Origin of the sequence: Streptomyces sp. NPDC090798, from assembly GCF_044768965.1 — a bacterium.
Classification (GTDB): domain Bacteria; phylum Actinomycetota; class Actinomycetes; order Streptomycetales; family Streptomycetaceae; genus Streptomyces.
In genome coordinates, this window is record NZ_JBIVXA010000004.1 from 454,099 (window position 1) to 542,781 (window position 88,683).

Annotated in this window: 78 protein-coding genes and 3 pseudogenes; 45 read left to right on the top strand and 36 right to left on the bottom strand. The window is 71.2% G+C overall.

The window, feature by feature from the left end; all coding sequences use genetic code 11:
* Nucleotides 1-6 precede the first annotated feature (6 nt).
* The 3 genes and pseudogenes from ACIQTP_RS12190 to ACIQTP_RS12200 all read left to right on the top strand — a co-directional run.
* Nucleotides 7-1,341 carry an enolase C-terminal domain-like protein gene (locus tag ACIQTP_RS12190; RefSeq protein ID WP_403398939.1) on the top strand — a complete coding sequence of 445 codons (1,335 nt, stop codon included), beginning with the start codon at nucleotides 7-9 and terminating at the stop codon, nucleotides 1,339-1,341.
* Between the two features lie 91 nt (nucleotides 1,342-1,432).
* Nucleotides 1,433-2,836, top strand: a complete 1,404-nt coding sequence (gene sthA / locus ACIQTP_RS12195; RefSeq protein ID WP_060900162.1) for a Si-specific NAD(P)(+) transhydrogenase — start codon at nucleotides 1,433-1,435, stop codon at nucleotides 2,834-2,836.
* Nucleotides 2,837-3,112: 276 nt separating this feature from the next.
* Nucleotides 3,113-3,223 (top strand): annotated as a pseudogene (locus ACIQTP_RS12200) (ATP-binding protein); the annotation flags it as partial.
* 255 nt (nucleotides 3,224-3,478) lie between these two features.
* Here the strand turns inward: ACIQTP_RS12200 and ACIQTP_RS12205 are convergent.
* A complete protein-coding gene (locus tag ACIQTP_RS12205; RefSeq protein ID WP_403398942.1) occupies nucleotides 3,479-4,093 on the bottom strand; it encodes a TetR/AcrR family transcriptional regulator in 615 nt (204 codons plus the stop codon).
* 221 nt (nucleotides 4,094-4,314) lie between these two features.
* Between ACIQTP_RS12205 and ACIQTP_RS12210 the strand changes: the two genes are divergently transcribed.
* On the top strand, nucleotides 4,315-5,085 hold the full coding sequence (locus ACIQTP_RS12210; protein ID WP_403398944.1) for an SDR family NAD(P)-dependent oxidoreductase: 771 nt from the start codon (nucleotides 4,315-4,317) through the stop codon (nucleotides 5,083-5,085).
* Between the two features lie 383 nt (nucleotides 5,086-5,468).
* On the opposite strand, the gene ACIQTP_RS12215 is transcribed toward ACIQTP_RS12210, so the two are convergent.
* Entirely contained in the window at nucleotides 5,469-6,365 is an 897-nt protein-coding gene (locus ACIQTP_RS12215) for an RNA polymerase sigma-70 factor (protein WP_403398946.1), read from the bottom strand.
* Between the two features lie 211 nt (nucleotides 6,366-6,576).
* Nucleotides 6,577-7,773, bottom strand: a complete 1,197-nt coding sequence (locus ACIQTP_RS12220; protein WP_403398948.1) for an NAD(P)/FAD-dependent oxidoreductase — start codon at nucleotides 7,771-7,773, stop codon at nucleotides 6,577-6,579.
* Nucleotides 7,774-7,965: 192 nt separating this feature from the next.
* On the opposite strand from ACIQTP_RS12220, the gene ACIQTP_RS12225 reads away from it, so the two are divergent.
* Nucleotides 7,966-8,796: a M55 family metallopeptidase gene (locus tag ACIQTP_RS12225; protein ID WP_403398950.1), complete on the top strand. Its 831-nt coding sequence runs from the start codon at nucleotides 7,966-7,968 to the stop codon at nucleotides 8,794-8,796.
* 95 nt (nucleotides 8,797-8,891) lie between these two features.
* Here ACIQTP_RS12225 and ACIQTP_RS12230 read toward each other — a convergent pair whose 3' ends face one another.
* Nucleotides 8,892-9,851 (bottom strand): alpha/beta hydrolase family protein, encoded by a 960-nt coding sequence (locus ACIQTP_RS12230; RefSeq protein ID WP_403398952.1) that lies wholly within the window; start codon nucleotides 9,849-9,851, stop codon nucleotides 8,892-8,894.
* Nucleotides 9,852-10,103: 252 nt separating this feature from the next.
* Between ACIQTP_RS12230 and ACIQTP_RS12235 the strand changes: the two genes are divergently transcribed.
* A complete protein-coding gene (locus ACIQTP_RS12235; RefSeq protein ID WP_403398954.1) occupies nucleotides 10,104-10,361 on the top strand; it encodes a hypothetical protein in 258 nt (85 codons plus the stop codon).
* On the top strand, nucleotides 10,361-10,630 hold the full coding sequence (locus tag ACIQTP_RS12240; RefSeq protein WP_403398956.1) for an alpha/beta hydrolase: 270 nt from the start codon (nucleotides 10,361-10,363) through the stop codon (nucleotides 10,628-10,630). Before ACIQTP_RS12235 ends, ACIQTP_RS12240 begins: the two co-directional genes overlap by 1 nt.
* A gap of 416 nt (nucleotides 10,631-11,046) precedes the next feature.
* Here the strand turns inward: ACIQTP_RS12240 and ACIQTP_RS12245 are convergent, their stop codons facing one another.
* From ACIQTP_RS12245 to ACIQTP_RS12270, 6 genes are all read right to left on the bottom strand, one after another.
* On the bottom strand, nucleotides 11,047-12,378 hold the full coding sequence (locus tag ACIQTP_RS12245; RefSeq protein WP_403398959.1) for an MFS transporter: 1,332 nt from the start codon (nucleotides 12,376-12,378) through the stop codon (nucleotides 11,047-11,049).
* A gap of 256 nt (nucleotides 12,379-12,634) precedes the next feature.
* Nucleotides 12,635-13,600: a catechol 2,3-dioxygenase gene (locus ACIQTP_RS12250; protein ID WP_403398961.1), complete on the bottom strand. Its 966-nt coding sequence runs from the start codon at nucleotides 13,598-13,600 to the stop codon at nucleotides 12,635-12,637.
* A gap of 10 nt (nucleotides 13,601-13,610) precedes the next feature.
* The gene (locus ACIQTP_RS12255; RefSeq protein WP_403398962.1) at nucleotides 13,611-14,699 is read right to left on the bottom strand and encodes a 4-oxalomesaconate tautomerase; all 1,089 of its coding nucleotides are present in this window, start codon (nucleotides 14,697-14,699) and stop codon (nucleotides 13,611-13,613) included.
* Entirely contained in the window at nucleotides 14,696-15,406 is a 711-nt protein-coding gene (locus ACIQTP_RS12260; protein WP_403398964.1) for a 4-carboxy-4-hydroxy-2-oxoadipate aldolase/oxaloacetate decarboxylase, read from the bottom strand. The genes ACIQTP_RS12255 and ACIQTP_RS12260 overlap by 4 nt, the downstream gene beginning before the upstream one ends.
* A complete protein-coding gene (locus ACIQTP_RS12265) occupies nucleotides 15,403-16,152 on the bottom strand; it encodes a PIG-L deacetylase family protein (RefSeq protein WP_403398966.1) in 750 nt (249 codons plus the stop codon). Before ACIQTP_RS12265 ends, ACIQTP_RS12260 begins: the two co-directional genes overlap by 4 nt.
* A gap of 48 nt (nucleotides 16,153-16,200) precedes the next feature.
* Complete coding sequence (locus ACIQTP_RS12270; protein ID WP_403398969.1) at nucleotides 16,201-16,851, bottom strand: GntR family transcriptional regulator; 651 nt, start codon at nucleotides 16,849-16,851, stop codon at nucleotides 16,201-16,203.
* Between the two features lie 758 nt (nucleotides 16,852-17,609).
* On the opposite strand from ACIQTP_RS12270, the gene ACIQTP_RS12275 reads away from it, so the two are divergent.
* Nucleotides 17,610-17,972, top strand: coding sequence for a hypothetical protein (locus tag ACIQTP_RS12275; protein ID WP_403398971.1), 363 nt, complete (start codon nucleotides 17,610-17,612; stop codon nucleotides 17,970-17,972).
* A 292-nt stretch (nucleotides 17,973-18,264) separates the two neighbouring features.
* Here ACIQTP_RS12275 and ACIQTP_RS12280 read toward each other — a convergent pair whose 3' ends face one another.
* Complete coding sequence (locus tag ACIQTP_RS12280; RefSeq protein WP_403399120.1) at nucleotides 18,265-19,122, bottom strand: LysR family transcriptional regulator; 858 nt, start codon at nucleotides 19,120-19,122, stop codon at nucleotides 18,265-18,267.
* A gap of 158 nt (nucleotides 19,123-19,280) precedes the next feature.
* On the opposite strand from ACIQTP_RS12280, the gene ACIQTP_RS12285 reads away from it, so the two are divergent.
* Together ACIQTP_RS12285 and ACIQTP_RS12290 are read left to right on the top strand one after the other, a co-directional pair.
* On the top strand, nucleotides 19,281-20,186 hold the full coding sequence (locus tag ACIQTP_RS12285; protein WP_403398973.1) for an EamA family transporter: 906 nt from the start codon (nucleotides 19,281-19,283) through the stop codon (nucleotides 20,184-20,186).
* 209 nt (nucleotides 20,187-20,395) lie between these two features.
* The gene (locus tag ACIQTP_RS12290) at nucleotides 20,396-20,863 is read left to right on the top strand and encodes a hypothetical protein (protein ID WP_403398975.1); all 468 of its coding nucleotides are present in this window, start codon (nucleotides 20,396-20,398) and stop codon (nucleotides 20,861-20,863) included.
* A gap of 30 nt (nucleotides 20,864-20,893) precedes the next feature.
* Here ACIQTP_RS12290 and ACIQTP_RS12295 read toward each other — a convergent pair whose 3' ends face one another.
* Nucleotides 20,894-21,277, bottom strand: coding sequence for a hypothetical protein (locus ACIQTP_RS12295; RefSeq protein WP_403398977.1), 384 nt, complete (start codon nucleotides 21,275-21,277; stop codon nucleotides 20,894-20,896).
* 162 nt (nucleotides 21,278-21,439) lie between these two features.
* Nucleotides 21,440-22,894 carry an MFS transporter gene (locus ACIQTP_RS12300; RefSeq protein WP_403398979.1) on the bottom strand — a complete coding sequence of 485 codons (1,455 nt, stop codon included), beginning with the start codon at nucleotides 22,892-22,894 and terminating at the stop codon, nucleotides 21,440-21,442.
* Between the two features lie 247 nt (nucleotides 22,895-23,141).
* On the opposite strand from ACIQTP_RS12300, the gene ACIQTP_RS12305 reads away from it, so the two are divergent.
* The 3 genes from ACIQTP_RS12305 to ACIQTP_RS12315 all read left to right on the top strand — a co-directional run bounded on the left by ACIQTP_RS12305 (nucleotide 23,142) and on the right by ACIQTP_RS12315 (nucleotide 24,664).
* Complete coding sequence (locus ACIQTP_RS12305; protein ID WP_403398981.1) at nucleotides 23,142-23,720, top strand: TetR/AcrR family transcriptional regulator; 579 nt, start codon at nucleotides 23,142-23,144, stop codon at nucleotides 23,718-23,720.
* Between the two features lie 99 nt (nucleotides 23,721-23,819).
* Nucleotides 23,820-24,200: a MauE/DoxX family redox-associated membrane protein gene (locus tag ACIQTP_RS12310; protein WP_403398983.1), complete on the top strand. Its 381-nt coding sequence runs from the start codon at nucleotides 23,820-23,822 to the stop codon at nucleotides 24,198-24,200.
* Nucleotides 24,197-24,664 (top strand): peroxiredoxin, encoded by a 468-nt coding sequence (locus ACIQTP_RS12315; protein WP_403398985.1) that lies wholly within the window; start codon nucleotides 24,197-24,199, stop codon nucleotides 24,662-24,664. The genes ACIQTP_RS12310 and ACIQTP_RS12315 overlap by 4 nt, the downstream gene beginning before the upstream one ends.
* A gap of 54 nt (nucleotides 24,665-24,718) precedes the next feature.
* Here the strand turns inward: ACIQTP_RS12315 and ACIQTP_RS12320 are convergent, their stop codons facing one another.
* The 3 genes from ACIQTP_RS12320 to ACIQTP_RS12330 are packed head-to-tail and all read right to left on the bottom strand — an operon-like array spanning nucleotide 24,719 to nucleotide 25,715.
* Complete coding sequence (locus tag ACIQTP_RS12320) at nucleotides 24,719-24,868, bottom strand: hypothetical protein (RefSeq protein ID WP_403398987.1); 150 nt, start codon at nucleotides 24,866-24,868, stop codon at nucleotides 24,719-24,721.
* 59 nt (nucleotides 24,869-24,927) lie between these two features.
* Complete coding sequence (locus ACIQTP_RS12325) at nucleotides 24,928-25,311, bottom strand: SH3 domain-containing protein (protein WP_403398989.1); 384 nt, start codon at nucleotides 25,309-25,311, stop codon at nucleotides 24,928-24,930.
* Nucleotides 25,312-25,370: 59 nt separating this feature from the next.
* Nucleotides 25,371-25,715 carry an SH3 domain-containing protein gene (locus ACIQTP_RS12330; protein ID WP_402047078.1) on the bottom strand — a complete coding sequence of 115 codons (345 nt, stop codon included), beginning with the start codon at nucleotides 25,713-25,715 and terminating at the stop codon, nucleotides 25,371-25,373.
* Nucleotides 25,716-26,140: 425 nt separating this feature from the next.
* Here ACIQTP_RS12330 and ACIQTP_RS12335 point away from each other — a divergent pair, with 425 nt between their 5' ends.
* Nucleotides 26,141-31,555 carry a hypothetical protein gene (locus ACIQTP_RS12335; protein ID WP_403398991.1) on the top strand — a complete coding sequence of 1,805 codons (5,415 nt, stop codon included), beginning with the start codon at nucleotides 26,141-26,143 and terminating at the stop codon, nucleotides 31,553-31,555.
* A 13-nt stretch (nucleotides 31,556-31,568) separates the two neighbouring features.
* On the opposite strand, the gene ACIQTP_RS12340 is transcribed toward ACIQTP_RS12335, so the two are convergent.
* The gene (locus ACIQTP_RS12340; RefSeq protein ID WP_403398993.1) at nucleotides 31,569-34,403 is read right to left on the bottom strand and encodes an AAA family ATPase; all 2,835 of its coding nucleotides are present in this window, start codon (nucleotides 34,401-34,403) and stop codon (nucleotides 31,569-31,571) included.
* A 189-nt stretch (nucleotides 34,404-34,592) separates the two neighbouring features.
* Between ACIQTP_RS12340 and ACIQTP_RS12345 the strand changes: the two genes are divergently transcribed.
* The 3 genes from ACIQTP_RS12345 (at nucleotide 34,593) to ACIQTP_RS12355 (ending at nucleotide 38,240) form a co-directional block, all read left to right on the top strand.
* Nucleotides 34,593-35,255, top strand: coding sequence for a LuxR C-terminal-related transcriptional regulator (locus ACIQTP_RS12345; protein ID WP_403398995.1), 663 nt, complete (start codon nucleotides 34,593-34,595; stop codon nucleotides 35,253-35,255).
* A gap of 133 nt (nucleotides 35,256-35,388) precedes the next feature.
* Nucleotides 35,389-36,108 (top strand): DUF4255 domain-containing protein, encoded by a 720-nt coding sequence (locus ACIQTP_RS12350; RefSeq protein ID WP_403398997.1) that lies wholly within the window; start codon nucleotides 35,389-35,391, stop codon nucleotides 36,106-36,108.
* Nucleotides 36,105-38,240 (top strand): ATP-binding protein, encoded by a 2,136-nt coding sequence (locus ACIQTP_RS12355; RefSeq protein ID WP_403398999.1) that lies wholly within the window; start codon nucleotides 36,105-36,107, stop codon nucleotides 38,238-38,240. The genes ACIQTP_RS12350 and ACIQTP_RS12355 overlap by 4 nt, the downstream gene beginning before the upstream one ends.
* 55 nt (nucleotides 38,241-38,295) lie before the next feature.
* On the opposite strand, the gene ACIQTP_RS12360 is transcribed toward ACIQTP_RS12355, so the two are convergent.
* The 3 genes from ACIQTP_RS12360 to ACIQTP_RS12370 form a co-directional block, all read right to left on the bottom strand.
* Nucleotides 38,296-39,732, bottom strand: a complete 1,437-nt coding sequence (locus ACIQTP_RS12360) for a hydrolase (protein WP_403399000.1) — start codon at nucleotides 39,730-39,732, stop codon at nucleotides 38,296-38,298.
* 93 nt (nucleotides 39,733-39,825) lie between these two features.
* Nucleotides 39,826-41,247, bottom strand: a complete 1,422-nt coding sequence (locus tag ACIQTP_RS12365) for an RICIN domain-containing protein (protein ID WP_403399002.1) — start codon at nucleotides 41,245-41,247, stop codon at nucleotides 39,826-39,828.
* A 128-nt stretch (nucleotides 41,248-41,375) separates the two neighbouring features.
* Entirely contained in the window at nucleotides 41,376-43,028 is a 1,653-nt protein-coding gene (locus ACIQTP_RS12370; RefSeq protein WP_403399004.1) for a DUF4157 domain-containing protein, read from the bottom strand.
* 232 nt (nucleotides 43,029-43,260) lie between these two features.
* On the opposite strand from ACIQTP_RS12370, the gene ACIQTP_RS12375 reads away from it, so the two are divergent.
* The 12 genes from ACIQTP_RS12375 to ACIQTP_RS12430 all read left to right on the top strand — a co-directional run bounded on the left by ACIQTP_RS12375 (nucleotide 43,261) and on the right by ACIQTP_RS12430 (nucleotide 57,087).
* Nucleotides 43,261-44,841, top strand: coding sequence for a phage tail sheath subtilisin-like domain-containing protein (locus ACIQTP_RS12375; protein ID WP_403399006.1), 1,581 nt, complete (start codon nucleotides 43,261-43,263; stop codon nucleotides 44,839-44,841).
* A 65-nt stretch (nucleotides 44,842-44,906) separates the two neighbouring features.
* The gene (locus ACIQTP_RS12380; protein WP_054230236.1) at nucleotides 44,907-45,350 is read left to right on the top strand and encodes a phage tail protein; all 444 of its coding nucleotides are present in this window, start codon (nucleotides 44,907-44,909) and stop codon (nucleotides 45,348-45,350) included.
* Nucleotides 45,350-45,820 (top strand): hypothetical protein, encoded by a 471-nt coding sequence (locus tag ACIQTP_RS12385; protein ID WP_403399008.1) that lies wholly within the window; start codon nucleotides 45,350-45,352, stop codon nucleotides 45,818-45,820. Before ACIQTP_RS12380 ends, ACIQTP_RS12385 begins: the two co-directional genes overlap by 1 nt.
* Complete coding sequence (locus tag ACIQTP_RS12390) at nucleotides 45,817-45,975, top strand: DUF6760 family protein (RefSeq protein WP_095856654.1); 159 nt, start codon at nucleotides 45,817-45,819, stop codon at nucleotides 45,973-45,975. The genes ACIQTP_RS12385 and ACIQTP_RS12390 overlap by 4 nt, the downstream gene beginning before the upstream one ends.
* Before the next feature lie 3,195 nt (nucleotides 45,976-49,170).
* Nucleotides 49,171-49,461 (top strand): hypothetical protein, encoded by a 291-nt coding sequence (locus ACIQTP_RS12395; RefSeq protein WP_403399010.1) that lies wholly within the window; start codon nucleotides 49,171-49,173, stop codon nucleotides 49,459-49,461.
* Between the two features lie 42 nt (nucleotides 49,462-49,503).
* A complete protein-coding gene (locus tag ACIQTP_RS12400; RefSeq protein ID WP_054235291.1) occupies nucleotides 49,504-49,929 on the top strand; it encodes a phage tail protein in 426 nt (141 codons plus the stop codon).
* 15 nt (nucleotides 49,930-49,944) lie between these two features.
* Complete coding sequence (locus tag ACIQTP_RS12405) at nucleotides 49,945-50,673, top strand: peptidase M23 (RefSeq protein ID WP_402047112.1); 729 nt, start codon at nucleotides 49,945-49,947, stop codon at nucleotides 50,671-50,673.
* Entirely contained in the window at nucleotides 50,673-52,589 is a 1,917-nt protein-coding gene (locus tag ACIQTP_RS12410; protein ID WP_403399013.1) for a VgrG-related protein, read from the top strand. The genes ACIQTP_RS12405 and ACIQTP_RS12410 overlap by 1 nt, the downstream gene beginning before the upstream one ends.
* 40 nt (nucleotides 52,590-52,629) lie before the next feature.
* A complete protein-coding gene (locus ACIQTP_RS12415) occupies nucleotides 52,630-53,070 on the top strand; it encodes a GPW/gp25 family protein (protein ID WP_403399016.1) in 441 nt (146 codons plus the stop codon).
* Nucleotides 53,070-55,028: a putative baseplate assembly protein gene (locus ACIQTP_RS12420; protein ID WP_403399019.1), complete on the top strand. Its 1,959-nt coding sequence runs from the start codon at nucleotides 53,070-53,072 to the stop codon at nucleotides 55,026-55,028. Before ACIQTP_RS12415 ends, ACIQTP_RS12420 begins: the two co-directional genes overlap by 1 nt.
* Nucleotides 55,025-55,582, top strand: a complete 558-nt coding sequence (locus tag ACIQTP_RS12425; RefSeq protein WP_095856649.1) for a phage tail protein — start codon at nucleotides 55,025-55,027, stop codon at nucleotides 55,580-55,582. The genes ACIQTP_RS12420 and ACIQTP_RS12425 overlap by 4 nt, the downstream gene beginning before the upstream one ends.
* The gene (locus ACIQTP_RS12430) at nucleotides 55,579-57,087 is read left to right on the top strand and encodes an NADase-type glycan-binding domain-containing protein (RefSeq protein ID WP_403399021.1); all 1,509 of its coding nucleotides are present in this window, start codon (nucleotides 55,579-55,581) and stop codon (nucleotides 57,085-57,087) included. The genes ACIQTP_RS12425 and ACIQTP_RS12430 overlap by 4 nt, the downstream gene beginning before the upstream one ends.
* Before the next feature lie 506 nt (nucleotides 57,088-57,593).
* Here the strand turns inward: ACIQTP_RS12430 and ACIQTP_RS12435 are convergent.
* From ACIQTP_RS12435 to ACIQTP_RS12470, 8 genes are all read right to left on the bottom strand, one after another.
* Nucleotides 57,594-58,811: an SPFH domain-containing protein gene (locus tag ACIQTP_RS12435; RefSeq protein ID WP_403399023.1), complete on the bottom strand. Its 1,218-nt coding sequence runs from the start codon at nucleotides 58,809-58,811 to the stop codon at nucleotides 57,594-57,596.
* A gap of 12 nt (nucleotides 58,812-58,823) precedes the next feature.
* A complete protein-coding gene (locus tag ACIQTP_RS12440; protein WP_101406882.1) occupies nucleotides 58,824-59,075 on the bottom strand; it encodes a hypothetical protein in 252 nt (83 codons plus the stop codon).
* Between the two features lie 108 nt (nucleotides 59,076-59,183).
* Complete coding sequence (locus tag ACIQTP_RS12445) at nucleotides 59,184-60,065, bottom strand: hypothetical protein (RefSeq protein ID WP_403399027.1); 882 nt, start codon at nucleotides 60,063-60,065, stop codon at nucleotides 59,184-59,186.
* A gap of 131 nt (nucleotides 60,066-60,196) precedes the next feature.
* Nucleotides 60,197-61,111, bottom strand: a complete 915-nt coding sequence (locus tag ACIQTP_RS12450) for an ROK family protein (RefSeq protein WP_403399122.1) — start codon at nucleotides 61,109-61,111, stop codon at nucleotides 60,197-60,199.
* A gap of 32 nt (nucleotides 61,112-61,143) precedes the next feature.
* On the bottom strand, nucleotides 61,144-62,808 hold the full coding sequence (locus ACIQTP_RS12455) for a dipeptide ABC transporter ATP-binding protein (protein WP_403399029.1): 1,665 nt from the start codon (nucleotides 62,806-62,808) through the stop codon (nucleotides 61,144-61,146).
* A complete protein-coding gene (locus ACIQTP_RS12460) occupies nucleotides 62,805-63,686 on the bottom strand; it encodes an ABC transporter permease (RefSeq protein ID WP_403399031.1) in 882 nt (293 codons plus the stop codon). Before ACIQTP_RS12460 ends, ACIQTP_RS12455 begins: the two co-directional genes overlap by 4 nt.
* Nucleotides 63,683-64,642 carry an ABC transporter permease gene (locus ACIQTP_RS12465; RefSeq protein ID WP_403399032.1) on the bottom strand — a complete coding sequence of 320 codons (960 nt, stop codon included), beginning with the start codon at nucleotides 64,640-64,642 and terminating at the stop codon, nucleotides 63,683-63,685. The genes ACIQTP_RS12460 and ACIQTP_RS12465 overlap by 4 nt, the downstream gene beginning before the upstream one ends.
* Before the next feature lie 4 nt (nucleotides 64,643-64,646).
* On the bottom strand, nucleotides 64,647-66,440 hold the full coding sequence (locus tag ACIQTP_RS12470) for a peptide ABC transporter substrate-binding protein (protein WP_403399035.1): 1,794 nt from the start codon (nucleotides 66,438-66,440) through the stop codon (nucleotides 64,647-64,649).
* A 209-nt stretch (nucleotides 66,441-66,649) separates the two neighbouring features.
* On the opposite strand from ACIQTP_RS12470, the gene ACIQTP_RS12475 reads away from it, so the two are divergent.
* Nucleotides 66,650-67,885, top strand: coding sequence for an ROK family protein (locus ACIQTP_RS12475; protein ID WP_403399037.1), 1,236 nt, complete (start codon nucleotides 66,650-66,652; stop codon nucleotides 67,883-67,885).
* Nucleotides 67,886-67,896: 11 nt separating this feature from the next.
* Nucleotides 67,897-69,426, top strand: a complete 1,530-nt coding sequence (locus ACIQTP_RS12480; RefSeq protein ID WP_403399039.1) for a M81 family metallopeptidase — start codon at nucleotides 67,897-67,899, stop codon at nucleotides 69,424-69,426.
* An 863-nt stretch (nucleotides 69,427-70,289) separates the two neighbouring features.
* On the opposite strand, the gene ACIQTP_RS12485 is transcribed toward ACIQTP_RS12480, so the two are convergent.
* Nucleotides 70,290-70,526 carry a chaplin gene (locus ACIQTP_RS12485; RefSeq protein WP_403399041.1) on the bottom strand — a complete coding sequence of 79 codons (237 nt, stop codon included), beginning with the start codon at nucleotides 70,524-70,526 and terminating at the stop codon, nucleotides 70,290-70,292.
* Nucleotides 70,527-70,721: 195 nt separating this feature from the next.
* On the opposite strand from ACIQTP_RS12485, the gene ACIQTP_RS12490 reads away from it, so the two are divergent.
* Nucleotides 70,722-70,928, top strand: a complete 207-nt coding sequence (locus ACIQTP_RS12490; RefSeq protein WP_355304771.1) for a hypothetical protein — start codon at nucleotides 70,722-70,724, stop codon at nucleotides 70,926-70,928.
* A gap of 78 nt (nucleotides 70,929-71,006) precedes the next feature.
* Here the strand turns inward: ACIQTP_RS12490 and ACIQTP_RS12495 are convergent, their stop codons facing one another.
* Both ACIQTP_RS12495 and ACIQTP_RS12500 read right to left on the bottom strand, forming a co-directional pair.
* Complete coding sequence (locus ACIQTP_RS12495; RefSeq protein WP_402047151.1) at nucleotides 71,007-71,657, bottom strand: DUF4360 domain-containing protein; 651 nt, start codon at nucleotides 71,655-71,657, stop codon at nucleotides 71,007-71,009.
* Between the two features lie 253 nt (nucleotides 71,658-71,910).
* A complete protein-coding gene (locus ACIQTP_RS12500) occupies nucleotides 71,911-72,483 on the bottom strand; it encodes a YbhB/YbcL family Raf kinase inhibitor-like protein (RefSeq protein ID WP_403399043.1) in 573 nt (190 codons plus the stop codon).
* A 140-nt stretch (nucleotides 72,484-72,623) separates the two neighbouring features.
* On the opposite strand from ACIQTP_RS12500, the gene ACIQTP_RS12505 reads away from it, so the two are divergent.
* The 4 genes and pseudogenes from ACIQTP_RS12505 (at nucleotide 72,624) to ACIQTP_RS12520 (ending at nucleotide 74,685) form a co-directional block, all read left to right on the top strand.
* Nucleotides 72,624-73,166 (top strand): hypothetical protein, encoded by a 543-nt coding sequence (locus tag ACIQTP_RS12505; protein ID WP_403399045.1) that lies wholly within the window; start codon nucleotides 72,624-72,626, stop codon nucleotides 73,164-73,166.
* 112 nt (nucleotides 73,167-73,278) lie between these two features.
* The gene (locus ACIQTP_RS12510; protein ID WP_403399047.1) at nucleotides 73,279-73,581 is read left to right on the top strand and encodes an acyl-CoA dehydrogenase family protein; all 303 of its coding nucleotides are present in this window, start codon (nucleotides 73,279-73,281) and stop codon (nucleotides 73,579-73,581) included.
* A 79-nt stretch (nucleotides 73,582-73,660) separates the two neighbouring features.
* Nucleotides 73,661-73,909 (top strand): annotated as a pseudogene (locus ACIQTP_RS12515) (acyl-CoA dehydrogenase family protein); the annotation flags it as partial.
* A gap of 5 nt (nucleotides 73,910-73,914) precedes the next feature.
* Nucleotides 73,915-74,685: an SDR family NAD(P)-dependent oxidoreductase gene (locus ACIQTP_RS12520; RefSeq protein WP_403399049.1), complete on the top strand. Its 771-nt coding sequence runs from the start codon at nucleotides 73,915-73,917 to the stop codon at nucleotides 74,683-74,685.
* Between the two features lie 9 nt (nucleotides 74,686-74,694).
* Here the strand turns inward: ACIQTP_RS12520 and ACIQTP_RS12525 are convergent, their stop codons facing one another.
* Entirely contained in the window at nucleotides 74,695-75,222 is a 528-nt protein-coding gene (locus ACIQTP_RS12525) for an amidohydrolase family protein (protein WP_403399051.1), read from the bottom strand.
* 902 nt (nucleotides 75,223-76,124) lie between these two features.
* Between ACIQTP_RS12525 and ACIQTP_RS12530 the strand changes: the two genes are divergently transcribed.
* From ACIQTP_RS12530 to ACIQTP_RS12550, 5 genes are all read left to right on the top strand, one after another.
* Nucleotides 76,125-76,805, top strand: coding sequence for a TetR/AcrR family transcriptional regulator (locus ACIQTP_RS12530; RefSeq protein WP_403399054.1), 681 nt, complete (start codon nucleotides 76,125-76,127; stop codon nucleotides 76,803-76,805).
* Between the two features lie 504 nt (nucleotides 76,806-77,309).
* Nucleotides 77,310-78,524 carry a sensor histidine kinase gene (locus ACIQTP_RS12535; protein WP_403399055.1) on the top strand — a complete coding sequence of 405 codons (1,215 nt, stop codon included), beginning with the start codon at nucleotides 77,310-77,312 and terminating at the stop codon, nucleotides 78,522-78,524.
* Nucleotides 78,521-79,201 (top strand): response regulator, encoded by a 681-nt coding sequence (locus ACIQTP_RS12540; protein ID WP_403399058.1) that lies wholly within the window; start codon nucleotides 78,521-78,523, stop codon nucleotides 79,199-79,201. The genes ACIQTP_RS12535 and ACIQTP_RS12540 overlap by 4 nt, the downstream gene beginning before the upstream one ends.
* 97 nt (nucleotides 79,202-79,298) lie before the next feature.
* Nucleotides 79,299-80,168: a LysR family transcriptional regulator gene (locus tag ACIQTP_RS12545; RefSeq protein ID WP_403399060.1), complete on the top strand. Its 870-nt coding sequence runs from the start codon at nucleotides 79,299-79,301 to the stop codon at nucleotides 80,166-80,168.
* Nucleotides 80,169-80,446: 278 nt separating this feature from the next.
* The gene (locus ACIQTP_RS12550; RefSeq protein WP_403399124.1) at nucleotides 80,447-81,598 is read left to right on the top strand and encodes an MFS transporter; all 1,152 of its coding nucleotides are present in this window, start codon (nucleotides 80,447-80,449) and stop codon (nucleotides 81,596-81,598) included.
* A 21-nt stretch (nucleotides 81,599-81,619) separates the two neighbouring features.
* On the opposite strand, the gene ACIQTP_RS12555 is transcribed toward ACIQTP_RS12550, so the two are convergent.
* Together ACIQTP_RS12555 and ACIQTP_RS12560 are read right to left on the bottom strand one after the other, a co-directional pair.
* Nucleotides 81,620-82,138, bottom strand: coding sequence for a hypothetical protein (locus tag ACIQTP_RS12555; protein ID WP_403399062.1), 519 nt, complete (start codon nucleotides 82,136-82,138; stop codon nucleotides 81,620-81,622).
* A 181-nt stretch (nucleotides 82,139-82,319) separates the two neighbouring features.
* On the bottom strand, nucleotides 82,320-82,685 hold the full coding sequence (locus ACIQTP_RS12560; protein WP_403399064.1) for a DUF6624 domain-containing protein: 366 nt from the start codon (nucleotides 82,683-82,685) through the stop codon (nucleotides 82,320-82,322).
* Here ACIQTP_RS12560 and ACIQTP_RS12565 point away from each other — a divergent pair.
* A pseudogene (locus ACIQTP_RS12565) lies at nucleotides 82,599-82,988 on the top strand (SAM-dependent methyltransferase); the annotation flags it as partial. The gene ACIQTP_RS12560 and the pseudogene ACIQTP_RS12565 overlap by 87 nt on opposite strands.
* Here the strand turns inward: ACIQTP_RS12565 and ACIQTP_RS12570 are convergent.
* Both ACIQTP_RS12570 and ACIQTP_RS12575 read right to left on the bottom strand, forming a co-directional pair.
* Complete coding sequence (locus tag ACIQTP_RS12570) at nucleotides 82,989-84,386, bottom strand: FAD-binding oxidoreductase (RefSeq protein WP_403399067.1); 1,398 nt, start codon at nucleotides 84,384-84,386, stop codon at nucleotides 82,989-82,991.
* Nucleotides 84,387-84,626: 240 nt separating this feature from the next.
* On the bottom strand, nucleotides 84,627-85,142 hold the full coding sequence (locus ACIQTP_RS12575) for a pep a2 (protein WP_168488092.1): 516 nt from the start codon (nucleotides 85,140-85,142) through the stop codon (nucleotides 84,627-84,629).
* Between the two features lie 304 nt (nucleotides 85,143-85,446).
* Here ACIQTP_RS12575 and ACIQTP_RS12580 point away from each other — a divergent pair, with 304 nt between their 5' ends.
* The 3 genes from ACIQTP_RS12580 to ACIQTP_RS12590 form a co-directional block, all read left to right on the top strand.
* Nucleotides 85,447-85,758 (top strand): DUF5133 domain-containing protein, encoded by a 312-nt coding sequence (locus ACIQTP_RS12580; protein WP_403399070.1) that lies wholly within the window; start codon nucleotides 85,447-85,449, stop codon nucleotides 85,756-85,758.
* A gap of 77 nt (nucleotides 85,759-85,835) precedes the next feature.
* Entirely contained in the window at nucleotides 85,836-87,839 is a 2,004-nt protein-coding gene (locus tag ACIQTP_RS12585) for an alpha-1,4-glucan--maltose-1-phosphate maltosyltransferase (protein WP_403399072.1), read from the top strand.
* Nucleotides 87,836-88,683, top strand: an 848-nt coding sequence (locus ACIQTP_RS12590) for an alpha-amylase family glycosyl hydrolase (RefSeq protein ID WP_403399074.1), incomplete at its 3' end; no start/stop codon positions are given. The genes ACIQTP_RS12585 and ACIQTP_RS12590, both read left to right, overlap by 4 nt.

The window sequence follows — 88,683 nt, forward strand, 5'->3', positions numbered from 1 at the left end:
AGAAGCATGAGCAAGAGCCAGCCGACCGTCACCGCCTTCTCCGTCTACCCGGTCGCCGGCCGGGACTCCATGGAGCTGAATCTCTCCGGCGCGCACGGCCCCTACTTCACCCGCAATGTCGTCGTCCTGACGGACTCCGAGGGGCGTACGGGTCTCGGTGAGGTCCCCGGCGGGGAGAAGATCACGCGGACGCTGCGGGATGCCGAGTCCCTGGTCGTCGGAGCGACGGTCGGTGACTACAAGCGCGTCCTGCGCGAGATCGGTGACCGTTTCGCCGACCGCGACGCCGGTGGGCGCGGCGCCCAGACCTTCGATCTGCGGACCACCGTCCACGCCGTCACCGCGGTCGAGTCGGCGCTGCTCGACCTGCTGGGGCAGCACCTCGACGTACCCGTCGCGGCGCTCCTGGGCGACGGACAGCAGCGCGACTCCGTACGGGTCCTCGGCTATCTGTTCTACGTCGGTGACCCCGGTCGCACGGATCTGGAGTACGTCCGCGAACCCGACGCGGCCGAGGACTGGTACCGGATCCGGCACGAGGAGGCCCTGTCGCCGGAGACGATCGTCCGGCAGGCCGAGGCGGCCCACGACCTGTACGGCTTCCGGGACTTCAAGCTCAAGGGCGGTGTCCTCGCGGGCGCGGAGGAGGTCAAGGCCGTACGGGCGCTCAAGGACCGCTTCCCCGAGGCGCGGATCACCCTGGACCCGAACGGCGCGTGGTCACTGAGCGAGGCGGTCGAGCTGTGCACCCCCCTGGTGGGCACGCTCGCCTACGCCGAGGACCCGTGCGGAGCCGAGGGCGGCTACTCCGGTCGGGAGATCCTGGCCGAGTTCCGCCGCGCGACGGGCCTGCCGACCGCGACCAACATGATCGCCACCGACTGGCGACAGCTGACCCACGCCCTGGCCCTGCAGTCGGTGTCCATCCCGCTGGCCGACCCGCACTTCTGGACCATGCAGGGCTCGGTGCGTGTGGCGCAGCTGTCCAACGCGATGGGGCTGACCTGGGGTTGCCACTCGAACAACCACTTCGACATCTCGCTGGCGATGGTGACGCACTGCGGGGCCGCCGCTCCGGGCGCGTACAACGCCCTGGACACGCACTGGATCTGGCAGGAGGGCCTGGAGCGCCTCACCGTCGAACCGCCGCGCATCGTCGACGGCGAGATCGCCGTGCCGGACGCGCCCGGCCTCGGTGTCCGGCTCGACAGGGAGCGGCTGCTCGCGGCCCACGAGCTCTACCAGGAGAAGGCGTTGGGGGCGCGGGACGACGCCGTCGGGATGCGCTACCTGGTCCCCGGCTGGGAGTTCGACAGCAAGCGTCCGTGTCTGGTGCGTTGAGCCACCCTCGTTCCTCATTTCCGTCAGGTGGGACCGACTGTTGCCCATTCACCCTTCCGGGTGAGGACTTCGGCCTGACAGACTCCGGAGGGTGCGCGACTTCGACATGCTTGTCATCGGATCCGGCCCGGGTGGTCAGAAGGCCGCCATCGCCGCGGCCAAGCTCGGCCGCCGGGTCGCCGTTCTCGACCGCCCCGACATGGTCGGCGGGGTCTCCATCCATACCGGGACCATCCCCTCCAAGACCTTGCGCGAGGCGGTCCTCTATCTCACCGGCCTCACCCAGCGCGATATGTACGGCCAGAGTTACCGTCTCAAGGAGGACATCACCGTCGCCGACCTGACCGCGCGCACCCAGCACGTGGTCAGCCGCGAGGTCGACGTCATCCGCAGTCAACTGTCCCGCAACCACGTCTCCCTCTTCGCCGGCACCGGCCGCTTCGTGGACGACCACACGGTCGCTCTGGTCGAAGCGAACGGCAACGAAAAGCTGCTGACCGCCGAGCACATCGTGATCGCCACCGGCACCCGGCCGGCGCGGCCCGCGAGCGTCGCGTTCGACGGGCGCACGATCATGGACTCGGACAACGTTCTCAACCTGGAGCGGGTGCCGCGCTCCATGGTCATCGTCGGGGCCGGGGTGATCGGCATGGAGTACGCCTCCATGTTCGCGGCGCTCGGCAGCAAGATCACGGTGGTGGAGAAGCGGGCCGGGATGCTCGACTTCTGCGATGTCGAGGTGATCGAGTCGCTCAAGTACCACCTGCGGGACCTCGCCGTCACCTTCCGCTTCGGGGAGACGGTCGCCGCGGTCGAGCATCATCCCGGGGGCACCCTCACCGTCCTGGAGAGCGGCAAGAAGATCCCCGCGGACACCGTGATGTACTCCGCGGGCCGGCAGGGTCTCACCGACGAACTCGACCTGGACAAGGCGGGGTTGTCGGCCGACCCGCGCGGCCGCATCAAGGTCGACGAGAACTACCGCACCGAGGTGCCGCACATCTACGCGGTGGGCGACGTCATCGGTTTCCCGGCGCTGGCGGCGACCTCGATGGAGCAGGGCCGTACAGCCGCGTACCACGCCTTCGGCGAGCCGGTGCACCCGATGCACGACCTCCAGCCGATCGGCATCTACACCATCCCGGAGATCAGCTTCATCGGGCGCACCGAGGACCAACTCACGGAGGAGTGCGTGCCCTTCGAGGTCGGCATCTCCCGCTACCGCGAACTGGCCCGGGGCCAGATCATCGGCGACTCGCACGGCATGCTCAAGCTCCTGGTCTCCCCGGACGACCGCAAGCTGCTCGGCGTGCACTGCTTCGGCACCGGGGCCACCGAGCTGATCCATATCGGGCAGTCCGTGATGGGCTGTGGCGGCACGGTCGACTACCTCGTCGACGCGGTGTTCAACTACCCCACGCTGGCCGAGTCGTACAAGGTCGCCGCCCTGGACGCCACCAACAAGATCCGCCAGATAGACCGCCTCAGGGACTGACCACCGCCAGGGCCCGGCGAGGCCCGTATCGAGGTCCGGCACGGGCGAGGCCCGGGATGCCTTGTGAGGCACCCCGGGCCCGCTCACGCCGAGGTCATCCCCTCGCGCCGATCGCCTCGACGGGCCGGATCCTCAGCAGCAACCGTGTCGGCAGCATCGAGCCCCTCGGCCGCGAGGTCCTCGTGTCGATGGCGGTGAGCGGCACCCCCATCCCGGCCGCACCCGGCCTCGGCTGCCTGGCGATCGCCGGCGCGACGGCGGGCGCGATCGCGACCGCCCATGCCAGCGAGGGGTTCCGGTCACGGTCTGGTCGGTATGCGGGAACGGATCGGCGCCGTGGGCGGCTCCTTGCACACCGGTAACCGCCCGGGCGGCGGTTACCGCGTCAAGGACGATCCCGCCGACTCCCTGGTGGGTGCCATCCGTACGGTGGCCGACGGTGAGGCCGTGTCACCTATCATCCGAAATCCGTCATCTGTCATGCTCTCCACGCGCGTCACCCACCGGCTGCTGGACCGCTTCGCCCACCTCGGCGCGCCCACGACGCCGACCGTGCCGATGAAGCTCGACGCCCTGACCGGGCACGAACTCGACGTGTGCGCGCCCGCGTGATCACCGATCGCGGGCACGGGAGCGCCGCGGTCAGTGTGGGCTGTGCCGGTCCGCCGTCACGCGCAGGTACTCGATACCGGTGTCGAGCGCGGCCTTCAGGTGGGTCGAGTCGCCCGTGGACATCATGACCGACACACCTCCCTGGACTCCGGCCAGCAGTGCGGCGGCCGTCGTGTCGACGTCGAGGGTGGGCGACACCAGGCCACGCGCCCGGAGCGCGCGCATGCCCTGGGCGAGTTGCTCCTGCCACTGACGCATCAGCTCGGCCACGATGGCCCGTGCGCCCGGCCGGGCTCGCCCGACCTGGAGGAACAGGGAACCCAACGGGCACTGCTCACCCTGGCGTTCATAGCGCTCCACGACCGCGTCCCGCCACTGGTACCAGGACTCCCAGGAGTCCAGACGTCCCAGATGCGGCTGCTGGTCCTCCAGGACGCGGTCCGCCTCGAACTGCGCCACCGCCAGCAATAGCTCGTCCTTGCCTTCGGGGAAGTAGTGAAAGAGCTGGCTCTTGCTCGTGCCGGTCCGGGCGCGGATGTCGTCGAGCGTGGTGAAGGCGACCCCCCTTTCGCGGAGCACCCCGGCGGCACCCTCGATGATGCGGGCCCGCGTGGCCCGGCCTTTCGCGGTCGGCGCATGCGACATGGCGCGCTCCCTCCATCCCTGGACCGGCGTGCTGGACCGCCACACCCGACCGACTTACTGGACTAAAGGGTCCATTTTACGTGTTCCAGGGGCTCCAGACTGGACTTGCTGGTCCATTTTCGCCGATGCACAGTGGATCGCGCGGTTCAGCCCACTGGTGGACCGCCGTACGGAACCGGTCGGCCTGCCCGGCCGCGGAGAGCGGGACGAGGAACCACATCATGGGTGAACGACTGCACAACAAGACCGCGCTCGTCACGGGATCGACGAGCAATATCGGGCGGGCGATCGCCGAGGCGTTCGCCGCCGAGGGGGCCCATGTCATCGTGTCGGGGCGCGACCGGGATCGCGCGGCCCAGGTCGTCGAAGGTATCCGCGCCGCCGGCGGGCGGGCCGACTTCCTCGCGGCGGATCTCGACGGCAGTGCCGGGGCCTCTCGGGACCTGGCCGAGCGGGCACGCAGGTCCCTGGGCGGGCGCATCGACATCCTGGTCAACAACGCCGGCATCTACCCCGGCGCCGTGACCACCGCCACGGACGAGGAGACCTTCGACCGGGTCTACGCGGTGAACGTCAAGGCACCGTTCTTCCTGACCGCCGCCGTCGCACCGGCCATGGCGGCGGCCGGCGGCGGCAGCATCATCAATCTCGGGTCGTGGGTCGCACGCCTGGGTATTCCGGTCGGCGCGCTCTACAGCTCAACCAAGGGAGCCATGGAGACCCTCACCCGGGCATGGGCCGCGGAGTTCGGACCCCTGGGAGTGCGGGTGAACGCCATCTCGCCGGGCGTGATCCTCCCCCGCACCGCCGAGGGCAGCGAACCGCACCCCGGCGAGATCATGATGAAGGGAACACCGGCCGGCGAGGTCGGCAGCCCGGACGCCATCGCGCTCGCCGCCGTCTGGCTGGCCGGTGACGAGGCCTCCTTCGTTCACGGATCCGTGCTGGACGTCGACGGCGGCCGCGTGGGTGCCGCCGTCATCGCCGCGTGAGTCACCGCATGCCGATTCCCGTCACTCCACGGTGAGGAGGCGGTCCATTCGAAGAGGGCCCTCGCGAGGTCCTGGTCGGGGACGGCACCGCGCATCGGGCGCGGAACAACAACGTGGGGGATCTGACGGAGGTTTCACCGAAGCCAAGGAGGGCCCGCTGCCGACGATCCCTGGCTGGGTCAGCGGCTGACCCAGGCGGGCGCGGAGACCGCGTCCGCCTTCCTGAACGACCTCTCCACGGTGGCCGCCGACCGGTCGGCCTCCGCCGGGAAGCACCGGAGGACGCACCTGCCGATCGGCGACCCGTTCTGCCCCAGCACCGGCCGCCGCGCGCCGCCTCGGCGTCCCATCTGATACCCAGGTGGCTGTTGCGCCACCGGTGTTCATCGCAGGGTGAGCGGGGTCTCGGATGCGACGCGGGTCAGCTTCTCCGGGTTGCGGACGTAGTAGAGGCCGGTGATGCGGGCGTCTTCGACACGGATCGCCATGACGCCGTCGACCTCGCCGTCCAGGCGGAGGACGAGTGCCGGGTTGCCATTGACCACGGTGGGGTCACCGGTGAGCATGCCGTCGGTCTTGCCGGTCCCGCCGACGATGAAGCGGACCACCTTCTCGGCGCCGCTGATCGGCCGCAGCGCGGCCTGCTTGACGCCGCCGCCGTCGCTCACCAGGACGACCTCAGGGGCGAGCACGTCAAGGAGTCCCTGCAGGTCCCTGGATTCGAGCGCGCGCCGGAACGACTCCAGAGCCGCCCGGATCTTGCCCGGGGAGACCACCTCGCGGGGGCGGCGGGCATCGACGTGCCGGCGTGCGCGGTGCGCAATCTGGCGGACGGCCGCGGGGGTCTTGTCGACGGCGGCCGCGATCTCGTCGTAACTGACGTCGAAGGCCTCACGCAACACGAAGACCGCGCGCTCGGTCGGCGACAGGGTCTCGAGGACGAGCATCATCGCCATCGACACACTCTCCGCGAGTTCGACGTCCTCGGCCACGTCCGGCGCGGTGAGCAGCGGCTCCGGCAGCCAGGGGCCGACATACACCTCCTTGCGGCGATTCATGGTGCGCAGCCGGTTGAGCGACTGCCGGGTCGTGATCCGGACCAGGTAGGCGCGCGGGTCGCGTACCTGCCCCAAGTCGACCTTGACCCACCGCATCCAGGTTTCCTGGAGGACGTCTTCGGCGTCGGCGGCCGATCCGAGCATCTCGTAGGCAACGGTGAAGAGCAGGTTGCGGTGGGCGACGAATGTCTCGGTCGCCGTGTTGGTGACGTGGTCGCTCATATCTCGACCCCTCTCCTTCGCGGCCGACCCCGGTCGCCGCAGTCCTTCACGGGTGCATCCACTGCAAGATCCTTCTCATGAGTAATTGTCCATCCCCGTGGATCTGTTGAGTGGTGATCAGGCGGTTTGGGGCCGACGGCGTTCGACGAAGCTTGAACACCAGGCCGGCCCGGCGACGCCCGGCCCTGACACGCCGGGTTGACGACAGGGCCTAGGCCGCCCGTTCAGTGGTGGCCGGCGCCTCGCCATGCTTGGTCTGCAGCAGCTGCCGGCGCTTGGCGTCCTTGGCCCACCAGGTGCGCGCACCGGGCTTGCGTGCCTCGTACGCCAGCTGCCAGGGGATGCCCTTGCAGATGAGCTCCTTGAGCTTCGCGCCCGGGCGGCCGCCGAGGTAGAACCTCTTCGCGGTGTCATCCCTGCCGGTGAGCTGAAAGACGCCGGCGCTACGACCCAGACTGATGCACTGGCTGACGAACCCCACATCGATGGGCGCGGGCTGCTCACCCGCGAGCCGGCTGAGCACTGTCTCGGCGGCCTGCGGGCCCAGCTGGACCGCGGCCTGGCAGCTCATCCGGAACGGCAGATCCGACGGTGCCGCCGAGTCCCCGGCCGCGACGACGCGCACGTCGTCCACGCTCGTCAAGGTCTCGTCCGTGAGCAGACGGCCCAAGGCGTCGGTGCTCAGCCCGCTGCGCGCGGCCAGGTCCGGGACACCGAATCCGGCGGCCCAGATGGTCACCGCGCTCGGCAGCTCGCGGCCGCCACCGAGCCGTACGGCATCGCGAGTCACCGCCGTCACCTTCGCGTCGGGGCCTTCGAGCACGGTCACACCGAGTCCGGCCAGCCGCTTGGCGACCGAGCGTCGGCCCCGAGGGTGCAGCGAAGGGCCGAGCACCCCGCCGCAGACCAGGGTCACGGTGCGGCCCTCCTCCGCCAGTTCGGCGGCGGTCTCGATGCCGGTCGCACCGGCTCCGACAACGGTCACCGCGGCCGTTGCGGACGCGGCGTCGACGACCGTACGCAGCCGTTGCGCCTCCTCCAGGCCGGCGATCGGGTAGGCGAACTCGGCCGCCCCGGGCACCTGCGGGTCGGCGCTGCCACTGCCCACCGCGTAGACCAGATAGTCGTAGCCGACCGTGCCGCCGGTCGCCAACGTCACGCCGCGCTCGGCCGCGTCGATCCGGGTCACGGTGTCGACCACCAGCCGGACGCGCTCGCCCAGAACCTTTCGGTAGTCGACGACCGCGTCGTCGGACCCGCCCACCAACTGGTGCAGGCGGATCCGTTCGACGAAGGTCCGGCGCGGGTTGATCAGAGTCACTGTCACGTCGTCGCGCTGTGTCAGGCGATTGGCCGCCATGACGCCGGCGTATCCGCCGCCGATCACGACCACATCGGTGTTCTCCATCGTGGTGTCTCCTTCGTTTCCGGGGTTCGGCCTCAAGACACCGCGGGATCGATCGCTGTGACAGCGTGTGAGGCAGGTCACTCCACAGGCGGAATTCACGACGCACGCGGCGCAGGACGTTGTTGCGCCCAGCGGAACCGAAGGATGAGCGGCAGTCGTCTCCCAAGCGATCAAGCTTGAGGAGTTTGCACAGTGCGGATCTACATCAGCGTGGACATGGAGGGCGTCACAGGGCTCGTCGACGCCGACGACGTACAGCCCGGCGGCCGGGACTACGAGCGTGGACGGTTGATGATGGCGGAGGATGTCAACGCCGCGATCCGGGGCGCCCTCGCGGCCGGCGCCACCGACATCACTGTCAACGATGCTCACGGACCGATGCGCAACATCCTTCCGGAGGCCCTGCACCCGGCGGCCCGCCTCATCCGCGGCAAGCCCAAGCACATGGGCATGATCGAAGGCCTCGCGCCCGAGCACGATGCCATGGTCTGCGTCGGCTATCACTCAAAGGCCGGCGCACTCGGGGTGCTGAGCCACAGCTTTATGGGCCACGAGATCGAGGACATGTGGCTGGACGGCCGGCCGGTGGGCGAGATCGGCCTGGCCCACGCCACCGCGGCGGCGATCGGCGTTCCGGTGGCGGTCCTCACCGGTGACGACCGTGCCTGCGCGGAGATGACCGAATGGGATGCCTCTGTCACGACCGTGGCCGTGAAGCATGCGCGGGACAGATTCGCGGCAGATCTGCGACCCGCCGACGAAGCGCGTACGGCGATCGAGGAGGCGGTCGCCGCCCGTCTCTCCGCACAACGACCGGCCACAGTGGTCCCGTCGGGCCCGTCCACGCTCGCCGTCCGCTGGCAGTCGGCTTCAGTGGCCTCCACCCTCCTGGGAATTCCAGGGGTCACCTCGACGGACACGCGGACCGTCCAGGCGCAGGGGAGTCTGCCCAGCCTCTACCGGCTGTTCGGAGTGTGGATGCGAGTAGCGGCTTCCCTCACCAACCAACCACCGTACTGCTGACACCTGGCGGCCGCCCGGGACCGCCTCGCACCCTTTACTTGGATGACTGGACGACTTGGACGACTTGGATTCGACCTGGACGACTTGGATTCGACTTACTTGGATTCGACGCGTCCGAGCGGGTCGGGGTCGGCCGTCAGCGCGTCACGCGCCGCCTGCCAAGCCGAATCCCCGGGGTGGAGCTCGCTGCGGAGGTAGGCCCAGGTGAGCCGCTGGACCGCGGACACTCGCTCGGGGTTCTCGTCCGTGGTCTCGGCGACGTCGTATCCGGAAACCCCGCCGAGCCCGTGTTCCGCGCCGAACAGGGTGAGCAGGGACTTGGATCCCGGGGAGAGGAAGTAGGGATCGGCGTGCCAGTCCGGCCCCCGAACCGTCAGGTGGGTGGAGGCGTCCTTGTCGCCGGCGACGACGAGCGTGGGCGTCGTCATCTCGGAGAAGTCCATGGTCGAGAAGAATGAATAGTTCTCGGCCACGAACTCGGTGACGGCATCGCCTCCCCTGCCGGGCGCGGCAAGCAGTACACCCGCCTTGATCCGGGGCTCGGCCAGGTTCACTTCCGTTCCGTCGTCCGGATCGGTGAGCCGGGCGCCGAGCAGCAGGCTCGCGGTGTGCCCGCCCATCGAGTGCCCGGCCACGGCGACCTTGCCGTGGTCCAGGCGCCCGAGGAGTTGCGGAACGGCGGCCTCGATCACGTCGAGCTGATCGAGGATGCGCTTCATGTCCTCGGCCCGAGATCGCCAGTGCAGAGGCGCCCCGGGGGTACCGGGATCCAGGCTCAGCGTCCTAGAGCTCAGATGGGTGGGCTGGATCACGACGAAGCCGTGCGCCGCCCAGAAGTTGGCGAGGGGGGCGTAGCCGTTCAGCGAGGAGAGGTGGTTCGAGTGACCCTGGCCGTGCGAGAGGAGGATCACCGGCAGGTCGCTCCCGGTCACGGGTGCGCAGACGCGCACCTCCAGGTCCACGGCTCGGCCGGGAGCCGGCAGGACTACGGGACTGACCGAGAGGACTGGAGTGGGCGGACTGAAGGTGTGGGCCGGGTATGTCGATTCACTCATGATGCGTATTTCCCTTCAATGGCCTCTGCTGCCGGTCGCATTCGACTGACGGCGGGTGAGGCGGTCAGCCCGGTCAGGGGCGTCCGGCTTCGGCTCCCCATTAACCGGAGCATCGTTCCGGTTAACATACGGAGCGGGGTTCCGTTTTGTCAACGGGTGCCGGAGGGAGAGCGCGGGTGCTCGTGCTGGCATCACCCCGCCGATTGCCAGGAATCCTGTTGATTGGCTACACGGCTCGACGATCGGAACCGTATGTCTCTCCTTGCCCGGCCCGGAGTGGCCTCCTTCGCCGCCAAGTCGATACAGCGCCTCGCCGTGGCGGCCGACCGGCGTCCGAGCGGCCGCGGTTCGGCCGCCGCCTCACACGGCCGCTTTCCCGAGTTCCCGCGCTCCGTAAGCGAGTTGACGGTCCCGACCTCGGTCGCTCCGGCCCGGGTCGTGGTGTACCTGCCGACCTCCGACGGTCCGCCACCGCCGGTTCACGCAACTTCCACGGTGGCGGGTACGTGATGCCGCTGACGGAGATCGACGATCCGCTCTGCCGTTTCCTCGCCGCCGAGGCGGGGGTGGCCGGGGTCAACGTCGACTATGCCGTGGCCCCGCAGCACCCCTTCCCCGCCCCGCCCCGGCAGGCCTTCGAGGTCGTCCGGTGGATCGCCGAGCACGGCGGCGAGCACGGCTGGGACGGCAAGGACGACAAGAAGGCCTTGGAGACCTGTGCCGTGATCGCCCGTCATGTGCGGCAGGCCGTCAACCCCGCGGGGCCCGAGGCCGGTTGAGCGGAGCCGGCCGCCGGGAAGAGCAAGGCGGATCGGAGGCGGTGAGCGCGCGGGGCCCAGGGCGGACGAGGCGCCCGCCGCACGTCGGACGCCCCGACCACCCGCTCCTCCATCCCCCTCTCCATGGAGGTGACTGTCAGCCCTGCGCGCGGGCCCGGGTGGCGTGATGCCCAACTTGGCCGCGCCCTGCGTCAGTTCACGCCACACCTTTGCCGCCACGGGTACCCCCTTCTCGGCACGCCGCACACTCACGACGGTCACGCGTACGTTCACCGGGACCGGGGTTACGGTGGAACACCTGTCGGCGCAGGACCAGATGGGCTGAGAAGGGCCATGGGTGCCGCTGTTCGTATCTGATTCCGGACATGCCTGCGGCCGGGCCCCGCCAGGTCCCGGCCGCAGGCATGTCGTCACGGTCAGCCGGTGGTGGTCAGCTGCTGGGCGGCGTCGGGCCGCGGGGTCCGCCGGGGGCCGCGCAGGCCGGTGAGGGCGACGAAGACCGTGGCGAGCACGGCGGCGATGGCGAACGCCGTGAAGCCCCAGTTCTCGGACTTGGCCGCGACGAGCCGGCCGCCGAGCCACGGTCCGAACACGGCGCCGAAGCGGCCGATGCCGGAGACCCAGCCCACGGCGGTGGCGCGGTTGTCGTCGCTGGAGCGGCCGGCCACCGTCGCGTAGATCATGGCCTGGGCGCTGAAGAGGAACAGGCCGGTCAGGAAGACCACGACGTAGGTGAGCGGCAGCGCCATGTGGATGCCGAGCAGATAGACGCCGAGGGCGGTGGCCGCGAACCAGACGGTGGCGACGCGCGCACCGCCGAAGTGGTCGGAGAAGCGGCCGGCGATCAGCATGCCGGCGATGCCCCCGAGGTTGATGACGATGACGAAGGACAGCGAGGAGCCAAGCTCGTAGCCCGCGCCGCGCATCATGGTGGGCAGCCAGTTGCTGACGCCGTAGACGAGCAGCAGGCCGCAGAACGAGGCCAGCCAGAACAGCAGCGTGGTGCGCCACAGGCCGCCGCGGAACAGGGCGATGACGGCGCTCCAGCGGTCCCCGGCCGCGGGGCGCTCCGCCGCGGGGGCGGGCAGTTCGACGTCGTAGCGCTCGGCGAGCTCGCGGGCTTCGCGCGTACGTCCCTTGGCGATCAGGAAGTTCAGCGACTCGGGGAGGTACTTGGCGATCAGCGGGACGCCGATGAGCAGCGGGACCACGCAGATCCAGTAGGCGACGCGCCACTGGCCGGCGCCGGTGGTCCACAGGCCGACGAAGCCCGCGAGGATGCCGCCGGCCTGGTGGGCGGTCATCAGCGTGCCGACGATCAGAGCGCGGCGGCCACGCGGGGCGTACTCGGCGACCATCGTGATCGTGGTGGGGAGCAGACCGCCGAGGCCGAGACCCGCGATGAACCGGCCGAGTCCGAAGACACCGAGGCTGGGGGCGACGGCGCAGAGGGCGGACGCGAGCGAGAAGACCGCCGTGCAGGTGATGATCACCTTCTTGCGGCCGATCCAGTCGGTGACCGTACCCGCGGACAGCGCGCCGATCAGCATGCCGAAGGTGGCGTAGCTGCCGAGGTCGCCGGCCTGGGACGGCTGGAGCCCCAGGGCGTGCTCGGCGAGCATGTTGGGCAGCACGGAGCCGTAGACGAACATGTCGAGGCCGTCGAAGAGCACGACCAGCCAGCACAGGCCGACGACCAGCGTGGCCAGGCAGGTCCCGCGGGCGCGCAGGTCTGGGGAGGGAGACATCTTTGTTTCCTCTCGTCCGGGAGAAGTGTCCCTGGAGGGGATGAGTGAGGCGGGTCGGTGCGGCTCGAGCGGCCTGACCCGATGGTGCGCACGACGCTAGGGTTCCGGTTCCTTGAGTGTCAACGCTTTTGTCAACAATCCCAGGAACAATCCAGCCAGGTGTTCGGGGAGGCTGCGGCAGGAGTAAGACAGCAGGTGAAACGGCCATGGGCGGCACACAGCCGTGTGCCGCCCTGCCTGTTTCGCCGACTTGTTCTCAGTGGTCCGCGGCCGGGTCCAGCGGCGGTGTGCCATGAGTGTGGAAGGACTCGATGGTCTTCAGACCCCACGCCTGCCCCTTGGCCCGCTCGGCCTGGGTCCACGTGATCAGGGGCCAGTCGGGGGCCAGTACGAGACGGGTGAGCGGGTTGCACAGCTCGACGCGGTTGCCGCCCGGCTCGTAGACGTAGAGGAAGAACGTCTGCTGGATGGCGTGCTTGTGCGGGCCCGTCTCGATGAACACGCCGGTGTCGAGGGCGAGGTCGGCGGCGCGCAGGATGTCCTCGCGGGTGTCGGTCGCGAACGCGATGTGGTGCAGCCGCCCGCGCGAGCCCGTCCAGTCCTCGGTGTAGACGACGTCGTACGACTTGTTCGTGAACGTCAGCCACTTCGCGGCGATCCGGCCGCCGTCGAGCTGGATCTGCTCGGTCGGCCGGGCGCCCAGGAGGTGCTGGTGGAAGTCGGCGTTGGCGGCGACGTCGGCGGCGAGGTAGTTCACGTGGTCCAGGCGGCGTACGCCCACACCGTGACCGGGCTTGGCCTGGGGCTGGTTCTTCAGTCCCGGCTTCAGCTCGTCCGGGGCCCGGTACCACTCGGACCCCCAGTACAGGGCCAGTTCGTGGCCGTCTGGGTCGGCGGTGACGTACAGCGGGCCGAGGCCCGGCTCGTCCTCGGTCCAGCGGCCCTGGTGACCGGCGGCCTCCAGTTCCTTGACCCTTCGCTGCAGGGCCTCCTCGCTGGAGGCGCGCAGGGCCGTGCGGCGCAGACCGGAGGTCTTGTGCGCGGTGAGGACGAGGCTGTGGTGCTCGTAGTCGTCCCAGGTCCGCAGATAGACCGAGTCACCGCTGCGGCCGTTGACCGTCAGACCGAGGTAGTCGGTGAAGAACCGCAGACTCCCGTCCAGGTCCGGGGTGAGCAGTTCGACGTGCCCGAGGTGGGCGATGTCGCCGAGGGGCGGGGCCATACAGGCCTCCTTAAGGGTGAAGTGCGGCTCCGGCCGGCCGGGGGAAGACCGTACCGTCGAAGATCTTGCGTGCGGTGCGGACGACGGCGGTGCGGCGGGCCACAGGGGCGGCCCCCGGGATGCCGTCGTCGATCTCGCTCTCGATGTCGAGGAATCCGGTGGGATGCTCGATGCGCAGGCGTCCGCCGTTCTCGGGCAGACGGGCGACGTCCTGGCCGACGCTGCCGTGGACGCGCAGCCCGGCGGCCACACTGGCGGCTCCCAGGACGCCGATGGCGGTGTGGCAGCGGACCGGGATGAAGGTGCGGGTCATGACCGCGCCCCCGTTCGTGGGCGGTGCCAGCAGGCTGAGTTTGGGCACGGTCGTCTCGCTGACGTCGCCCAGGCCCATCAGCAGACCCGCCCCCAGACGGATCCGCTGGAGCCGGTCGTGCAGGGTCAGGTCCTCCTCCAGGTCCCGCGGCCTTTCGTAGCCGGTGACCTGCAGGGAGGAGGCGGCGATCAGCACGGTCGGCATGCCGTTGTCCACGCAGGTCACCGGCGTGTCCGCGACGATGTCCCGGGCGTGCCCGGTGGGCAGCAGGGGGTTGCCGCCCCGCTCGAACTCGATCACCACGGGTGCGGCGGTGCCCGGCACGCCCGAGATCTCGGCCGGCCCCGCGTAGGAGACGCGCCGGTCCGGCGTGGGGAAGGTGGCGGTGGCGTGGTCACCGCTGTTGACCATCCGGATCCGTACCGAGGTGTGCCCGTCCCGGGCGGCGACCAGACCGCGTTCGACGGCGAACGGGCCCACCCCCGCAAGGAGGTTGCCGCAGTTCTGCCGGTCGGAGACCTCGGGCCGGTCCACCCCCACCTGGAGGAAGAGGTAGTCGACCTCCGCGTCGGGGCTCGCGGAGCGGGAGACCACCGCGACCTTGCTGGTGAGCGGGTGCGCTCCGCCGAGGCCGTCGATCTGCCGGGGGTCCGGGCTGCCCATGACCCGCAGCAGCAGGTCGTCGCGCGCCCCGGCCTCGGCCGGCAGGTCCTCGGCCAGGAAGTAGGCGCCCTTCGAGGTCCCACCGCGCATCAGCATGCAGCGCAGCTCCTCGCCGGTGCTCATGACACGGAACCGTTCCGCGTGTACTCCTCGTAGGGCTGGTACCGCACCCCGAGCCGTACGAGGGTCTCGCGCAGGCCGTACCGGTCCAGGCCCAACTGGCCCTCGGCGAAGGCGGCCCGGGAGGCGTCCTCCTTGGCGCTGCGCACCTCGGCTGCCTTGACGGCCGTACCGGCCTGCTCGCGGGGTACGCACACCACGCCGTCGTCGTCGGCGACGATGACGTCACCGGGGCGGACGACCTGGCCACCGAGCACGACGGGTACGTTCACCGAGCCGGCCGTGGCCTTGACCGTGCCCTGGGCGCAGACGGCCCTCGACCAGACGGGGAAGCCCATGGCACGCAGGTCGGCGGTGTCGCGCACCCCGGCGTCGATGATCAGGCCACGCACCCCTCGGTACTGGAGCGCGGTGGCGAAGAGGTCGCCGAACATGCCGTCGGTGGAGGGCGAGGTGGTGGTGACGACGAGGATGTCGCCCTCGCGGCACTGCTCGACGGCCGCGTGGATCATGAGGTTGTCGCCTGGCCAGCACAGGGCGGTGACCGCGGTGCCCGCGATGCGCACGTCCTGCTGGATGGGCCGGAACCCGGGACCGAGACTGCCGGTGCGGCCCATGCCCTCGTGGACGGTGGCCACGCCGTAGCCGCCGAGTGTCTCGACGTCCTCGGCGTGAGCGCGCGGCGGGTTGGTGACGATCAGGCCGCTCATGCCAGCTCCTCCGTGACCTGCGGGTAGGGACGCATGTAGGCCTCGCCGTAGGTGGTGTGGGGCAGGCCGAGGTTGGGGCCCGCGTTGCGCTTGAGCTGTACGCCGCGCCGCTTGCCCAGGTCGGTGTAGTAGTCCCACAGGTGCTGCTGGGCGGCGAGGCACTCCATGGCCTTGCGCTTGGTCTCCCAGACCGGGGTGACGTCGAGGAGGACCTCGGGCCGGAAGCCGCACATCTCCGGCTGGTGCGGCTCGAAGAAGAACACCGGCGGGGCTCCGATGATCTCGCCCTCGGAGGGGTAGCCGATGGCCTGGGCGAGGACGCGGGCGTCCAGGGCCATACGGGCGGCCGCCGGGTGGTCGCCGTTGTAGGGGTCGTCCAGGGGGTGGGTCAAGACCACGTCCGGCTGGGTGTCGCGGTAGATCCGTACGAGCTGGTCGGTCAGTTGCCGAGTGGCGAGCAGGGGGTAGTCGCCGGCGTCGAGGAAGCGCACCCGGGCGCCCAGGGTCGAGGCCGCCGCCTCGGCCTCGGCACGGCGGATCTCCTTGATCTCCTCCAGCGACTTGCCTTCGCGCCAGGCTTTGGCGGACTCACCGCGCTCCCCGTAGGTGAGGCACGCGATGGTCACCTTCTCTCCACGGGAGGCGGCCAGGGCGATGGCTCCCCCGGCCCGCCAGACGAAGTCCCCGGCATGCGCGGTGATGACGAGTGTCGATCGTGGGGTGGTGGGCGCCTTGCCGTGCGTCATTGCTCACATCTCCTTGGTGGACAGGCCGGATGCCCCACCCCCGTGACGTCATTGGCGCAGCGCGTCGATGACTCCCGCGAGGTGGGTACGGACGGCCGCTTCGGCCGCCTTCGGGTCCCTGGCCCTGATCGCCTCGATCACGGCCAGGTGCTCACTCAGGGACTGCTGGGGACGCCCCGGTCTCAGCGCGAGCTGGAAACGGTGGCGCACCAGCGGCCCGTTGAGCCGCTCCAGCAGCCCCACGGCGACCTGCTGGCCGGAGAACTCCCTGATCCGGTCGTGCAGTTCGTGGTTGAGCCGGGAGTAGACCAGCGGCTCGCCGCCCGCGACCGCTTTGGACATCGCCGTGCCCAGGTCGGTCAGCCGGCCCAGCTGGTCCTCGCTCGCCTCGACGGCAGCCTTGCCCGCGCAGAGGCCCTCCAGGACCATGCGGCACTCGGTGATGGCCACCGCTTCCTCGACCGTCACCACCCGCACCCGCGAGCCGCGGTTGCGGATCCGCTCGACCAGTCCCTCCGACTCCAGCTCGATCAGCGCCGCCCGGACGCTGGCCCGCGTGACACCGAACCGCTCGGCGAGTTCGTTCTCCACCAGCCGCTGGGCCGGTGCCATGTCGCCTTGCAGGATCGCCTGCCGCAGGTGCACCAGTGCGTGCCGCTTGGCCTGCTCGCCGGTGCCTGGACGGGCTTCCTTCGGCATCGCGCCCTCCCTGAGTGAGTGCCTGTCGAACCTAAATCCAGCCCGCCAAGATTGTCAACAATTTTGTTCCCCATGTTGCCGACACGGTTCGAGGCCGCGGGGCCTCGCGCGAACGTGCGGGATTTCGCCCTACCGATGCCGATCTCCGTACACGGCGACGCCCCGGCCCCATCTCCCGGACGGGACAAGGGCACAAGCCAACTCGACGGCGGATCCGTTTCCTTGAGCGGGTCGGGCCGGGCGCGAGTCGTGCGCAGCGCGGGCCGAAGGCGACGGCCGGGACCGCCCTGACCAGCCCCGATCTGGGCGGGCGTCAGTCGCTCAACACCAAAAGGAAGTAAAGGGAGTTAGCTGCGGCGCCACGGCTCAGTCCCCATGCCCCTGGGGCCCACCTGCTGCGCTTGACTTCATTGTCCCGATATGCGTAGGTTGGATACGGGTTGAACAGAAAACATACGTTTTGCCTGGTGAGAAGACGAACAATCTCAACATCCCGACCGACTACATCCCGACCGACGACAACCCGGTCGTCGGCTCACAGACGGACGGGCGCCCCGCCGCGGGGTTGGCTGCAATCAGCAGCCTAGGTGGCCCGATGCCGCGTGATCAGCGCGTGAGTCGGTGACGGCAACTCCCGTCACTTTCAAAGCCGATGTACCGGACCCTTATCGCGAACGTTTCAGTGCCGCACCGGCGCCGACGTCACCGCGGCCGTGCAGGGCTAGAGCCTGTCTACGCTCCCGGGAAGGGACAGCACCATGCGGATCATCACTTCAAGGACGTTCCGGCTGGTCGCCAGCCTGTTCGCCGCTCTGGCCCTGGCGTTCGGCACAGCCGGCATCGCCAGTGCGACCAGCTCCCACTCGGATCACTCCTCCGACTACTCCTACAGCTGGAACGACGACGGAGGCCACGGAGGCGGCGGTGACAACGGCGGCTACGGCGGCGGTGGCGACCACGGCGGCGGTGGCGGCGACCACGGCGGCGGCGGTGGCGACCACGGCGGCGGCGGTGGCGGAGACCACGGCGGCGGCGGCGGAGACCACGGCGGCGGCGGTGGCGGCGGCCACGGCGGCGGCGGTGGCGGCGGCCACGGCGGTGGCGGTGGCGGTGGGCGGTGACCCCAGTGGTCGCAGCTGACATCTGAAGATTGACGACCCGTCATCTCGCCAAAGACGGCTGATCTTCTCCGAACGGTCCCGCGTCCCGACAGCGACGCGGGACCGTTCCGCGTGCGCCGTACGACCTTCACTGGCGGTCGTCCAGGGACCCGGTACCGTCGCGACAGAACCGATCGGGGGCGTGATGACGGCCGATGCGCGGCGCGTGACGCTGAGCGACGTCGCCGCGGCCGGCGAAGTCCCGCGGGCGTGATCGGTTTCGCGCGGCGTACCCGGCGCCCGCCGACGGCGACTACGCGGCTCGGCGATAAAGCTCCGTCAAGAGCTCGATGGCGGCCGGGGCGGCGGGGTGCGGGTCGTCCCGCCACCAGGCGAGCCGCACCGCGATGGGCTCGGCGTCGCGCACCGGCCGGTAGACGACGCCGGGGCGCGGGTACTGGTGCGCCGTGGACTCGGCCGTCATACCCACACAGCGGCCAGTGGAGATCGCGGTGAGCCACTCGTCGACATCGTGGGTCTCCCTGGTCACCGGGCGGGAGTCGGGCGGGAACAGCTCCGTCGTGGTGGTGCCGGTCCTGCGGTCGATCAGCAGGACGCGCCCGCCGAGGTCGGCGAGTCGCACCGAGCGGCGCCCGGCCAGCGGATCGTCGGCAGCCAGGGCGCACAGCCGCCGTTCCAGCCCCACGATCGCGGAGTCGAACCGCCGGTCGTCCAGGGGTCTGCGCAGCACGGCCGCGTCACAGGCCCCCTCGACGAGGCCGGCGGTGGCGGAGTTGACACGAACGAGCCGCAGCTCCGTCTCGGGGTACGCCCGCGCCCAGTCGCGCTGAAAGGCCAGGGTGTGACGGCCGAGCGCGGACCAGGCGTACCCGATGCGCAGTGAGACGCGACCCGACGTGGCCTCCTGGACCAGGTCGGCCACCTCGCCGAGTACCCGCCGGGCATGCGCCAGCACACGCAGTCCCGTCGCCGTCGGAGCCACCTCGCGGGAGGTGCGCCGCAGCAGCCGCACCCCGAGGGCGCGCTCGAGCGAGGCCAGAGCACGGGACACGGCGGCCTGGGAGACCCCGAGCGCGATGGCGGCGTCGGTGAAGGTGCCCTCGTCGACGATCGCGACGAGAGTGCGCAACTGCCGCAGCTCCACATTCATGACGGAGGCGTCCTCGACGGAAGCGCCCTTGCCGGAAGCGTCCTCGACGGAAGCGCCCTTGCCGGAAGCGTCCTCGGCTGATGGATCCATGACTCAAGCGTATAGATGGCTCGGCCGATGCATTTTGCGCAACAGCCCCGGCCTCCCAGCATCGAGCCATGCACGCAGCCTCCGCACGCCCGGCAGAACCCGCGCGTCGCACTCCCCCGGCGCCCACGGCCCCGAAGCCGGGCGGCACGCGCCTGGCCGGCGTGGCCACCATGGTCGGCAGCGCCCTGTCCAACCAGACCGGTGCCGCGATCGGCTCCCTGGCCTTCCCCGTCCTCGGCCCCGTCGGTGTGGTCGCGGTGCGTCAGTACGTCGCCGCGGTCGTCCTGTTGGCGGTGGGCCGCCCCCGGCTGCGGACGTTCACCTGGGGGCAGTGGTGGCCGGTCGTGCTGCTGGCGCTGGTGTTCGGGACCATGAACCTGTCCCTTTATACGGCGATCGACCGCATCGGACTGGGGCTGGCGGTGACCCTCGAGTTCCTCGGCCCCCTCAGCATCGCGCTGGCCGCCTCCCGCCGCCGCGTGGACGCGTGCTGTGCGGTGATCGCCGCGGCGGGCGTCGTCACGCTGATGCGTCCGCGCCCCTCCGCCGACTTCCTCGGGATGGGCCTGGCGCTGCTGGCCGCCGGCTGCTGGGCGTCGTACATCCTGCTCAACCGCACCGTCGGCCGCCGCATCCCCGGAGCGGCGGGGTCCGCTGCCGCCGCCGGGCTCTCCGCCGTACTGTTCCTGCCGGTCGGCGTCGCCGTCGCGGTGCGGCATCCGCCGACGCCGACGGCGGTCGGCTGCGCCGTGGCGGCCGGCGTGCTGTCCTCCGCGGTGCCCTGCCTCGCGGACCTGTTCACCCTGCGCCGCGTCCCGGCCCCGGCCTTCGGCCTCTTCATGAGCGTCAATCCCGTCCTGGCCGGTCTGGTCGGGTGGATCGTCCTCGGTCAGGGCCTGGACTGGACGGAGTGGACGGGCATCGGCGCCGTCGTCGCGGCCAACGCGCTCGGCATCCTCGCTTCACGAAGTTGACGCAGACGTCACGGACCTGACGGACACCCGGGCAACGGAGCTCCCCAGAAGAACGTTTCGGCGAAAACGCCAGACCGCGCCACCCCTTCCGCCTCATAGAAATATCTACCAGCATGAACACGCCCGGTCGGCGCCCAGGTGCGGGTTCCGCATCCGAGTGCGCCGCTCCGCGCCTGGTCGGACGGCCTGCGAATGCCCTGGAGTTGGTCATGCCGGATGTGATGTGGATGCAAGGTGTCGAGTGGCTCGCGGCGGCCGCCTCGGACCCCCGGGCCTGCAAGCGGGAGTGGGATCAGGGTTCGGGGACCGCGCTCGTGGAAGCCGGGCGGTTCTGGGACGTACTCAGCGTTCCCGAGCACCTCGGGCTGCTCGCCCTGGACATCCTGTGGAACGACCCCCTGCGCGCCCCCGGCCCCACCCTGGTGGACACCGCGTCCCGGAGAGTGGGCTTCTTCCTGCCGCCGGACCCGGACAGCCGCTGGGTCGGCTCCGGCCTCCGCCACGCGGGCAAGGGCTCGTGGGTCGCCGTACCACCGCCGTACCGCGCCGCGAGGTTCCTGGAATGGCTCATTCCGCCCGACGGGACCGGAGCCCTGCACGCCGCCGTCTCCCTTGAACTGGCGTTGCAGCGGGCCAACGGGACGCTCGCCGTCCTGGCACCCCCGCCTGGAGGGTGACCGCCGCTCCTCGACAGCGCGCGGAGAGGTTCACCAGCCCAGCAGGCCACGGGGTACGGGGACGGCGGGTACGGAGCCGACGGACACGGTCTCGGGTGCGGCGGGTACCGGTCCGGCGGACACGGTCTCGGGTGCGGCGGGTACCGGTCCGGCGGGCTTCTCGTCCCGCCGCTCAGCCCAGGAGTCGACCGGCCACGCCGCGCCCTCGAAGGGGCCGGAGGCGGCGAAGGAGGCCCACAGCACCGCGACCACCTCGCGGTGCTCCGGAACCACCCGGCCCTTGGCCCGCCACTCCGCGACCAGTTGGGCGTAGATCGGCGGGTGGCCCAGACGCCCGTCCGTCAGCTCGGCGTAGGGCCGACCCGCGAGGCCCTGCTCCGGACGGCGCCGCCGGGCCGTGTGAGTGCTGTCCATGTCGGAGCAACGGCGGTGCGTGCGCCGGTGGTACGCGCCCGTGGTACCGCTCACCGAGTCGGGTGAACGTGCCGCCCGTTCGGAGCCATGCCCTTGTACGACAAGCATCTTCACGCATCAACGCGGTCAAGCCGAGCAGGGTCACGCCGAACGTGGTCCGGGTCAGTTCCGCGCGCCGGGAGCGACGGCCACCTCCGGTTCCGTACGCGCGGAGTCGGCGTCCGCGCGGGCCGAGGCGGTGAGCAGGCCGGCACGCTGGACCGGCACGAGGAGGGCGGCCAGCGCCGCGGCCAGGCAGAGCAGGGCGAGCAGGGTGAACCCGTGGGTGTATCCCGAACCGTAGGGAAGGCCCGAGGGCTGGAGCCGGCCGGTCACCAGAACGCTGGTCACGGCCGCGCCGATGGATCCGCCGATGGTGCGGATGTTGGCGTTCATCCCGGTCGCGGCGCCGGTCTGCTCGGGCGGCACGCTACCGACGATCAGGTTGGCCATCGAGGCGAAGGCGAGTCCGATGCCGAGGCCGAAGACGCCTGCGGCGAAGGCCACTTGCCACTGCCGGTCGTGCCACAGGGCGAGGAAGCCGCAGGCGACCGCACCGAGCGCGGCACCGGTCGTGAGCAGCTTCTTGGCGCCGAGGACGGGCTCCAGCCGACCACTGAGCACACCCGAGCAGAACATGGCGAGCAGCATCGGCAGCATGAGCAGTCCGGCCGCGGTGACACTGGCGCCGAAGCCGTACCCGGCGGAACTCGGGGTCTGCACGAAGCCGGGAAGGAAGGACCAGATCGCGTACATGCCCGCGCCGAACAGGAGCGCGGCGGTGTTGGTGGTCCACACCGCGGGCAGCCGCATGACGCGCAGGTCGATCAGCGGGGTGCGGGAGCGCGCCTCGGCCAGCAGCCACAGCGCGAAGAGCAGGACGGCGGCGGCGAACAGCCCGATGACCCGGGCCGATCCCCAGCCCCACTGGCCCGCCTGGCTGAGCGGGAGCAGCAGCGCGACCAGCCAGCCCGACAGCAGGACGGCACCGTGCCAGCTGACACGGCCCTCGGCCCGGTTCGGGGATTCGGGGACGTAGCGCAGGGCGATCAGTGTGGTGACCGCGACGACGCCGACGGGCAGCCAGAACAGCCAGCGGTAGTCGAGCGCGGACACGATGGGACCGGCCGCCACCAGTCCGACACCGCCGCCCGCGGCGATCACGGCGGACAGGTTGCTGATGCTGGGGCCGACCTCGGCCGCGGTGAACTCGTCCCGGATGATGCCGAAGGAGAGCGGGAACAGGGCACCGCCTATGCCCTGGACCACCCGGGCGACGATCAGCACGCCGATGTTCGGCGCGAGCGCGGCGAGCAGACAGCCGAGCGTCACGGTCACGAGGACGGCGACGAGGGTGCGCTTCTTGCCGATCAGGTCGCCGACCCGGCCGAGGATCGGGGTGAAGACCGAGGCGGACAGCAGGTAGGCCGTCATCACCCAGGTCACGGTGGACTGCGAGGTGTTCAGGGCGTGCTGGACGGTCGGCAGGGCCGGTGCGATCAGCGACTGGAGCATGGAGAACACGCCCGCACCGGTCGCGAGGACCGCGAAGGTGAGGCGGGTGGACTTCGTGGGCATGAAAAGCCTCTCCGAACGGAGCGGAACAGAACGGAACGGAACAGGGCAAGCGGAACGGCCACTCGAGGAGCGGGGGCGGGCTGCGTACGGCCCGTTCGAGGTCACACGGGGTACAAGCGCGTCGACGGCGCGTGCGGGCGCACGCCACCACGGGAACACGCCCCCCGACTGCTAAAGTGGAGGTGTGCCTCCACTGTAACGGAGGCACACCTCCGCTTCAACCTTCTTCTCGGCCGGGAGGCACCAAGTGACGGCTCAGCCGTTCCCCGTCAGCGGGATCGTGGCGTCCCGGCGCCCGCACCGCAAAGACGCCGCACGCAACTACGACGCGCTGCTGGCCGCCGCGCGCGAGGCCTTCGCGGAGCACGGCGCGGAGGCGTCCCTGGAGGACATCGCCCGGCGCGCGGGCGTCGGCATCGGCACCCTCTACCGGAACTTCCCCTCCCGCCGCCACCTCTTCGAGAGCGTGTACGCGGACGAGGTGGACACCCTGTGCCAGGTGGCCCTGGAAGTCGCCGAGCGGGAGCCCTGGGAGGCGCTGACCTCGTGGCTGCGGCGGTTCGTGGACTACACCGTGACCAAACGCGCCATCCGTGAGGCGCTCGACAACGAGTCGGAGATCTTCCTGAGCTGCCGGGACTCGATGTACCAGGCGGGCGGCCCGCTGTTCGAGCGGGCGCAGAAGGCCGGCGAGGCGCGCGCCGACCTGGACTTCGACGACCTGCTGCGCATGGTCGCCGGGATCACCTCGACGAACTTCCTCGACGACACCCAGCGCGACCGGGTCCTCACGGTCGCGCTCGACGGCGTCCGCGCCGCGCGCTGACATCGGCCCTGGGCACGGGGGACCCGCTTGTGCGCCCCGCCGCCCACTGCGCACTTACCCTCCAGTAATATCTCGCGGCAGTCCCCTGGAGGAGGAACCGTGCCACGGTCGGAACGCTCAGCCCTGTTGCTCGTCGGCCTGCTGGCCACCGCGGGTGTCGGTCACTTCGCCTCGCCACGGCAGTTCGACGCGACCATTCCGCGGGCGCTGCCGGGGGCGCCCCGGACCTGGACGTACGCGAGCGGTGTCGCCGAACTGGCGCTGGCCGCCGGGGTGGCGGTGCCCCGTACCCGGCGGGTGGCCGCGCTGGCCACCGCGGCCTTCTTCGTCGGAGTGTTCCCCGCCAACGTCCAGATGGCCGTGGACTGGCGCCGACGTCCCGCTCCGCAGAAGGTCGCGGCGATCGCGCGACTCCCCTTGCAGGTGCCCCTTGTACTGTGGGCACGCAGCGTTGCCAAGGGTGGGAAGGGTCAGTCATGACGCGTGGTGTGGATGTGGGCGACAAGGTCGAGGACTTCGCCCTGCCGGACGAGACCGGTACGGAGCGCACGCTGACCGAACTGCTCGGCGAGGGACCGGTCGTGCTGTTCTTCTACCCCGCCGCCCTCTCCCCCGGCTGCACCACCGAGGCGTGCCACTTCCGTGATCTGGCCGCCGAGTTCACCGCCGCCGGTGGCCGGCCGGTCGGCATCAGTGGTGACGCGGTGGACAAGCAGCAGGAGTTCGCCGGGCGTCACTCGCTCGGGTACCCGCTGCTGTCCGATGTCGACGGCACGGTCCGCGAGCGGTTCGGAGTGAAGCGCGGCTTCTCCCTGGCACCCACGAAGCGGGTCACCTTCGTCATCGCGCAGGACCGCACCGTCCTGGAAGTGGTGCGCAGCGAACTGCGGATGAGCGCCCACGCGGACCGGGCCCTCGCCGCGCTGCGGGCCCATCAGGGCTGACCTTCGACTCCTCCGCGGCAAGGAATCGTGGTGCCTCGGCCCGGCGCGCCCATGTCACTCGCCCTTGCCCGGGGGCCCGACGACACGAAGGGCGCACGCGCCCACCAGGCCGACCGCGGCGTCGAGGCCGAGGGACGGGGGCGGCTCACCGGCAAAGGCCACCGGGGTCACCACCACGGACACGGCCGACAGCGTGTTCGCCAAGCTGTCGCCGTGAGGTGGTCGGTGGCTCAGCGGGGGGAAAGCCGTCCTCGAACCGCGGGTCAGCATTGCGCCGAGGCCGGAAGATCGGCCCGCTCGTCTCCGCGGAGATACAGGGCACTCACCCAGCCGTTGCCGACGCCGGGTCCGCCGGAGAGATGGATCCAGATGTGGCTGGTGGAGCCGTGGTCGACGACCGTCTCGCCGGAGAGCCAGCAGAAGGCGGGGTAGCTGTACCCGGCGCGCAGCCTGCCGATCGCAGGGTGGCCGTTGCCCGGGCCGGACCGGATGGTCGCGTCGACGACGGGCACGACGGTGTACGTCTCGTAGGCGGCCTGCCGCGTGGGGCCGGTCGGCGCCGCGGCCGAGGCGGTTCCCGCGCTCAGCGGGCCGCACGCGAGTACGGCTCCGGCGAGGACGGCGGCGGCCTTGCGTCGGATGCTCATGGATGAACTCCCTGTCACGGAGGGACGATCGCGGTGAATTCCGGTGAGTTCCGCTGCCTTCAGCACTGGGCGGAGGCCGGCAGATTCGCGTACTGGTCGCCCTTGAAATAGACGGCGCTGCTGAATCCGTCGGCGAATCCGATCCAGATGTCGTTCGTGTAGCCGTGGTCCGTGATGGTCTGCCCGTGCGTCCAGCAGTACGCCGTGTAGGACTGACCGGCGGTCAGGGTGGCCAGGTAGGCGCTGTCCTTCGTCGGCAGCTTGCGGACCTTGACGTTCTCGTAGGGCACGACGGTGTACGACTGCTCGGCGGGCGCGGCGGGCGCGGCGGCGGCCAGACCGGCCGGGACGAGGAAGGCGAGCGTCACGGCGCTGGTGGTGATGACGGCCGGAATACGGCGCATGAGAAGTTCCCCCTGTGTGGTGTTTCGCTTTCGACCACCGCCACCGTGGGCGCCGAGGAGGCGCGGCGGCAATGCCATTCAACGGTGTTCGAAGTGAGCGCCCGGCCACGGAAGATGGAGCGCGGGTGTACTGCCGTTGTCCCTTCGGTGGTCGGCGGGCGTCCATATGTCCGAGTCCATGATCTTGCTCCCTGTGGGGCCCACGCAGTGGTTACGCTCCCCAGCGGACGGATCCGATGGGGGCGGGACGGTGGTCCTCATGACGGGAATGGCTCACTGTGCGTAGGCAGCGGCAGGCATCGGGCGGGAACGGCAGGGCCGGGGACCACGGCCGGGGAGCCGTCGGCCGGGACACGGCCTCGGCCGCCAGGAACGGCGCGGAGGTCACGTGGCCGCACCCGGCGTCCCCGACGACCGGGCCGGGGATGACTCCGCAGACGCTGCTGGCTCTGCAACGGGACGCGGGCAACGCGGCGACGGCGCGCGCACTGGGTGGCCGGCTCCCGGCCGCCGAGGGCGTGGCGGGCGCCACGCGTGCGCCGAGGCCCGCACCGGCCGTGCTGCCCACCCTCGGAGAACTGCCCGAGAGCGGTGCCGCCACCCGGCTGGCCGCGGTGCTTCCCCCGATCGAAGAGGCGGAGGAGTCGGAGGAAGACGCGGTGAGCGCCCGGCCGCGCGCCGCCACCACGACACGCCCCCGTCGGGCGGCCACGCGTCGGCCGGTCCCCCGGCCGACCGGCAGCGGGACCGGCTCCTCCCATCCGCCGCTCGGACTGCCGCCGTACCTGCGGGAGTTACGGGCGGCGGGGCTCTCCACGGCGTACGGGCTCACCGGGCACGAGTTCGTGTCCACCGCCCTCGGGACGGTCGTCGGACGGTCCGACGCCACGGTGGCCGAGATACGCGAGGAACTGGCCGGGCGGCCGGAGACGTTCTACGGCCAGGGCCGCTCCTTCGCCGTCGAGGGCCCGGAGGGCAAGGGGTGGTACGACGTCACGGTCACCATCTCCCGGGACGGCGCCGACCTGCCCGAGGCCTTCGTCTCCCCGGAGGCCGCGAAGGCTCATGCCGCGGCGGAGCAACAGGCCAAGGCCATGGCCGCGTTGCTCGCCGAGACGGAGGCCGCCATGAGCAACGGGAAGGGCAAGGGGAAGGCGAGAGCCGGCGATCACGACGGCGGGGACGGCACCGGCACCGAGGTCGACCCCCGGCGGGCCGCCCAGGACGCGCGGATGGCCGAGGGCGCCAACATCAAGGTGGACACCCAGCACAACACCTCGGGAGCGGTGAGCCGCGCCTCGGGCGGTTCGTCCAGCAAGGGCGTCAACTTCATGGCGTTCGGGCTGGCGCCGGTCGTCCCGGGCGTCTGGCTCGGCGGGGCGGTCACGGCCAACGCGCAACCGTTCCAGTCCTCCACCGACTCCCGTGTGCAGAAGACCATGTCCGAACCGCGGGTGCTGCGCAGCGACAAGGGGTCCGTCGAGATGCGGCGCCAGGTGCGCTACGGCGTACGGGTCCAGCCCCAGGACGAGGGTCGGGGCGGCCGGGCGCAGACGTTCAGCGGCGCCGGGTCCCTGATGATGCGGGTGCCCACCGAACACCTGGTGCCGGTCACCGCCGAAGCACCCGCGCGGCCACGCCCCCTCAACGCACGGACCGCGCGGAGCGTACGGCTCGCGGACTCGCTGGCCCCGGTCGCCCTGGACGACGCCGCGGCGCCCCATCCGGGCGGCGGCGGCCTGTTCGACACGGTCCGCTCCGTGCTGCACCCCTCCCTGACCTCCCGCGGTGCGCCCGGGCGGGCCCGGCTCCACGACGCCACCTCCGCCACGACCGTCCTGGAGGACCTGCCACGGCTGCTGAGCGGCTGGGTGATCGGCGAGGATCTCGTCTCCAAGGACGGCAGCGCCACGGGCACCTATCGGATGCGCGCCGACCTCACCGCCCTGTCGCCCGCCTGGACGACGGGCAAGACCCAACTGCGTACGCACCAGCAGGCACAGCACTCGGTCTCCCATATGGCGGCCAAGGGCCGAGGGGGGACCTTCGGCGCGGGCCCGGCGGCGGGGTTCGGCGTGCTGGGCAACGCCGCCGCGGTGCGCGCGACGGTCATGCCCACGGCCGGGGCGCGCAAAGCGCGGTTCACGTTGGCCGAGCAGACGGTGTCGAGTCGTCAGGGCGCCGAGGTCAGGGGCGACAAGGTGCTCTACCTCGGCAAGGTGCGGTTCAGCGTCGAGGGCACCGGACCGCTCTCCCCCGCCATGAAGGTGCGCTCCGGGGCCCGCACGGCCCAGCACTCGATGGATGTGTGGGTCAGCCTGCGCGCCGACGAGGCCCGGTCGCTGGGCCTCGGACTGCCCGAAGGCGTCACCGCAGGCGCCATGATCAAAGCGCCGGGAACCGAGGACACCGACGGAAAGAAGCTCGACCGGAGACAGGAGGGAGCCTCGCGGGCCGAGGCCGAAGCCGGGTCTTCGGCCGGCCCGGACACCGAGCGCCATCTGCCGTTCGGGGCCATGGGGTCGAGCGTGGCGATCAGCCAGCTGGACACCGCTCCCCTGCTCTCCGGGATCGAGCGGCTCTTCGCCACCGATCAGCGACTCGCGGGCTACCTGCCCGCGTTCGGCGCGGGGGCGGGGACCGAGGTGAGCCGCGAGGACGGGGAGGTGCAACGGCGCAACTACCGCGAGCTGATCACCGTGCTCTCGGAGACCAACCTGCGGGTCAACAAGGACCAGTTGCTCTCCTCCGGGATCCGGGTCCGGATGCGGCGCAAGAGCCGATGGCACGCGCACGACGTCCAGATCAAGGTCGTCGGCGCCCTGCGCGAGACGGGCCACCAGGGGGAGACGAAGGACTGGCTGGTGCGCAGCCACAGCGGCGTCACCAGCAACTCGGGAAGCGGGCGGTCCAGTTCACGGTCGATCGGCGGACTCGCGCTCGGCCAGTTCCGGCTGATCCCCGGTGCCCTGTCCGCCACGGTGCGTGGCGAACGGACCCGGCAGAGCACCCGGCGCAACCAGGCGGGGGCGACGACACGCTCCGACGTGCTCACCAACGGCGGTGAGAACACCAGCGTGTTCGGCGGCGCCCTGCGCCTCGACGTGGACGTCACCATGACGACACGGGAGCGGACCGCCAGACGTGCCCTCACCCCGGGCGTGCCGGGGCGGGACACACCCGACGCCGTGCACATCGCCTCGACCGCGGACACCGAGGCGCTCGACCTGGCCGAGCAGGACGTACGGCTGCTCACCCCGACCGCGTTCACCCTGGACACCGCCGGCAAGGACCGGCTGACGGCCAGGACCCGCAGGCGCACCGCCGGACTGGCACCGCCGCAGCGGCAGTTCAACGCGTCGGGCATCGGCGATCTGTCGACCATGGCGCCGCGCTCGATCGCGGGCCGGGCGGTCCGGGACTGGACGCTGGTGGAGACCGTCGGAGGCGGTGGACCGATCCGGGGGCTCGCCTTCGAGCTCCTGTCGCGGGCCGCGAGCCGCAATCGGGAACTGTGGGAGGACCTCGCGCTGCGGACGGAGGGCCTCGCGCCGCGGCTGGCGATCGAGGAACGCTTCAGCCCGCAGGCCATCACCTCGGCGCTGCGCCAGGCGGTGTCCTCCGGGTGGGTGGTGAAGAACCTGCGGTACCCGCGCAGGCTCCGCGCGCTCAACGGCGCGATCGGTGCCCGGTTCGCCCTCACCCATCCGGAGGTGGTGGCGGAGGGCACCGGGGCGGGTACCGAGACGTTCCTGCTCGGCGGTCACCAGATGACCGGGCAGGAGGGCAGTGGTACCTCCACGATCGTGCAGGGCGGCGCCCTCGGATCGGAGAACGGCCCTGGTTGGCGGCTGGGCGAGGGCCTGTCGGCAGGCCGCAACCTCGGCCGGAGCGCGGCGACGGCGACGACGCTGAGCGGCACCGTCGAACGCAACGCCCACACTCCGCGCACCCGGCCCCTGTACCTGGTCCACTGCGACCTGGTGGTCCGGATGGTCGGCGAGGTCAAGGTCACGGGAGGCGGCCCGTACGTCGCGAAGGGCGAGCGGACGCTGCCCGCCGCGGCCGCCGTCTGGCTCACCCAGGAGCAGTTGGCGGCAGCGGGCCTGCGCGTTCCCGGGGCCGCCGGGCAGACGTTCTCGCAGGGGGAACCCGCACGCCGGGGCGCGGAGTCCATGAGCCCGGAGTCCAAGGGCGAAGAGTCCAAGGGCAAGGAGAAGGTCGCCCAGGAGCAGACCGAGGCGTCCCGGAGCGGGGACTCGTCGAGCACGACCGCCCCGGCGGCGCCCGCCCTCGCCCAGGAGTTGCCGCTCGGCTTCGGCATGATCGAGGAACTGCCCGACTTCGTTCCCCTGCTTGAGCGGCTGCGTGCCGACGTCGGGCGGCGTGACCGGTCCCTCGCCGACGAACTGCTGCCGAAGCGGCAACTGGCCGATCCGAACGACAACATGCAGCGGCTGCTGCGCGTCCTGGACCGGGACGGGTCCGCCGGACTGCTCTCCGGGGCCATGGACGGCGGGGTGCCCGTCGAACTGTTCCGCGGCCGCGACACACCGTACTGGGCCGTGTTCCGTGTACGCCGCACCCGGCAGGGCACGGCCGAGGGCGAGGCCAGGGACGGCCGCGACATGGAGTACATCACCTCGGCCGCCACGCAGCGGGCGGACACCCGCGAGACGAGCGACACACGGACCGTCGAGGGGGTCGTGGCCGGTGCGGGCAAGCCGGAGGGCGGCGGCGGTCCGCTCAAGAGCGTCGGCGGCTCCGGCGGCCTCGGCGTCGGCGTCAGCGATGTCACGAAGTCGGCCACCGTGGGGCGGGGTCAGCTCGGCATGAAGACCGTCGCCGAGGCCTCCGCGCGTTCCGTCAGAATGCGGGTGCCGATCGAGGCGAGCCTCGAACTGCGCTCGTCCCGTGGGCGGGTGGGCCTCGCCACCCTCGGCGGCCAGTCCCTGGTCCACCGCATCCTGGTCAAGGACCTCGAGGCGCTGTCCCGGCTGCGGCCGGTGCCGCGCGCCGAGGCGGGACAGGCGTTCCTGCGGCAGGACGACGCCGAAGCGAGCCGGCTGGGCCCCTGGCACGGCCGCGGGGTGAGCCTGCCGATGGAGGCACAGGTCAACGGGTTCCGCGGCGCTCCCGAGATCCGCCGGGTGATCGACGACGCGGTACGGGCGGCGCACGGCGGCGAGCGCTACCGCAGGACGGGCGACGCGGCGGCGTACGCGCAACGCGAGGCGGTGTCGACCGAGTGGCTGATCTCCGCCCTGCCGCTGCTCACCGCGGCGGGGGTCGACCTCCCGGTCGTGCACGCCTCCGGCGCGCAGGGGCAGGATCTGCGGACCTCGCTGCACGCCCGGCTGCGCGCCGGCCGCGTGCTGGGTGTCGGCGACAAGATGACCTTCGAGACGGTGGCGCAGAGCGCCCTGGACGCGCCGCGGCCCACGGGCACGGACCACCAGCAGGCGGTGGAGCACAACAAGTCGGTACGGGGACTGGGCGGCGCCGGTGTGCTCAACGCGGACGAGTTCCGGATGAACCAGCTCCTCGGCAACTCCGACCAGACCGGCGGCGCCACCGACACCTCGGCCCACGGGTCCGGCTCGATGCCTCTGCACAAGCCCAAGTTCGAGGCGACGCTGGTCCAGTTCACCCTGGACGTGCGGGTGGTGGCCCGGGTGCGCGACCGGGGCCGCTCCGGCGCACCCTCCGTCGCCGTACGGGACTTCACCGTCCCCACTCCGGTGGTCGTGCGGATCCCGGCGCCCGTGGCCCGCCGTATGCTCCAGGACCCGTCCAACCACACCAAGCTCCACGACCCGGACGGCCGTCTCACGTCCTGATGTCGGGGGCGTGTCAGCCGCCCGGCTCCTCCACCGGCTCCGCAGGATCCGCCGGGCGCTCGCCGATCACCGCGGTGAGCTCCGCCCTGCGGCGGATACCCAGCTTGCGGTAGGCGCTGGTCAGATGGGTCTCGACGGTGCGTCGGGCCAGGTGCAGGAGCTCGGCTATCTCGGCGTTCGTCCGCCCGTCGGCCGCGAGGGCGGCGATCCGGCGTTCACTGCCGGTCAGCGCCTCCCATCCGGTCAGCGCGGTCGCCGAGCCGCGGGAGCGGCCTTCGGGCAGGGCCTCCTCGGCCAGCGCCCGCATCCGTACCGCGCCCAGCCGTTCGGCGTGCTCGGCCGCCTCGCGCAGCGCGTCGCGGGCCCGGCTCCGGTCCCCCGCGGCGACGAGCTGACGCCCCTGGGCGATCAGGGCGGGGATCAGCTCGGTCTGCGCGGAGGCGTCCCGCAGGATGCGTACGGCACGGTCGGCGAGTTCCAGACCGCGACGGCCCCCGGTCGCGGTGGCGAGCCCGCGCAGCGCCCGGCCCACCAGCCGGGGGGTGTCCCACACCTGGGCGAGCCGCAGTTCTTCACGGGCCAGCGTGAGGGCATCCTGCGGACGGCCCAGCGCGCTGCGGCACTCGGCCGCCGCGGTCCGCCAGGGGGTGACCACGGGGCTGACCACGTCCCGTGCCGTCTGCCGGCGACCGCATTCCAGGAAGTCGTCGAGCGCGCCGGCGTGATCCCCCTGCGCGGACCGCAACACGCCCCGGGCGTAAAGGAATCGGTTGAGTTCCCAGGAGTCGTGCGCGTCACCCAGGGCGAAGCTGTCCGCGAGGCGGGCCGCCTCTTCGGTACGGCCCGTCTCGACCAGGGCGATCACGGCGTGACCGTGCGCGTTGGCCGGATCGGGCCGGCGCCGGGTGTCTTCGGTGACCTGCCAGTCCGCCGGTTCGGCGAGCAGATCGGCGTACTGCCCGCGCGTCGCGGCGATGTCCGCCCGTACGTTGAGCAGTGCCAGGTGCATGGGGTGCAACAGGGACGGGCTCTGCCGGTCCAGTCCCCGGCGTACCAGCCCCTCGGCCTCCACCAGTTCGTCGGCCCATTGCGCGACGGCGGCGGCCGTACCCAGCAGGAAGGGTTCGGCGAGCGCGTCGATCGGTTCGTCCAGCAGGGCGTGGACCCGTTTCATGGCCGTGGCGGCGGAGATCAGTCCGGCCGTGGCGTCGTAGCGGACCAGGAGGGCCTGCCCTGCCGTTCCGACCAGGTCCGAGGACCGCTCGGCGGCGTCGTGCAGCCAGCGGTACGTCTCCTGGCGGATGCCCTGGTCGTGGTCCGACAGCAGCGCCGAGGCGGTCTGCAGCAGCCGTATCAGGTCCGGATGGTCGGTCAGTTGCTCGTCCAGGCCCCGTAGGACGTCCATCGCGGCGCGCGCCTTGCCGCGCCGGGCCAGTACGGTGCCCAGGGCCACGGCCGCCCGTACCCGGTCCTGCGGCATGCCCGGCAGCCGGGTCGCCTCGGTCAGCCGCGGTATCCCGGCCGAGGAGCGGGCGGCGGCGAACTCCAGGGAGCCCAGCTCGGTGAGGACCATGGTCCGGCGGGCGGGCGTCAGCGGCTCGGCCAGCGCACGACGCAGATACGACACGGCGTCGTCGGGCCTGTCGTCGCGCACCGCCACGGACGCGGCGTCCAGCAGCGCCACGGTGGCCCACGCCGCGCCCACGGCCGGGGTCCGAAGCAGCTGTCCGGCCACCGCTTCGGCGCGGTCGCCGCGGCCGAGCATCACTTCGGCCGCCGTACGGTGGGCCGCCTGCCGCCGGACGGTGGGCCAGCCGCTGAGCACCGCGTCCCGCAGCAGCGGGTGGGCGAAGCGCGGCCGCCCGTCGGGATCGGGCCGCAGCAGGCCGAGGCGGGTCATGGCGGTCAGCCAGCCGGGCACCCGGGCGGGGTCCGCGCCCGCCGTCTCGGCGAGCAGTTCGGCGAACTCCTCCGCGTGGCCCTCCTCCCACACGTCCGCGTCCAGCGCCGCGAGGGCGCGGGCCACCCCCGCCGTCGCCTCGCCCGCGCTGTCCAGCCACCAGGAGACGGCGGCCGGATAGGCCCCGGGGTAGAGGGCGGCACAGGTGTCCGGCACGCTCCTCGGGGGCGCGCCGTCCGGTTCCTGTGCGCGGAGGTCGTCGAGCAGGGCGCGCAGCAGCAGGGGGCTGCCCGCGCCGGCCCGGACGCAGTCGTCCACCCAGGCGGGCGTGGTGGCACCTACGGCCGAACGGACCAGCCGCGCCGCCGCGTTCGCGCTCAGCGGGGCCAGGGTGTGGGTGCGCACCAGGGTGGGAGAGAGCGCGTGCGCCAGACCGGCGGACGGCGGGTCGATGTCGTACTGGCGGCGCTCGGTCACCACCAGGAGGACGGGCAGTGCGTCGATCCGCCGGGCGGCGTCGACGAGCCAGCGGCGCGAGGGTTCGTCGGCGCAGTGGACGTCGTCCACGGCCAGCAGCAGCGGGGCGTCGGCGGCGTGGGAGCGCAACCGCCTCCACAGGTGTTCGGCGTACGACCAGTGGTGCGGATTGTCGTCGAAAGCGTCCGGAAACAGCTTGGTTCCGGCATCGAATTCATCGCCGGATGACAGAAGTTGGAGGACCGCCGCGAACTCCCCGGCCTCGCCGTCGGGCGAGCAGCGGGTCCGCAGCACCCGCATGCCACGGGCCGCCGCCCGCTCGGTGACGGCCTCCAGGAGGGCGGTACGCCCCGTGCCGGTGGCCCCTTTGAGCAGCACCAGACGGCCGGACCCGGCGCAGGCACGGTCCGCCTCGGCGGCCACCAGTTCCAGGGCCTCCCGTCGTTCACGCAGCGCCTCGGTCTCGCCCATCGATGTCTCCTGTCGTGGACGTTTCATGATCCATCTCGTGGTACGTCTCGTGGTCCTCCACGATTGCGCGAGGCACGCCGAGCACAGAAGTCTGGGACAAGCCCTTCGGCCACTGGCGACACAGGGGCGATCAGCACGTGGATTTGGGAGAAACGGTTGCGCAGTTCATTACGGACCACTGACGCAGGCGTGTCACAGCGGCCCGCCGACACCGGTGCGGTGGATTCCGGAAACCGCATACCGGTGGTGGTCCAGGCACCCGACCCGATCTCCCGGGCGGGGGTGCGCAGCCAGTTGGGGCAGCACCCGGTGATCGACCTCCTCGACAGCGCGGAGGCCGGCCCCGGCACCGTGGCCGTCCTGGTGAACGAGGGACCGGACGAGACCACGCTGTCCCGGCTGCGCCGACTCGTACGCAGTGACGGGGCGCGGGCCGTGCTGGTGGTGAACGCGATCCGCGAGGCCGAGCTGCTCGACGTCATCGAGTGCGGTGTCGGGGCCATCGTCTGGCGCCACGAGGCCAGCGCGCACCGGTTGGTGCAGGCTGTGCTCGCGGCCGCGCGGGGCGACGGGGATATGCCCGCGGATCTGCTGGGACGCCTCATCACTCAGGTGGGATCGCTCCAGCGCACCGCTTCCGGCCAGACCGGAGTTCCGCTCTCCGGCCTGGTGCCGCGCGAAATCGATGTGCTGAGGCTCGTCGCCGAGGGGCTGGACACCGGGGAGATAGCGAGCAAGCTCTCCTACTCCGAACGTACCGTCAAGAACGTGATGCACGGGCTGACCACCCGGCTCCACCTGCGCAATCGCGCCCACGCCGTGGCCTATGCGCTCAGGGAAGGCTACATCTGAGGCGGCCGGTCGTTCGCACCGGGCCTCTCGAGCGGGGTATCGAGCGGATCACAGCAGACGGGTACAGAGCGGGTACTCGGCCGTCCCACGGCTGATACCCGGCGGGACGTGACGGCACGGCGGGAGCACGACGGTGATTCATGAGGTGGACGAGGTCCTCAAAGGGCTGCTCAGGAGCGGTGCGCTGGCCGGCTCCGGTATCGAGGTCGCCTTCGACGCGCCGAGCCGTGAGTGGGCCGCCCGCCGCAACGCGCCCGCCATCAACGCCTACCTGTACGACATCCGCGAGGACGTGCGGCGCCGTGAGCGTGGCGCCATGGCCGTGCGGGACGAGCGCGGCATCGTGCTGCGCCGCCGTCAGCCGCCCCGCTGGTTTCGGCTGTCGTATCTCGTGACCGCCTGGACCAAGCAGCCGCAGGACGAACACCGGCTGCTGTCCGCGGTGTTGGCGACGCTGCTCCCCCACGAGATCCTGCCCCCGCACGCACTGCCCGGCGCGCTGGCCGCGCTGGGGCTGTCGGTACCGCTCTCGGTGGCGAATCTGCACACGGAGTCCCGGTCCCTCGCGGAGATCTGGTCCGCGCTCGGCGGCGAGCTGAAGCCGTCGCTGGACCTGGTGGTGACCGCGCCGTTCCCGTCGTTCCCGGAGTACGACGCCGGGCCGCCGGTCACGGAGGGCGCCGGCGTGCGCGTACGCGGGATGGACGGAACCCTGGAGGGCTCGCCCGAACGGCGGCACCGGGCACGGCACTTGGCGGACACGACCGCGGCCGACACGGCAGCGGGCACGGATCTCCCGGCCGGGGACCCCCCGGTCGCGGAGGATCGAAACGGAGAGAAGCGAGCGAAGTGACCCCGCACGTCCCGGCGTCGGCCGCCACCGACACCTCGTCGTCCACGGACGGCACTTCACCCGCCACAAGCACCTCGTCGTCCACGGACAGCGCCTCGCCCGCCGCTCTCTGCGAGGGATCGGCCGACGCGCTCGTGGTCCGGCTGTCCCGGCTCCGTGAGCGTGTCGCGTTCCTGGTCGAGCACCGCAGCGCGACCGATCCCACCGCGGCCGATCCGCTGCGCGGCCTGTATCTGTCCGAGGACGCGGTACGGCATCTCCTGGAGCCTGCCGGTCAGGACCCCGCCCCGGAGAGCTGGGTCTCCGAGCGGGGCGACCGGCTGGATCTGCTGGCCGGGCGGCTTGGACTGACCGAGCTGGACGTCCGGATCCTGCTCATCGCGCTGGCCCCGGACCTCGACCGCACCTTCGAGCCGCTGTACGGCTACCTCAACGACGACGTCAGCCGCCGCCGGGCCACCACCGGGCTCGCGCTCGACCTGTGCGGACTTCCGGCGCACCATGCCGAGGCGCGGGCCCGTTTCCATCCCTCGGCTCCGCTGGCCGCGCTGGGCCTTGCGGTGGTCGAGGAGCCCGAACGCCCTTTTCTGAGCCGGTCGTTGCGCGTGCCCGACCGGCTGATCGCGCACCTTCTGGGCGACGAGACCCTGGACGCCGCGCTGACCGGCCATGTCCACCGGCTCCGGGCGCCGGTGCGGGGCGAGCGGTACGACGAGGTCTTCCTGCGCAGGCTCGCCGACCGGCTGGCGGCCGCCCCGCTCACCGTCTATCTGCGCGAACACCGGGCGGGAGACGGTCTCGCCTGTGCCGCGGGCGCGCTGCGCGACGCATCGGGGCAGGAGGCGCTCCACTTCGCTCCGGACCCGACCAGCGGGCAGGAGCCGATCGCCGACCTGCTCCGCGAGGCCCGGCTGCGTGACTGCGCGATCGTCGTGTCGCCGCTGCCGGAGGATCCCGCCCCGTTGATGCGGGCGCTGGCGGTGGACGACGTGTCCGTCCTGTTCACCGATCCGCGTCCGTACGATCCGCACTGGTGCGACCATCGCGATCCGCTCGTCCTGGACGCGCCCCGGCTGCGCTCGGGAGCGGTGGACGCGTGGGCGGTGGCGCTCGGCACCGGGGCCGACACCGGGGCTTCCGCCCGTGTCGCACCCGTACCGGAGCCCGCCCCCGGCTTCGACCTCGCCACGGTCGTCGCGCCGTACCGGCTCGGTGGCGACCGGATCCTGCGCGCCGCCCGTGCCGCGCAGCGCCTCGCCGCGTTCGACGGTACCGCGCTGACCCCCGCTCATCTGCGGCTGGCCGCCCGGCAGCAGTCCGCCTCCGGGCTGGAGCGGCACGCCCGCCGGATCCGTCCGGACGTCGGCTGGGAGGATCTCGTCCTGCCCGACAAACCGCTGGTGCAACTGCACGAGCTGGCGTTGCGCGCCCGCCACCGTGACCAGGTGCTCGGCGACTGGCGGCTGAGCGCGGGGGGCGGGCGTGGCCGCGGCGTCCTCGGCCTCTTCGCGGGCGATTCCGGTACCGGCAAGACCCTGTCCGCGGAGGTCGTCGCCGCCGAACTCGGCCTCGACCTCTACGTCGTACAGCTCTCCTCGATCGTCGACAAGTACGTCGGCGAGACGGAGAAGAACCTGGAGCGCATCTTCACGGAGGCGGACCGTACCGACGCCGTGCTCCTCTTCGACGAGGCGGACTCCGTGTTCGGCAAACGGTCCGAGGTCAAGGACTCGCACGACAGATACGCCAACATGGAGAGCTCCTATCTGCTCCAGCGGCTGGAGTCCTTCGACGGCATCGCGCTGCTCACGACCAATCTGCGCGCCAACATCGACGAGGCGTTCACCCGCCGTCTCGACCTAGTGATCGACTTCCCGTTCCCGGACGCCGGCCAGCGGCTGGCCCTGTGGCAGCACGCCCTGACCCATGTGCCGCGCGCCGAGGACACCGATCCGCGGGCCGTCGCCCGTGACTTCGAGCTGGCCGGTGGTTCGATCCGTAGCGCCGTGGTCACGGCCGCCTACGGCGCCGCCGGCCGCGGTGCGCCGGTCGACACGGCCGATCTCCTGGAGGGCGCGCGCCGCGAGTACCGCAAGGCGGGCCGGCTGGTGCCGGGCGAGGGCACCTGGTAGCTGCTCGCGCGGACGACCCTGCCCGGCCGACGGCTGTCGGCCGGGCAGGGTCGCTTCACACGGTGAACTTGACGGCCTCGAGCCAGAGCAGGTTGCTCAGGGTCCCGCCGAAGATGTAGTTGTCCCCGCCGGGCTCGTCACAGGCCAGGCCGTGCCAGCCCTCGTTGTGGACGTGCGTGGTCTGGCAGACGACGCTCTTGCTCTGGCCGACGTTCATGGACAAGCCAAGCATGTACGGGTCGTCCTTCTTGGTGCTGCCGATGTAGAGGTCGGCGCCGTCGACCACGCCCTTCCACGGCCCGAAATAGTGCCCCTTGCCGTTGGTCGACTGGGCGTCGTAGACGAAGGCGGTCGCAGCGGTGCCGTCGGTGTCGGACGTGGCGATGTTGAGGGACTTGACCGGGCGGTTCTCTCCGACCGTGCCGGCCACGGCGCCGTCGCACACCGGTTTGGTCCAGCCCTTGTCCGTCAGATAGGCCCGGTAGCAGATGTGGCGTCCGGGGTCCTGCGCGGCCAGTTGCGTGACGGCTGTCGCCGCCGTGTCCTCCTGCGGCTTGGCCGACTCCTTCGGCTTGGCCTCGGACGAGGATCCGCCGCCTCCGGCACCGCTCGTGTCCTGTGACTCGGTCGCCGCGGGCGCGACCGGGGCCTCGGCGCTGGGAGAGGGAGGCGTGGGCGGCGCGACGGAGGCCGAGGGGCTGGGCGGGAGTGTGCTGATGCCGGCTTCCTGGAGTTTCTCCGTGGCCGCCGTGCGCACTTGGGGCTTGTACGCGATCCACAGCATCACGAACGTGATCGCCAGCGCCATGAACACACCCAGGAACGTGGCAAGCCAACGCGGCAGGAACCCGCGCTGCACATACGTACCCTCCACCGGCTGCGGCCCCATACCCGAACGCTGAATCGCCAGCGTGTACGGCCGCTGCTCCTTCGAACCGAACCAGATGATCTGCCGCGGCTTCAACGTCGCCTTCACGAACGCCGCACGACCCGGCTCAATCTGAATATTGCTCGGGTGGATGTCGTACGACAGATGATCGCCATTGTCACTGCCACTGAGCGACGCCGTCAGCTTCGTATTACCCAGATTGTCCACCGCGAGCCTCGGCCGCCCACGAAAACGCCCCTTCACCGTCGGCGGCACCAACTCCGCCCGCACCTCAGTGAACGGCGTAATCGTGAGGTTGCCCTCAGGAACCGTCGTGGCCTCCGGATGCTCCGTCGGCGTGATCCGCACCGCATACGGATTCGGACCCGCCGCCGCATCCGGACTCCGCGGCGGCGAAAACGTCAGCTCCACCGTCCCCGTCGTCCCGGGATAAAGCCGCAACGTCTGCGGCTCCACCACCGTCCAGGGCGCCACATCACCCACCGGCTCGAACCGGTACTCATCCACCACATCACCGGTGTTGCGCAACCGCAACCGCACCCTGACACTGCCACCGGGATCCACAGTGCTGGAGACAGGCTCCAACGAAGTCCAAAGGCTCACCCCGTCGACGCTATGGCCAGGGGGCCGCTCCCGTCAGCAAGCGTCAGGGCATGACGGCTGCCCAAAGAGCGGCGGCCCACTGCCCTTTGTGGGTCAGGACGGGTGGACGATGTCCCACTCCTGGTCGTCGGTCTTGCTGCAGTAGTAGATCGTGAGCGGGGTGTCGTTGCCCCCGGTGCTGAAGCCCGCGACGTCCAGACACAGGTGGTTGCTGGAGTAGTTGCGGATCCAGTAGTGGCCGTCGTCCTGCTTGTCGAGCCACCACAGCTGGTTGTCGGCGGTCGTGCCGTCACACTGGAACTCGAACACCCCGGTCTGCGCGGGCTTGGCGCCGTAGTCGGGCAGGTCCATGCACAACTGGTCCTTGACGTTGCGGATCTGGAAGAGGTCCGACTTCTCGGGACCGCCGCCCTTCTCGCGCACTTCGAGGTTCCAGAGCTGGTTGTCATGGGTGGTGCCGTCGCAGGTGAACTCCCTGACCGGGCCGTTCACCGACCCCTTGTCATAGCCCGGGATGTCGGCGCACTTCTTGGTCGTGGGGTTTCTGAGCACGATGTCGGTCGCGGGCAGCGGCCCGGTCGCCTGCTTCTTCGTCGCCTTGGGACTGGCCACCGCTCCTCCGCCGCCACCGCCCCCGCCGCTCTCGGGAGACTGCTGCGCCTGGGACGGAGCCGGGACCTCCGCCGGAGCCGAGCTCGGCGCCGACGACAAGGACGGGGTGGGTGCCGGGAGTGTGCTGATGCCGGCTTCCTGGAGTTTCTCCGTGGCCGCCGTGCGCACTTGGGGCTTGTACGCGATCCACAGCATCACGAACGTGATCGCCAGCGCCATGAACACACCCAGGAACGTGGCAAGCCAACGCGGCAGGAACCCGCGCTGCACATACGTACCCTCCACCGGCTGCGGCCCCATACCCGAACGCTGAATCGCCAGCGTGTACGGCCGCTGCTCCTTCGAACCGAACCAGATGATCTGCCGCGGCTTCAACGTCGCCTTCACGAACGCCGCACGACCCGGCTCAATCTGAATATTGCTCGGGTGGATGTCGTACGACAGATGATCGCCATTGTCACTGCCACTGAGCGACGCCGTCAGCTTCGTATTACCCAGATTGTCCACCGCGAGCCTCGGCCGCCCACGAAAACGCCCCTTCACCGTCGGCGGCACCAACTCCGCCCGCACCTCAGTGAACGGCGTAATCGTGAGGTTGCCCTCAGGAACCGTCGTGGCCTCCGGATGCTCCGTCGGCGTGATCCGCACCGCATACGGATTCGGACCCGCCGCCGCATCCGGACTCCGCGGCGGCGAAAACGTCAGCTCCACCGTCCCCGTCGTCCCGGGATAAAGCCGCAACGTCTGCGGCTCCACCACCGTCCAGGGCGCCACATCACCCACCGGCTCGAACCGGTACTCATCCACCACATCACCGGTGTTGCGCAACCGCAACCGCACCCTGACACTGCCACCGGGATCCACAGTGCTGGAGACAGGCTCCAACGAAGTCCAAAGGCTCACGCGGGGACATTAGCCGCAGGTCCGCTCCCGGGGCAGCGGCCCCAGGGGTAAGGCTCCTGCACGAACAGGTAGGGCGCGGTGCCCTCTCGGCCCCGCGGCGGGGGGTGCCGGCGGCCGGCCCGGCCTCGTCAGCGCCGGGGCAGCGTCCCTCCGGTGGCCACGACGACGAACTGTGCGTAGGAGTCGGCGTTCATCAGGGCCCGCCTGCCCATGGCGTACCAGTTCAACTGCTTGTCGGGGTGGGCCGGTTCGTCCTGCCCGGTGTACTGGTCCGGGTCGCGGGCCACCCGTTTGCCCAGCCTGCCAGCGGAGTGCTGCGCCAGCTCCTGCTGACTCCAGCCAAGGCCCTGTGCCATGCCCATGTCGGCCCGGTCCTCGTTGAGTTCGTGCTCGTAAGGGCTGTACTGGAAGTCGAGCGTGCCGGCGAACCGGTGGGTGGCCTCGTGAATGATGTACCAGACGTTCTCGCCGGGTGTCCGCAGGTTGATCGGACCCTCGCGCCCGGCGTCCATCGTCGGCAGCTGTTCGCTCTTCATGTCGTGGGGCCTGAGCCGTTCGCCCATGGTGGGGGCGACCCAACCGGCCACGTTGGCCTGGTCGGACCCGAACGCGCCCAGGTCGTACCACGGCGTCTCCCCCGCCAGCGCGATCTGCGCGCCCGACGCGTTCAGGCCCGTCTGGACCCGGTGGAGAACCTCCACGACATGCGGCAGCAACGGCTCGATCTGCTGCGGTGTGGCCCGCTGGAAGGCCGGGAACCCGGACCTGAGCGCATCGAGGAGCCGGCCACCGGGAGGCCCGCCCGCCCCCAGCATCGCGATGACCTCCGCCATCTTCCTCTTGGCGTCGACCAGCGCGTTGCGGACCCTGGCCTCGCGCTCCTTGTACGCGGTGCCGTTCCGGTGCGCCTGTGGGGTGTCGGGGATCGTGCCACGCTGCGAGAACTCGACGTTCCCACTGCCGAAGTGACGCCTGGTGACGTCGTCGTACTTGTCCCCGTGACGCAGACCGTCGGGCCCGACGCCCAACTGCGCGGAACTGGCGGTCTGGGCGGGGTTGGTCTCGTCCTGCCAGACGCCCGCTGCCGGCATTCCCATGGTGACGCGGGTCCGGGTGCTGGCGTTGTACGTCCAGACCGTGCGCTGGATCGCCGGCGCCCCCGCCTCCACCGTCCCCGACCCGCTCCGCTCCGCCGTGTGGTCGACGGCGCGCTGCACCGGCGGCGCCCCGCTCATCACCCGCCGGGCGTTCTCCTCCGCCTGGACCTCGGCCCAGTCCCCGCGATCGGACATCATCAGTCCGGAGCCGTTGTCGGTGCCGGGAACAGGGCCCCGGATCTGCTGGCGGACGTGATCCAGCTCGTGGGCGAGGACGTGCTTGTCCTGACCGTCCCAGACCACGTCGGTGCCGGAGGTGAACGCCTTGGCACCGATCTGCGCCGCCGCCCGCTGGGCCGCCGCGTCGGTGTGGACGCGTACACCGCTGAAGTCCTCGCCGCCGTACCGGCCTTCCATCTCGCTCTGCAGCGGGGCGTCGAGCGGCCGGCCCGGGGACCGCAGCACCTCGTGCACGGCGGAGCGCTGGACCGAGGGCCCGTGGCCGCAGCTCGCGTCGTGCTCGTGACGCTGCTCCTCGACGGCACGGGCCACCGCCGCGTTGCCCGCGGCGCGTTGCAGCGCCAGGATCCCCGCGGCGGGCCCGGGCGCGGGGGCACGACCGGACGGCCGGCCCTCGCCCGTCCGGCCACGGGTCTTGTCGGTCTCCTTGCCCTGCGCGTGCACTAGGACTCCATTCGAACGCGGGTGCACCAACCTGCAAGGTGTACCGGACGGCGCCGTCGCGGAGAACGCACTCAAGGGCAGCCCTGGGGGCAGCGTCCCTCATCGCCCGCACCATGTGCCCCTGCGGGCAACAAAAGCTGCCCCCTACCGGGTACGTAAAGACGTTTCGGCGCACGCGCTTCGCGCGTGAGGGTGAGTGACGTCCCATCTCGTACCCCGAGGAGAGCAGAGCATGCCGTCCTACCTGTCGCCGGGCGTCTACGTCGAGGAGGTGGCCAGTGGCTCGCGTCCGATCGAGGGCGTGGGCACTTCGGTGGCGGCCTTCGTCGGGCTCGCCCCGATCGGCCCCCTGAACGAGCCGACACTGGTGACCAACTGGACGCAGTACGTGGCGGCCTTCGGTGAGTTCACCGACGGGTACTACCTCGCGCACTCCGTCTACGGCTTCTTCAACAACGGCGGCAGCGCCGCCTATGTCGTCCGGGTCGGCGGAACGCCCGGCGGCGCCTCGGGCGACTCCGCGGCCCCCGCGGCGGTGACCGGCTCCGGCACGCAGGCCGCGCTGCCGCCGGGCGAGCCGAAGCAGCTCGGCACGTTCTCGGTGAGCGCCGTCGGGGGCGGCTCGCTGAGCGTCGAGGTCGCCGACCCCGAGGGCGAGGGCCCGGCCGAGCGGTTCAAGCTGATCGTCAAGGACGGCGACAAGGTCGCCGAGACCTTCGACGTGACCGCCAAGAAGGGCGGTCGCAACTACGTGGTCACCCAGGTGAAGGAGCGCTCCAAGCTCATCGCCGTGCAGGAGGCCGCGCCCGCCGCCCAGTTGGTCCGCCCCGACAACCAGACGGTTGCGCTCGCCGCCCCGTCCGCCTCCTCCCCCGCAGTCCCGGCCACCACGGACGACGGTCACCCCGGCCCCGCCCAGTACCTCGGCGACTCCGCCGACCGCACCGGCTTCGGCGGCCTGGAGGCCGTGGACGAGGTCTCGATGGTCGCCGTCCCCGACCTGATGGCCGCCTACCAGCGCGGCGCCATCGACCTGGAGGCCGTCAAGGCCGTCCAGCTCGGCCTGATCGCGCACTGCGAGCTGATGGGCGACCGGGTCGCGGTCATCGACCCGCCGCCGGGCCTCAACGCCCGTCAGATCCGGGTGTGGCGCCAGGAGACGGCCGGCTACGACTCCAAGTACGCCGCTCTCTACTACCCCTGGGTCAAGGCCTTCGACCCGGCCAGCGGCCAGTCCCGGCTGATCCCGCCGAGCGGCCACGTCGCCGGCATCTGGGCCCGCAACGACTCCGAACGCGGTGTGCACAAGGCGCCCGCCAACGAGGTCGTACGAGGAGCGGTGGACCTGGAGCTCCAGATCACCCGTGGCGAGCAGGACCTGCTCAACCCCATCGGCGTCAACTGCATCCGCGCCTTCCCGGGCCGCGGCATCCGCGTCTGGGGTGCCCGCACCATGTCCTCCGACCCGGCCTGGCGCTACCTCAACATCCGCCGGTACTTCAACTACCTGGAGGAGTCGATCCTGATCGGCACCCAGTGGGTGGTGTTCGAGCCGAACGACCACGCCCTGTGGGCCCGGATCCGGCGCAATGTCTCCGCCTTCCTGGTCAACGAGTGGCGCAACGGCGCCCTCTTCGGCTCACGGCCGGAGGAGGCGTACTACGTCAAGTGTGACGAGGAGACCAACCCGCCGGAGTCGGTCGACCTCGGCCGCGTCATCTGCGAGATCGGCATCGCGCCGGTCAAGCCCGCCGAGTTCGTGATCTTCCGGCTGGCCCAGTTCTCCAGCGGCAGCGGCGAGCTGGAGGAGTAGTACCGCCCTCTCGGCCACCAGCTCCGCCCCGTACGCCCAAGAAACCCTAGAAGGACAGAGAACAGATGAGTCTCCAGCCGGGTGACGCCCTTACTTCGCACAATTTCGGCCTCCAGATCGACGGCGTGATGGTCGAGTACCTCGCGGAGGTCAGCGGCCTCAGCATCGAGCAGGACGTCATCGAGTACCAGCAGGTCTCCTCCCAGGGCATCCCCGTCACCAAGAAGCTGCCGGGCGTGAAGAAGGCCGGCACCTGCACGGTCGTCCGCGGTATGACGCAGTCGGCTGCCTTCAACCAGTGGATCACCGAGTCCGTCGCGGGTCAGATGAGCACCGCCCGCAAGAACGCCACCATCATGGTGATGGACTACATGAACAACCCGGTCAAGCGGTACAACATGCGCAACGCCTGGTGCAGCAAGATCGACACGAGCACCGTGAAGGCCGGCGAGGCCTCCGCGCTCACCGAGACCGTGACGATCACCTTCGAAGAACTGGTCATCGAGTAATGCGCCGCACGGCTCCCAGGGCGGCGGCTACGGCCGTCGCCGAACCGGAGCCGGAGCAGACCGCTGCTCCGGCTCCGGCCCCGGTCGCAGCGGCGCAACCGCTGCGCACCGAGTTCGAGTTCGAGCTGCCGCGCGGGTACGTGGACGACTCCGGGACCGTGCACCGGCACGGCGTGATGCGGCTCGCCACCGCTCGCGACGAGCTGGTCCCCTTGCGGGACATGCGGGTGCAGGAGAACCCGGCGTACCTGTCGGTCGTGCTGCTCGGCCGGGTCATCACCCGGCTCGGCACGCTGCCACTGGTGCACGACGGGGTGGTGGAGAACATGTTCGCCTCGGACCTCGCCTTCCTGCAGGACTTCTACCGCCAGGTCAACGCGGAGGGCCACACCCGTGCCGCCGTGACCTGCCCGCACTGCGAGGAGCCGTTCGAGGTCGAACTCGGCGGGAGCCGCCTGGGGGAATCGTGACGTACGCGACCGACCGCATCCAGGAGGAGATCGCGTACATCGCCTATCACTTCCACTGGAGCCTGGAGACCATCCTGGATCTCGAACACCGCGACCGGCGCGGCTACACGGAACAGATCGCGGCACTCGTCAACCGCGGCGCCGGAGAAGGGTGACACGGCGTGGGGCTTTTTGATCGGCTGCGGGGCGGCGGGGGCGACGGACCTGAGCGGGGGTCCGGCGGCGGTTTCGCCGCCGCGGCCGCTTCCGGACCGGCGGGTGCCTCGGCTCCGGCCGGCGGTACGGAGACCGGGGCGGGCGACACGTCCACGGCGGGCGGTGCGGGGCGGGGACCCGGTGCGCGTGTGGTCCGGCCTGCCGCCTGGCCCGCGCTGCCGCCGATCCAGCGGGCCACGGACCGGCCGGGCTCCGTCGCCGACGCCGGGTTCGGCGGCCGGCTGACGACCTGGCAGAACCCCTCCTTCACCGGCACGCTGTCGCACGCCGTCCTCGACGGCGCACCCGGCGGACTGGTCAAGGGGCTGCTCGCCGCGCCGGTGGGACCCGCTTCCGGGCTCGAACTCCCCTCGCTCTCGCTGCCGGTGGCCTCGCCCGTCGAATCGGGTGAGGGGAGCGGGACGCTGCCCGTGCAGCGCATGAGTTCTCCCGTCGGGGCCGTCGGCCCGGCGGGTCCACGGGTGACGCCCGCCGTTCCCCGGGCCACACGGCCGACCTCGCTGACCAAGGCGCCGGCCAGGCCTGCCGTACAACGGTGGGCTCTGCCGGCGATGAAGCCGTCCGCGCCGTTGCCGTCCGTACCTCAGCCGTCCGTACCGCAGCCGCCGTCGGCGCCCGCCGTCACCGTCCCGGCCACCGGTGGCGGCGGCAGTGACGGTGCCAGTGGTAGTGGTGGCAGCGGCCCTGACAGCGGCAGTGGCGGAACGTCGTCCGGTTCTGCCGCTTCGGTGGCCGCTTCCCGGACATCGGACACTGCTCCCCGGCCTTCGGCTCCCGCCGCCACGCTCCCGGGTTCCGGGACACCGGCTGCCGCCGCCGGCCCGGTCGCGCCTCCCGTCTCCTTGTCTCGATCGCGCGACGGTTCCGCCGCCGGGTCCGATCTTCCGGTCCAGCGGAGTATGCGGAGTACGTCGGGCGTTTCCGGACGTACGGGGCTGGGGGCGCCGTCCGTCGGTGACGTGCCGTCGGCTGGAGCATCCATACCGGCGTCCCTCCTTCCGACAGCACCGGCGGCGCCGACCGCTCCAGTGGCTCCGGTGACTCCGGACGGCAGCCCGGCTGCGGGGCCGCCGCGTCGACGCTCGGGGCTGGGCGCGCCTTTGTCCACTCCGCCTTCGCACGCGACGCCGGTACAACGTCCGGTGCAGCGCGCGACGGGGACCCCAGCGGAACGACCGGGCGCGCCCGGCGGTGCGACGACTCCGCCCGGGACCGGGACGATGTCTCCCAGACCGCTGTCCCCCGGGCCGCTGTCCCCCGGGCCGGGGAGAACACCGGAGACGGCTCCTTCGCGATCGTCGTCATCAGGTGTGGCGCCGTCTCGCCTGGAGATTCCCGAGGCGGGAGCCCCGCCCGGGAACCTGCCTGTTCAGCGTGCGGTCCCGGCTCCGCCCCCGGCTCCGGCTCCAGCTCCGGCAGGTTCCGCCGCGTCAGGGACAGCCCCGGAGGGCAGCCCTGTCGTACAGCGGGCCGTCGTGGCAGAACCTCGCGCTCAGGAACGTACGAGTGCGGTGGAGGGCACGCCACAGAGCCCGGCGGGCAGTGGGCCCGTCGCCCCCCGGCGGGACGGTGGCGCGGAGCCGGTCGCTCCCACCTCCCCGTCGTCGCCGCGTCCACCGGTGCGCGCGCTCGCTCCGGCACGCGCACTGACCTCGCTGCTGCCCTCCACGCCTCCTGCCGTCGCCGTGCAGCGCCGTACCGCTCCCGCGGCCGTACCGCTGCGGCGCGCCACATCAGCCGACAGCGGCCGGAGCGGGTCCCGTTCCGGCGGCTCCGGCGGCGGCTCTGCGGGTGGCCCGTCGGCGCGGCGTGCCGACGGCCCCGGGCCGGCGGGAGCAGCCGGCCCAACAGGGAGCACGCCCATCGCCCCGGGTGGGGCCGTAGCCGGACCGGCTTCCGTCCCGACCCCGGCCCTACAACGTTCCTCGGCAGCCGGGGCCTCTCCCGTGCCCGGCGGCGGTCTGGTACCCCGTCCGATACGCCGATCGCCTGAGGCACCGGGAACGGCACCTTCGTCAACCAGGGCGCCTGGGTTGGCCGGTGGCGCCGGTGGCGCCGGTGCCATGGTGCAGCGGGCGGTGTCGCACCCGTCGGTCGGCGGGCCCGTCGCCGGTGCCCACGCCGGTCCGGCGGCGCGCGGCACCGAGGCTTCCGGCGCCGGTGCTCCGGTCCTCCGGCGCCTTGCCACCGTCCCCCTTGCTCAACCCGGCACCGGTGCGAGCGGCCCATCGGTGCGACGGAGCCCGGCCTCCGCGCGCCCTACGAAGCCGTCGGCACCGGGCTCACCGACGGCAACTGTCCCAGCGGTTCAGCGCGTTGCCTCCTCGACTCCCTCGACTCCCTCGACTCCCTCGACACCGATACCCGATGCGAGTTCGTTGCCGGCAACACCCGCGGATGCCACGGGACCGCTCGCCCCTCGCGTATCTGTGCCAGCTTCCGCTCCTGCTCCAGCTCCAGAGCATCCCGGGATCGCCCGTACGAATGTCGTCGTGCCCGTCGTGCCTGTCGTACCCGTCGAGCCCGTCGAGCCCGTCGTGCGGCGCTCGGCACTTCGGCAATCCGAGGCCTCGACACCCGCACCCCAACCCCAGGTGTCCGCGAAGCAGCACCGCGCTCCTCGCTCCTACGCCACGACCCCACGCCGTCTCGGCCTCGGTGCCCCCGTCGTGCAGCGAGTCGCCTCCGAGCCCGCTCCGCCGCAACAGGCGCCCGCCGGGGGCGTTTCCCCGGGCCTCACGCCCCCCGCGACGCACAGCGCCACCCCCGTCGTACAGCGCTCGTCCACTCCGAGCGCGCCTACGCCTCGACCGTCGGGCGGACTCCCCCATCCGGCAGAGCCGGCGCGGCCGACGCAACCCATGCACTCCATACAACCGATGCAACCCACGAACTCGACGGCCCCAGCCCACTCGACGCCCCCAGCGCCCCCGGCGAATTCCGCGAGCCCCACCCCCCGAGCGACCGTCCCCCTCACCGCAACCCCCGCCGCCCCACCCGTATCCCTGCCGGTACAGCGCTCCTCCACCACGTCCCCCGTACCTCCCGTACCCACCGCCATCGCACCCGCACCCGCACCCGCCACCCCCGCCATTCCCCCAGCCCTCCCCTCGGTCCAACGGGTCGTCAACCCGATGTCGCCTCCCGCGTACTCGCCCCCCTCTCCTCCGCCACCACCGCCGCCGAGCGGCCCCCCGCCCCCGTACTCCGCGACCGAGCCGCCCCACCGGCCGCTGCCCTCGCACGCCGCGCGCGAGGAGGCCCCACCCACGTACACCGCCGTCGATTTCGATCCCCGGTCTCTGACCCAGGGTCAGATCGACGAGCTGACGCACAAGCTGGCCGGGCCGATCACCCGCTTGCTGCGGACCGAACTCCGCCTCGAACGGGAGCGGATCGGCAAGCTGCGCGATCCCCGCCGCTGACCTCCACCACCCCGTAAGACACCCAAGAAAGGCCGATCTTCGATGGCCACCGATCGAGACCCGGGCTCCACCATCTTCTTCACCCTCACCATCGACGGCGAGAGCCTCGGCTACTTCAACGGGTGTGAAGGACTCTCGTCGCAGGTGGAGATCGAGCAGCGCCAGGAGGGCGGCAACAACGGGTTCGTGTGGCAGCTTCCGTCCCGCGTGACCTTCTCCAACATCCGGCTGACCCGCCCGCTGACGCCGGACACCGCGAAGGTCGCGGCCTGGGTGTCCTCCGTGACCACGGGGGTCAAGCGGCCCACCGCGCAGATCGCGGCGTTGCGCGCGGACGGCTCGGAGGTGGCCCGCTGGGGTCTGCTCGACGTGCTCCCGGTCAGTTGGCAGGGGCCCTCCCTGGACCCGGCCAGCCCGGCCGTGGCCACGGAGGTGCTGGAAATCACCCACCACGGGTTCACGGACTAGGGAACGGCGAAGAACATGGCAGGCAAGTCAGGAAAGGGCGGCGCGGGCAAGAGTCTGGTGAGGGCCACGCTGGCCATTCACGAGCCGCCCATCGGCCGCAGCACCACTCCGGGTGGGTTGATCAAGACGTTCAACTTCGACTTCAACCCCTCGACGCTCTCGCTGAGTCGTCGCGCCCGTTGGAAGACCACCCCGACCGCGGCCGTGCGGGACGGTTCCCTCCCGGAGTTCATGGGGCCCGAGCCCCGTGAGATGACCGTGGAGATCTTCCTCGATTCGTCCGACGACCCGACCAGCAATTCGGTGCTGAAGAAGGTCGAGGCGCTGTTCTCCTGTTGCGAGGTGACGACGAAGAGCATCGCGGCGAAGCAGCCGTCCACGCCGTGGGTGGTGTTCCAGTGGGGGTCGTTCTCGACCGCGCGGTTCACGGCGTACGTCAGCTCGGTGGATGCCAGTTACTCCCTGTTCGGCACGACGGGCGTGCCGATCCGCGCCACCTGTCAGGTGCATCTGCACGAGATCCCCAGCAAGACCAAGGGACAGAACCCGACGTCGGGCGCGCTCACCGCGCAGCGTGTGCACCGGGTCGTCGCGGGAGACTCGCTGCAGTCGCTGGCGTGGCGGGAGTACGGGGACGCGGCGGCCTGGCGGGCGATCGCCGAGGCGAACGGCATCGACGACCCGAACCGGCTGTCGAACGGCATCGAGCTCGTGCTGCCCGCCGCCGAAGAGGTGGGTTTCTGATGGTCCAGCCTTCGTACTCCAACGTCGTCCACGTGACCGTGGACGGCAGTCCGGTTCCGGAGAAGATCGCCTCCGACCTCGTCGGCTGCTGGGTCGACCTCGGGGCGGGGGTGCCGGCCGCGTTCCGGCTGACCTTCCGCGACCCGGACCGGCTGGTGCTCGGCGAACTCGGCATCCAGTGCGGCACCCTGGTGACGATCGCGCCGGTCGCGGACGGCCAGGGCGCGGCCTCCCCGCTGCTGACCGGCGAGGTGACCGGCATGGAGACCGACTACGACGGCACCGGCACCTTCACCGTCATCCGCGGCTACGACATGGGCCACCGTCTGATGCGCCAGCGCAGGGTGGCCGCGTACCGCAATCAGACGGCCGCGGACATCGCGAAGAAGCTGGCCACGATGAACGGCATTCCGATCGGCAAGGGGAAGGGCGGCATCAAGCCCACCACGACGGTCTACGAGTTCATCAGCCAGGCCAACGTGACCGACTGGGACTTCCTCGCCCGGCTCGCCGACGAGAACGACGTGGTCATGTCGCTGGACTCCGAGGGGAAGTTCCAGTTCGCCAAGGCCGACCCGGCCTCCACCGCGCCGCCCACCAGCATGCCCGGCGACAAGAGCCCCTTCGTCCTGCAGGGCGGCGTCGACGTACTGCGCTGCCGGGCCGCGGTCACCTCCGCCGACCAGGTCGCCAAGACCGAGGCGCGCGGCTGGAACGTCACGACGAAGAAGAAGCTCACCGCCACGTCGCCCGCCACGTCCAACGACGGCTTCGCCATCGGCACCACCCCGCAGAAGACGGCGAAGAAGTTCAAGACCGCCAAGCTGGTCGAGACCGACACGCCCTTCGACCGCCTGGCCGAGGTGAAGGTCGCCGCCAAGGCCCTCGCCGACGACGTCACCTCCTCCTTCGCCGAGCTGGAGGTCATGGTGTTCGGCAACCCCAAGCTGCGGCCCGGTGTTCCGGTCACGCTGACCGACGTGGGCAAGCCGTTCGAGGGCAAGTACACGGTGACGTCCGTGCGGCACGTCTTCGGTTACGACGAGCACTACCAGACCTGGATCACCGTCAGCGGCCGCCAGTGGCGCTCCCTGTACGGCCTCACGTCCGGCGGGGGCACGGCCGCCGCGCCCAAGCTGCCGAGCGTGGCCAACGCCCTGGTGACGAATGTGCAGGATCCGCTGAAGCAGGGCCGGGTCAAGCTCCAGTTCCCCTGGCTGGACGACGCGTACGAGAGCGACTGGACGCGGACCGTGCAGCTCGGCGGGAAGGGCGGCGGCGGTGTGTTCCCGTTCGACGTCGACGACGAGGTGCTGGTGGCCTTCGACCGCGGTGCCCTGGACCACCCGTTCGTCATCGGCGGCCTCTACAACGGCAAGGACAAACCGACCGTGGTCAGTGACGTACCGCTGCACGACGGGCTGAAGAAGCAGGCGATCCGGCACACCCTGTCCGATCGGAAGGGCAACCGGGTGGACCTGCTCAGTCAGCAGACCGGTGCCCGTAAGCAGGGGGTGCGGATCGCCTCCGGCAACGACAGGCTGGTCATCAACCTCGACCGCACGAAGACCGAGATCACCGTGGACAGCAAGGGGTCCGTCACCATCAAGGGCACCCGGTCGGTGTCGGTCGAGGCCGGCACCGATCTCACCCTGAGCGCGCGCCGAAGGCTGACCATCAAGAGCGGCGGCCCGCTCGACATCGAGGGCCGCGGGCTGGTCAACCTCAAGTCGCTCGGCGGTGCGGTGACCGTCGACGCGATGGGGGCGCTCAGCCTCAAGGCGGTGGGCGCCGCGACGCTCACCGCCGGCGGCAGCGTGCAGGTCAACTCCATCGCGAATGTGGGCATCCGGGCCATCACGCTCGCCCTTCAGGGTGTGGTGCTGGTCAACAACAAGCCGTATCCGCTGCCGTGACGGCCGGGAAGTTCTTCAGGAGTAGGCGGGTGGGCCTCTGATGGCCGAGCAGTTCGTTGGATCCGGCTGGGCGTTCCCCATGCGCATCGGTCCCACCGGTGGCATCGCCATGGTCAGCGGGGAACGGGAGATCGAGGAAGCCATCCGGCTGGTGCTGGCCACCGCGCCGGGCGAGCGGCCGATGCGGCCCGAGTTCGGCTGTGCCATCCACGACCTGGTGTTCGCGCCGGTCAACGAGGCGACGGCAGGCCGGATCCAGCACGAGGTGTACACCACCCTCGACCGCTGGGAGCCACGGATCGAGGTCAACGACGTCGAGGTGACGGCGGGTCCCGACCAGGGCGTGCTCTTCATCGACGTGCGCTATTCGATCCGCGGCACCAACAACCCGCGCAGCCTGGTCTTTCCGTTCTACGTCATCCCCTCCCACGAGGAGCCCGACGCCCCCGGCGCGGGCAACTCCCCTGAAAGCGACCGCTGATGGCACTGCCTTCCCCGAACCTCGACGACCGCCGCTTCCAGCAGTTCGTCGACGACGCCAAGCGCTACATCCAGCAGCGCGCCCCCGAATGGACCGACCACAACGTGTCGGACCCCGGCGTCACCCTCGTGGAAACGGTCGCCCACATGGCCGACCAGATCGTCTACCGGCTCAACCGTGTCCCCGAGAAGAACCACCTGGCGTTCCTCGACCTTGTCGGCATCACGCTGTTCCCGCCCTCGGCCGCCCGTACGGACCTCACGTTCTGGCTGTCCGCGCCGCACGAGGAGCCCATCGTGCTGCCCGTGGGAACCGAGGCCGCCACCGTGCGCACCGAGAACGAGGAGGCCGTCGTCTTCGCGACCGAGCGCGAACTGACCGTGGTGCCCTGCTCGTTGCGTCGTCTCGTCGTGCAGCAGAACGGTGGTGCGGTCACCGACCGGACCGCCGATCTCGGCGAGGGCAAGGACGTGCTGTGTTTCGCGGAGTCACCGAACCCCGGTGACTGCATGCTCCTCGGCCTCACCTCCGCCGTACCGCACTGCGCGCTGGGCCTGGAGCTCGACAGCCGGGTCGACGGTGTCGGTGTCGATCCGCGCCAGCCGCCGCTGGTCTGGGAGGCGTGGACCGAGGACGGCTGGGCGGCCTGCGAGGTGGACCGGGACGGCACCGGCGGCCTGAACCGGCCCGGTGAGGTGGTCCTGCACGTCCCGGGCGGCCACACGCTGTCGCGCACCGGAGGTCACGAGGCGGGATGGCTGCGCTGCCGGGTCACCGACCCGCTGTCCGACCAGCCCTTCTACACCACGTCTCCGACCATCCGGTCCGCCGAAGCGTTCACCCTCGGCGGGACCACCTCGGCCATCCACGCCGAGACCGTCCACGACGAGGCGCTCGGCGAGTCCACCGGTCTGCCCGGGCAGCGGCTGCGGCTCACCCACTTCCCCGTCGTGGGCGACACCCCGCCGGTGCTGTTGCAGACCGCCGAGCGCGACGGCTGGGCCGACTGGGACGTCGTGCCGCACTTCGCCGCGTCCGGCCCCACCGACCGGCACATCACCCTGGACGCGGCAACCGGCGAGATCGCCTTCGGGCCCGCCGTCCGCGAACCGGACGGCGGCATGCGCCAGTACGGGACGGTGGCGCCCAAGGGGGCCGTGATCCGCGCCCGCCGCTACCGCACAGGTGGCGGCCGGGCCGGGAACGTCGCCCGGGGCGCCGTCCAGGTGCTGCGCAGTTCGGTGCCGTACGTGGCCGACGTCGTCAACCGGGAGGCCGCCCGGGGCGGTGTCGAAGGCGAGACGGTCGAGGAGGCGAAGACCCGGGCGCCGATCACCCTGCGCGCCCAGGAGCGGGCCGTGACCCTGCGCGACTACGAGGAACTGGCCCGGCGCGCGGCCCCCGAGACGGCCCGTATCACCTGCCTCGAGGGCGAGGAGGGCGAGCACGGCGCCTACGCGGTCCGTGTCCTGGTCGTCCCGCAGGCCGTGCCCGATCCCGGCGGGCGGCTGCGCTTCGAGCAACTCGTCCCCGGCGACGCCCTGTTGCAGCGCATCACGCGGCACCTCGACGAACGCCGGCTGATCGGCACCCGGCTCGCGGTCGGGCCGCCCTTCTACCAGGGCGTCACCGTCGTCGCCACCGTGCACGCCTTCCGCGGGGTCGACACGGACCGGGTGCGCCGCCAGGCCCACGACGCGCTCTACCGCCATCTGGACCCGCTCACCGGCGGCGCGGACGGCACCGGCTGGCCGTTCGGCCGGCCCGTGCAGGCGGGCGAGGTCTTCGCCGTGCTGCAACGCGTGCCCGGTGTCGAACTCGTCGACGCGGTGCAGCTCCACCCCGCCGACCCGCTGACCGGCAAGCGCGGCGACCCGACCGACCGGATCGACCTGGAGGCCCCTTCGCTGGTGTTCTCCTTCGACCACCGGGTCCGCGTCATCGGAGACGGCTCATGAGGGGCTCCATCGACGGCCTGGAGTCCTCGGCGCCGATCGGCGGCATGCTCCCCGCGGTCTTCGCCGACGACGATCTGGCGCTGCGCTTCGTCGCTGGGCTTGACGAGGTGGTCGCGCCGATCCTGCTGGCCCTCGACTGTCTGCACACCTACTTCGACCCGGCGCTCGCACCGGCCGACTTCGCCCGCTGGCTGGGCACCTGGGTCGGCGCCGAGGTCGACGGCACGGAACCGGACGCGCGGCTGCGCGCGGCCGTCGCCGCCGCCGCGTACCTGCATCGGGTACGAGGCACCCGCCGCGGCCTGTCCGAAGCGATACGCCTCGCCTTCGGTGTCGAGCCGGAGATCACCGAGAGCGGCGCCGCCGCCTGGGACCCGCGTCCGCTCGGCCCGGTCCCCGGCGACCGCCGCCCCCGGCTGCACGTCACGCTGCGGCTGCCCGAGCCGACCCCGGCGGACGAGTACCGGCTGGAGAACCTCGTGGCGGCCGCCCGTCCCGCCCACATGCCCTACACGGTCCAGGTGACCGCCGCCGAAAGGATCCCCGAGAAATGACCACCCAGACCCCAGGCACCGGCCCCGGGCGTGCCCCGGCCTGCGCCGAGTGCGGCACCCGGGCGGAGCCCGGCCAGTCCTTCTGCGACGCCTGCGGCGCGGTGCTCGACTGGGCCGGGGAACCGGCTCCGGCGGGGGTCGCGGCCCGGACCCGTCGTCCCGCGGCTGCCGCCGACGAGGCGGCGCCGACGGCCGGCGACCAAGGCTCCGGGGCGGCGGGACCCGCCGCGTCGGCCGAGGGCGAGCCGGGCTGGGACGCGTTCACACGACCGGGCGCCGGTACGGGAACGGCTCGTACGGCGCACGACACGGCGGGCTCCATCGCGGACGCGGACACCGTGGGCGCCGACAGGGCGGCCACCGCGCGACCCGCACGCAGCCCGCACGAGGACGATGCCGTCGGCAGTGCACCGGACGCGTCGGCCCCCAGTACACCGGTATCCGGTACGCCGGTATTCGATGACGCGGCGGATCCGAGCCCGATGGGCGACGACACCGCGCGTCCGCACCCGGCCCCCGTCGCCGCCCACGGCTCCGTACCGGCCGCTCCCGCGCGGCCGGACGAGACCGCGGCCACCGAGCCGCTGCCCTCCGCCGCCCCCGACCGGGACTCCGCGGCCGAGCGGGCCAGGTCCCTGCTGGTGCCGGTGGCGGACCCGGAACCGCGGGTCGCGCCGTCGGTGGCGCCGGTGTTGCCCGGCCGCCCCGAGGCGAGCCGCCCCCAGGTCCGTACCCCGGTCGCGGAGCCCGGTGCGGACGGGGGTGTGCCCTGCCCCTGGTGCGCCACTCCCAACCGGCCGGACCGGCACTTCTGCGGGCGTTGCGCGCTGTCCATGGCCGGGGAACGGCAGGCGCCGGGCCGGCTGCCCTGGTGGCGTCGGGTGCTCAACTCCCGCAACGGGGAGGTGCCGTGGGCCGGGGACCGGCCCCGACTGCGGCGGGGCTTCGGACGCGTCATGAACTGGGTCGTCGGCGCGGTGGTGCTCGGCCTGCTGGTGTTCGCCGTGACGAACACCGGTACGGCCGTGCAGGCGGTGAAGGACCACTTCGCCAAGCGGGTCCCGGTCGGCCCTGACCACGTGAAGGCGTCCCGTTCCTTCGCCGGCCACGGCGCGGGGCTCGCCTTCGACAAGCTCAACAACACCTGGTGGGGACCCGGCGTCTCGGGATCCGGGGACGGCGAGTGGCTCGAGGCCAGCTTCGAACAGCCCACCCGGCTGCTGGACGTGATCATCACCTCGGGCACCTCCAACCGCCCGGACCAGCTCACGAAGTCGGCGCTGCCGCACCGTATCGAGGCCAGGATCACCACGGCGAACGGCAAGACGAGCACCCGCTTCCTCACCCTCGACCAGGTTGCGGGCGGTCAGCAGCGTAAGTTCCGCGTGGGTGATGTCACGGCGGTCCGTTTCATCGTCCGCTCGGCCTATGGCACCGCCCGGGACAAGCAGGTCTCCATAGCCGAGATCGAGTTGTTCGGTCCTTCGAGCGCCAACGACTCATAGGGACACCGACGGCTGGTGGGGAAGGTGCCATTCCTTGGTCGGGTGCTTCCGGTTCTGGCCGAACTGGGAGGATGAGTCCCGCGGTACCGCCGCGGCCTTACCGTAGAGGGAAGGCACCAGACCCGAGGAGAAGCGCCACCAGTGCACGACGCACCGATCTACGCCCAACTGATCTCCGAACGAGGGGACATACCTCTGCAGGTCCGCAACGAGGCCCGCAGGATCCAGCGCGAACTCGAGTGGATTCTCAACAGGGATCCCTCGTCGGGCGGTCTCCTCCCGAGGCCGCCTGGCGCTCCGGTCCCCGGCCCTCGCGCTCTGCCCCCGTCTCTTCCTCCCGGGAACAGCTCCACCGGATGGCTTACCTGACGGTACGTCAACTCCGGTGTGTCGCTCGGGTGGGAGCGTGCCGCCGTCCCCAGGGAACGGCGGCCGCTTCACTCCGTCACTCGTCCATCGCCGCACCGACCCGGGCGCCCGCGCCGTTGCGGTGGGGGAACTTCGGGTCAGGTCGTCGAGGTCGGGCCGCCCTCCGGCTCGTTCCCGTCCCTGTCCTGCTGTTCCGGGGTCCGCCGGTAGCTCTGGAGCTCCAGCAGCCCCTCCGTCTTCTCCGAACGCCTCCCGGGCTTCTGGTCGCCCGCGTTCTGGCCGCTCAGGTTCTGGCGGACCGAGTCCAGGATCGTCAGGCCCTGGGCGACCAGCCCCGCGGCGATCTCGCCCAGGCCGTCCGCGCCGTTCAGGACGTTGACGTTGGCGCCGGCGAGACCGCCCGCGGCCTCCTTCACGATCAGCGGGAGCTGGTCGATCAGCATCCGGTCGAGCGCCACGCGGTCGTGCGAGGCGGCGGCCTCGGCCTGGATCTTCATGCGTTCCGCGTCGGCGATGGCGAGCACCTTGATCCGCTCCGCCTCGGCCTCGGCGGGCTTGACGATCTCGGCGACGAGCTGCTGCTGGCGCAACTGGGCCGCCCGCTGGGCGAGTTCGGTCTGCGCGGCGAGCACCTCCTGCTGGGCGTGCGCCTGCGCCAGCGGTCCGGCCTGGGCGGCCTGCGCCTGCGCTCGGTCCACCTCGGCCGAGTACTCCGCCTTCACGACCGCGGTCTGCCGGGCGTACTCGGCCTGGTTGCGCGCGGCCACCTGCTCCGCCTCGACGGACGCCTGGGTGGCCTGCGCCTGCGCGATCTGGGCCTGCCGCTGGATGGCCGCCTTGTGCGGTGCGGACATGGCCTCGATGTAACCGACATCGCCGTCGTCGATCGACTGGATCTGCAGCGAGTCCACGATCAGGCCGATCTTGGCCATCTCGACCTTCGAGGTGTCCAGGACCTCCGCGGCGAGCTTCTGCCGCTCGGTGACGATCTCCTCGACGGTCATCGAGCCGATGATGGCGCGCAGATGACCGGCGAAGATCCGGCCGGTCAGCACCGACATCTGGTCCTGGTCGGAGAGGAACCGCTGACCGGCGTTGATGATGCTCTCGTGGTCGTTGCCGACCTTGAACGCGATCACTGCGCGGACGTGCAGCGCGATGCCCTGCCGGGTCACACAGGTCTCGGTGACCTCGGCCTCGCACATCGACAAGGTGAGGAAGCGGGTCTTGCGAAAAACGGGGAGCACGAACTTTCCGTGCCCCGTCACCACTCGGAACGGCGCGCCCCCCAGTCCCCGCCTGCCTCCCGAGATCAGCATCGCCTCGTCGGGAGCGGGAACGCGGTAACCGAACATCCTGTTTTCTCCTTAACCGGCGTCGACGGAGTCGCCGTCCAACGCGTCCAGCGGATCGGCCCAGCGGATGACGTCGACCTCACGGCATCCCCGGGATTCGACCACGAGCACAGTAGCCCCCACGGGCAGGGGCTCCTGCGACCAGGCGAGGAAGGTCTCGGATCCGCCTCTGACCCGCACAAGGATCTCGCCGGGACCGGCGGTTCCCCGTGTGCCGATGAGCAGCTCCCCGGTACAGCCGATCACGGCCTCGTCCTGCACCACTGTCGGCCGCCTCCCCGTTTCTCTGGTTCTGCTTCCGACCTTAGACCTCCCCCACCTCGAACGCCTATGCTCCCGTCGCCGCCCGTGTCACGCCCCGGGTACGGACGCTCAGCTCTTGGTGAACCGGTAGGTCTTGCTGTCGGTCAGGACGCAGAAGCCGGGCGACACGACGATCACCCGCAGGGTGCCGGTGCGCCGGTCGTAGTCGATGCCCTCGGCCTCGAAGGTGCCCGAGCAGGAGCTGCGCAGCGGGAGCTGGCGCAGGGCGGTGACATGGCCCGTCACATCGCCGCTGCCACTCGGGGCGGCGGACAGGTCGATCTGCAGCAGCGGCTTGGTGATGCCGAAGAGGGTGCCCGCCGGGTCGTCGGAGGAGCACAGCAGCTGGGTCGCGGTGACGAAGTCGCAGCCCTGTACGTCACGGACGGCGTGGTCGAGGTTGATGGTGGAGGCCTGCGGGAGGTTGGCCGAGGGGGAGGTGCTCGGGTTCACGCCGGGGGTCGGGAACACCAGCAGCCGGGTCATCGTGCCCCACTCCCCCGACACCATCCACTGGCCGTCCGGGGAGATGGTGTCGAAGGAGTTGTTCAGCGCCTCGCCGGGGCTCAGCGCGTGGACGTACTCCGACCAGGCGCCGCCGGGCGCCTGCACCCGGAACATCTTGGCGCTGCCGGAGTCGGCCTGGTACGGCTCGACGTAGTAGCCGTTGTAGGAGGCGTCCGGGTCGCCGACGTGGTTCCAGCCGCGGCTGCTGACGCCGATCGGGATGGTGCCGATCCCGGTGTAGTGGTTGGGGCTGCCTGCCGGGACCTCGACCGAGGTCAGGCCCTGGCTCTCGGTCAGCGGGTCGGCGCGGTCGGAGCCCACCTCGGTCCAGGTGTCGGCGGCCGCGGCGGGCGTGGTGACGGAGACAGACAGCACGGCGGCCGTGGCGAGGGTGACGAGTCCGGCCAGGGCGGCGTGACAACGTTGCCGGGTGGGCTTGCGCATGAGGTGCTCCTCGGTGGGGGGCGGGTTTCGGCGCACAGTCTGACCCGTCAACTGCGGTCATGTACAGGCCAATGAAGGAGCGTTGGCCGTCAACTCACCCACCGGCCAACGGCAGTTACCCACCCCGCCCCCTACGCCCTTGTCACCGCCCCGAGTTCCGTCCGCGCCCGGGCCGCCGCGCCGATCGCCACCGCACGGCTGCCCAGCCGTGCTGGTACGACCCGGATCGGCTGCCCGCTGACCGGCGGCTCGGCGGCGAGCGCGGCGCCGATCGACGGTTCGAGGAGGTCCCAGGCCCGGCTGACCCCGCCGCCGATCACGAAGGTCGTGAGGTCCACCAGACCCGCCGTGATCAGGATCGCGCGGGCGACGCCCGCCCCCGCGGCCTCGTAGACGGCGAGCGCGTCGGGGTCGCCGTCCGCCGCCGCCTCGGCGACGCCCCGGGCGGTCAGGGAACGCCCCGTCCGCTCGCTGTAGCGGGCCGCGAGGGAGCGGCCGGAGGCGAGCGTCTCCAGGTGGCCACGGCCGCCGCAGGTGCACGGCAGGTCACCGAAACCGGGCAGGTGGCCGATCTCGCCCGCCGCCCCGTGCGCCCCCTCGAACAGCGCGCCGTCCAGCCACAGCGCGCCCCCGACCCCGGTGCCGAGCGTCATCCCGAGTGCGGAGGGCTCACCCGCGACGGCTCCCTTCGCGACCTCGCCGCGCAGGAAGGCATTGACGTCGTTGTCGAGGAAGGCCGGTACGCCGAGCGCGTCCTCGACCGTCGCCGTCACCGCGAACCCGGCCCAGGAGCGGAAGGAGTCACTCGCCACGAGGATGCGGCCGGCCCGGCTGTCGACGACACCTGCCGCGCCGACACCGACGCCCAGCAGCCGCGAGGCCGCGCGTGCGCGGAGCAGATCCAGGGCGGCGAGCGCGGCGCGGACCATCGCCCGTCCGCCCTCGGCCGCCGGTGTCGGCACCTCCACGGAGTCGACGACGGTGAGGTCGGCCGCGCAGAGCACGACCTGGGTGGTCGTACCGCCGATGTCGACACCGGCGTACACCTCGGGCGTCGGGAGGCGGCTCCCGGATGCGGTCACGCCGTGACCCCCGTCGCGGCCCGCCGTTCCGCGCGCCGACGGCGTTGCAGCACCGGGTCCGGCACGGGCACGGCGGCGATGAGCCGTCGCGTGTAGTCCGTGCGCGGGTGCAGGAGCGTGGTCGCCGTACTGCCCTCCTCCTCGATGCGCCCGGCCCGCAGAACGACCACGTGCTGGGCGAATTGCTGTACGACGGCGAGGTCGTGGGACACGAACAGGCAGGCGAACCCCAGCTCACCCTGGAGCCCCGCGATCACCTCAAGCACCGACTGCTGCACACTCACGTCGAGCGCGCTCGTCGGCTCGTCGGCGACCAGCAGCCGCGGCTCAAGGACCAGCGCCCGGGCGAGACTCACCCGCTGCCGCTGGCCACCGGACAACTCACGCGGACCCCGGTGGGCCAACTCCCGCGGCAGGCGGACGAGTTCGAGTACGTCGCCGACCCGGGTCCGGCGCTCAGCCGCCGGCATCCCCCGGCGGTGCACGCGCAGCGGCTCGGCGACGCACTCCGCCACGCTCATGCGGGCGTCGAGCGAGGCGACCGGGTCCTGCAGGACCACGCCGACACCGGCCAGCAGGGCGCGCCGGGCCCGCCCCCGGGTCCTGCCGAGGTCGGCGCCGAACAGCGACACCGAGCCGGACGACGGTGGTACGAGGCCCAGCGCGACGCGCGCCGCGGTCGACTTGCCCGAGCCCGACTCCCCCACCAGACCCACGGTCTCACCGGGCCTGACCGTCAGCGAGACGCCGTCGAGTGCCCGGACGGCGCGGCGCCCGCGGCCGAACCGCACGCTCACGTCCCGCAGTTCGACCACCGGTTCCGCGGCGGGGCGGTCCTCTTCGGGGCGCCGGGAGTCGGCCCCCGGCTCGGCGACGGCCAGCCGCGGCACCGCCCCGAGCAGGCGCTTGGTGTACGCGTGCGTGGGCCGCAGGAGCACCTCCTCCACCGGCCCCGTCTCCACGATCTCTCCCTGGAGCATGACGGCGACGCGGTCCGCGAAGTCGGCGACGACTCCCATGTTGTGCGTGACCAGCAGTACCCCCGTGTCGAAGTCCGCGGCGAGCGACCGCAGCAGGTCGAGAATCTCGGCCTGCACGGTGACGTCGAGCGCGGTGGTGGGTTCGTCGGCGATGAGCAGGCTCGGCGCGTTGGCGATCGCCATGGCGATGACCACGCGCTGCCGCTGTCCCCCGGAGAGCTGGAACGGGAACGCGGACGCCCTCGTCCCCGGATCCGGGATGCCGACGCGGCGCAGGAGTTCGACGGCCTCCCCGGCGGCCTCCTTGGCCGTGACGGGACGGTGGTTGCGGATGACCTCGGCGATCTGGGCGCCGATCCGGGTGAGCGGGTCGAGCGCGGTCGCGGGTTCCTGGAACACCATCGACGCGGTGCGGCCCCGTAGACCCGCGAGGTCGGCCTCGGTGGCGCCGATGACGTCGGTGCCGCCGACGACGGCGTGGCCCGTGGCGTGGGCGGTGCCCGGCAGCAGCCCCATCGCGGCGAGCGCGACGGTCGACTTGCCGGAGCCTGACTCGCCGACGAGGGCGAGCGTCTCCCCTGGCCGCACGCGCAGCGAGACCTCTCGTACCGCGGCCACCTCACCCGTCTCCGTGGAGAAGGTGACGCCCAGGTTCTCGATCCGCAGGATGTCGGCGGTCATCCGCGTCCCCTCACGTCGAAGGCGTCGCGCAGCCCGTCGCCGATGGCGTTGAAGGCGCAGACGACGAGGATGATGGCGAGGCCGGGCGGCACGATGAGCCACCAGCGTCCCGAGTACGCGGCCGTGAGACCGGCCGAGAGCATGCCGCCCCAGTCCGTCGACGGGGGCTGGACGCCCAGGCCGAGATAGGACACGTAGGCCACGAGGAGGATCGCGTCGGCGACCTGGAAGGTGGCGGCGACCACGACCGTCGAGACGGAGTTCGGCAGGATGTGCCGGCCGATCGCCCGGCCGTGCGTGCCGCCGATGGCGCGCAGTGTCAGCACGTAGTCCCGGCCCTTCAGGGTGAGTGTCTCGGCCCGGACGAGACGGGCGGGGACCAGCCAGGAGACCAGGCCGAGGATGACGACGAGCCCCCAGGTGTCCGGGGTGGTGATGGCGGAGACGACGAGGAGGATGAAGAGCGCCGGGATGGCGATTCCGGCGTCCACGACCCGCATCATCACGGCGTCGATCCAGCCGCCCGCGTAGCCCGCGACCGCGCCCCAGAACGTGCCGATGACGGTCGCGAGGAGGCCGGAGGCGAGGCCGACGAGCAGCGACACCTTGCCGCCGTACATGAGCCGCCCCAGCTCGTCGTGTCCGACGGCGTCGGTGCCGAGCAGGTGCGCGCCGCTCGGGGCCAGGTTCACCTGGGTGAGATGGGTGTGGGTCTGGTCGGTCGAGTGGAGCAGTGGGCCGGCGAAGCAGAAGAGCAGGAACAGGACGACGACCGCCAGACCCGCGACCGCGAGCCTGTTGCGCGCGAACCGGCGCAGGGCGAGGCGGAACCCGGCGGCCGCCTCCACGGTGGGTGTCACCGGCAGTACCGCGCTCATGACCGGGCCGCCTTGACTCGGGGATCGACGATCCGCTGGACGATGTCGGCGAGCAGGGTGCCGACGACGGTCGCGACGGAGATGACGAGGACGCAGCCGAGCAGCACCGGATAGTCGGAGGACTGCGCGGCGCTCCAGAACAGCAGCCCCATCCCCGGGTAGTTGAAGAGCTGCTCGACGACGAGGGCGCCACCGAAGAGGACGGGCACGTAGTAGCCGAGCATCGCGACGACGGGGGTCAGCGAGTTGCGGAACACGTGCCGCCACAGGATCGCGCGGGGCCGGGAGCCGCCGGCCCGCGCGGTGCGTACGTAGTCCTCGGAGAGGTTCTCCAGGGTCGCGGCGCGCATGTACCGGCTGAAGACGGCGACCATGGACGCGGCTCCCGCGACGACCGGCAGGACCAGTGCGTCCGGCTGGGAGAGCACCTGTCCGAGCGTGTCGCCCTGCGGGGCCTGCGAGGGGAACCAGGGCAGCAGCTGTGTGAAGACCAGGACCAGGACGAGCCCGAGGAAGTACACGGGGGTCGAGTACGCGACGAAGCTCAGCGTCGTGATGACGTAGTCCACCGGCTTGTTGCGCCGGACCGCCTGCCACATGCCGAGCGGGATCGCGAGCGCGAGCCCGGTCAGCGCGGACAGCACGGTGAGGACCAGGGTCTTCGGGAGGCGCTGTTCGATGAGCCGGGAGACCGCCTCGTTCAGGGTGTACGAGGTGCCGAGGTCACCGTGCAGCAAGGTGCGCAGGTAGTAGAGGTACTGGACGGGGAGCGAGCGGTCGAGGCCCTGCTCGTGGTCGAACTGCGCGATCTGCTGGGCCGTCGCCTGCGGGCCGAGGATCCCGCGTGCGGGACCCCCGGGCAGCGCGTGCAGCAGGCAGAAGACCACCACCGTCACGATGAGGATCACCGCGAGGGACTGCAGGACGCGCCGGGTCAGATAGAGGAGGGTGTCCATGCGGTCAGCGGTTCCACTTCCACTGCGCCGGGTGGAAGTTGGCGAGCGAGTCCTGTGAGAAGCCGCCGAGACCGTTCTTGAGAACCGAGATCTGGTAGTCGGGCTCCGGCAGCCAGATGACCGGCAGGTCCTTGGCGACGGCCGCGCTGTAGTCCCGTACGGCCTGCGCGGAGTTCGACGTGGTGGAGGCGGCGATCAACTGGTCGGTCTCCGGGTCGGAGTAGCTGCCGAAGTTCGAGCCGCCCTTGCTCTGGAAGAGCGAGTCGCCGGTCGGGAAGGCGCTGAAGTACCAGCTGCCGGCCGTGCCGAAGAACGACAGCTGCCACTTGCATATCGACTGGCTCGCCGTGCACGGCGGGGTCTGGGACAGCACCGAGTTCACGGGCGCGGTCTTGATCGTGAACTTGATCCCGGTCTTCTCCAGCGAGGACTGGATCGCGCTCATCATGTTGTCGGTCACGGTCGAGCCGGACTGCGACAGCACCTGCATCTGGAACCTGGTGCCCTTGGCGACCCCGTCACCACACTGCGAGGCACCTGTGCCCGGGTCCGTGCACACCATGACTCCGCCCTGTTCGGTCCAACCGTGGCCGGTCAGCAGGGACTTGGCGGCCGAGGTCGAGAAGGGGTACGGATCGTCCTTCTGCGTGGGCGAGAGGAAGTCGCTCGACTGCGCCTGCGGGACGGGGCCGTAACCGGGGACCGCCGTGCCGTTGAAGATGACCTTCGCCAGGCTGCTCTGGTCGATCGACCGCTGGACCGCCTGACGGGCGTAGAGCTGCTTGAACACGGCTCCCATGGAGGGGTTGTTGAAGTTGTACGGCATGTAGGTGATCGCCCAGCCCGACCAGGGCTTGACCGTGTACCCCTGGGCGGTGAACCGGTCCTTCTGGTCGAGGTCGGTCGCCTCGATGTAGCCGTAGTCGACACTCCCCGAGCGCAGCGCGTTCTTCTCGGCGTCCGCCGTCGTGAAGGGGAGCAGGTTCACGGTGGCGATGTCCGGCTTCTCACCGCCGTCGTACTTCTTGTTGGCGGTGAGCACGACCTTGCCCGCGGTCGAGAAGGACTTGACCGCGTAGGGACCGCTGACGGTCTTCCACAGCGCGTCCCTCTCGTAGCCGGAGATGTTCTTCGCGGCCGTGTTGAGGTACGTCCACACCTGCTTGGCGCCGGCGGCCGTCCGGTCGGCGTCCGACACCGCGGCCGGTGCGGCCGTCTTGTCCCACACGTGCTGCGGGAGCGGGTTGATCGCGCTCAGCTCGTTGGCGAGCATCCAGTCGGAGTTGTAGGCCTTGTCGAACGTGAGCGTGAAGTGGTGGTCGTCGACGGTCTTGAACGAGGTCCAGTTGTCCGGCGCCTTGCCGGGGTTGTAGCCCGCCCACTGCTCCTTGTTCGCCTTGATGAGGTTGAACCAGAACTCGACGTCGCGCGAGGTGATCGGCTTGCCGTCGCTCCACCTGCGGTCGCCGAGCGTGAGGGTGACGCTCTTGCCGTCGGAGGCGAAGGCGGCGGTGGTGGCGATGGACCCGTTCTTGTTCCAGGCGATCTTGCCGGTCGAGCCGTCGTACGCGACGAGCGGCTCCCAGAGGCTGTTGGCGATGGAGATGTTGTTGGTGTTGAGATGCGCTGCCGTGCCGATCGGCAGGATCCAGTTCGGGGTGAAGTTCGCGGGCAGCGCGTAGTTGATGGAGTCGGGGGACGTGGACGACGTGCCGCTCGTCCCGGAGCAGCCCGCGAGCAGCAGCGTGCCCGCCGAGACGACGGCACCGGCGACGAGTGTCGCGCGAGCAGGGGACATGACTCTCCTCGGGATGAACAATCGGGGCGAACAATCGGAGTGAACAAAGAGGCAAGGGGCGTGGCGGAGCCAGTCAACGGCCCGACTGTTCGAAGAAACAGACGCCCCGCTGTAAAAAGCCTGTTTCTGCTGTTCTGAAAAAAGTGGAGAGGCGGCTTCGGAGACGTACGCTCGACATCCCGATCCCGTCGTCGGAAGTTACTTCGTCCATGCCTGAAAAAAGTGCGGTCCACCGCAGGGGTGCCACGGGCGTCTCGTCCCTGGCCGAGCGCGTCCTCGAACTCCTCGCCTCCGGGCAGGCGACCACGCGCACCGAACTCGCCGATCTGCTCGGGGCCGCGCCCTCGACGATCTCGCTGACGGTCGGTCAGCTCGTCACCCACGGGCTGGTGGCGGAGCAGGGCACGCGCTCCTCCGCGGGAGGGCGTCCGCGCAAGGTCCTGCGGCTCGGCGGCAGCGACGGGTTCGCGGTCGCGGCCGAACTCGGGGGCAGACACGCGCACGTCGGTGTCGTGCTGCCGGGCGGCGGGCTCACGGACGTGTCGACGGTGCCGTTCCCGACGGCGGAGGGGCCCGAGGCGGCGCTGCCCGGACTCGCCGGGACGCTGGAGGGCCTCGCCGAGCAGCATGGGCGGGAGCTGCTCAAGGGGGTCGGCCTCTCGCTGCCGGGTCCGGTCGACGTGGCCTCCGGCGTGGTGACACTGCCGTCGCGCATGCCCGGCTGGAACCGGTTCCCCGTCCGGGCCTGGCTGGAGGACCGCTTCGGCGTTCCGGCGGCGATCGAGAACGACGCCAACTGCATGGCCGTCGGTGAGCACAGTGTCCAGCCGGCCGAGCGCCGCCAGTCGATCATGGTGAAGATGGGCTCCGCGATCGGCGCGGGTGTCATCGCGGACGGACGGCTCTACCGGGGCGGGACCGGGGCCGCCGGCGAGATCACCCACGTACGGGTCGAAGCGGGCCACGACATCCCCTGTTCCTGCGGTAACACCGGGTGTCTGGAGACCGTCGCGTCGGGCGCGGCGCTGGCGCGCGTCCTGCGTGAGCGGGGGCTCGACGTCGACTCGATCGAGGACGTCGTCCGGTTCGCGTCCGACGCCGACCCGGAGGCGACCCGCGCCGTCCGTCAGGCCGGCCGCTACCTCGGCATGGTGCTGGCCGCGAACGTCAACTTCTTCAACCCGGACGCCGTGTACCTCGGCGGCATCCTCTCCACGCTCGAACCGTTCGTCGCCGCCGTCCGCAGTCAGCTGTACGAGGGGTGCCATCCGCTGGTGACCAAGCACCTGGTGATCGAGCGGGCGAGCCTGGGCGCGGACGCGGGGCTGGTCGGCGCGGGCCAGTTCGCGCTCCAGCGGGCGCTGTCCCACGCACTCCGCACCGTGACCGGAGCGGCAGCAGGAACAGCGACAGGAGCGGGACTCCATTCCGACCAGCGCATATGAATCGAGGATCCATGACGCACCCCCGTACCGCCGTCGCCCGGCCCGTCATCGCCATCGCCGGACTCGGCATCGAGTCGTCGACGTTCTCACCGGCGCGGACCGAGGCGCCCGCCTTCCACCCGCAGCGCGGCGCGGACGTCCTCACGCGCTATCCCTTCCTCGCGCCCGGCACGCCCCTGCGTGACGCCGCCGACTGGCGCGGCGCGCTCGTCGGCAAGGCGCTGCCCGGGGGGACGGTGACCGCGGCCGCGTTCACGGAGCTCTCCGCGGAACTCCTGCGCCGGCTCGGGGAACTGCCGCGCCTCGACGGCCTTTGGTACGACATCCACGGCGCCATGACGGTGGAGGGCGTCGCCGACGCGGAGGCCGTCCTGCTCGCCCGGATCCGCGAGACCGTCGGAGCCGACGTCATCGTGTCCACCTCCATGGACCTGCACGGCAACGTCTCGCGCGAGCTCGCGCACAGGAGCGACCTCATCACCTGCTATCGGATGGCTCCGCACGAGGACCACATGGAGACGAAGGAGCGGGCCGCCCGCCATCTCGTGGATCTGCTCACCACCGGCGCGGCCCGGCCGGTCAAGGCCTGGATCCCGGTGCCCGTGCTGCTGGCCGGTGAGCAGACCTCGACGCGCATCGAGCCCGCAAGGAGCGTGTACGCGGCCGTCGACGAGGTGGAGGCGACGGACGGCGTGACCGACGCCGCGATCTGGGTCGGGTACGCGTGGGCGGACGAGCCGCGCAACCGCGCCGCGATCGTGGTCACCGGGCCGGCCGAAGCCGCCGTCGCCCAGGGCGCCGAGCGGCTGGCGCGCGGATTCTGGGAGGCGCGCAGGGTGTTCGCGTTCGTCGCGCCGACCGGGTCACTGGACGAGTGTCTCGACGAGGCGCTGGCCTCCTCCCCCGACGTCCGGCCGTTCTTCATCAGCGACACCGGCGACAATCCGACGGCGGGCGGCGCGGGCGATGTCACGTGGGGGCTCGAACGCGTCCTCGCCCGGCCGGAGTTCAAGGAACCGTCCGGGCCGACGGTCATCTACGCGTCCGTGCCGGGGCCGGCCGCCGTCGAGGCCGCGGAGAAGGCGGGCGTCGGCGCGAGCGTCACGGTCACGGCCGGTGCCGAGGTGGACGACCGGCATGCCGGGCCGCTCACCATGACCGGGGTGGTCCACGCGGTCCGGCACGGGGACCGGGACGCCGGGACCGAGGTTGTCCTGCGGGTCGGAAGCGTGTACGTGATCATCACGCGGCTCCGCAAGCCGTACCACTACGAGCACGACTTCACCGGCCTGGCGCTCGACCCGCGCGGCGCCGACGTCGTCGTGGTCAAGATCGGCTATCTGGAACCGGAACTGTTCGCCATGTCCGCCGGCTGGAAGATGGCGCTGACCCCGGGCGGCGTCGACCAGGACCTCGTCCGGCTGGGGCACCACCGTATCCGCCGCCCCATGTTCCCGTTCGACCCGAACATGCCCGACCCGGACCTCACGGCCCGCATCATCCCCCCGTCGAACGAGCCGCTGGGCGGGGCGGACGAGTAACCCATCGGGCACCCCACATCCAGAACCGATCATCGGGACGAGCGTCGCCCGGGCGGGTCGGGGGCAGACTGCCGGGCCGGGGACCGATCCCCGGCCCGGGTGGCAGATCGCGGGGCCCTGTAGCGCTCCGCCGGAACCAGTGGATGCACCAGTGGCTGTCTGCGGTTGGCGGCCCACCGGGACCGGTGACCACCTGCCAGAACGAGTGGCGGCCCGCCGGGTCGGATGGCAGTCCGCCTGGTCGGATGGCAGTCCGCCGGGTCGGATGGCGGCCCACCGGGACCGGTGACCACCTGCCAGAACGAGTGGCAGCCCGCCGGGTCGGGTGGCGGCCCGCCGGGATCGACGGCCATCGGCCAGGACGAGCAGCGGCCCGCCGACACCAGTGGCAGTCCACCAGGCCGGGATCGTTGGCCGTCCGCCACGACCGGCGACCCGGCGCCGAAGCCGGCGGCCGTCCGCCAGATCCGGTGGTCGTCCGCCATGTCCGGCTGCGGTTCGCCAACACCGGCGACCGTCCGCGAGAACGGGTGCCCGTCCGCCAATGACCGGCGACCGGCCGACGCCGGTGGTCGTCCGCCAGGACCGATGGCCGGCCAGCGGGTTCGGCGGCGGTTCGCCAACACCTACAACCGTGCGCCGAAGCCGGCGGCTGTCCGCCAGGACCGGCAGCCGTCCGCCACGGCACGAGACCACCCGCCCAACCGATCGCCATCCGCCAGGAAAGATGTCGTCCGCCAAGACCGGTGGCCGTCCGCCAGGGCACTAGACCCCCGCCCAAGCCGATCGCCGTCCGCCAGGAAACGGTGGCCGTCCGCCGGGCAGGGGAAGCCCTGCCCGGCGTGGCTCGGCGGTCAGCCGGTTCAGTTGCTCGTGCAGGTGTTCCCCGCGGCCGGGTTCAGCAGACCCACCAGGTCGATGGAGTCGCCACAGAGGTTGAGACCGAGGTCGAGGGGGATCTGGACGACGTTGCCGGACAGGAGTCCGGGGCTGCCCACGGCGGCACCGACGGGGTCGGGGTCGGCGGCGGCAGCGGTCCCGGCGGTGGCGAGGAGGGCCACGCCCGCCAGCCCGGCGGCGGCCATGAGACGAATACGCATTGCAAGCTCCGATCAGTCGCAGGGGTGCGAGTGCTTCCACCATCACCTCCACGACCGACGACCGACATCGTTGTACGTCCGAATGGGGCGCGGGCGCCCCGAACCCCCCTCAACCGCGTGCGCGCGGGGCGTGTCGCGCGGGGTGTGCGGAATGCCCGTAGCGTGAGAACAGGTCAGGTGGAAGAGGGAGAGATCATGCCAAAAAGCCAGCCCGATTCGTCCTCACCGTCCGACGACAGGGCGACCCCCGACACGCTGCTGCACACCGGCTCCGAAGGCCCCGTGACCGCCGAGGACATGGTGCTCGCCGCGGGTCGCGACCTCAGTCCGAAGAACCTCGCCTGGGCCGAGCGCCGCCTGCGGGAGGACGGACCCACAGCCATCGAAAGACTGCTTCCCTAGCTCACCCAGCTCGCCGGCTCCACTTGACCGGCTCCGATGCGGCGGAGCCGGTCAAGGGCATGCGGACGGAGCGGGAGGTCAGGAGTCGGGGCACTCCTTCCAGGCGAGGTGGTAGATGGTGCTGATGTCACCGTCCGTGGAGTCCATGGTCATGAAACTGGTGCTGCCGGGAGCGGACGTGCCCGCGTTGACGCGCAGCTCGGTGTTGATGTTGAAGTTCCGCTGGACACCGCAGGGTGCCCATACCAGTTGGGCCCAGTCGGTGACGTCCGTGGACTGCCAGTTGTCGTTGTAGGGGCCGCGGAAGGGGTGGGTGATGGCCGCCGTGCTCGACGAGCCCTGGAAGTAGTACGAGGCCTTCTCGGTGCTGTTCGCGCCCGACTGGAGTGCGGCGAAGCCGCGGTAGTCCGCGCTGGCGATGGCGTACGTGAAGCCCTGCGGCACGTGAACGATCAGGTTGAGCTGGCAGTTCTTGCGGAAGGCGGTGGGGTCGGAGTTGCCTCCGACCTGGGCGAGGTAGTTGCTGTAGGTGACCGTGAAGGCCGTGTTGTCCGGGGAGACCGCGACGGCGGCGGTTCCCTGCGGACAGCCGGAGCCGTTCACGGTGGCGACCTTGATGACGATCTTGTCCGGGGGCGGGTCGACGATCCCGGAGGAGGGGTCCGGACCCGGTAGTGCGGTGGCGAACAGGGCGGCTATCGCGCCACCCAGAAGCAGCCCACCAGCCATGGTGCTCCAATCCGTTGCGTTGGTGTCTACGGCGGTAGGGAACGTGTGCCGCCGTGAATTGGGGGGTGCAGCGCCTCACGTGGACGTGCGGCGCCGTCGCAGACCAGTGCGTTGGATCAAGCGCGGATCGTTGAAGCATGTACATGACAAGCCCATGCCCATGCGACCCCGGCCTGTGAAGGAGCTGTGAAGGCCGGGATCGACCGCATCGTATGTACGCCCGTCACGGTTGGGCAGGGCGATCTCCGGCCATTCAGCCCGTACGTCCGTAGCGCCCGACGAGGGTGCCGGAGCCCACCGTGTGACCGGCCAGCGCGCGCCGTACGGCGTCGACCGTGGCGCCCTCGGGAAGGTGCAGCCTCGCGTCGGCGGCGAGGACCGAGAAGACGTAGTGGTGGGGTGTGCCGGCGGGCGGGCAGGGACCGCCGTAGCGCCGCTGTCCGAAGCCGTTGCGGCCCTGTACGGACCCCTTCGGGACGGTGCCCGCACCCAGCGTCGTCTCGTGCGGGTCGACGCCCCACATGAGCCAGTGCACGAAGGTGCCGGACGCGGCGTCCGGATCCTCGGCCAGCACGACGAGCTCGGCCGCGCCACCCGGCACACCGGAGAGACGCAGCGGCGGGGACACGTTCGCGCCGTCGCAGGTGAAACGGCGTGGGACGGTGCCACCGTCCGCAAAGGCGGGGCTCGTCACCCTGATCGCTCCCGAGGCGCCCGGCGTCGGTGCCGCGGACGCGGCGGGTGTCCCCGAGGCACCCCCGCAGCCCGCGGCGAGGGTCACCACGGCTGCCGTCACGACGGTTCCGAGCCAGTTCCCACGGCGCATGTCCGCCACGTTAGCGCCGGGCGCGCGGCCCGGGTCGGCAACCCGGCCGCCGAATTCCGCTCCCCCGGCACCGGGCGGCGCGCTCCGTGAATCCCGCGCCGCCTCACCGCTCCCCACACGCCCCTGCGACACTGAAGGGCATGGAGTCCCGACACCTCAGAATCGGCCGCCGTCGCATCTGGATGCTCAGCGGGGCCTGCCTCCTTGTGCTCGGCCCGGTCGGCTACTTCCTCGGTGGCTGGATTCCTCTTACCGCGCTCACCATCTCCCTCCTCACGGCCACCACCGTGGCCCACTGGAAGGCCGCCGCCTGGCTCGGGCCCGCCATCGCGCGGGGACAGCGGGAGAGCCGCCGGGACGTGGCGACCTTCTGCGTGGTCATCGCGGTCAGCGGCTACGCCCAGCCGCCGGCGCGGCCCGCCCCCTCCGCCGAGGAACTGACGGCGCTGCGTCTGGAGGCGTACCGGGCCGCGGCACACGACGACCTCGCCGAGGATCTCCGGGGCCTGGCGGCCGACGCGCTGGCCGCCGCCGACGCCGCGCACACCGAGGACACCCCGGTGGCCTGGCGGGCGGCACGCGCGAGCGCGGAGCGACTGGCGCACTCCGCGCAGGAGGGCAACCCGTACGTGCGCCAGCTCCTCATCCAGTGGGTCGAGGGCAACCCGGCCGCGGACCGCTAGGGGCTGGGGCTGGTCGCACACCCCCGCAGAGGGCCACCGCGTCCGCACTGTACGTACGGTCTGACCTTTGTCATGTTTCGCAGCTATCAAAGCTGCGGAGGGGTCCGACATCGTGGACTTTGAGCTGACCGAGGATCAGGAAACCATCCGCGAGGCAGTCGTCGGGCTCCTGCGCGACTTCGACGACCGGTACTGGATGGAAAGGGGCCGGGACCACCGGTTCCCCGAGGAGTTCTACGCCGCCGTCGCGAACGGCGGATGGCTGGGGCTCACCATTCCGGAGGAGTACGGCGGCCACGGTCTCGGGATCACCGAGGCCACACTGCCGCTCGAGGAAGTGGCGCGATCCGGCGGCGGGATGATTGCCGCGAGCTCGATCGGGTCGACGAGGTCGCCAAGCGGACCGACGGAATGACACTGTTCCTCACCGACCTGGACCGCGACAGGATCGACGTCGGCCCCGTCCCGAAGATGGGCCGCAACGCCGTCACCTCGTGCTCGACCGGGCGGTGCGCGAGGTCGTCGACGGCGACCTCTCCGGCGCGGACGCGGCCAAGGTCAAACTGTTCTGCACGGAGATGCAGGCACGCGCGGTCGACCGGTGTCCGCAACTCTTCGGAGGGTACGGGTACATCCTGGAGTACCCCGTCGCCCGGCTGTACGCGGATGCGCGCATCACCCGCATCTACGCCGGCACCAGCGAGGTCATGAAGGTCATCAGCGCCAAATCCCTGGGACTGTGAGCAGCATGGCGGACTTCTCCAGCAGGACCGGCGTCGCGTTCGTCGCGGGCGGCACCGGCGGCATCGGCGCGGCCGTCGTGCGCGTGCTGGCCGAGCGCGGCAGCGACGTGGCGTTCACGTACCGCACCAGCCAGGCCGGGGCCGACGCCCTGGCCGCCGAGGTGAAGGCGTACGGGCGTCAAGTCCTCGCCCGGCGCCTCGACCTGGGCGACGAGCAGGCCACGGCGGAGGCGGTCGCCGAGGCGGCCGACGCCTACGGGGGCCTGCACACGCTCGTGTACGCGGCGGGCCCGCATGTGCCGATGGTGCACCTCAGCAAGGTGACGCCGAGTCAGTACCGGGCCCAGCTCGACGCGGACGCGGTGGCGTTCTTCAACCTCGTCCATCCCGCGCTGCCCCGGCTGCGGGAGACGCGGGGCTCCATCGTCGCCGTCACCACCGTGGCCACCCGGCGGTTCCCCGTGCGCGACGGGCTGTCGTCGGGCACGAAGGGGGCGGTCGAGGCGGTGGCGCGGGCACTGGCCGCAGAGGAGGGCCGCTACGGGGTCCGCGTGAACTGCGTCGGCCCCGGCATGCTGACCGACGGCATCGCCGCCCGTCTGATCACATCCGGCGAACTCGACACGGCGGCCCTGGACATCGCCCGGCGCAACATTCCGCTGCGTCGTTTCGGCGAGGCGAAGGACATCGCGGAGGCGGTGGCCTTCCTGGCCTCGGACCGCGCCGGTTTCATCACCGGGCAGGCGCTGGGGGTGGACGGCGGGTACAGCGTGTAAGGCCCTGGCTCACTCCGGCGGCGTGATCAGCCGTCCGCCGACGAACGTCACGCGTACGACGTCGGCGGACATGAGATCGAGGGCTTCCTTCAGCAGTATGTGGAGGAGGCACAGGTCGGCGACCGAGCCTACCGCCAACAGCCTTACCTGCCAGGGGTGTTGGGGCTCACCCGCGAACAGTTCCAGTGCCGCGCGCCGGTCCACCGCCTTTCCGCCGGACCGCTCGACGGCCGCCCGTATGACCGCCCAGGGATCGGCACTCCCGTACGGCGCGTCGGTCCCGGCGGCGAGCGGAATCCCCGCCTCGGCCAGGGAGCGGCGGTACAGATGAGCCTGGTCGTCCGGGTCCACGTCGGTCGCGTACTCCCGTCCCCGCTCCACGGGAAAGTGCGGTTGCGTCACGACCGTCACGCCGAGCCGCACGAGCCAGGGCATCGTCTCGGCCGGGATCACCGACCCGTGCCCGATCCGGCCGCCCGCGACCGGCCCGGCCTCGTCCAGGGCGAGCGGGGTCACGAACAACTGCACCCGGGTCACACAGTGCACGCCACCGGGCGGGGCCGCACCGCCGCCACGGATGCCGCCAGCTCACCCGGCGTCGGCAGGGTCGCGTCGTCGAGCAGGAACTTCACCGGCGCGTCGCCGAGCCCCATCACGACGAGCCGCTGCGGCAGTACCGAGAGCAGCTAGGCCAGCCCCTGCCCCGGCTGCGGATCGGCGTTGGTGAACCCCGTGACGCCGTACGCCGCGGCCCGGGACCCCACCCCTCCGCAGATCCAGCCGCATGGGCGGTACGAAGCCGCGCAGCCGCTCGTCCTCTCGCCAGAACCGCCCGTCGCTCTCGCCGTCCAGCCCGGCCGCCCGCAGCGGGGCGCCGTTCCACACCCACAGGGCCCAGCTGCGATGCTGGACCCGCACCGGCCGATCGGCGCGAAACCGTCGAGCGTCCACCGGTCGAGCGCTCCCGCCACGCTCTCGTGATAGCGAAAGCCCGCGCCCACTCCCCCGGCGCCCCCCGCCGCAGGGCGGCCACCAGTCCCTCCCGGTCGCGCACATCCGCGGGACCGGAGCAGGCCCTTGCGCAACTTGCCGCCGGGGTCCCTGGGCAGGCTGTGGAGGAGGCCTGAACGCCGGGCGGCCCAGGCGACTTCCGGGAAGGCCGCGCCGCTGGGCGTACGGGTCGCGATGGGGTCCCGGGCCCGAGGTCTAGCGCCGCCGTCGGCTGCCGGGACCGTGCGTCGAGCTCGGCGCATGTGAGGGTCCATGCCGCCGCCATCGATGACCGCGATCGCGTCGGGGGGCCGCTTCGCCTGCCATCCCAGATGCATGCGGCGAGAATGCCATTCTCGCGAACGCAAGTAAGAGTATCTAAACTTGTCATGCGCGATTCGGTAGGACGCCGCAGCTTATTCCCACTGAGGTGGAGTATCGTTCTGCAAGTGACCGCAGTTCCCGAAGAACCAGCGTGGCGCCAGCGCGCCGTAGAGCGATCGACCCGTGCCGCGAAGCTTCGCGCCGAGCAACGCGTGCAGCGGTTCCTGGACTCGGCACAGGAGTTGATCGTCGAGAAGGGCACGACCGACTTCACCGTCCAGGAGGTCGTCGACCGCTCGAAGCAGTCCCTGCGCAGCTTCTACCAGCACTTCGACGGCAAGCACGAGCTGCTCCTCGCCCTGTTCGAGGACGCGCTCTCGATGGGCGCCGCCAAGGTCCGCGAGGCGGCCGCCACCGAGAGCGATCCGCTGCAGCGCCTGCGGATCGCCGTCGAGACGCTCTACGAGCAGTCACACCCCAGCCCCGGCGTCCAGCGCCCGCTGTTCAACGACTTCGCGCTGCAGCTGCTGGCCAAGCACCCCGAGCAGGTGGCGACCGCCCACATCCCGCTGCTCACGGTCTTCACCGAGATCATCGAGCAGGCGGCTGAGGCGGGTCTCGTCGCCGGCGGGAAACCCCGCAGTCAGGCCGCCCTCGTCATGCAGACCGTCATGTTCGCCTCGCAGGCCCACGGGGTCCCCGCCGACAGCCACGCCCACCCGGTGACCTCCGAGGAGATCTGGCAGTTCTGCCTGGGCGGCATCTCGGGCGTTCCGGCCACGGCGGGCGGGTCCGCCTCCGCGTAACACGGGCCCCGACCCCTGGTCCACCCGCCGCGAGTTCTATTCTCTGCCATGGAGAGTATGGCTCTCACCGCGATGGTCGGAGGATCAGGGGGTTCCCGAACTTCAGCCTGGAAGCGCTCGCGCCCTCGGCGCTCCGCTGGTGCGCCACCGGGAGAGCCCCGAGCTGATGCGTCGGCGGCTGGAGCCGGCGGCGGCTGCCTCACGGCCGGACCACCCTGCGCGCCGCTGTTTCGTCTGTTTCGTCGAGCGGTACGAGCGCAGCCGCACCGATGCCGCGTGCGGGGACACCGGTGCCGAACGTGGGCGCCGACGGCATGCTCGGCCGGACAGGGCCCATCCGCGTACGCCGGACCACTCGTCATGCTCAGGTAGGACACACCGGCCGTTCGGTACTGCGTTCTCAGTAGCCGGGAGAGTCGGCCGACACATGACGACGGGACGCCCCTGCTCAGGGAGGCTGAGAGGGTTCACCATGGTCACAGCACCCGACAGGAAACCCTCCCGATGAACACCAGCTGGCAGCGGTTCGCCAAGGACCATCCCCGCGTCCTGCGGGTGACGGTCGTGCTGCTGCTGTTCGCCGCCGCCGCTCTCGGCAGCACCTGGACCAGCGCGGAAGCCACCGGCCGGCACCTCGCCCCGTGGCCCGGCGTTCTCCTGGGCGGCATCGGCGCCCTGGCCCTGCTGTGGCACCGCAGGTACCCGCTCACGGTGGTAGCGGTGACCGCGGCCGCCGCCAACGCCGCCAACGCCCTGGGCTATCTGATCACTCCCCTGCTGCTGGCACCGCTCATGGCCGCGCTGTACTGGCTGGCCGTCCACACCGACCGCAGGACCGCGCGCGTCGGCCTGGCCGGCACCGCCGCGCTGCTGGTCACCACCGCGCTGCTCGTCGGCTCCTCCCGCCATCCGCTGTCCCTCGTCCTCGCGACGGTCGGCCCCGTCTTCTGGGTGCTGGTGCCCATCACCTGGGGCACCGCGACCCGGCTGCGGGCCGACTACCTGGAGGCCGTGCACGCCCGTGCGGAGATCGCCGAACGCACCCGTGAGGAGGAGGCGCGGCACCGGGTGGCCGAGGAGCGCATGCGCATCGCCCGTGAGCTGCACGACGTCGTCGCCCACCACCTCGCGCTGGCCAACGCGCAGGCCGGGACGGCCGCCCATCTCCAGCGCACCCATCCCCAGCAGGTGCAGAAGATCCTCGACGACCTCGCCGGCACCACCGCGTCCGCGCTGCGTGAGCTGAAGGCCACCGTCGGACTGCTGCGCCAGACCAACGACCCCGACGCGCCGCTGGAACCCTCCCCGGGCCTTGACCAGCTCTCGGAGCTCACGGCCGCGTTCACGACCGCCGGGCTCACGGTCGACGTCACGACCGAGGGCGCGGCGCGTCCGCTGTCACCGGGAGTGGACCTGACCGCCTTCCGCATCATTCAGGAGGCGCTCACCAACGTCACCAAGCACGCCGCCTCGGACACCGCACACGTGCGGCTCGTCTACTCCCGCAACCGGCTGACCATCACGGTCACCGACGAGGGAGCGACCACCGTGACCGCCGCTCCGGCCCCGGGCCACGGTTTCGGTCTCATCGGCATGCGTGAGCGCGCCCTGTCCGTGGGCGGCCGGCTCAGGGCCGATCACCGGGCCGAGGGCGGCTTCGAGGTCACCACGGATCTGCCGCTGTACACCCCCGCCCCGGAAGAAGACCGCACCCCATGACCATCAGTGTGCTGCTCGCCGACGACCAGGCCCTGCTCCGGGCAACCTTCCGGATCCTGATCGACTCCTGCCCCGACCTCGAAGTCGTCGGCGAAGCCACCAACGGCACGGAAGCCATCGACCTCGCCCGCATCCACCAACCCGACGTCGTCCTCATGGACATCCGCATGCCCCACACCGACGGCCTCGCCGCCACCGCCACCATCTGCGCCGACCCCGACCTCGACACCACCCGCGTCCTCATCCTCACCACCTTCGAAATCGATGAATACGTCGCCCAAGCACTCCGCGCCGGAGCCAGCGGCTTCCTCGGCAAAGACGTCGGCGCCGACGCCCTCCTCGACGCCATCCGCACCGTCGCCGCCGGCGACACCCTCCTCTCTCCCCAAGCCACCCGCACCCTCATCACCCGCTTCCTCACCACTCCCACTCCCAACACCCCCCTCGCACCCCCTGAAGCCCTCACCACCCTCACCGCCCGCGAACGCGAGGTCATGGCCCTCGCAGCCGAAGGCCACTCCAACAACGAAATCGCCGGCCAACTCACCGTCAGCCCCCTCACCGTCCGCACCCACATCCACCGCGCCATGACCAAACTCGGCGCCCGTGACCGCGCCCAACTCGTCGTCATCGCCTACCAGACCGGCCTCGTCACCCCCGCACCACCCACCCCCTGACCCCCCATCGCGCCGGGGGGCCGCTCCGCCCCGTTCTGTGATAACCCAGGAGGACCACCATCTCTGCGGGAGATGGACCGGGGCGTCGGGAGAGGACATGGATCTGCGGCAGATGGAGGTCGTCGTCGCGGTGGCCGAGGAGGGCGGGTTCACCGCCGCGGCGCAGCGGTTGCACGTGGTGCAGTCCGCCGTGTCGAGCACCGTGCGCGCACTGGAGCGGGAGCTCGGGACCCCGCTGTTCGACCGCACCACCCACCGGGTGTCGCTGACCCCGGCGGGCGAGGCCTTCGTACCGGCCGCGCGGGCGACGTTGCGCGCCGCCGAACAGGCGCGGTCGGCGGTCGACGCCGCGCGGGGACAGCTGCGGGGACGGGTGACGGTCGGCACGATGCAGGGGGTGTGGGCCGACCTGCACCGCCCCCTGGCCGCGCTGCGCGCGGAACATCCGGGAGTGGTGGTGCGGCTGCGGCAGGGGGCCGTGACCGACATCCGCCAGGCGCTGCGCGAGGGCACGGTGGACCTGGCGGTGGTCGCCCTCGACCGTCAGCAGCAGCGCGGCCTGGTGACCCGGCTGCTCGCCCGGGAGGAGATGGTGCTGGTGTCCGCGCCGGGCCGGGTCCTGGGTGGGGCCGGGCCCGACGGGAGGGTCACGCTCGCCGAAGCGGCCCGGCTGCCGCTGGTGGACTTCACGCCCGGCTGGGCGATCCGCCTCGCCGTCGACCGGGCGTTCCGTGCGGCCGCCGTCGAGCGCGAGTCGACCTTCGAGGTGAACGACATCGTCGCGGCATCCGAAATCGTCCGCGCCGACCTGGGTGTGTGCGTCATGCCCCTCTCGATCGCCGACCGCTTCCCCGACCTGGACAAGTACCGGTTCGACCGGCACGCGCCGAGCTGGAAGGTCATGGTGGTCCAGCCGCGCGGCGAGGCGCCCCCGGCGGTCGCGGCCCTGCTGCGGCACATGGCCTGACGGGCATCGCGTGGGGGGCGATGGAGGGACGAAGCGGTTCATCCCGCAGCTCATCTCGTTCGGAGATGACTGACATTCGAAATCATCGCCACGACAGGGGAAGCACGGAGGCTCCGCGGGCGCTGAGGAAACCGTGCGAGCGGCAACGAGGCCACTCGACCACCACGCAGCGCTTCCCGAACCGCTCCACCGGTTCCCTTCCCGAGAAGGTGCCCGTGCCCAAGTCCCCCGTCCTCAAGTCACCGGGCCAGACCGCCACCGCGCAGGCGGCGCACGGCGTGCCGGGCTGGCTGGTCGCCCTCTTCGCCGTCGCCTCCGGCATGACGGTCGCCAACCTGTACTACGCCCAGCCCCTGCTGTCCTCGCTGCGCGACGTGTTCCACGTCGGCACGGCGGCCGCCGGCGGACTCATCACCCTCACCCAGGTCGGCTATGTCCTGGGCATGCTCTTCATCGTCCCGCTCGGCGACCGGCTGGAGAAGCGCGGACTGATCAGCGTGCTCCTGACGGTCACCACGCTCGCCCTGGTCGCCGCGGGTCTCGCCACCAGCTTCCCCATGCTGCTGATCGCCTCCCTGATCAGTGGAGGCACCTCGGTCGTCGCCCAGATACTGATCCCCTTCGCGGCGAGCCTCGCCCCCGACCACGCCCGTGGCCGGATCGTCGGACGGGTGATGAGCGGCCTGCTCACCGGCATCCTGCTCTCCCGCACCCTCAGCAGCCTGGTCTCCGACGTGGCCGGCTGGCGGGTGGTGTACCTCGGCTCCGCCGTCCTGATGGCCCTGCTGGCCCTGGCCCTGCGCGCGGCCCTGCCGCAGCACGCGCCGACCACGACCATGCCGTACGCCCATGTCCTGCGCTCCACGCTCCAACTGGTGCGCCGCCACCCCGTGTTGCTGCGCCGGGGCCTCTACCAGGCGGCGATGTTCGGTGCGTTCAGCGCGTTCTGGACCACCGTGTCGTACGTCCTGACGGGCCCCCACTTCCACTACTCCCCCATCGGTGTCGGCCTCTTCGCGCTCGTCGGTGCGGCCGGTGCGGCCGTCGCCCCGTTCGCCGGTCACTGGGCCGACCGCGGGCTCGTCCGTCCCATGACCGGGATCGCCTTCGCCGTCGCGGCCCTGGCCTTCGCGCTCGCGGGCTTCGGTCAGTCCCACATCGCCCTGATCGCCCTGGCCGCGGTCCTGATCGACACGGCCGTGCAGAGCACCCTGATCCTCGGTCAGCACACCATCTACCAGCTCGACCCGAACGCCCGCGCCCGCCTCAACAGCGCGTTCATCGCGATCTTCTTCGTCGGCGGCGCGCTCGGCTCCCAGCTCGGCTCGATCGCCTACCACGCGGCCGGCTGGACCGCGGTCACCGTCCTGGGCGCCGCCCTGCCGGTGCTGGGCCTGCTCCACTGGACGACGGAACGCCGTACGGCTTGATCAGTGCCCCGGGGAGCGGGGTCACGATCCCGCTTCCCCCCGCAGGAAGTTGCTCACCTGACAGGCGAGGCTGTCCCTCGCCGAGTCGGACCGGGCGGCGGCGTCGACCGAACCCTCGTAGAGGTCGATGCCGCCGACCCACAGGTACCGGTCGGTCCACTCGTCGTCGACCTTCAGCTGGATCTGGATGTCCACCCGGGGAAGGGAGGCGTCCGGGCCCGCGGCGAAGAGGACCGCGGTGGCCCGGCGCAGGGGGTAGACGTCGTAGCCCTCGATGAACTGGGAGTTGCGCCAGTCCAGGAAGGCGCTCTCGCCGTCGGGGCCGACACGGATGTCCATCTGGCCGTCCTCGAGATGGATGCCGAAGTGGTCGCCACCACGGTTCTCGACGGTCACCCGGCACCGGAAGTACGTGAGCCCTTCGGCGGCGTCGTCGCGTCCGCGCGGCGGCTCCGCCCGCTCCACCCCGTGGACGCGGACGCGCAGGCCGGCATGCTCGTCGTACTCCTGCCAGTCCCCGACCACGTTCGGTTCGTGCACGGTCCACCTCTCCACCTCAGAGAGGTGTTTCCTATCTGTGCCCTCAACTGGGTGTCAAATGAGCGGAACGCGCCGTGGCCAGCGTTTTTGCCCTCCTTGATCGGCGATCAAGCCGTGCCCAGCCAGAACCCGTGTCCCCGCCGCCCTGGGGACATTTCCGTGCGTGCTGCACATCACGTTCTCAGGCGCCGCGGCGCAGCGTCCGCATCTGCTCATCGAGGGGGCCGAGGCCGACATCGCGGCGCCGCTCCTCGAGGGTCTCGGGCCGCCGGATCGGATACGGGCGGAAGGTCGCGGGGTCGACCCGGGTGCCGTAGAACTGGGGCTGGCCCAGTTCGACCGCGCAGTGATCGGCGATGTAGGCGTGGTGCGGGCCGGGGCAGCGCCCGTCCGCGGTGGCCTGGGCGATCAGGTCGCGGCAGCGGAGCTGGAAGTCGAGGTCCGGGGCGTGCAGCAGGACGAGCCCGAGAAGATCGTCGAGGCGGCGAGCCGGATCCTGGACTTCGACCAGCCCGTCGCCCTGATGCTCATGGGCATCCTCGGTCACATCCAGGACTACGAGGAGGCCAGGTCGATCGTCCGCACCCTCCAGGCCGCCCTGCCCTCCGGCAGCTACTTCGTGCACTACGACAGCACCGACACCGACGCCGCGCTCAAGCAGGCCCAGCAGGGTTACGACGACACGGGCGCCGTCCCGTACGTGCTGCGCAGCCCGGAGCAGATCACCGCGTACTACGAGGGCCTGGAGCTGATCGAGCCCGGCATCGTCTCCTGCCCCCTGTGGCGTCCCGCGCCCGGCACCGCACCGGAGCCCACGGACGTGCACGGCGGGGTCGCCCTCAAGCCGTGATCAGGTGCGCTGCGCCGGCTGGATGTTCTGGTTGAGGCGGAACAGGTTGTCCGGGTCGCGGTCGGCCTTGATACGGGCCAGACGGGCGTAGTTGTCACGGTAGCTGGCCCGTACGCGCTCCTGGCCCTCGTCCATCATCATGTTCACGTAGGCCCCGCCCGCGGAGTACGGGTGCAGCGCGTCGGAGTAGTCGACGCTCCACCGCTTGACGCGCTCGGCGCCGGCCGGGTCGGAGTCCACGCCCGCGTACACGGTGGCCCAGCGTGCGTTGCGGTAGCTCCAGGCGGTGTCCGCCGGTGCGACGTCGTGGACGGCGCCGTCGATCGGATACAGGTGCATCGTCGATTTCCAGGTCGGCGGCTTTGCGCCGTACCCGATGTGCGACGTGACCGCCTCGTCGGGGATCTCGTCGACGAAGTCCGCGCGCCAGTACCACTGGTCGCCGGGCGGGTAGATCCCGTCGAACGCGGACTGGAGCGCGGGATACGGCATCGGCGCCGCTCCGTGCAGCAGCGGCTCGGGCACGGCGTCGAGGAGCGGTGCCATCTCCGCGGCCGCCGCCTCGGTGTCGTCCCCGATGCGGCACCAGACGACCCCGCAGACCTTGCGCAGATGGATCTCCTCGGGGAACGGCGGGCCGGGCGGCACCGAGCCGAACAGGAAGAAGGCGTTCAGTTCGCGGGGGGCGTCCGGGAGGAAGTCGCGGTAGGCGGTGAGGACTTCCGCGCCGAGTTCGGCGGGCCAGAAGGTGGGGCCCGCGACGACGGTGCTCACCTCGTGCAGCCGGAACAGGAACGAGGTGACGACTCCGAAGTTGCCGCCACCCCCGCGGACCGCCCAGTACAGGTCGGTGTTCTCCGTGTCGCTCGCGCGCACGTGCTCACCGCTCGCCAGGACGAGGTCGGCCGCCAGGAGATTGTCGACGGTCAGCCCGTACTTGCGGGTGAGATGCCCGATGCCGCCGCCCAGAGTAAGGCCGGCGACTCCCGTCGTGGAGATGATGCCGGCGGGTGTGGCCAGGCCGTGCTCGTGGGTGGCACGGTCGACCTCGCCCCACACACAGCCACCCCCGACCCGTACCGTGCGGGCCTCCGGATCGACCTCGATGTCCTTGAGCGGTGAGAGGTCGAGCACCACGCCGTCGTCGCAGACCCCCAGGCCCGCGCCGTGATGGCCGCCGCCCCGCACGGCGAGCGGGAGGCCGTGGTCGCGGGCGAAGCCGATGACGCAGGAGACGTCCGCGTCGCCGGCGCACCTCGCCACCAGGGCGGGCCGCCGGTCGATCATCGCGTTGTAGACGGCACGCGCCTCGTCGTACCCGGAGTCGCCGGGTCCGATCAACTGCCCCTTGAATCCCGTCAGTTCCCGGCGCGCTGCTTCGGCCGTCGTGATGGACATACCCCTCCCCCTGTCTGGGGGCCGACTTCAGGGCACCCGTGTCCGGGGCCTTGGCTCCAGTCTCCCTCCGATGGATCCGACGCGCCTGTTCTGCTCCGGTTCCCGACGGCTCCGCAGCCCGGCGGCGGCGCTCCCGTCGGCGGCTCCGGGAAGGACGGCGACGACGTCGGACGCCGTAGATCACCGTTTTGGCGTACGGAACCGCTGGGGCGGGTGGTCCCCGCCCCTCGGTCGTCGTGATCACGTCACGGCGATCACGGCCTCCGTGTCATGACGGGACGCCGCGAGCGCCGGTTCCGGCAACGCCACCTGACGGGGCGTCCGGCGCGCCTCCCGCAGGCTGGGCATGGGCGCGGTCGGGACCAGCGGAGCGTGCTCGGCGGCGCGGGCCCGCCAGGAGAACCAGATGATCTTGCCGCCGGCGCCGGTGGCGCAGCAGCCCCAGCCGTCACTGAGGGCGGCGATCTGCGCCAGACAGCCCTGGGGCTCGTTGTGCGGGCGGAGATCCTGGTCGTTGTCGGAGACCGCGGTGATGAGGTGGGAACCGTTCCACCACATCTCGATGGTGGTGTTCTTGTCCGTCGCGTGCCGGTCGATCGTGTGCAGCAGCGCTTCCGCGCAGTGACAGACGGAATCGACGAGCGTATCCAGGTTCCAGTACCGGAGATGGGCCCCCAATATGCGCTTGACCTGGCCAACCCGCTCCGGGCTGACCTCCACGTCGAGGTGGTAGTAGCAGGGCACTGCAGGTTTCATCTTCGTTGGCTCCTCACGGCGAAGCTCTCGCCTCTCCTCGCCCTTCTCGGACCGAGCCCCGATCACGAAGCGTGAGCACTGATCGCTTTTGAGTCAGTCCCAGAGTGCGAGTGCTACTCCGTTCGTGCAACACGAGAGCCCGACCCCATGTGATTGAAGAGCCAACAAGACGCTGGGTGCCCGTGCAGGCACCATGAGTGAGGGCGCCGCCCTCCGTAGTGGGTCGGTGCCCTTCCGTGCACGGCCGTCCGGCATCGGCCGGGTATCCCGTGCGCAGTCGAGAGAGTGGAAAGGTGACCGGCGCATGCTGCTGCCTGCCAAAGCCGAGGTCGCCAGGCGTCTGGAGCAATACCGGGCCTGGGAACGCCTGTTGCTCGTGGCTCCCGCCGACCACACGGTGCGGGGCAACTTCGAGAACACGGGGTACACCCTGTGCGTGCTGATGGGGAAGCGCTGCGCGCGCGAGGCGGTGGACGCCGCCGAGCACTATCTGCGGAGCGAGGCACCGGCTTCCGCGCTGTCGTCGATGACGGTGGCGCGTGGCGCGCGGGGCTCTCAGCTCTCCCAGGAGCCTCAGGGGCGGGGAGTGGGTCGAGCGGTCGGCGGGCGTCCCTGAGACGGACCGTGGTGTCGGGAATTTTCGGTGCAGCTCTGAACCGAGGGGGCAGGGCGCGAGGACGGCGGAGGCGAAACATGGAGGCACATCCGGCCCATGGCCGTGACCCGATCGGCCGTATCCCGATCGTGGACGTCCAGCCGGTCGTCGAGTGCGGCCGGCGCCCCGCGAAGGCGGTCGTCGGGGAGACCTTCGAGGTCACCGCGACCGTCTTCGGCGAGGGCCGGGATGTGCTCGGCGCCGAAGTCGTCCTGTGCGATCAGAGCGGCCGCCCCGGGCCGCGGGCCCCGATGCGTGAACTCGCCCCGGGCACCGACCGCTGGGGCGCCGAGGTCACACCGGAATCCGTGGGCCACTGGACCTGTCTGGTGGAGGCCTGGAGCGACCCCGTGGCCGCCTGGCGCCACACCGCCGGAATCAAGGTCCCGGCCGGGATCGACGCCGGGCTGGTCCTGGAGGAGGGCGCCGCGCTGTACGAGCGGGCCGCGGCCGCGGTACCGGACCCGGCCGGCCAAGCGGTCGTACGCGCCGCGGCGCACGCCCTGCGCGACGACTCCCGGCGGCCGACGGCCCGTCTCACCGCCGCCCTGGCGCCGGAAGTGACCGCCGTTCTCAGCGCACACCCCCTGCGCGAACGGGTCTCCCGCTCGCTGCCGATCCCCCTGCTCGTGGAACGGAAGCGGGCGTTGTACGGCGCCTGGTACGAGTTCTTCCCGCGCTCGGAGAGCGGACAACTGGACCCGTCGGTGCACGGCACATTCCGCAGCGCCGCCGAACGCCTGCCCGCCATCGCCGGGATGGGCTTCGACGTCGTGTACCTCCCGCCGGTCCACCCCATCGGCACCACCTTCCGCAAGGGCCCCAACAACAGCCTGTCGGCGAGCCGTCGGGATGTCGGCGTGCCCTGGGCGATCGGTTCTCCCGAGGGCGGCCACGACGCGATCCACCCGGATCTCGGCACGATCGACGACTTCGACGCCTTCGTGCGCCGGGCCACGGAACTGCGGCTCGAGATCGCGCTCGACTTCGCGCTCCAGTGCTCCCCGGACCACCCGTGGGTGGAGAAGCATCCCGAGTGGTTCCACCACCGGGCGGACGGGTCGATCGCGTACGCGGAGAATCCGCCGAAGAAGTATCAGGACATCTTTCCGATCGCCTTCGACCAGGACATGCCGGGGCTGGTCCAGGAGACGCTGCGGGTGCTGCGGTACTGGATGGACCACGGCGTGCGGATCTTCCGTGTCGACAACCCGCACACCAAGCCGGTCGTCTTCTGGGAGCGGGTCATCGCGGACATCAACCGCACCGACCCGGACGTGATCTTCCTGGCCGAGGCGTTCACCCGGCCCGCGATCATGCACACGCTCGCGGCGGTCGGCTTCCAGCAGTCGTACACGTACTTCACCTGGCGCAACACCAAGCAGGAGCTGACCGACTACCTCACCGAACTGTCGGGCGGGACGGCCGCCTTCATGCGGCCCAACTTCTTCGTGAACACCCCCGACATCCTGCCCGGCCACCTCCAGCGGGGCGGTCGGCCCGCCTTCGAAGTGCGAGCCGTGCTCGCCGCCACCCTCTCGCCTTCGTGGGGGGTCTACTCCGGGTACGAGCTGTGCGAGAACGCTCCGGTCGGGCCAGCCAGCGAGGAGTACCGGAACTCCGAGAAGTACGAACTGCGTCCACGTGACTGGGAGTCGGCCGCGCGCGAGGGCAGCACGATCGCACCGCTGATCACGGAGCTGAACCGGATCAGACGGCGCCACAAGGCTCTGCACGCGCTACGGAACCTGCACTTCCACCAGACGGACAACGAGGCCCTGATCGCCTACAGCAAGCGCTCGGACGACGACACGGTCGTGGTGGTGGCCAACCTCGACCCCCACCACACCCAGGAGGCGACGGTCTCGTTGGACATGCCGCGACTCGCCCTGGACTGGCACGAGTCCGTGCCGGTGCGCGACGAGCTCACCGGCGAGACCTACACCTGGGGCAGGGCCAACTTCGTGCGACTGGGGCCGGGCGGTGCGCATGTGCTCGCCGTCGACACCTCACCGCGGATCGGAGGGTCACCCACCACATGATCGTCAACGAGCCCGTTCCGGACACTTTCGAGGACACCCCGGCCAGGGACCGCGACCCCGACTGGTTCAAACGCGCCGTCTTCTACGAAGTCCTGGTCCGCTCCTTCCAGGACAGCAACGGCGACGGCGTCGGCGACCTCAAGGGCCTCACCGCGAAACTCGACTACCTGCAATGGCTTGGCATCGACTGCCTGTGGCTGCCGCCGTTCTTCAAATCCCCCCTCCGGGACGGCGGCTACGACGTCTCCGACTACACCGCCGTCCTGCCCGAGTTCGGTGACCTCGCCGACTTCGTCGAATTCGTCGACGCCGCCCACCAACGCGGCATGCGCGTCATCATCGACTTCGTCATGAACCACACCAGCGACCAGCACCCGTGGTTCCAGGAATCCCGCTCGAACCCCGACGGGCCCTACGGCGACTACTACGTCTGGGCCGACGACGACAAACAGTACGAGGACGCCCGGATCATCTTCGTCGACACCGAGGCCTCCAACTGGACCTTCGACCCGGTCCGCAAGCAGTACTTCTGGCACCGCTTCTTCTCCCACCAGCCCGACCTCAACTACGAGAACCCGGCCGTCCAGGAGGAGATCCTCGCGGCCCTCCGTTTCTGGCTCGACCTCGGCATCGACGGGTTCCGCCTCGACGCGGTGCCGTATCTCTACCAGGTCGAGGGAACCGACTGCGAAAACCTCCCCGCCACGCACCTGTTCCTGAAAAGGGTGCGCAAGGAGATCGACTCCCAGTATCCGGACACGGTGCTGCTGGCGGAGGCGAACCAGTGGCCCGAGGACGTCGTCGACTACTTCGGCGACTTCCCCTCGGGCGGCGACGAGTGCCA

Bases quoted from the DNA above. Each gene is read 5' to 3' on its own strand.
- ACIQTP_RS12330 (WP_402047078.1), bottom strand. From the start codon at position 25,715: ATGCGCCGTATTCCGGCCGTCATCACCACCAGCGCCGTGACGCTCGCC.
- ACIQTP_RS12485 (WP_403399041.1), bottom strand. From the start codon at position 70,526: ATGCGTATTCGTCTCATGGCCGCCGCCGGGCTGGCGGGCGTGGCCCTC.
- ACIQTP_RS12285 (WP_403398973.1), top strand. From the start codon at position 19,281: ATGCACGCAGCCTCCGCACGCCCGGCAGAACCCGCGCGTCGCACTCCC.
- ACIQTP_RS12545 (WP_403399060.1), top strand. From the start codon at position 79,299: ATGGATCTGCGGCAGATGGAGGTCGTCGTCGCGGTGGCCGAGGAGGGC.
- ACIQTP_RS12210 (WP_403398944.1), top strand. From the start codon at position 4,315: ATGGGTGAACGACTGCACAACAAGACCGCGCTCGTCACGGGATCGACG.
- ACIQTP_RS12435 (WP_403399023.1), bottom strand. From the start codon at position 58,811: ATGTTCGGTTACCGCGTTCCCGCTCCCGACGAGGCGATGCTGATCTCG.
- ACIQTP_RS12395 (WP_403399010.1), top strand. From the start codon at position 49,171: ATGTCGCCTCCCGCGTACTCGCCCCCCTCTCCTCCGCCACCACCGCCG.
- ACIQTP_RS12375 (WP_403399006.1), top strand. From the start codon at position 43,261: ATGCCGTCCTACCTGTCGCCGGGCGTCTACGTCGAGGAGGTGGCCAGT.
- ACIQTP_RS12215 (WP_403398946.1), bottom strand. From the start codon at position 6,365: ATGAGCGACCACGTCACCAACACGGCGACCGAGACATTCGTCGCCCAC.
- ACIQTP_RS12260 (WP_403398964.1), bottom strand. From the start codon at position 15,406: ATGAGCGGCCTGATCGTCACCAACCCGCCGCGCGCTCACGCCGAGGAC.
- ACIQTP_RS12400 (WP_054235291.1), top strand. From the start codon at position 49,504: ATGGCCACCGATCGAGACCCGGGCTCCACCATCTTCTTCACCCTCACC.
- ACIQTP_RS12470 (WP_403399035.1), bottom strand. From the start codon at position 66,440: ATGTCCCCTGCTCGCGCGACACTCGTCGCCGGTGCCGTCGTCTCGGCG.
- ACIQTP_RS12235 (WP_403398954.1), top strand. From the start codon at position 10,104: ATGTCTCTCCTTGCCCGGCCCGGAGTGGCCTCCTTCGCCGCCAAGTCG.
- ACIQTP_RS12420 (WP_403399019.1), top strand. From the start codon at position 53,070: ATGGCACTGCCTTCCCCGAACCTCGACGACCGCCGCTTCCAGCAGTTC.
- ACIQTP_RS12265 (WP_403398966.1), bottom strand. From the start codon at position 16,152: ATGACGCACGGCAAGGCGCCCACCACCCCACGATCGACACTCGTCATC.
- ACIQTP_RS12405 (WP_402047112.1), top strand. From the start codon at position 49,945: ATGGCAGGCAAGTCAGGAAAGGGCGGCGCGGGCAAGAGTCTGGTGAGG.
- ACIQTP_RS12240 (WP_403398956.1), top strand. From the start codon at position 10,361: ATGCCGCTGACGGAGATCGACGATCCGCTCTGCCGTTTCCTCGCCGCC.
- ACIQTP_RS12300 (WP_403398979.1), bottom strand. From the start codon at position 22,894: ATGCCCACGAAGTCCACCCGCCTCACCTTCGCGGTCCTCGCGACCGGT.
- ACIQTP_RS12580 (WP_403399070.1), top strand. From the start codon at position 85,447: ATGCTGCTGCCTGCCAAAGCCGAGGTCGCCAGGCGTCTGGAGCAATAC.
- ACIQTP_RS12425 (WP_095856649.1), top strand. From the start codon at position 55,025: ATGAGGGGCTCCATCGACGGCCTGGAGTCCTCGGCGCCGATCGGCGGC.
- ACIQTP_RS12505 (WP_403399045.1), top strand. From the start codon at position 72,624: ATGGAGTCCCGACACCTCAGAATCGGCCGCCGTCGCATCTGGATGCTC.
- ACIQTP_RS12535 (WP_403399055.1), top strand. From the start codon at position 77,310: ATGAACACCAGCTGGCAGCGGTTCGCCAAGGACCATCCCCGCGTCCTG.
- ACIQTP_RS12430 (WP_403399021.1), top strand. From the start codon at position 55,579: ATGACCACCCAGACCCCAGGCACCGGCCCCGGGCGTGCCCCGGCCTGC.
- ACIQTP_RS12410 (WP_403399013.1), top strand. From the start codon at position 50,673: ATGGTCCAGCCTTCGTACTCCAACGTCGTCCACGTGACCGTGGACGGC.
- ACIQTP_RS12295 (WP_403398977.1), bottom strand. From the start codon at position 21,277: ATGGACAGCACTCACACGGCCCGGCGGCGCCGTCCGGAGCAGGGCCTC.
- ACIQTP_RS12275 (WP_403398971.1), top strand. From the start codon at position 17,610: ATGCGGATCATCACTTCAAGGACGTTCCGGCTGGTCGCCAGCCTGTTC.
- ACIQTP_RS12290 (WP_403398975.1), top strand. From the start codon at position 20,396: ATGCCGGATGTGATGTGGATGCAAGGTGTCGAGTGGCTCGCGGCGGCC.
- ACIQTP_RS12490 (WP_355304771.1), top strand. From the start codon at position 70,722: ATGCCAAAAAGCCAGCCCGATTCGTCCTCACCGTCCGACGACAGGGCG.
- ACIQTP_RS12280 (WP_403399120.1), bottom strand. From the start codon at position 19,122: ATGAATGTGGAGCTGCGGCAGTTGCGCACTCTCGTCGCGATCGTCGAC.
- ACIQTP_RS12190 (WP_403398939.1), top strand. From the start codon at position 7: ATGAGCAAGAGCCAGCCGACCGTCACCGCCTTCTCCGTCTACCCGGTC.
- ACIQTP_RS12585 (WP_403399072.1), top strand. From the start codon at position 85,836: ATGGAGGCACATCCGGCCCATGGCCGTGACCCGATCGGCCGTATCCCG.
- ACIQTP_RS12335 (WP_403398991.1), top strand. From the start codon at position 26,141: ATGACTCCGCAGACGCTGCTGGCTCTGCAACGGGACGCGGGCAACGCG.
- ACIQTP_RS12340 (WP_403398993.1), bottom strand. From the start codon at position 34,403: ATGGGCGAGACCGAGGCGCTGCGTGAACGACGGGAGGCCCTGGAACTG.
- ACIQTP_RS12445 (WP_403399027.1), bottom strand. From the start codon at position 60,065: ATGCGCAAGCCCACCCGGCAACGTTGTCACGCCGCCCTGGCCGGACTC.
- ACIQTP_RS12480 (WP_403399039.1), top strand. From the start codon at position 67,897: ATGACGCACCCCCGTACCGCCGTCGCCCGGCCCGTCATCGCCATCGCC.
- ACIQTP_RS12465 (WP_403399032.1), bottom strand. From the start codon at position 64,642: ATGGACACCCTCCTCTATCTGACCCGGCGCGTCCTGCAGTCCCTCGCG.
- ACIQTP_RS12520 (WP_403399049.1), top strand. From the start codon at position 73,915: ATGGCGGACTTCTCCAGCAGGACCGGCGTCGCGTTCGTCGCGGGCGGC.
- ACIQTP_RS12380 (WP_054230236.1), top strand. From the start codon at position 44,907: ATGAGTCTCCAGCCGGGTGACGCCCTTACTTCGCACAATTTCGGCCTC.
- ACIQTP_RS12415 (WP_403399016.1), top strand. From the start codon at position 52,630: ATGGCCGAGCAGTTCGTTGGATCCGGCTGGGCGTTCCCCATGCGCATC.
- ACIQTP_RS12205 (WP_403398942.1), bottom strand. From the start codon at position 4,093: ATGTCGCATGCGCCGACCGCGAAAGGCCGGGCCACGCGGGCCCGCATC.
- ACIQTP_RS12315 (WP_403398985.1), top strand. From the start codon at position 24,197: ATGACGCGTGGTGTGGATGTGGGCGACAAGGTCGAGGACTTCGCCCTG.
- ACIQTP_RS12455 (WP_403399029.1), bottom strand. From the start codon at position 62,808: ATGACCGCCGACATCCTGCGGATCGAGAACCTGGGCGTCACCTTCTCC.
- ACIQTP_RS12270 (WP_403398969.1), bottom strand. From the start codon at position 16,851: ATGCCGAAGGAAGCCCGTCCAGGCACCGGCGAGCAGGCCAAGCGGCAC.
- ACIQTP_RS12475 (WP_403399037.1), top strand. From the start codon at position 66,650: ATGCCTGAAAAAAGTGCGGTCCACCGCAGGGGTGCCACGGGCGTCTCG.
- ACIQTP_RS12460 (WP_403399031.1), bottom strand. From the start codon at position 63,686: ATGAGCGCGGTACTGCCGGTGACACCCACCGTGGAGGCGGCCGCCGGG.
- ACIQTP_RS12220 (WP_403398948.1), bottom strand. From the start codon at position 7,773: ATGGAGAACACCGATGTGGTCGTGATCGGCGGCGGATACGCCGGCGTC.
- ACIQTP_RS12250 (WP_403398961.1), bottom strand. From the start codon at position 13,600: ATGGCCCCGCCCCTCGGCGACATCGCCCACCTCGGGCACGTCGAACTG.
- ACIQTP_RS12570 (WP_403399067.1), bottom strand. From the start codon at position 84,386: ATGTCCATCACGACGGCCGAAGCAGCGCGCCGGGAACTGACGGGATTC.
- ACIQTP_RS12245 (WP_403398959.1), bottom strand. From the start codon at position 12,378: ATGTCTCCCTCCCCAGACCTGCGCGCCCGCGGGACCTGCCTGGCCACG.
- ACIQTP_RS12385 (WP_403399008.1), top strand. From the start codon at position 45,350: ATGCGCCGCACGGCTCCCAGGGCGGCGGCTACGGCCGTCGCCGAACCG.
- ACIQTP_RS12495 (WP_402047151.1), bottom strand. From the start codon at position 71,657: ATGGCTGGTGGGCTGCTTCTGGGTGGCGCGATAGCCGCCCTGTTCGCC.
- ACIQTP_RS12500 (WP_403399043.1), bottom strand. From the start codon at position 72,483: ATGCGCCGTGGGAACTGGCTCGGAACCGTCGTGACGGCAGCCGTGGTG.
- ACIQTP_RS12255 (WP_403398962.1), bottom strand. From the start codon at position 14,699: ATGAGCACCGGCGAGGAGCTGCGCTGCATGCTGATGCGCGGTGGGACC.
- ACIQTP_RS12325 (WP_403398989.1), bottom strand. From the start codon at position 25,311: ATGAGCATCCGACGCAAGGCCGCCGCCGTCCTCGCCGGAGCCGTACTC.
- ACIQTP_RS12230 (WP_403398952.1), bottom strand. From the start codon at position 9,851: ATGAGTGAATCGACATACCCGGCCCACACCTTCAGTCCGCCCACTCCA.
- ACIQTP_RS12540 (WP_403399058.1), top strand. From the start codon at position 78,521: ATGACCATCAGTGTGCTGCTCGCCGACGACCAGGCCCTGCTCCGGGCA.
- ACIQTP_RS12575 (WP_168488092.1), bottom strand. From the start codon at position 85,142: ATGAAACCTGCAGTGCCCTGCTACTACCACCTCGACGTGGAGGTCAGC.